The following is a 114,193-nucleotide window of genomic DNA, read 5'->3' as shown; positions in this document are numbered from 1 at the left end:
ACCCCGATGGAACCGCCGACGACCCGGTTCCCGGCCATGGTCTGGTTGCGGAAATCGCGGAAGCGGTCGATGCCGATGACGCCGCACGGCTGAACGCGCTGCTCGAGCCGGTCCACGGCGCCGACATCGCCGACCTGATCGAGCAGCTGACCCCGCAGCGCCGCGCCCGCTTCGTGCGGCTGTATTCCGGCGAGTTCGACGCCGAGATCCTGGCCGAGATCGACGAATCGATCCGCGAGCAGGTGATCGAGCAGCTGCCCGCCGAGGTGCTGGCCGAGGCCGTCCGCGACATGGACAGCGACGATGTCGTCGATCTGGTCGAGGATCTGGAGGGCCCGGAACGCGAGGTCGTGCTGGCCGCGCTGGACGAATCGGACCGGATCGCGGTCGAGCAGTCGCTGAACTATCCCGAACATTCCGCCGGCCGGCTGATGCAGTCCGAGGTGGTGACCGCCCCCGAGCACTGGACCGTGGGCGAGACCATCGACTTTCTGCGCGCCGAGGACTGGCTGCCCGACCAGTTCTATCACGTGGTGCTGGTCGATCCCAAGCGCCACCCGGTCGGCCATGTCACGCTGGGGCGGCTGCTGTCCTCGCAGCGCGGCATCAGGCTGGCCGATATCACCGAGGACAGTTTCCGCACCATCGGCGTGCTCGAGGACGAAGGCGACGTGGCCTATGTCTTCAACCAGTATCACCTGATTTCCGCGCCGGTGGTCGATGCCGACGGGCGGCTGGTCGGGGTGATCACCATCGACGATGCCATGAACGTGCTGGACGAGGAACACGAAGAGGACGTGCTGCGTCTGGCCGGGGTCGGCGAGGACAGCCACGTCAGCGACACCGCCATGCAGACCGCGCGCCAGCGCCTGCCGTGGCTGGTGGCCAACCTGTTCACCGCCTCGCTGTCGGCCATGGTGATCTCGCTGTTCGAAAACACCATCGCGGCGCTGGTGACGCTGGCGGCGCTGATGCCGATCGTCGCCTCGACCGGCGGCATCGCCGGCACGCAGTCGCTGGCGGTGGCAGTGCGCGGGCTGGCGACGCGCGACCTCAACAAGGGCAACGCCCGCCGCGTGGTGATCCGCGAGCTGTTCGCGGGGATGCTGAACGGGTTGGGGCTGGCGATCCTGCTGTTCGCCGGCGGCTTCGTGCTGTTCGGCGATCCGTTGCTGGGGATGGTGCTGGCGGGGGCGATGATCGTGAACCAGATCGTGGCGGCGCTGGCCGGGGTGCTGATCCCGCTGCTGCTGCGCCGGCTGGGGCTGGACCCGGCGCTGGCCTCGGGCACCTTCGTGACCACGCTGACCGACGTGATGGGGTTCTTCGTATTTCTGGGGCTGGCCTCATGGGTCCTGCTATGAGCAGCCCCAAGGCAGAGCGCGCCGCCGCCAAGGCCGCGCTGCGCCGTGCCGCGCTGGCAGCGCGGGCGGCTGGCGGCGATCAGGCGGCGTTGGAACGCAACCTGCGCGCGGCGCTGGCCCCCCACGCGGGGCAGGTGCTGGCGGGTTATTGGCCAATGAAGGGAGAGCCCGATCCCCGCCCCGCGATGGAGATCCACGACGGCCCCTTGTGCCTGCCGGTGGTGCCGGGGCGCGGTGTGCCGCTGATCTTTCGCCGCTGGCAGGGCGAGGCGCTGGACCCCGGCCCGCTGGGCACCAGCCACCCCCCCGATTCGCTGCCCGAGATCCTGCCCGAGGTGCTGATCGTGCCGATGCTGGCCTTTGATTCGGGGCTGCACCGGCTGGGCTATGGCGGCGGTTATTACGACCGCACCCTTGAAATGCTGCGCGCCATCGGTCCGGTGACCGCCATCGGTCTGGCCTGGCAGGTGCAGCGCGTTGATTCCCTGCCGGTCGACGTGTTCGATCAGCGGCTGGACCAGCTGGTCACCGACACGGGAATCCTGCGCCCCGAACTGTGACACTGGTGCGACAGCCGCCTTGCAGGACCGCGCGGGAAAGCGTGGCGCGCGACTCTGGGGACAGGCTGTGGAAAACCCGTGAGCAGCCGGGCGCAACCGCCAGTCGCCATTGCAGAATTCCGCGGCCCCGCCGGATTCGTTAACTTTTTTCAAGCCGTGGCCCGGCTTTGGGGCCGGATCAGCCGCGCCGATATTGTCAACCGCAAGCTGCGCCCAGCCAGAAAATAAAATGCTTGAAACCGGGTTGCTCACGCTGCAGTTAGTGTGAGTGCGGGCGAAAAACCACTAGATGTGGTGGGTCGCCCCAGACGGCAAGCAAGAACATCGCGCCGGGTGGATCATCTCTGCCCGCCCCCCGGGGTGATTCCTCGGGGCCAAGCGCGCGGGCATTGGGACATCGCGGCGACTGGGCCGCGCAGCATAGCGGGGCAGGGACCATGAAGATCGAACGGCGCTTCACCACGGCGAATGATGGGGCTTACGGCGGGATTTCCTTTGCCGTCACCACCTCGGAAATCCGTAACCCGGATGGCAGCGTCGTCTTTCACAACGACTCGGTCGAAGTCCCCGAAGGCTGGAGCCAGGTCGCATCCGACGTGATCGCGCAGAAATATTTCCGCAAGGCCGGGGTGCCGGCGCGGCTGAAGCGGGTCAAGGAAAAGGGCGTCCCCGAATTCCTGTGGCGCTCGGTCCCTGATGAGGCCGCGCTGGCGAAACTGCCCGAAGCCGAGCGTTTCGTGGGCGAGACCTCGGCCCGGCAGGTGTTCGACCGGCTGGCCGGGGCCTGGGCCTATTGGGGCTGGAAAGGCGGCTATTTCACCACCGAGGCCGACGCCAGCGCCTATTACGACGAGATGCGCCACATGCTGGCCCGCCAGATGGGGGCGCCGAACAGCCCGCAGTGGTTCAACACCGGGTTGCACTGGGCCTATGGCATCGACGGCCCGTCGCAGGGGCATTTCTACGTTGATTACCGCACCGGCGAGCTGGTCAAGTCCGACAGCGCCTATGAGCACCCCCAGCCGCACGCCTGCTTCATCCAGTCCGTCGCCGACGATCTGGTGAACGAGGGCGGCATCATGGACCTGTGGGTGCGCGAGGCGCGGCTGTTCAAATACGGCTCGGGCACCGGCACCAACTTTTCCAGCCTGCGCGGCGAGGGCGAGAAGCTCTCGGGCGGCGGCAAGTCCTCGGGCCTCATGGGTTTCCTGAAGATCGGCGACCGCGCGGCGGGCTCGATCAAGTCGGGCGGCACCACGCGCCGGGCGGCCAAGATGGTGATCTGCGACATGGATCACCCCGATATCGAGCAGTTCATCAACTGGAAGGTGATCGAGGAACAGAAGGTCGCCAGCCTCGTCGCCGGCTCCAAGCAGCACGAAGCCAAGCTGAACGAGATCTTCGCCGCGATCCGGCAGTGGGACGGCGTGGCGGAGGCCGCGACCGATCCGGCGCAGAACCCGGCACTGAAATCCGCGATCCGGTCGGCCAAGCGCGCGATGATCCCGGAAACCTATATCAACCGGGTCCTGCAATACGCCCGGCAAGGCTTTGATTCCATAGAGTTTCCGACCTACGACACCGACTGGGATTCCGAGGCCTATGCCTCTGTTTCGGGGCAGAACTCGAACAACTCGGTCCGTGTCACCGACGCTTTCCTGCGGGCCGTGCGCGAGGATGCGGATTGGGAACTGATCCGCCGCACCGACGGCAAGGTCGCCAAGACCGTCAAGGCGCGCGAGCTGTGGGACCAGATCGGCCACGCCGCCTGGGCCTGCGCCGACCCCGGCATCCAGTTCCACGATACGGTGAACGCGTGGCACACCTGCCCGGCGGACGGGCCGATCCGGGGCTCGAACCCGTGCTCGGAATACATGTTCCTGGACGACACCGCCTGCAACCTGGCGTCGATGAACCTGCTGACCTTCCTGTCGGGTGGCCGCTTCGACGCCGAGTCCTATGTCCACGCCACGAGGCTGTGGACCGTCACGCTGGAAATCAGCGTGCTGATGGCGCAGTTCCCGAGCAAGGAAATCGCGCAGCGCTCCTATGATTTCCGCACGCTGGGGCTGGGCTACGCCAATATCGGCGGGCTGCTGATGAACCTTGGCCTGCCCTATGACAGCGACAAGGGCCGGGCGCTGTGCGGGGCGCTGACCGCGCTGATGACCGGCGTCTCCTATGCGACCTCGGCCGAAATGGCGGGTGAGCTGGGGCCGTTCCCCGGTTATGCCCGCAACGCCGACGCCATGCTGCGGGTGATCCGCAACCACCGCGCCGCCGCCCATGGCACCGGCGCATATGAAGCGGTGAACGTCGATCCGGTGGCGCTGGACGTGGCCAACTGCCCTGACATCCGGCTGGCGCAGATGGCGCAGGCCGCCTGGGACGAGGCGCTGGCGCTGGGTGAGGAACACGGGTTCCGCAACGCCCAGACCACGGTGATCGCGCCGACCGGCACCATCGGGCTGGTGATGGATTGCGACACCACCGGGATCGAGCCCGACTTCGCGCTGGTCAAGTTCAAGAAGCTCGCCGGCGGCGGCTATTTCAAGATCATCAACCAGTCGGTCCCCGCGGCGCTGGAGATGCTGGGCTATTCCAGCAGCCAGATCGAGGAGATCGTGGCCTATGCCGTCGGCCATGCCAGCCTTGGCAACTGCCCCGGCATCAACCACGCGGCGCTGGTCGGCCACGGCTTCGGCCCGCGCGAGCTGGAAAAGGTGGATGCGGCGCTGGCCTCGGCCTTCGACATCCGCTTCGTCTTCAACCAGTGGACGCTGGGCGAAGAGTTCTGCAAGGGTACGCTGGGCATCCCCGCCGACAAGCTGGCCGATCCCGGCTTCGACCTGCTGCGTCACCTCGGCTTTACCCGCGCCCAGATCGACGCCGCCAACGACCATGTCTGCGGCACCATGACGCTGGAGGGCGCGCCCTTCCTCAAGCCCGAACATTACGCGGTGTTCGACTGCGCCAACGCCTGCGGGAAAAAGGGCACGCGCTATCTGTCGGTGGAAAGCCACATCCGCATGATGGCGGCGGCGCAAAGCTTCATCTCGGGGGCGATCTCCAAGACCATCAACATGCCGAACTCGGCCACCATCGCCGAGACCCTGGCCGCCTATGAGCTGTCCTGGTCGCTGGGGATCAAGGCCAACGCGCTTTACCGCGACGGCTCGAAACTGTCGCAGCCGCTGGCGTCGGCGCTGGTCGAGGACGACGACGAGGCCGCCGAGGTCCTGGAAACCGGCAACACCCATGAAAAGGCCGCGGTGCTGGCCGAAAAGATCGTCGAGCGGATCATCGTCAAGGAAGCCGTGCGCTCGCACCGCGAGAAACTGCCCGCGCGGCGCAAGGGCTATACGCAAAAGGCGCTGATCGGCGGGCACAAGGTCTATCTGCGCACCGGCGAATACGACGACGGGTCGTTGGGCGAAATCTTCATCGACATGCACAAGGAAGGCGCCGGCTTCCGGGCGATGATGAACAACTTCGCCATCGCGGTGTCGGTCGGCCTGCAATATGGCGTGCCGCTGGAAGAGTTCGTCGACGCCTTCACCTTTACCCGCTTTGAACCGGCGGGGATGGTGCAGGGCAACGACTCGATCAAGAACGCCACCTCGATCCTCGATTACATCTTCCGGGAACTGGCGGTCAGCTATCTGGACCGCACCGATCTGGCGCATGTGAAGCCGAACGGCGCCAGCTTCGACTCGCTGGGCGGCGGCGTCCAGGAAGGGCGGCCGGAACTGTCGCCGGCGCCCGAGGGCGTGGCCTCGAAATCGGTCGAGCTGCTGCGCCAGATCAGCTCGACCGGCTATCTGCGCAAGCGCCTGCCGCAGGAGCTGATGGTGCTGCAAGGGGGCGCCTCGACCGTAGCGGTGGCATCCGGCATGGCGGAAACGCAGGCCAGCTTTGAAATCGGCGTTGCCAGCGCCACGGTGACGCTGGACGCCCGCGCCAAAGCCCGGATGCAGGGGTATGAGGGCGACCCCTGCGGCGAATGCGGCAACTACACGCTGGTGCGCAACGGCACCTGCATGAAGTGCAACACCTGCGGCGGCACCAGCGGCTGCAGCTGACACGGAACAGGCCGGGCCACGCGCCCGGCCTTGTCGTCTCCGACCCGGAGTGGCGGGGAATCTGTCGAAGCAGATGACAACGCGGGGTGCAATCGCGGGGAGAGAGGTCGCCGTCCGGTTTTCCGGGCGGCGACGGCTTTTGCGCCCGCGCGACTGCGGCTAGGGTCGGCGGAACCGGGACAGGGACAGGGCCGGCAAACCGGCCCGGGGGACGTGAATGAACACCGATATCGAGATCGCCCGCGCCGCGCCAAAGCGCCCGATCGCAGAGATTGCCGCCAAGCTGGGGATCGGCGCGCAGGACATCCTGCCCTATGGCCATGACAAGGCCAAGATTTCCCGCGACTTCATCGCCGGGCTGTCCGGCCGACCACAGGGCAGGCTGGTGCTTGTCACCGCGATCAACCCGACCCCGGCGGGCGAGGGCAAGACCACCACCACCGTGGGCCTGGGCGACGCGCTGAACCGGCTGGGGGCGCGCGCGACGATCTGTATCCGCGAGGCCAGCCTTGGCCCCAACTTCGGGATGAAGGGCGGCGCCGCCGGCGGCGGCCGCGCGCAGGTGATCCCGATGGAGGACATGAACCTGCATTTCACCGGCGATTTCCACGCCATCACCAGCGCCCACAACCTGCTGTCGGCGATGCTGGACAATCACCTGCACTGGGGCAATGCGCTGGACATCGACCCGCGCCGGATCAGCTGGCGGCGGGTGCTGGACATGAACGACCGGGTGCTGCGCGACGTGGTGCTGGGGCTGGGGTCGGGCAACGGGGTGCCGCGGGAATCGGGCTTCGACATCACCGTGGCGTCCGAGGTGATGGCGATCCTGTGCCTGGCCCGCGACCTGGCCGACCTGCAGGACCGGCTGGGCCGCATCGTGGTGGCGCAGACCCGTGACGGCCGCCCGGTCACCGCCCGCGACCTGCAGGCGGACGGGGCGATGACCGTGCTGCTGCGCGACGCGTTGCAGCCGAATCTGGTGCAGACGCTGGAAAACAACCCGGCGCTGGTCCATGGCGGCCCGTTTGCCAATATCGCCCATGGCTGCAATTCGGTGATCGCCACCACCACCGCGCTGCATCTCTCCGACTATGTGGTGACGGAGGCCGGTTTCGGCGCCGATCTGGGGGCCGAGAAGTTCCTCAACATCAAATGCCGCAAGGCCGGGCTGGCCCCCGCCGCGGTGGTGCTGGTGGCGACGGTGCGGGCGCTGAAGATGAACGGGGGCGTGGCGCGGTCCGATCTGGCGGTGGAAAACGTCGGCGCGGTGCAGGCGGGGGCGGCGAACCTCAGTCGCCATATCCGCAACCTGCGCAAGCACGGGCTGCCGCTGGTGGTCGCGATCAACCACTTCGCCACCGACACGCGGGCCGAGATCGCCGCCATCGAGGCCGCCGCCCGGGCGCTGGGGGTGCAGGCGATCACCTGCCGCCACTGGGAAATGGGCGGGGCAGGGGCCGAGGATCTGGCGCGCGAGGTGATGCGGCTTGCGGCCGAGCCGCATGAGCTGCGCCTGACCTATCCCGACGACATGCCGCTGCGCGACAAGATCGAGACCATCTGCACCCGCATCTACGGCGCCGAGGGCGCGCAATTCCCGCCCGCCGTGCTGGCGCGGCTCGACGCCTGGCAGGCGGAATATGGCCAGCTGCCGGTCTGCATGGCCAAGACCCAGTACAGTTTTTCCGCCAATCCCGACTGGCTGGGCGCCCCCGAGGGCTTCACCATCCCCGTGCGCGAACTGCGGCTGGCCGCCGGCGCCGGCTTCGTGGTGGCGATCTGCGGCGATATCATGACCATGCCCGGCCTGCCCCGCGACCCCGCCGCCAACCGCATCCGGCTGGGGGCAGAGGGCCATGTCGATGGGCTGTTCTAGCCGTGCTGACGACGTTCGACCGCATCATCTCGGACCGCGGCTCGGTCTATGCGGTCTCGGGCGGGCCGGTGGCCGACCGCGCCGCCATCGACGCGGCGCTGGCCCAGCTGAAATCGGTGCGCCGCTTCGCCAAGGCCACCCACAACAGCTGGGCGGCTCGGCTGGAGGACGAGGCGCTGAAATCCGACGACGGCGAATCCGGCGCCGGCGCCATCATCCTGCGGATGCTGGAAACCGAGGGGCTGGACAACCACCTGATCGTGGTCACGCGCTGGTACGGCGGCAAACACCTGGGCGGCGACCGCTTCCGCCACGTGATCGCCGCAGTGCGGCATTACCTGGCGCAGCGCAGGTGACGGTAGGCCCGGAGGGATTCGAACCCCCAACCAAGGCGTTATGAGCGCCCTGCTCTGACCGTTGAGCTACGGGCCCGGCCGTCCGATGGCTGTCGCAAATGCCGTCCCTCGGGTCAAGATAAACCGGCAGGCAGCGCGTGGGCGCGATTGTCTGCGCGGGGCGGCTGGGGTATCCACGCCCGGCGATCATCTGAAGGCGGGCGACATGACGGGCGAAACCAAGGCAACCGGGCTGACCTATGCCGCGGCGGGGGTGGATATCGACGCGGGCAACGCGCTGGTCGAGCGGATCAAGCCCGCCGCCGCCGCCACCGCGCGGCCGGGGGTGATGTCGGGGCTGGGCGGTTTCGGCGCGCTGTTCGACCCGCGCGCGGCCGGCTATGCCGACCCGGTTCTGGTCGCCGCCACCGACGGCGTCGGCACCAAGCTGCGCATCGCCATCGACACCAGCGAGGTCGGCGGCGTCGGCATCGACCTGGTGGCCATGTGCGTGAACGACCTAGTCTGCCAGGGCGCCGAGCCGTTGTTCTTCCTGGATTATTTCGCTACCGGCCGGCTTGACACCGAACAGGCCGCGCAGGTGATCGAAGGCATCGCCGAGGGCTGCCGCCGTTCCGGCTGCGCCCTGATCGGGGGCGAAACTGCCGAGATGCCGGGGATGTATCACGGCGGCGACTTCGACCTCGCCGGCTTTGCCGTGGGCGCGATGGAGCGTGGCGCGCATCTGCCGCAGGGGGTGGCGGCGGGCGACGTGCTGCTGGGGCTCGGTTCGGACGGGGTGCATTCGAACGGCTATTCGCTGGTTCGCAAGGTGGTGGAACGCAGCGGGCTGGGCTGGGATGCGCCGGCGCCCTTTGCCGACGCCCCGCTGGGACGCGCGCTGCTGACGCCGACGCGGCTTTACGTGCGCCCGCTGCTGGCGGCGCTGCGCGCAGGCGGCGTCCGCGCCGCGGCCCACATCACCGGCGGCGGCATCACCGAGAACCTGCCGCGGGTGCTGCCCGAGGGGATGGGCGCCAGCGTCGATCTGGACAGCTGGCAGCTGCCCCCGGTGTTTGGCTGGCTGGCCGAGACCGGCGGCACCCCGCCCGAAGAGATGCTCAAGACCTTCAACTGCGGCATCGGGATGATCGTGGTGGTCGCCCCGGAGCGCGCCACAGCCCTGACCGAGCTGCTGCGCGAGGCGGGCGAGACCGTGGTGACGCTGGGCAAGGTCGAGGGCGCGCCGGGCGTGCGCTACACCGGCACGCTCTGATGAGCGCAGCCCCGCAAGACGCGCAGAAGCGCGTCGCGATCCTGATTTCCGGCGGCGGCTCGAACATGGTGCAGCTGGTCCGCTCGATGACCGGCGACCATCCGGCGCGGGCGGTGCTGGTCGCCTCGAACGACCCGACCGCCGCGGGGCTTGCCCGCGCCGCGGCGATGGGCATCCCCACCGCCGCGGTCGATCACCGCGCCTTCGGCCGCGATCGCGCCGCGTTCGAGGCCGCACTGCTGGAGCCGCTGCTGGCGGCGCAGCCCGACATCCTCTGCCTCGCCGGGTTCATGCGGATCCTGACCCCGGATTTCGTGGCGCGTTTCAGCGGGCGGATGCTGAACATCCACCCCTCGCTGCTGCCGAAATATCCTGGGCTGAACACCCATGCCCGCGCGCTTGCCGCGGGCGATGCGCAGGCCGGGGCGACGGTGCATCTGGTCACCCCGGAACTCGACTGCGGCCCGATCCTTGGTCAGGCCAGCGTCCCGGTCGAACCCGGCGACACCCGCGACACGCTGGCCGCCCGGGTGCTCACCGCCGAACACCGGCTCTACCCCACGGTCCTGCGCCGCTTTGCCGAAGGCCAGACCGACCGCATCGACCTCTGACCGCTTCTTCATCACAGAAATATCCCGCGGGGGGCGCCCGAAGGGCGTGGGGGGCGCGAAGCCCCCCTTTCGCCGGCGCCTAGCGTTCCGGCAGCAGCCCGCGCGGCGCAAAGCGCAGCACCAGCAGCAGCACCACCCCCATCGCCAGGTAGCGCATCTGCGGCGCGCTTTCGATCAGATGGGCGCGCAGGCCGCCCGCTGACAGCGGCGAGGTCAGCACCGCCATCGCGGCCGGGCCCCAGACCTCGGCCTTGATCCACAGGAACCAGATCAGGATCGCGCCGAGCACCGCGCCCCAGTTGTTGCCCGAGCCGCCGACGATCACCATCACCCAGATCAGGAAGGTATAGCGCAGCGGGTTGTAGCCGCCCGGCGCCATCAGCCCGTCCAGCGTCACCATCATCGCGCCCGACAGGCCGATCACCGCGCAGCCCAGCACGAACAGTTGCAGATGCCGGCGGGTCACGTCCTTGCCCATCGCGGCGGCCGCGACCTCGTTGTCGCGGATGGCGCGCATCATCCGGCCCCAGGGCGAATACAGCGCCAGTTCCGTCAGCAGGATCAGCGTCAGCACCACCGCGATGAAGATCGCGGCATAGCACAGCTTGACATAGATGCCCGAGCCGGTGGCCGCATCCATCCCCCAGCGGGCGGCGGCGGCGACGAACTCGGGGTTCGATTGCAGCGCCAGCTCATAGGGGACGGGGCGGGGGATGCCGGTGATGTTCAGCACGCCGCGCGCCAGCCAGCCCTCGTTCTTGAGGATGGCGACGATGATCTCGCCGATGCCCAGCGTGGCGATGGCCAGATAGTCCGAGCGCAGCCCCAGCGCCACCTTGCCGATCCCCCAGGCGGCGGCCGCGGCCAGCACCATCCCCACCGGCCAGCTCAGCACCACCGGCAGGCCGAGGCCGCCGATATTGCCGGCCTTGGCGGGGTTGTTGGCCTCGATCGCGGCGACGGCGGGGTCGAACAGCATCCGCGTCGCCACATAGCCCGCGACGACCACCAGCGTGACAACGGCGCCGCGCGACAGGCCGCGCAGCCGCTGCGCCGCGGCCCAGATCAGCACCATCGTCGCCAGCCCCGCGGCCAGCGCCAGCATCAGCCGCGGCCCGCCCGCGGCCCAGGCCCCGGCGACCTGCGGGGTCGAGATCAGCACCGGCGCCAGCCCGCCCAGCCCGATGAAGCCGACGACGCCGGCGTTGAACAGCCCGCCATAGCCCCAGATCATGTTGACCCCCAGCGCCGCCACCGCCGAGATCAGCCCCATGTTCAACAGCGCCAGCGCGCTGTTCCAGGACCCGGAAAACATCGCGTTCGAGACGCTGCCCTCAAGCAGCAGCAGCACCGCCACCGCCAGGAACAGCAGCGGCGCGCGCAGGGGGCTTGGCCTGGCGTCGGCCTGTCGATTGCTGGACATGGTTCCCCCTTTCGCTCAGTAGGCCTTGCCGCGGAACAGCCCCGTGGGGCGCACCAGCAGCACGACGATCAGGATGACGAAGCTGATCGCCAGCTTGTATTCCGTGCCCAGCATCTGCAGCAGCCCGCTCGGCTCGAACCCCAGATACTCGGCCACCTTCTTCCACGGATAGGTCAGCGCGACCTCGGAAAAGGCGATCAGGAAGCCGCCGGCGATGGCGCCGACCGGGTTGCCCAGACCCCCCACGATGGCGGCGGCAAAGATCGGCAGCAAGATCTGGAAATAGTTGAACGCCTTGAAGGTCTTGTCGAGGCCGTACAGCGTGCCGGCCATCACCGCCAGCGCAATGGCGATGATCCAGGTCAGCCGCACCACCCGGTCGGGGTCGATGCCCGACAGCAGCGCCAGATCCTCGTTGTCGGCATAGGCGCGCATGGCCTTGCCGGCGCGGGTGCGGTTCAGGAACACGAACAGCGCCCAGACCGACAGCGCCGCGATCACCAGGGTGATCGCCTGGGTGGTGCGTAGCGACAGCCCCTCGGTCAGTCCGGTCATCGCCCTGAACTGCGGCACGGTGACGACAAAGCGGGCGCCGTCGGCGAAATTGATCTCGCCCACCCCGATCACGATGCGGGTCAGCCCGTTCATCACGAACATCACCCCGACCGAGGCCATCACCACCACGATCGGCGCTGCCTTGATGCGGCGGTAATGGCGATAGACCCAGCGGTCGGTCAGCAGCGCCAGCGCCGCGGTCAGCGCGATGGCCGGCGGCAGCGCCAGCAGCGCGGTGGGCAGCGGCCCCAGCGTGATCCCCAGCGCCTGCAGCCCCCAGGTCAGCAGGATCACCATGGCGGTGCCGAAGGCCATGGTGTCGCCATGGGCAAAGTTGGAAAACCGCAGGATCCCGTAGATCAGCGTCACCCCCAGCGCCCCCAGCGCCAGCTGCGCCCCATAGGCCGAGGCGGGGATGAAGACGAAGTTCAGAAAGGTGACGAGCGCGTTCAGCAGGTCCATCGGTGGCCTCTCGTTGCGGCTGTCCGGTGCGTTCTGGCCATGCTCAACCCCCCAGGAAGGTGCGGCGCACCTCGGGGTCGGCCATCAGCTCGGCGCCGGTGCCGGTATAGCGGTTGGCGCCCTGCACCAGCACATAGCCGATGTCGGCGATTTCCAGCGCCTGGCGGGCGTTCTGTTCCACCATCAGGATGGAAATCCCGGTGCGGGCGATCTCGATGATGCGGTCGAACAGCTCGTCCATGACGATGGGGCTGACGCCTGCGGTCGGTTCGTCCAGCATCAGCAGGCTGGGCCGGGTCATCAGCGCCCGGCCGACGGCGACCTGCTGGCGCTGGCCGCCCGACAGCTCTCCCGCGTGCTGGCGGCGCTTGTCGGCGACGGCGGGGAACAGCTGGTAGACCTGTTCCATGGTGTCGCGGAAATCGTCGTCGCGGATATAGGCGCCCATTTCCAGGTTTTCCTCGACCGTCATGGTCGGGAAGACGTTGGCGACCTGCGGCACGAACCCCATGCCGCGGCGGACCCGGTCCTGCGGCGACAGCCCGCCGATGTCCTGCCCGTCCAGCAGAACCGTGCCCTCGCGCAGGTCCAGCATCCCGAACACCGCCTTCATCGCGGTGGATTTGCCGGCGCCGTTGGGGCCGACGATCACCGCGATCTGGCCGCGCCCGACCGAGATGTCGCAGCCGTTCAGGATGTCGGCCTTGCCATAGCCGCCGCGCATCCCCGTCGCGGAAAGATAGGCGTTGTCCATCACATGCCCCCGTGAGGCCGCGCGGGCTGCCCGTCGCCGCCCTGTCCGGCCTCGTCGCCCAGCCCCGGCTGGAAACCGTGGCTTTCGCCGAAGCGGCTTTCCTCTTCGGCCTCGGCCTTGACCTTGTTCTTCAGCCCGCGGCCCAGATAGGCCTCGATCACCGCCTCGTTGGCCATGATGCTGTCGGCCGGGCCCTCGGCCAGCACCTTGCCCTCGGCCATGACGATCACCGGGTCGCAGAGCTTGCCGATGAAATCCATGTCGTGCTCGATCACGCAGAAGGTGTAGCCGCGTTCGCGGTTCAGCCGGATGATCGCGTCAGCGATGGTCATCAGCAGCGTGCGGTTCACCCCGGCCCCGACCTCGTCCAGAAACACGATGCGGGCATCGACCATCATGCAGCGGCCCAGCTCCAGCAGCTTCTTCTGCCCGCCGGAGAGGTTGCCGGCCTTTTCCTCGGCCACGTGCGAGATGGTCAGGAAATCCAGCACCTCGTCGGCGCGGGCGCGCAGGGCGCGTTCCTCGCCCGCGATGCGCCGGCGTCCGAACCAGGTGTTCCACAGCGTCTCGCCCGACTGGCCGGGGGGCACCATCATCAGGTTTTCCCGCACGCTCATCGAGCCGAACTCATGCGCCATCTGGAAGGTGCGCAACAGTCCCTTGTGGAACAGCTGGTGCGGGGCCAGGCCGGTGATGTCCTCGCCCGCCATCAGCACCCGGCCCGATGTCGGCGGCAGCACTCCGGCGATCACGTTGAACAGCGTCGATTTCCCGGCGCCGTTCGGGCCGATCAGCCCGGTGATCGACCCCTTGCGAATGGTCAGGCTGGCACCGTCCACGGCCCGAAAGCCGCCGAAATGCCGGTGAAGGTCATGGACCTCGATCATGCTTGCTCCGATTCTCCCGCGCGCTGCCTAGCGGCACATTGCCAATCCGCCAAGCAAAACCGCCGCGGCGCCCGCAAAAGGGCACCGCGGACCTTGCGTCACGGGGGCTAGCGGGTGGCGACCACGTTCAGCACGCCGCCCTTGTAGTCGACCTCGCGATAGGTGCCGGCGCTTTCGCCGCCGCCCACCAGCTCGACCGCCGAGGCGCCGACATAGTCGATATCCTGACCTGCGGCCAGCAGTTCCAGCCCGCGCGCCAGTTCGCCCGGGTTGATCTTTTCGCCCGGCGCGTTGGCGACCTCCATCACCTTGTCCTTGTAGACCCGCGGATCGGTGGACCCGGCCGCCTGCATCGCCAGCATGATCAGCGCCGCCGCGTCATAGGCTTCGGCGGCAAAGGCGTCAGAGCCGTCGAACCCCGCCTCGGCCGCCAGCGCGATGAAGGCGTCGCGGCCCTCGCCCTCGGCCGAAGGGTTCTGGCCGAAGGAATGTTCCAGCTCGGTCCCGAACTTGTCGACCAGCGCCTGCGTCACCATGCCGTCGGTGAACACGAAGGTGTCGAACGCCCCCGAATCCAGCGCCCCCCGCACGATGCCGGAACCGCCCTGATCGACATAGCCCGCGACCACCAGCGCCTCGCCACCGGCGGCGGCCAGCGCCGCGACCTCGGCCGAATAATCGGCCTTGCCGTCGTCATGGGCCGCGTTCATCGTGATCGAGCCGCCCTTGGCCTCGAAGGCCGAGACGAAGGAATCCGCCAGCCCCTTGCCGTAATCGTTGTTGGTATAGCTGACCGCCACCGACTTGAGCCCGCGGTCGGTGATGATGTCGGCCATCACCTCGCCCTGCCGCGCGTCCGACGGCGAGGTGCGGAAGAAGAAGCCCTTGTCCTCGATGGTGGACAGCGCGGGCGAGGTCGCCGAGGGCGCGATCATCACCATGCCGTTCGGCACGCCCACCCGTTCCAGGCTGGCGATGGTCTCGCCCGAGCACATGCCGCCGACGATGCCATTCACCCTTTCGGATGTCACCAGCCGCTCGACCGCCGCGACCGAGGCCGCGGCATCCGCGCAGGTGTTGTCGGCGCGCACCGCGGTCACCGTGCTGCCGTCCAGCAGCTTGCCCGAGTCGGTGACCTCCTTCATCGCCAGCTCGGCGGCATTGGCCATCGGCGGGGCCATGGATTCCAGCGGGCCGGTGAAGCCCAGCGAGATGCCCAGCTTGATCTCCTCGGCCAGCGCGCCGCCGGCGGTCAGCGCCAGCACTGCCGTCGCGATCAGAAAACGGTTCATGCGTTTCTCCTGTTGGTTGCGGGGCCCGGTCGTTTTGGTGCCGGTTGCGTCCCTGTTGGCCCGCCGCCTGTGTGCGGGGGGCAAAAACCCCGGCCGGAGCGTCCGGCCGGGGCTGTGGCAAGCGATCAGCGGGTGCGGACCGCGTTCAGCGTGCCGCCCTTGAAATCGACCTCGCGATAGGTGCCGGCGCTTTCGCCGGGCTCCACGAACTCGACGGCCGAGGCGCCGTCATAGTCGATGTCCTGCCCGGCGGCGATCAGCTCGAGCCCGCGCGCCAGGTCGCCGGGGCCGATCTTTTCGCCCGGCGCGTTGGCGACCTCCATCACCTTGTCCTTGTAGACGCGCGGGTCGCTGGACCCGGCCGCCTGCATCGCCAGCAGCATCAGCGCCGTCGCGTCATAGGATTCCGCTGCAAACGCCGAGGTGCCGTCGAACCCCGCGGCCTGGGCCAGTTCCACGAACTTGTCGCGGCCCTCGCCCTCGGCGGCCGGGTTCTGGCCGAAGGATTTCTCCAGCTCGGTGCCGAAGCGGTCGACGACCGGCTGGCCGACCATGCCGTCAGGCAGGACGAAGGTGTCGAACGCGCCCGCGTCCAGCACGCCGCGCATCACGCCGGACCCGCCCTGGTCGACATAGCCCACCACCGCCAGCGCGTCCCCGCCGGCGGCGGCCAGCGCGCCGACCTCGGCCGAATAATCGGCCTTGCCGTCGTCATGGGCGGAAATCATCGTGACCGTGCCGCCCTTGGCCTCGAACGCGGTCTTGAAGGATTCGGCCAGCCCCTTGCCATAGTCGTTGTTGGTATAGGTGATCGCCACCGACTGGATGCCGTGTTCCAGGGTGATGTCGGCCATCACCTCGCCCTGCCGCGAATCCGACGGCGAGGTGCGGAAGAAGAACCCCTGGTCCTCGATGTCGGTCAGCGCCGGCGAGGTGGCCGAGGGCGAGATCATCACCATCCCGTTCGGCACGCCCACCCGTTCCAGGCTGGCGATGGTCTCGCCCGAGCACATGCCGCCCATGATCCCGTTGACCTTGTCCGAGGTCACCAGCCGCTCGACCGCCGCGACCGAGGCGGCGGCGTCGGTGCAGGTGTTGTCGGCGCGCACCGCGATCACCGTGCTGCCATCCAGCAGCTTGCCGGAGTCGCTGACTTCCTTGACGGCCAGTTCCGCACCGCTGGCCATGTTCGGCGCCAGCGATTCGAGCGGGCCGGTAAAGCCCAGCGACAGGCCGATCTTGACCTCTTCGGCCGAGGCGAGCCCCGCCGACAGCGCCAGCGTGGCCGTGGCCAGAAGCAGTTTCTTCATGAATATTCTCCCTATCGGACATTCGTCCCTAGGGTGACAGTAGGACGGGGTGTTTTGAAAGAAAAGCGGTCTGTTATGGCAAAGGCCTGCCGTTCCGGCGGGGGACGCGGGGCGCCGCCGATGCCGCGGGCGGCCCGTCGGGGCCACATGCGGCACGCAATGGACGGCTGCGGCGGGCAGGGGGCTTTGAACCGGGCCGCATCCTCCTTATAAGACTGCAACCCGCAAGAGGATGCAGCCATGCCGCAGATGCACGATACCGCCCGCAACGCCACCGCCCGCGCCGCCGCGCCGGCGACCGACTGGCAGCGCGACGGCTGGCGCGCCCGGCCGCGGATCCAGATGCCGGATTATCCCGACGCGGATGCGGTGCGCGCGGTCGAGGCGCAGCTGACCCGGTTTCCGCCGCTGGTCTTTGCCGGCGAGGCGCGGCGGCTGAAGTCGCAGCTGGCCGATGTCGCGCGCGGGCGCCGCTTCCTGCTGCAGGGGGGCGACTGCGCCGAAAGCTTCGCCGAGTTCTCGGCCGACAACATCCGCGACACCTTCAAGGTGATGCTGCAGATGGCGGTGGTGCTGACCTGGGGCGCGCAGCTGCCGGTGGTCAAGGTCGGTCGCATGGCCGGGCAGTTCGCCAAGCCGCGCAGCGCCCCGACCGAGGTGATGGACGGGCAGGAGCTGCCCAGCTACCGCGGCGACATCATCAACGGCTTCGACTTCACCGCCGCGGCGCGGGTGCCCGACCCGGTGCGGATGCTGCAGGCCTATACCCAGGCCGCCGCCAGCCTGAACCTGCTGCGCGCGTTTTCGACCGGCGGCTATGCCGACATCCACCGCGTGCAAAGCTGGATCGCCGATTTCACCGACGGCCCCGAGGCCGCGCGCTATCGCGACATCGCCGACCGCATTTCCGACGCGATGGCCTTCATGCAGGCGGCCGGGGTCAGCTCGGACACCGCGCATGAGCTGGGCACGGTCGAGTTCTACACCAGCCACGAAGCCCTGCTGCTGGAATACGAAGAGGCGCTGGCCCGGATCGATTCGACCAGCGGCCTGCCGGTGGCGGGGTCGGGGCACATGCTGTGGATCGGCGACCGCACCCGCCAGGTCGACGGCGCGCATGTGGAATTCTGCCGCGGCGTGCAGAACCCGATCGGGCTGAAATGCGGCCCCTCGATCACCACCGACGACCTCAAGGCGCTGCTGGCGCGGCTGAACCCGCAAAACGAGCCGGGGCGGCTGACGCTGATCGCGCGGTTCGGCGCCGGCTCGGTCGGCGACCACCTGCCGCGGCTGGTCCGCGCCGTGCAGGAGGAAGGCGCCGAGGTGGTCTGGTGCTGCGACCCGATGCACGGCAACACCATCAAGTCGGCCTCGGGCTACAAGACCCGGCCGTTCGATTCCGTGCTGCGCGAGGTGCGCGAGTTCTTCGCCGTCCACCAGGCCGAGGGCACGGTGCCGGGCGGCGTGCATTTCGAGATGACCGGCAAGGACGTGACCGAATGCACCGGCGGCGTGCGCGCGGTCACCGACGAGGACCTGTCCTCGCGCTATCACACCGCCTGCGACCCGCGGCTGAACGCCAGCCAGTCGCTGGAGCTGGCCTTCCTGGTGGCCGAGGAACTGCGCGCCCGCCGCACCCGCACCCCCGCCGCCCTGCGCGACGTGGGCTGAGCCGGCACCCCTGCAATTGCCGACGGCGCGTCCCCCGGGGCGCGCCGTTTTGTTTTTGGCGGGGCAGAGGACAAGATGCCCGGCCGCGCCTGCGTCGCCGGAGCATGGGTATTTGGGCCAGAAAGAAGCAGCTGCCGTTTTGCAGGGTGGCGGCGGGGCGCGTCGCTTGCAATGTCCGCAGGTGTGCCGAGGATATGACGCCGGGAGCAGGGGCGGCGCTGGTTGGTCGGTGCGGGCCGGCTGCTCTACGGGTGGACTTCCGCGTGCGGAGGGCCGGAGGAATGCGGCGGGCAGGGCGCTGCGGACGGGCCCGCCCGACGCGGACTCCTCAGTCCTCCGAGATCACCCGGAACCGCGCCCGGCGTTCCTCGGGGGTCTCATCCTCGCGGATGGCGCGGCGGGGGGCGGCGGGGTTCCAGGGCACCGGCGGCTCGGCGAAGCCCTGCGGCGAGGGCGAGGGCACCAGCACCCGCGCGCCCTCGATCACCGGGTCGGCGCGGTCGGATATCAGGTCGAAGCGCCGCGGCGCCATCCCCATCGGGCCCTCGGTCACCAGGCACCCCAGCGCCCGGGTCACGTCGCCCAGATCCGAGCGCAGCGGCAGCAGCAGCATCCGGCCCGCCAGCTCGGGGCGGCCGTAGGCGGCGGGGGAATGCAGGGTGATCTCGGCGATCTGCGGCCCTTGGAACACGGTTTCCAGCACGTCCGAGATGCGCCCGCGCGACCCCGGCTGCATCACCGCGCACAGCGGCATCCCCCGCACCTCCATCCCCATCAGGTCGATCAGATGCCGCCCGGCCAGCCGGAACCGCGCCGCGCCCGGCGCGATGCGTTCAATGATGAAGGCGAAGTCCAGCGCCGGGTGCAGCCCCATGGGGGTGATGTCCTGCCGCGACGGCACCGCCCGGCCCTGGCGCAGCGAATCCCAATAGCGGCGGACCCCCGCCAGCACCCGCGCCGGCGACTGCCGGTCGAAATCCGGCAGGTGCAGCACCCGCGGCGGGCCGTCGCTGGCCGGGGCGGACCGGTCGTTCTCGTCCATTGCACCAGAATCCCACTCGTATGATCCCAGTGTCTATATGGTGCGGCGGCGGCCGTCTCGGAAAATATTGACGAAGGGTTAAGCCGGGCGGGTTTCAGCCGCAGCCTGTGCCGGCGCGGCTGGGGGAAGCTCAGGGCTCGGCCAGGGCGTCGGCTTCGGGCTCGCGCGGCTCGCGCGGGGGGCGGCCGATGATGTCGCGCAGCGCGTCCAGCTCGATGAAATTGTCGGCCTGGCGGCGCAGCTCGTCGGCGATCATCGGCGGCTGGCTGCGCAGGGTCGAGACCACGGAAACCCGCACCCCCTGCCGCTGCAGCGCCTCGATCATCGGGCGCAGGTCGCCGTCGCCGGAAAACACCACCGCGTGGTCCAGATGCGGCGCCAGCTGCAGCGCGTCGACGGTCAGCTCGACATCCATGTTGCCCTTGATCCGGCGCCGGCCCATCGAGTCGGTGTATTCCCGCGCCGGCTTGGTGACGATGGCGAAACCGTTGTAGGTCAGCCAGTCGATCAGCGGCCGGATCGGGGAATATTCCTCGCTTTCCAGCAGCGCGGTATAGTAATAGGCGCGGGTCAGCTTGCCCCGGCGCTCGAACTCCTGACGCAAAAGCTTGTAATCAATGTCGAACCCCAACGACTTTGCGGCCGCGTGAAGGTTCGATCCGTCGATGAACAGCGCTAGCCGATCGTCCTTGTAGAACAACGTCTTGTCTCCCAAAGCTCTGGAAATAGGAAATATGTCGGACAATCTAGTGCTGCTGGCCTTGGGTGCAAACCTGTTTTCTTCGACAGGTGCCCGCGAGGCCGGGCTGCGCGCCGCGCTGCGCGCGCTGGCGGCCGAGGGGCTGCCCGCCACCCGGGTCAGCCGCTTCTGGAAAACCCCGGCCTTTCCGCCCGGTTCCGGCCCCGATTACGTCAACGCGGCGGCGGCGCTGCGGTCGGCGCAGCCGGCGCCCGCGCTGCTGGCGGCGGCTCACCGGGTGGAGGCGGCGCTGGGGCGGGTGCGCGACGGCGGCCGCTGGGGGGCGCGGGTGATTGACATCGACCTGCTGGCGGTGGGCGATCTGGTGCTGCCCGATGGCGCCGAACAGGACCGCTGGCGGGCGCTGCCGCCGGACCAGCAGCAGCGCCTGACCCCGGACCGGCTGATCCTGCCGCATCCGCGGCTGCAGGACCGCGGCTTCGTGCTGGCGCCGCTGGCCGAGATCGCGCCGCAGTGGCGCCACCCCCGCACCGGCCGCACCGTGGCCGCGATGCTGGCGGCGCTGGGGCCGCCGGGGCTGGCCGGCATGGCGCCGCTTGCTTGACATTGCCCGGGGTGGCGCCCACATATGCCACCTTGCCCTTCAGCCGATTCGCAGAGGTATGCCATGGCCCGCGTGACAGTCGAGGATTGCGTCGACAAGGTTCCCAACCGATTTGACCTGGTCCTGCTGGCCGCCCATCGCGCCCGCGAGATCTCGGCCGGCTCGCCCGCGACGGTCGACCCCGACAACGACAAGAACCCGGTGATCGCCCTGCGCGAGATCGCGGACGAGACCCAGCCCGTCGACGACCTGCGCGAGCGGATGATCGAGCAGACCCAGACCCAGATCGAGGTCGACGAGCCCGAAGAGGACGCGATGGCGCTGCTGCTGGGGGCCGAGATCGACCGTCCCAAGCCCGCCGACGAGGAATCCGAGGAACGGATGCTGCGGATGATGCTGGAAGCGCAGGGCCGCAACTGACGGCAGCCGGGCGGTATCTCGGTTGGAAAGATTCGACGTCGAAGACCTGATCGCACTGGTCCGCAACTACAACCCGCGGACCAATGCGGAACTGATCCGGCAGGCCTTCGACTATGGCCGCCGGATGCACGAGGGGCAGTTCCGCCACTCGGGCGAACCCTATTTCACCCATCCCGTCGCCGTCGCCGCCATCCTGACCGAGATGCGGCTGGACGATGCCACCATCATCACCGCGCTGCTGCACGACACCATCGAGGACACGCGTTCCACCTGGACCGACGTGGCCCAGATCTTCGGGCGCGAGATCGCCGATCTGGTGGACGGGGTCACCAAGCTGACCAACCTGCAGCTGTCGGGTGCGCATTCCAAGCAGGCCGAAAACTTCCGCAAGCTTTTCATGGCCATGTCGCGCGATCTTCGCGTGATCCTGGTCAAGCTGGCCGACCGGCTGCACAACATGCGCACCATCAAGTCGATGCGCCCGGAAAAACAGGTGCAGAAGGCGCGCGAGACCATGGACATCTTTGCGCCGCTGGCCGGGCGCATGGGGATGCAGTGGATGCGCGAGGAGCTCGAGGACCTGGCCTTCAAGGTCATCAACCCCGAGGCGCGCAACTCGATCATCCGCCGCTTCGTGGTGCTGCAAAAGGAAAACGGCGACGTGATCCCGCAGATCACCGCCGACATCCGCGCCACGCTGGACGCCGAGGGGGTCGAGGCCGAGGTCTTCGGCCGCGCCAAGCGTCCGTTCAGCGTCTGGCGCAAGATGCAGGAAAAGCAGCTGGCGTTCAGCCGCCTGTCCGACATCTACGGATTCCGCATCATCACCCGCTCTGAAGCCGATTGCTACCGCACGCTGGGGATCATCCACCGCAAGTGGCGGATGGTGCCGGGCCGGTTCAAGGACTACATCAGCCAGCCCAAGTCGAACGGCTACCGCTCGATCCACACCACCGTTTCCACCCGCGACGGCACGCGGGTCGAAGTGCAGATCCGCACCCGCGCCATGCACGAGGTGGCCGAGGCCGGCGTCGCCGCGCATTGGGCCTATCGCGACGGGGTGCGCAGCAAGAACCCCTTTGCGGTCGATCCGGGCGAGTGGCTGGCCAGCCTGACCGAGCGTTTCGGCGAGGAAGACCACGACGAGTTCCTCGAGCATGTGAAGCTCGAGATGTATCAGGACCAGGTGTTCTGCTTCACCCCGCGCGGCGACGTCATCCAGCTGCCCAAGGGGGCGACGCCGATCGATTTTGCCTATGCGATCCACACGCGGCTGGGCAACAGCTGCGTCGGCGCCAAGGTGGACGGGATCCGGGTGCCGCTGTGGACCCGGCTCAAGAACGGGCAGGCGGTGGACATCATCTCGGCCTCGGGGCAGCGGCCGCAGGCGACCTGGCTGGACATCGTGGTGACCGGGCGCGCCAAGGCCGCGATCCGGCGCAGCCTGCGCGAGGAGGACCGCTCGCGCTTCATCCGGCTCGGGTCGGAGCTGGTGCGCGTCGCCTTCGAGCACGTCAACCGCAAGGCCACCGACAAGGCGCTGCGCGCCGCCGCCAAGACGCTGGCGCTGCCGAACGTGGACGAGATGCTGGCACGCATCGGTTCGGCCGAGATGTCGGCGCAAGAGCTGATCCGTGCGCTCTATCCCGACCTGACCCCGGCCGAGGAGGAGATCGACGCCACCCGCGCCGTCGCCGGGCTTGAGGCCGATCAGGAGTTCACCCGCGCCCCCTGCTGCGATCCGCTGCCGGGGGAACGCATCGTCGGCATCACCTATCGCGGCAAGGGGGTGGTGATCCACGCCATCGACTGCCCGGTGTTGGCCGATTTCGAGGCCCAGCCCGAGCGCTGGGTCGACCTGCGCTGGCGCGAGGGGCGGCACCCGCCGGTTTATTCCTCGCGGCTGGGGCTGACCATCCGCCACGACGCCGGGGTGCTGGGGCGGATCTGCACGCTGATCGGGGCGCAGGGGGCGAATATCTCGGACCTCGAGTTCCTGGACCGCAAGCCCGATTTCTACCGGCTGCGCATCGACGTGGAGCTGCGCGACCGCGAGCATCTGCACGCGCTGCTGACCGCCTTGGACGCCGAGCCGGACGTGGCGCAGGTGGCGCGCATCCGCGACCCCTCGGCGCGGTTCTAGGCCGGGGCGGGGCAAGGCATCCCGCGCGGGGGCGCGCGGGGGATTTTCCCGGCTTTCCGGGTTGCAGCCGCGGGGTGCGGCTGGTTCATTGATCCGGGTTTATCCGAAAAGGGGCGCGCCGGGTGTTCAAGCGCAAGCCACGCAGCTATTCGCAGCTCGCCAGCGATATCGTCTATCCGCGGGGCGGCTGGTCGCGGGCGGTGCGCTATATCGTGCACCGGGTCCGCCGCCTGCCCGACGAGCCCAGCCGGATCGGCCGCGGGGTGGCGGCGGGGGTGTTCATCAGCTTCACCCCGCTGTTCGGCGCGCATCTGCTGGGCGGGCTGGCGCTGGCCTGGCTGATGCGCGGCAATCTGATCGCCGCGGTGCTGGGAACGCTGGTCGGCAACCCGGTGACCATCCCGATCATCGCGGTGACCTCGGTGGGGCTGGGGCGCTGGATGCTGGGGGTGCCGGGCAGCATGTCGCCCGGGGTGATCATGGCCGCCTTTACCGCCGCAAGCGGGCAGCTGTGGCATAATTTCATGTCGATCTTCGACGGGCGGGTGGCCGAGTGGGACCGGCTGCTGGCGTTCTTCAACGGCATCTTCCTGCCCTATCTGGTGGGCGGCCTCATCCCCGGGCTGATCGCGGCGACGGTGTTCCACTACCTGACCGTGCCGCTGGTGCGCACCTACCACCGGCGCAAGCTGCAACGCATCGCCCGCCGCCACGCCTCTGCCCACCCCGGGGGCGAGGACAGCGGCGAGGGCCGCTAGACCCCCAGCCGGTCGCGCAACGAATACCAGCCCATGCCGGCGACCAGCAGCGGCCAGCGCAGCGCCGCGCCGCCGGGAAAGGCGGGCAGGGGTAGGGCGGCCATGGTCTCGAACCCCTCGGACTGGCCGATCACCGCCTGCGCCATCAGCTTGCCGGAGAGATTGGCTAGCGCCACCCCGTGCCCGGAAAACCCGCTGGCCGACAGGCAGTTCGGGGCGGGGCGCGCGAAATACGGCATCCGGTTCATGGTGATCGCCAGCGTGCCGCCCCAGCCATGGGTGATGCGCACCCCCTTCAGCTGCGGATAGACCTGTTCCAGCGGGCGGCGCACCTTGGCGGCGATGTCGCGCGGAAAGCGATAGCCGAGGCTCTCGCCGCCGCCGAACACCAGCCGCCGGTCCTCGCTCAGCCGCCAGTAGTTCACCACGAAGCGGGTGTCGTGGACGGCGATGTTTTCCCCCAGGATATCGTCGGCGCGGGCGCCCAGCGGCTCGGTCGCGACAACGAAATTGTTGATCGGCATGACGCGGGCGGCGACGCCCATGTCCAGATGCCCCAGATAGCCGTTCGCGGCCAGGATGACGTGATCGCAGAGCACCCGACCGGTGCCGGTCTGCACGATCGAGGTCTCGCCCGCGCGCCGCGCGTGGCTGATGGCATGGACATGGGCGCCCTCGTGGATGCGCACGCCCGCCGCTGCGGCCAGCCGCGCCAGCCCCAGCGCCAGCGCCAGCGGGTCCAGATGCCCGGCGCCGCGGTCGAGATCGCCCCCCGCATACAGCGGCGATTTCACCAGTGCCCGCAGCCCGGCCGCATCCAGCGGCTCGATCAGCGCATAGCCATAATCGCGGGCCAGACGCTCGGCGTTTTCATGCGCATGGCGGACCTCGCGGGGATTGCGGGCGGCATGGGCGATGCCGGGATGGACCGTCACCCCGGCCTCGGCCGCCAAGACACGGGTCAGGGACTTGGCCTCCTCGGCCATGTCCCACAGCCGCCGCGCCGCCGTGCGCCCGGCCATCCGTTCCAGCTTGTCCACCTCGAGCCGCTGCCCCGAGCCCATCTGCCCGCCATTGCGCCCCGAGGCGCCAAAGCCCATCCGCTGCGCCTCGAGCAGCACGACCGAGCGTCCCGCCCGCGCCAGCGTCAGCGCCGCGCTCAGCCCGGTGTAGCCCGCGCCCACCACCGCCACATCGGCCCGCGCATCCCCCCGCAGCGGCGGGAACGGCGGCAGCGCCGGGTTCTGCTCGGCGTACAGGCTGGGCGGATATTCCCCGCGGCGGTCATTGGCGAAAAGCAGGTTCATGCGCGCCCCCATGTTCCGCCCCGCTTTACCACCCGCAACCCGGTCAACGGAATGGCCGAGGGCCTCTTTCTTCATCACTGAAATATCCCGGGGCTTCCGAGCGCCCGGATAGCAGGCGGATCAGAAAACAGCCCCCGAGGCTGTTTTCCCGCCGGATGGTCCGGTGGACTGTTTTCAGCGAGGACGGCCACGGCAGCGGCCCGGGGCAGCGCCCCGGTCCGACCGCGCAACCCGGCGCGCCAAAAGAAAAAGGGGACCGAACCGGCCCCCTTTTCCCCAATAATTCCAGCAGCCTCAGCGCTTGGCCACATCCAGGTAATCGCGCCGGTCCGAGCCGATATACAGCTGCCGCGGGCGGCCGATCTTGCTGTCCGGGTCGCCCAGCATTTCCTTCCACTGCGAAATCCAGCCGACGGTGCGCGACAGCGCAAAGATCGGGGTGAACATCGAGGTCGGGAAGCCCATCGCCGACAGGATGATGCCGGAATAGAAATCGACGTTCGGATAGAGCTTTTTCGAAACGAAATATTCGTCCTCAAGCGCGATCCGCTCCAGCTCCTTGGCGACCTGCAGCGTCGGGTTGTTCTCGATCCCGAGGATGTCCAGCACCTCGTCGGCCGATTCCTTCATGATCTTCGCGCGCGGGTCGAAGTTCTTGTAGACGCGGTGGCCAAAGCCCATCAGGCGGAACGGGTCGTCCTTGTCCTTGGCGCGCTTGATATATTCGGGGATGCGGTCGACGGAGCCGATTTCCTGCAGCATTTCCAGCGCGGCCTGGTTGGCGCCGCCGTGCGCGGGCCCCCACAGGCAGGCGATGCCGGCTGCGATACAGGCAAAGGGGTTGGCCCCCGAAGACCCCGCCAGCCGCACGGTCGAGGTCGAGGCGTTCTGTTCGTGGTCCGCGTGCAGGGTAAAGATGCGGTCCATGGCGCGGGCCAGCGCCGGGTCGACGTGATAGGGCTCGGCCGGGACCGAGAAGCACATGTGCAGGAAGTTCGAGGCGTAATCGAGGTCGTTCTTCGGATAGACGAAGGGCTGGCCCAGCGAATATTTATACGCCATCGCCGCCAGCGTCGGCAGCTTGGCGATCAGCCGGATCGAGGCGACCTCGCGGTGGTGCGGGTCGTTGATGTCGAGGCTGTCGTGGTAGAACGCCGACATGGCGCCGACCACGCCGACCAGCGTCGCCATCGGGTGGCTGTCGCGGCGGAACCCGCGGAAGAAGTAATGCAGCTGCTCGTGCACCATGGTGTGGTGGGTGATCAGCCACTCGAATTTTTCCATCTGCTCGGCGCTCGGCAGCTCGCCGTTCAGCAGCAGGTAGCAGACTTCCAGGTAATGGCTCTTCTCGGCCAGCTGCTCGATCGGGTAGCCGCGATACCACAGCTCGCCCACGTCGCCGTCGATATAGGTGATGGCGCTTTCGCAGGCCGCGGTCGAGGTGAAGCCGGGGTCGAAGGTGAAGACGTTGCCCTGCCCGTAAAGCTTGCGGATGTCGATACATTCCGCCCCGACGGTGGGGGTCAGGACCGGCAGCTCGAAATCCTTGTCGTTCAGCGAAATCCGGGCGGTTCTGGCTTCGGCCATCGCATATTCCTTTGCTCGAGGCCCATCCGGGCCGCTGCGTATGGGCGCTCTCACGCCGTGGCGTCTGCCAGGCGGGCGAGCGTTTCGTCGCGCCCGAGGGCCAGCATCATGTCGAATATGCTCGGGGTCGAGGTCCGCCCGGCGAGTGCCGCCCGCACCGGGGCCGCGATCTTGCCAAGGCCAAGTCCGTTCGACTCGGCTATCCGCTGTGCAATCGCCTCCAGGTCGTCTCGCGCCCAGATAACATTCTGCATCGCGGCGGTCAAATCCCCGAGTATACCTTTGGACACCGTATCCAGCGCTGCCGCGGCCTTGTCGTCCTGCTGCACCGGGCGCTCGATCAGGGCAAAGCGGCCCTGCTCCAGCAGCTGCGGCAGGGTGCGGGATTTCTGCTTCAGGACCGCAAGCGCCGGGGTCAGCCACGCCAGCTGCTGCGGGGTCAGCGGCGGCTGGCCGGTGGCGGCCAGGAACCCCGCCAGCTCGTCCAGCAGCGCCGCATCGCTCATGGCTGCGACATGATGCCCCGATACATGTTCGAGCTTCTTGAAGTCGAGCCGTGCCGGGGCCTTGCCGATTCCCGACAGGTCGAACCATGCGCGCGCCTGTGCGTCGTCGAACAGCTCGTCGTCGCCGTGGCTCCAGCCCAACCGGGCCAGATAGTTGCGCATCGCTGCCGCCGGATAGCCCATGGCGGCATATTCATGCAGCCCGACCGCGCCGTGGCGCTTGGACAGTTTCTTGCCGTCGGCGCCGTGGATCAGCGGGATATGCGCGAACACCGGCAGCGCCCAGCCATTCGCCGCATAGACCTGCGCCTGGCGGGCGGCATTGGTCAGGTGGTCGTCGCCGCGGATGATATGGGTGATCCCCATGTCGTGGTCGTCCACAACCACCGCGTGCATATAGGTCGGTGTCCCGTCCGAACGCAGCAGCACCATGTCGTCCAGCTGGTCGTTGCGGAAGGTGACCTCGCCCTGCACCGCATCCTGGATCACCGTCACCCCCTCGCGCGGGGCCCGCAGGCGGATCGCATAGGGCGCGTCCGGCCTTGTCGCGGGGTCGGCGTCGCGCCAGGGGCTGACGAAGGGGCGGTTGGGATTGTCCGCGCGCCACGCCTCGATCTCGGCCGGGGTGGTATAGCAGGGATAGGCGGTGCCGGCCGCCATCATCTGGCGCGCCACCTCGGCGTGGCGCTCGGCGCGGGCGAACTGGCTGACCGGCGCGCCGTCCCAGTCCAGCCCCAGCCAGCGCAGCCCCTGCAGGATCGCCTCGGTCGCCTCGGGGGTGGAGCGGGCGCGGTCGGTATCCTCGATCCGCAGCAGGAACTTGCCGCCGCGGCCGCGCGCGTAAAGCCAGTTGAACAGTGCCGTGCGCGCGCCGCCGATATGCAGATAGCCGGTGGGCGAGGGCGCGAAGCGCGTGACGACGGGGGGTGATTGCATGGTTGCGTCCTGCTTCGGTCGTTCGGGCGGCGGGTGGGCGACAGGCGTTAACCTTTTGCTAAGGACCGCCGGGTTAGGATCGGCGCAGGGATACGCGAGGATTCAGGGTAAGGACAAGCGTGACCGCAGCGGATGCAGCGAATGGCGCTATAGGAGGACCCCCGCGCGGGCGGGGGGCGCGGCTGCTGGCGGCGCTGACGGCGCCGGGGCGGGTGTCGGACCGCGCCGCCCGCTCGACGGCGGAACTGGCGCTGCGCGCGGGGCTGCTGATCCGGGCGCCGATCCTGGTGTCCTGCGGGATTGGGCTGTGGTTCAGCCTGCGGTTCGAGCCGGGGCCGGGGCTATACGCCGCAGCCCTTGCGGCGATGCTGCTGGCGATGGGGGCGGCGCGCCGGCTGCTGCTGCTGGCCGATGCCGGGCGCATCCCCTGGGACCGGGCCGAGGTCCTGCGGCTGGCGGCGCTGGCTGCGGCGCTGGCGTTGTCGGGGTTCCTTGCCGCCGGGCTGCGGCTGCACATGGTGGCGGCGCCGGTGATGGACTATCGCTATTACGGCCCGGTCGAGGGGCGGGTGGTGCAGATCGACCGTTCCGCCCGCGACCGGATGCGGGTGACGCTGGACCGGGTGGTGCTGCGCGACACCGCGCCCGAGCGGACCCCGCGCCGGGTGCGGCTGTCGCTGCCCGAGGGGGCGGCGCTGCCCGCGACCTCGGCCCGGGTGATGCTGACCGCGCATCTCGGCCCGCCGCCGCCGCCGGCGGAACCCGGCGCCTTCGATTTCCGCCGCAACGCCTTCTTCGCCGGGCTCGGCGCGGTCGGCTATACCCGCACCCCGCTACTGACCGTCGAACCGCCGCCGCCGCGGCTGCTGGACGGCACCGCGATCCGGCTGCGGCTGTCGCAGGCCATGCAGGACCGGATCGGCGGGCAGGCGGGGGCGGTGGCTTCGGCGCTGGTGACCGGCGACCGCTCGGGCATCGCCGAGGCCACCAATCAGGTGATGCGCGACTCGAACCTCTATCACATCGTCTCGATCTCGGGGCTGCACATGACCATGCTCGCCGCCTTTGTCTATGCGGCGCTGCGGCTGGGGCTGGCGGCGGCGCAGGGGCTGGGGCCGGGGGTTCTTGGCGCGGCGCTTTCGGGCGCGCCGGTCCACAAGCTGGCGGCGCTGGCGGCGCTGGCGGCGGCGACGCTGTATCTGTGGGTCTCGGGCGGAGGGGTGCCGACGGAACGCGCCTGGGTGATGGTGGCGGTGATGCTGGCGGCGGTGCTGCTGGATCGGCGCGCGATCTCGCTGCGCACGCTGGCGGTGGCGGCGCTGGCGATCCTGTATCTGGCCCCCGAGGCGCTGGTGACGCCCGGCTTCCAGATGAGCTTTGCCGCCACCGCCGCGCTGATCCTGCTGTTTCCCGCCTGGTCGCGCGGCGCGCAGCGCCTGCCCTGGCTGGTGCGGGGGGTGGCGCTGCTGGTGATCTCGTCGCTGATCGCGGGGCTGGCCACGGCGCCGCTGGCGGCGGCGCATTTCAACCGCTCGGCCCAATACGGGATCGTTGCCAACCTGCTGGTGGTGCCGGTGATGGGCAGCGTGGTGATGCCCGCGGGGGTGGTCGCGGCGCTGCTGGCGCCCCTGGGGCTGGCGGGGCCGGCGCTGTGGGTGATGGGGCTGGGCACGCGCTGGATGCTGTGGGTGGCTGAAGCTGTCGCTGGCTGGGGCGGCTCGGTCCTGGCGGTGCCGGCGCCGGTCTGGCGGGTGCTGCCGCTGGCCGGGGCCGGCGCGGCGCTGTGGCTGTTTTCGCTGCAAGGCGGCGCGCGGACGACGCGCTGGCTGGGGCGGCTGGCGGCGGTGCTGCTGCCCGGGGCGGCGGCGCTGCTGTGGGCGGCCAGCCCGCGCCCCGACATCCTGATTTCGCCCGACGCCGCGGCGGTGGGGATCCTCACCCCCGCCGGCCGCGTGCTCTCCAAGCCCGGCGCCGCCTTTGTCGCCGACAGCTGGCTGCGCGCCGACGGCGACACCGCCGCCGCGGCCGAAGCCGGCGCCCGCGAGGGGTGGAGCGGCCCGACCGGCGACCGCCGCGCCCGGCTGGGCGGGATCGCCGTGGCGCATCTGAGCGGCAAGGCGGCCGCCGCCCGGGCCGCGGCCGCCTGCGCCCAGGGCGGCGTCGTCATCCTTGCCGCAAGGGCGCCCCCCGAGGTCTCGGGCCCCTGCCTGCTGCTCGACCAGCCGGCCCTGGCCCGCAGCGGCGCCCGCGCCGGCCGGCTGCGGGACGGCGCGCTGCACTGGCAGACCGACGCCGCCATGGTCGGAGAACGGCTCTGGTCCTCGCCCGCCGAGCGCCGGCGCTGGGGGCTCTCGGGACGGGGGCAGTGGCGGGATTGGCGATGAGGAGGGCGAGAGCAGACTTATGGGACATAGAGGTGCGAAAACTGCGGCTGCCGGGCGCCGTCTGCCATGCGAAAAAAACCGCGCCTGTGGCTGGCGCGTCTGCGGTCGACAACAATGCAATGCCGCTGCTTCGGCTTGGTTGATGTGGAGGAGACTGTGCGAAGACTGAACTGTGTGAACTGCGGAGGGTTCCTCGCCGGATGTGATCCGTGCCGCAAGCGGGCGCGGCCTGCTGCGGGTGGGGCGAGCCTTGGGGCCGGCGCTGCTGTGCCGGGTTTGAGGAGCGGCGGGTGAGTTTGAGGTCCGGCGGCAGCCGAAGCCTGCTAGATCAAGGCTGCCAGCAGTATTCTTTGCCGTTACCCGTTACCCGCAGGCGCCCCCACACGCGGCTTCAGCCCGCCGCCGCTGCGGCCCCTTCAGCGCGTGATGCGGAAGGGGACCACCACGGATTTCGCCTGCCGGTCGGGCGGGGCGGGCATGCGGGGCAGGCGGCTGGCGTGGCGCATCAGCGCCGCGTCGACGCCGGGGTCGCCGCTGCCCTGGGCGAGCGAGGCCTGCACCCCGCCGCCGCCGTCGATGCGCACCAGCACGGTTGCGGCCAGCTGCCCGCGGGCGGTGACCCGGGCGCGGCTCATGTGCCGTGCGGTTGCCTGGCGCACCTTGTTTTCCCAGGACTGCACCGCCTGCCCCGAGACGCGCGCGGCCTGCCCGGCGCTGCCGGCCGCCGAAGGGGCGGGCTGCGTGCGGGCGGGAGCGGTCTGCGCCTGCCGGGGCTGCTCGCGGGGCTGTTCCTGGCGGCGCTCGCGCTGCGGCTCGGGCTTTTGCGGGGTCTCGCGCGGCTCGACGATGCGGCGCAGCGTCGGCGGGCGGGCGCGGGGGCGCACGGCGGCGATGGTCTCGATCGGCTCGACCACCGGCTCGACCACCGGCTCCGGCTCGGGTTCCGGCAGTGGCTCCGGTTCCGGTTCCGGCTCGGGCTCGGGCGGCGGCTCAGGTGCCGGCTCGGGCTCAGGTTCCGGCTCTGGCGGCGGCGGTTCGGGTTCCGGCTCCGGCTCGGGCTCGGGGAACTCGGGCGGCTCCAGCTCGGCCAGCTGCGGCAGCGCCGGCAGGTTCTCGGTCAGCTCGGTCGGGGTTTCCGCGACGCCGGCCGCGGGTTCGGGCGGCAGCAGCTCGACCACCGTGGCCTCGGGCGGCACCGGCACCGGCGCGGGGCGCCGCGCCAGCGTGGTGGCGCCGACCAGATGCGCGCCAAGCACCAGCACGGCGGCGGTGAACCACCAGCCCGGGCGGCCCGCGCGGGTCACGACGCCGGCACCGTTTCCAGGCCGACCAGACCGATCCGGCCCCAGCCCGCGTCGCGGATGCGGTTCATCAGCCCCATCAGCTCGCCATATTCGACGTTGCGGTCGGCGCGCAGGTAGATCCGCGCCTCGGGGTCGCCGCCGGTGGCGTTGTCCAGCGCCTCGGGCAGCGCCTCGACCCCGATCTCGCTGTTGGCCAGGGCGATGCTGCCGTCGGCCTGCAGGGTGACATAGACCGGTTCGTCCGGGCGCGGCGCCGCCGCCGCGGTCGAGGCAGGCAGGTCCACGTTCACGTCCACCGTCGCCAGCGGCGCCGCCACCATGAAGATGATCAGCAGCACCAGCATCACGTCGATGAACGGGGTGACGTTGATTTCCGACAGCTCGTCGAGCTGCTCGCCATCGTCGGGGCGCGAACCCATGTCAGAGCCTCCGCATGGCGTGGTCGAGCTCGCGGCTGACCAGCCGTTCGATCAATGCGCCGCTGTCGCGCAGCTGCGCGCGGTGGGATGCGATGGCGCGGGCGCACAGGTTGTAGACGATCACTGCCGGGATCGCCGCGACCAGCCCCAGCGCGGTGGCCAGCAGCGCCTCGGCGATGCCGGGGGCGACCACGGCCAGGTTGGTGGTCTGGGCGCGCGAGATGCCGACGAAGGCGTTCATGATGCCCCAGACCGTGCCGAACAGCCCGACAAAGGGCGCGGTCGCGCCGATGGTGGCCAGCAGCCCGGTGCCGTTGGCCAGCTGCCGCCCCGCCGCCGCCTCGATCCGGGCCAGGGTCGAGGCCACGCGTTCCTTGACCCCCTGCGCGGGCACGCCCGGCAGGTCGGGGCGGGCGGCGACCAGTTCCCGCCCTGCCGCGCGCAGCATCCGCGCCACCGGGTCGCGCCGCCCGCTCAGCCGCCCGGCCGCGGCGGCCAGCGCCCCGGCGGCGGCGATCCGCCCATGGCTGACGGTGGCGGCGCGCGCGGCGCCGGCGATCTCGATCAGCTTGAACAGCGCCACCGTCCAGGTCACCACCGAGGCCGCCGCCAGCCCGATCATCACCGCCTTGACCACGATGTCGGCGGCCATGAACATCCCCCAGGGGGAAAGATCGTGGGGCAGCGTGTCGGGCGGCAGCACGCCCGGGGCCTGCGCGAAGGCGGGCGAGGCCGCAACCACGGCGCAGGCGGCAAGGGCGGTGAGGCTGCGGTTCATCTTGGTCTCCGTGGCGCGTTTCTTGGACATTCTTTCCCCGGATCGGCTGGGAATCCGGCCGTCAGCCCCGGGCATGGTCGCGGGCCTTGCCGGGCGATGGTGAAGCCATCTTCGGGCCGCCGCGGGGCATGGAAGGATTCGGCATGATCTTCCCTTCGAAAAGGTCGCAGAACAGACACGCCGTGGCTGGCGGCCCGGTGTCCGATCGCTGCTGGTCGGGGCCGGGCCCTGCGATGCGGGCGAAGGCGTCGTCGGCGGCTGGGTAGACGACCTTGTGATGCGGCGTCAATACCCGATTGTTTTGATCGCCATCTATGGACAGCTACCGCTTCCACGGATAGCAGGGGGCAGATGCCAGCCCGACGCCAGCACGATAACCGATTTTTTCCGAAAGGACCTGACATGCGTGGATTCGTGCTCGCCCTTCTGATGTCGACGGCGCCGGTGGCGGCGATGGCGGCCGACATCACCATCCAGACCGCGCAGGGCGAGGCCACCGTGCCGCAGGCCCCCGAGCGGATCGCGGTGCTGGACCTGGGCGCAATCGACACGCTCAAGGCGCTGGGAATTACCCCGGCGGCGGTGCCGGACGATCTCTATCTGGATTATCTCAAGGATTTCGCGCCCGAGGCGGCGCGGGTTGGCACCGTGCTGGAACCCAATCTCGAGGCGCTGGCCGGGGCCGGTCCCGACCTGATCGTGGTCGCCAACCGCACCGCCCCGGCGCGGCAGACGGTGTCGCAGGTGGCGCCGGCCATCGACATGACCGTGGACGGCGGCAAGCTGGTCGAGCAGCTGAAAGAGCGGCTGAACGCCTATGCGCAGCTTTACGGCAAGGAGGCCGAGGCCGAGACCCTGATCGCCGCGCTGGACGAGAAACTGGCCGCTGTGGCCGAGGCCGGGCGCGACAAGGGCACGGCGCTGGTGGTGCTGACCAACGGGCCGAAGATGTCGGCCTATGGTCCCGGCTCGCGATTCGGCTGGCTGTATGACGTAACCGGGCTGCCGCCGGCGGTGGAAAAGCTGGACCCGACTGCGGGCCACGGCGATGCCATCAGCCATGAGTTCATCGCCCAGGCCAACCCCGACTGGCTGCTGGTGCTGGACCGCGGCGCGGCCATCGGCGCCGATACCCAATCGGCCGAGGCCACGCTGTCGACCGAGCTGGTCAAGGGCACCAAGGCCTGGACCGACGGCCATGTGGTCTATCTGCCGGCGGGCGACCTCTATCTGGCCGCGGGCGGCTATACCGCGATGATGAACCTGCTCGACAGCCTGCAGGAGGCGCTGGAGAAATGATCCTCGGCCGCCGCCCCGCCGCCGTGCTGGCGCTGTCGGCCCTGGTCGGGCTGATGGCGCTGAGCCTGGGGCTGGGCGCGGCCGAGATCGACCTGCGCAGCGCCCGTTCGGATGCGTGGACGGCGCTGGTGGTGATGGAATCGCGGCTGCCGCGCACGCTGGCGGTGGCGCTGTCGGGGGCGGCGCTGGCGGTGTCGGGGGCGCTGATCCAGGCGCTGGTGCGCAACCGCTTCGTCGGGCCCGACACCTCGGGCACCAGCGAGGGCGCGGCGCTGGGGCTGCTGGCGGTGACGCTGCTGGCGCCCGCCGCGCCGATCTGGGTCAAGATGCTGTGCGCCAGTGCGGCCGCCGTCGCCTCGACCGCGCTGTTCGTGGCGATCATCCGCCGCCTGCCGCGGCGCGAGGTGATGCTGGTCCCCATCGCCGGGCTGGTGCTGTCGGGGGTGCTGGGCTCGGTCGTCACCTGGATCGCCTGGCAAACCGACATGCTGCAATATATCGGCACCTGGCTGAGCGGCGAGTTTTCGGGCGTCACCGCCGGCCGCTACGAACTGCTGTGGGTCGCGGGCGGGGCGGCGGCGCTGGCCTGGCTGGGCGCCGACCGTTTCGCCATCCTGTCGCTGGGCGACGAGATCGCCACCGGACTGGGCTTGCGCGCCGCGGCGGTGATGCGGCTGGGGCTGGTGGTGGTGGCGGTGGTCTCGGCGCTGGTGGTCACCACGGTGGGGATGGTGCCCTTCGTCGGGCTGGTGGTGCCCAATATCGCGGCGCGGCTGGTCGGGGACGACCTGCGCGCCTCGCTGCCCATCGTGGCGGCGGGGGGCGCCGGGCTGCTGCTGGTCTGCGACATCATCGGGCGGGTGCTGATCGCGCCCTACGAAATTCCGGTCGGGATGATCCTCGGGATCCTCGGCGCCGCCATCTTCCTGGTGCTGCTCTATCGGAGCCCGGCGCATGGCTAGGCCGGGGATCCGGCCGCTGCCCGCCGGGGCGGCCACGGCCACGGCCACGGCCCCCGGGCCCGCGCGGCCATGGGGCCGGCTGCGGCCGGGGGTGGTCGCGCTGCTGGCGGCGGCCTTGGCGCTGTGTTCGCTGATCTGGATGTTCCAGGGGCTGGGCGGCGGCAACCGCAGCTTCATCCTGTGGCTGCGGGCGGTGAAGCTGGCGGGGCTGATCACGGTCGGGGCCTCGGTCGCGGTGGCCACGGTGCTGTTCCAGACCGTCTCGGCCAACCGGGTGCTGACCCCCTCGATCATGGGGTTCGACGCGCTTTACGTGCTGTTGCAGACGCTGCTGGTCGCCAGCGCCGGGGTCACCGGCTTTGCCGCCATCGACCCGGCGGCGAAGTTCCTGGCCGAGGTCGCGGTGATGGTGCTGCTGGCCGGGCTGCTGTTCGGGGCGCTGCTGGGGCGCGGCGCCCGCGACATCCCGCGGATGATCCTGACCGGGGTGATCCTGGGGGTGATGTTCCGCTCGATCAGCGGCTTCATCGCCCGCATCCTCGACCCCAATTCCTATGCGGTGGTGCAAAGCGTCAGCTTTGCCAGCTTCGGCCGCATCGACGCCACGCTGCTGCTGCCGGGCGGGGTGATCGCGGCGGCGGCGATCGCGGCGGCGCTGGCGCTGGCCCCGCGGCTGGACGTGCTGGCGCTGGGGCGCACGGCGGCGGTGTCGCTGGGGCTGCGCTTTGACCGCATGGTGGTGATGTCGCTGGCGCTGGTGGCGGTGCTGGTGTCGGTCTCGACGGCGCTGGTCGGGCCGGTGGCGTTCTTCGGGCTGCTGGTCGCGGGCATGGCGCACGGTCTGGCGCCCAGCGACCGCCACGCGGTGCTGCTGCCCACTGCCGGGCTGATCGGGGCGCTGATCCTCGTCGCCGGCCAGACCCTGTTCGAACGGGCGCTGGCCCAGCCCGCGACGCTGTCCGTCGTGGTCGAGTTCCTCGGCGGGCTGTTCTTCCTTTACCTGCTGCTCAGGGGGCGCATCAGATGATCCGCATCGAATCCGTCCAGCACCACATCGGCCCGGCGCCGATCCTGTCGGACATCTCGCTCGAGCTGCCCAAGGGCCGGCTGACGGCGCTGATCGGGCCGAACGGCGCCGGCAAGTCCACGCTGCTGCGGCTGGTGGCCCGGCTGGAGCGGTTGCAGGCAGGGCGCATCGCCGTCGACGGGCAGGACATCGCCCGCACCCCCACCGAGACGCTGGCCCGCAGCCTGGCGATCATGGGCCAGCACAACAACGTCGCCAGCCGGCTGCGGGTGTCCGAGCTGGTCGGCTTCGGCCGCTGGCCGCATCACCGCGGCCGCCCGCGCGCCGCCGACCACGCCGCCGTCGCCGCCGCGATCGAGGCGGTGGACCTGGGGCCGCTGGCGCATCGCTTCCTGGACGAGCTGTCGGGCGGGCAGGTGCAGCGCGCCTTTCTGGCGATGACCTTCGCGCAGGACACCCCCTGGGTGCTGCTGGACGAGCCGCTGAACAACCTTGACATGGCGCACGCCCGGGCGCTGATGGCGCGGCTGGCCGGGGTGGTGCGCGAGTCCGGGCGCAGCGTCGTCACCGTGGTGCACGAGGTGAATTATGCCGCCGCCTGGGCCGACCACATCGTCGCGATGAAGAACGGCCGCATCTTTGCGCAGGGCCCGGCCGAGCAGGTGCTGAACGAGGCGCTGCTGTCCGAGCTTTACGGCACCCCGATCGAGGTTTCCTCGCATGACGGCCGTCCGCTGGTGCTGCACCACCATGCCCATAGCGAGGCCGAGCTGATGATCCGGGTGGCGTCCTGACCCCACCCGGCCGTTGCGACTGAAACGTTGCGGCTACAGCGTCGCGCCGATCTTCCACGGCACGAATTCGTGGTCGCCATAGCCGAACTCTTCGGACCGGCTTTTCCGGCCCGAGGCGGTGTCCAGCAGCAGCTCGTAGATGCGCTGGCCCATTTCCTCCAGGCTGACGCCCTCGTCCACCACCACGCCGCAGTTGATGTCCATGTCCTCGGGCATCCGCCGGAACAGCTCTCCGTTCGAGGCCAGCTTGATCGAGGGCGCGGGCTTGGCGCCGAAACACGACCCCCGCCCGGTGGTAAAGGCGATCAGGTTGGCGCCCGCCGCGACCTGGCCGGTGGCCGACACCGGGTCATAGCCGGGGCTGTCCATGTAGACGAGGCCGGGGGTGGTGATCCGCTCGGCATAGGCAAAGGCGCCCGCGACCGGCGCCTGCCCGGCCTTGGCCACCGCGCCCAGCGATTTTTCCAGGATCGTGGTCAGCCCGCCGCGCTTGTTCCCGGGCGAGGGGTTGTTGTCCAGCGAGGCGCCGTTGCGTTCGGCATAGTCGCACCACCAGTCGATCATCCCGCGGATCCTGGCCGCCGTCGCCGCGTCGGAACGCGCGATCAGCAGATGCTCGGCCCCGAAGATTTCCGGGGTCTCGGACAAGATCGAGGTGCCGCCCGCCGCCACCAGCAGGTCCGAGGCCACCCCCAGCGCCGGGTTGGCGGTGATCCCGGAAAACCCGTCCGAGCCGCCGCATTGCATCCCCAGAACCAGCCCCGACACCGGCTGTTCGCTGCGCTGGTCGCGGTTGGCGGCCTCGCAGATCGGCTCCAGCAGCTCCAGCGCCCGGCGCACGGCGGAACCCGAGCCGCCGACCTCCTGGATGTTGAACACCCCGAAGCGTTCGCGGGTCCAGTCGTCGCGCTTGTAAAGCGTCAGCTGGTTGACCTCGCAGCCCAGCCCGACGATCAGCACGCCGCCGAAGTTCGGGTGGTCGCGATAGCCCTTGAGCACCCGCACCAGCGTGTCGAACCCCTCGCCCGAACCGGCCATGCCGCAGCCCTGGTCGTGGACGATGGGGGCAAAGCCATCGATGCCGGGAAACCGCGGCAGCAGCTCGCGCTCGGCCGCCCGCGCGATGGCGTGGCAGACGGTGGACGAGCAGTTGACCGAGGCCAGGATGCCGATGAAGTTGCGGGTGCCGACGCGGCCGCCGTCGCGTGCATAGCCCATGAAGCTGCGCCGCAGGGGCGGCTCGCGGCGCTGCCCGGTCTGGACGGCGCGGTCGGAATGGCTGTCCGACATGGCGGCATTGTGGCTGTGGACATGCTCGCCCGGTGCGATCGGCGCGGTGGCCGAGGCCATGATCTGGCCGTATTTCACCACCGGCTGGCCTGCGGCGATGGCGGCGACGGCGAACTTGTGCCCCAGCGGGATATCGGCGGCCAGCGTCACCCCCTGCGCTTTCGTCCCCGCGGCCAGCGGCTGCAGCGCCACCGCCACGTTGTCGGCCTGGTTCAGGTGGATGGCGGTGGGCCGTTCGGGGGTCGGGCTGTCCGGGGTGTGGCTGGCATCAGTCATGCGCGTGCTCTTTCGACGATGGCGTGCAGTTGCGGGGTGGCCGGCCCGCCGGGGCCGATCCAGTCCAGAAAGGCGGCAATGCGGCGTTCGGCCTTTTGCGTGTGGTTCTGGGCGATATCCTCGATCCGGTGGTCCAGGAACGGGTTGCGCAGCCGGTCCAGCGTCGCAGCCAGATAGGCGCGCGCCTGCGGCTCGCGGCCCTTCCGGGCGAAACCGGGGATCACCTCGGCGTCATAAAGCGCCAGCAGCGCCGCGCCCTCGGGGGCGTCCATCAGCTCGCGCACCAGCGCGCCGGGGCGGGCGCCCGAGCGGCGCCAGAAATCCACCAGCGCCGTGTGGCCGAGGTTCAGGATATGCAGCTTGAGCCGCTCGATCTCCTCGAGATCGGGGACCATCTGCACAGCGGGGTGGTTGCAGGGGGCGATGATCCCCGGCGCGGCCTCGATCGCCCACAGCGCATAGGGTTCGGCGACCGCGCCCGCGGGTTCCAGCGGCTCGGAGACGATGCGGTCCACAAGGCTGTTGGCGAACCCCAGCCCCGCCACCCAATCGGCCACCGCCGCCGGCATCCCGTTGCCGCGCAGGATTTCCAGCACCCGGGCCTTGAGCACCCGGCCGTTTTCGGGGACCAGCTCCAGCGGCATCACCTGCAACGGCCTTGCGCCGGCGTGGAACCGCGCCGCCAGCAGATGCGCCAGCTTGGCCGGAAAGCTCATCGCCTGCGACGGCGCGGGGTCCAGATCGGCTGGCTGCGGCTGATAGCCCGCGTCGGCGGTGTTCGAGATCACGATCTCCACCTGATCGCAGAACAGCCGTTCCAGCGCCGGCCAGTCGCTGGCGGTCGACAGCGTGCGGCGCACGGAATCGACGCGCAGCTCCTGTTCGACGGCGCGGCCCCGGTCCAGCCCGCGGATGCGCACGGGATAGCCCCCGGGCGCCGCCAGCGCCGCCAGCCGCGCGGCGCGCGCGGCATCGCCCGAGCTTTGCACCACCGTCACCGCAAGCGGCGGCTCGGCCTGCGCAAAGAACAGGTCGGCATGGGCCTGAAGGAAGCGCGAGGTGCCGAATTGCAGGATCGGGGTGCGCGGCTCAGACACGGATGATCGCCTTGATCAGCGTGCCGCGGTCGGCGGCCCACAGCGGCAGGTTGGTTACCGCCTCGTCAAAGCCGGTCTCATGCGTGGCCAGACGCTCGACTGGGACGAGGCCGCGGCGGATGCAGTCCATCACATGCTCGAAATCGGATTTCAGCGCGTTGCGGCTGGCCAGCAGCGTGGTCTCGCGCTTGTGGAACTCGGGGTCGGGGAAGGACAGATCGCCCTTGACCACCGACAGCAGCACATATGTGCCGCCATGCGCCAGCCAGCCCAGCCCCGCGTTCATCGCGTGGATGCTGCCGGTGGCGTCGAACACCGTGTCATAGGCCTGCGCGGCCTCTTCGCCCACCAGCTCCAGCCGGGCCTGCGGCAGCACCCCGGCGGCCAGTTCCAGCCGCGAGGCCGAGCTGTCGCGCAGCGTCACCCCGGTGCCGTCGATCCCGGCAAAGATCGCCGCCGCGAGCCCGATGGGACCGGCGCCCACCACCAGCACCGAGGACCCCGGCCGCAGCCGGGCGCGGCTGACCCCATGCGCGCCGATGGCCAGGAACTCGACCATCGCCGCGGCCCGCTCGTCCAGCCCCTCGGCCTCGTAAGCGTTCTGCTCGGGGACCAGCACCTCTTCGCACATGCCGCCGTCGCGGTGCACGCCCAGCACCCCGATATTCTCGCAGCAGTTCGGCTTGCCGATGGCGCAGGCGTGGCAGTGGCCGCAGGTCAGATAGGGGTTGATCACCACCAGATCGCCCACCGCGATGCGCCCGTCGGCGCTGGCATCCAGCGCCCGGCCCGACAGCTCGTGCCCCATCACGCGCGGATAGGACAGGAACGGCTGCTGGCCGCCATAGATGTGATAATCCGTGCCGCAGATGCCGACATGGCCGATGCGGATGCGGATATGGCCCGGCTGCGGCTGCGGGCGGGGGCGGTCCGTGCGCTCGAACCGGCCCGGCTCGACGCAGACAAGGGCTTTCATCATCCGGGGCGTTCCTCGAAGCGATTTTTCTGCTGGTATGTTCTTTATTTAATAAATACCGTTCCGGTCAACTGCAAAGCCGGGGTGCGGATGGCGCGCGACAGGAACCTGTTCAAGAAGCTGGTGAATCGGCAGCTCGACCGGCTCGAGGGGCTGGCCCCGGGCGCCGAGCTGGGCCCCGAAGGGGCGCTGGCGGCCGAGCTGGGCGCCAGCCGCACCACGATTCGCGCGGTGCTGGCGCATCTGGAGGGCATCGGGGTGCTGTCCTGGGACGGGCGGCGCAAGCTGCTGCTGCGCGCGCCGCGTCCCGGCGACCGCTTCGACCTGGCCGAGACCCGGCCGCCGCTGGCCCAGATCGAAGAGCCGTTCCTGCAATGGATGCTGCAGGGCGAGCTGCCCCCCGGCGCCAGCTTCAACGAGGCCGAGCTGGCCCGCCGCTTTGGCGTGCCGCTGGGGGCGCTGCGCGAATATCTGATCCGCTTCGAGCCCTTCGGCCTGATCGAAAAGCGCCGCAACCGGCATTGGGTGCTGAACGGCTTTACCCGCGACTTCGCCGCCGAGATGTTCACCGTGCGCGAGATGTTCGAGCGTCATGCCCTGCCGCTGCTGGTGGCGGCGGCGGCGCCGGGCGGGCGGCTGCGGCCCGAGGTCGCGGCGATGCGCGACGCCCATGCGGCACTGGCGCAGGGGGACGACGCGGGGTTGGCCGCGTTTCCGGCGCTGGACGCGCAGTTCCACCGGCTGATCTGCGCGGCGGCCGAAAACCGCTTCATGCTGGATTTCAGCCGCACCATCGCGATCATCGTGCATTACCACTATCGCTGGAACAAGCGCGACGAGCAGCGCCGCAACCGCGCCGCCATCGCCGAGCATCTGGCGATCCTCGCCGCGGTGCTGGACGGCGACAGCCCCGGCGCCGCGGCGGCGCTGGACACGCATCTGGCGACGGCGCGGCGGACGCTGATGGACTCGGTGCTCTGGAACGGCGACGATGCGCCGGCCGGGGATGCCCGGGCCTAGGAACATTCGGAAAGCAAGGAAGAACGGATGCGGTTTCTCGCGGTCGGGGAATGCATGGTCGAGATGTCCCACGCGGGCGAGGGGCTGTGGCGGCAGGGGTTTGCGGGCGATACGCTGAACACCGCCTGGTACATGCGCGCGGGCCTGCCGGCGGATTGGGCGGTCGAGTATTTCACCGTGGTCGGCACCGACCCGCTGTCGGAGGCGATGCTGGACTTCATGCAGGGCGCCGGGATCGGCACCGGCCGGATCGCCCGCCACCCCGAGCGGGCGCCGGGGCTTTACATGATCAGCCTCGAGAACGGCGAGCGCTCGTTCACCTACTGGCGCGACAATTCGGCGGCGCGGACGCTGGCCGCCGACCCGGCGCGACTGGGACACGCGCTGGCCGGCGCTGCGATGATCTATGTCAGCGGCATCACCATGGCGGTGCTCGAGGGCGAGGGGCGCGCGGTGATGCTGGACCAGCTGGGCCGGGCGCGGGCGGCGGGCAGCCGGGTGGTCTTCGACCCGAACCTGCGGCCGCGGCTGTGGCGCGACGCGGCCAGCATGTGCGCGGCGATCGAGGCGACGGCGGCGCTGGCCGATATCGTGCTGCCCAGCCACGACGACGAGGCGCGGCATTTCGGCGACGCCTCGCCCGAGGCCACGGCGCGGCGCTATGCGGCGCTGGGGGCGGGCGAGGTGCTGGTCAAGAACGGCGGCGGCCCGATGGCGTTGGCGCTGGAGGGGCGGGCCCCCGAGGCGATGCCGCCGCTGCCGGCTGTGACCCCGGTCGACACCACCGGCGCCGGCGACAGCTTCAACGCCGGCTATCTGGCGGCGCGGCTGGCGGGGCTGGACCCGCAGGCGGCGGCGCGGCGCGGGCATGAACTGGCCAGCCGGGTGGTGCAGCATTACGGGGCGCTGATGCCGATGGAAAAGGCGCGGGGCTGACCCCCGCGCCCTGTTGCGCCGCGTGCTGGCGGGGGTGGCCCCCCGCCGGACCCGCACCTAGACCAGCACCAGCGACAGCGCCGGGATATAGGTGACCAGCAGCAGCGCGATCACCAGCGCAGCGACGAACATCCAGCCCTCGCGGAAGAACTCGCCGATGGTGGCCCGTGTCAGGTTGCAGACGAGTAACAGCACCGTTCCCACTGGCGGCGTCAGCGTGCCGATCGACAGGTTGACGATGATGACGATGCCGAAATGCACCGGGTCGATGCCGAATTGCGCCAGCACGGGCTTGAGCAGCGGCACCAGCACGATCATCAGGGCGGTGCCCTCGATGAACATGCCCAGGAACAGCAGCAGCACGTTCACCGCGGCCAGGAAGGCGTATTTGTTGGTGGTCAGCCCGGTGATCCACTCGGCCATGGCGATGCCGGCGCGCTCGTTGGAAAAGATCCAGGCGAGGCCCGAACTGGTCATGATCACCAGCAGGATCGCCGCGGTCTGCCGGGCGGTGTCGCCAAGCGCGCGCCCGACATCGGCGGGCTTCATGTCGCGGTAGATGAAGAAGCCGATGATCAGTGTCATCAGGATGGCGATGGCGCCGGCCTCGGTCGGGGTGAAGATGCCCATGCGGATACCGCCGACGATCACCACCACCAGCACCAGCGCCGGCCAGGCCTGGAACAGCACGCTGCGGGTTTCCGACGCCGTGGGCCAGCTGTCGCGCGACGCCGGGATGCCGCGGCGGCGGGCGTAGATGTAGACCGCGATCAGCAGCAGCACGCAGAGCAGCAGCCCCGGCACGATCCCGGCCATGAACATCGACCCGATCGAGACATCGGCCACCAGCCCGTAGATGATCAGCGCGATCCCCGGCGGGATGATCGGGGTGATCAGCGAACCGCAGGCGGTGATTGCCGAGGCCGCGCCCCGGGAATAGCCCTGCCGGATCATCTGCGGCACGATCATCCGCGTGGCCATCGCCGCATCGGCGAGGTTCGAGGCCGAGATCCCGCCCATCAGCGTCGACAGCATGACGTTGGTGTGGCCCATGCCGCCGCGGATCCGCCCGACCAGCAGGTCGGCCAGCGCCAGCAGGCGCCGCGCCACCGCGGTGGCCCCCAGCAGCGTGCCCAGCAGGATGAAGAACGGGATCGCCAGCAGCGACGAGTTCTGCGTCGGTGCCACGATCCGCTGCACCGCGATGGCCAGCGGCAGGTCCGAGAAGAACAGGAAATAGATCAGGATCGAGGCGAACATCGCCAGATAGATCCGCATGTTCAGTGCAAACAGCACGAACATCAGAAGGATAGCGATCAGCCAGCTCATGCGTCGGCCTCATCATGGGCGGAAAGGACAGAAGGGGCAGCGACCGGCCGGTGCCCGGCCATGCGCAGCAGCGTGACCACGATCACCCCCAGCGCGCCCAGCGTCACCGGCAGGTAGATCCAGAACCACGAGATCCGCAGGATGTTGGTGCGCCGCATGGCGGACGCCTCGGCCAGCACCCAGCCGTACCAGGCGATCACCCCCAGCAGCCCGATGGAGAGCAGCCCCACGATGACGATCAGCACCCGCCGCCCCTTCGGCGACAGGAACCCCTCGATGATGTCGATGGTCAGATGCTCGCCCCGCGCCTCGGTGCCGATGGCCGAGATCATCACGATCCACACCATCAGCAGCCCGGCGGCTTCTTCGGTCCAGGCCAGGGGCTGGCCCATCACATAGCGGGCAAAGACCGCGCTGGCCACGATGGTGACAAGCACGACAAGGCTCAATCCGCCTATCACCGAGGCGGTTCGGTCTATCCAGCGCATCGCTTGCTCCGTTGCAAAAGGGCCGGCACGGATGCCGGCCCGTGGGTCCTGTGGCGATTACTGGGCGATTTCCGCCTGGATGCGCTCGTAAAGCCCCGGGGTCCATTCGGGGAACTGCTCGTAGAAGGGCTTGGTCGCCTCTTTGAAGGCCGCGATGTCGGGGGTGGTGACCTCGACGCCCACCGCCTTCATCGCCTCGAGCGCGTCGGCCTCGTCCTGGGCCGCGACCTTCTGGCTTTCGACGCCGATCTCGTAGCCGGTGTCCTCGATCAGCTTGGCGACCTCGGGGTCGAGGGTCTGGAAATAGCTTTCCCCGCCCAGCCAGAACGCGGCCGAGGTGACGTAGCCCACCATCGACAGCTGCTTGGCCTGTTCGTCCAGCTTCTGCCCGTGCAGCACGGTCAGGGGGTTTTCCACCCCGTCGATCACGCCCTGGGTCAGCGCCGGATAGACGTCGCCCAGCGGCATCGGGGTGGGGGTGCCGCCCATCAGCTCGATGGCCTTGATCTGCATGTTGTTGTTGGGGGTGCGGATCTTCAGCCCCACCATGTCGGCCGGGGTCTCGATCTTCTTCTTGGCCAGGATGTGGCGCGCGCCGTACATGTAGTTGGGGATCACGATGCGGATGCCCTGATCGCGCAGCTTGAGTTCCTTTTCCTTGAACCATTCGCCGTCATAGATGCGGAACAGCGATTCCGTGTCGTCGGCGAGATAGGGGCCGTAAAGCACGCCCATGTCGGGGTCATAGTCGACCAGGAAGCCGGCGTCGGCGATGGTGATGACGTTCACCCCCATCTTGGCCTGCTCGATGATGTCCTCTTTCGAGCCGAGCTGCGACGAGGGGTAAAGCTCGAACTCGACCTTGCCCTCGGAGCGTTCCTTCACCAGGTCGGCCCATTTCTGCATCATCAGGTCGACCGGCTCGCCGGGGTTGTTCTCATAGGCGATCTTGACCGTCACGTCGGCGGCCAGCGCCGGCAGCGCCAGCGTCAGCGCCAGCGCGGTTCCCAGCCCGATCTTTCTCATCAACGACATCTTGGGTCTCCTCCCTCGGGGATGTGTCAGCTTGGTTGAAAACGATAGGTTTCCAGGCTTTCCGGCCGCATCTCGATCGAGAAGCCGGGCATCGTCGGCGGCATGTAGGCTGCGTTCTCGATGCGCACCGGGTCAAGGAAATGTTCGTGCAGGTGGTCGACATATTCGATCACCCGGCCCTCGCGGGTGCCGCTGATGCACAGATAGTCGATCATCGACATGTGCTGCACGTATTCGCACAGGCCGACGCCGCCGGCGTGCGGGCAGACCTTGAGCCCGTATTTCGCCGCCATCAGCATCACCGCCAGCACCTCGTTCAGCCCGCCCAGCCGGCAGCTGTCGATCTGCACCACGTCGATGGCGCCTTCCATGATGAACTGCTTGAACATGATGCGGTTCTGGCACATCTCGCCGGTGGCGACCTCGACCGGGGCCACGCCCTGGCGGATCTTGCGGTGGCCGGCGATGTCGTCGGGGCTGGTGGGTTCCTCGATGAACCACGGGTTCACGAAGGCGAGCTTCTTCACCCAGTCGATGGCCTGATCGACCTCCCACACCTGGTTGGCGTCGATCATCAGCCGCACGTCCGGGCCGACGGTCTCGCGCGCGATGGTCAGGCGGCGGATGTCGTCGTCCAGATCGCGGCCGACCTTCATCTTGATGTGGCTGAAGCCCGCGTCCACCGCCTCGCGGCACAGGCGGCGCAGCTTGTCGTCGTCATAGCCCAGCCAGCCGGCCGAGGTGGTGTAGCAGGGGTAGCCCTCGCGCAGCAGCGTCTCGATGCGGGCCTGCTTGCCCTCGGCCTGCTTCGTCAGGAAATCGAGCGCCCATTCCGGGGTGATGCAGTCGGTCAGGTAGCGGAAGTCGATGCAGCGCACCAGCTCCTCTGGCGACATCTCGGCCACCAGCTGCCAGACCGGCTTGCCCGCGGCCTTGGCCCACAGGTCCCAGGCGGCGTTGACCACCGCGCCGGTGGCCAGGTGGATCGCGCCCTTGTCGGGGCCGATCCAGCGCAGCTGGCTGTCGCTGGTCACATGGCGCCAGAACCGGCCCATGTCGGCGGCGATCCAGTCCAGATCCAGCCCGACCACCAGCGGCCGCAGCGCCTCGATCGCGGCGATGCAGATCTCGTTGCCGCGGCCGATGGTGAAGGTCAGCCCGTGGCCCTGATGGGGGCCGTCGGTTTCCAGGATGACATAGGCGGCGGAATAATCCGGGTCGGGGTTCATCGCGTCCGAGCCGTCCAGCGCCTGGCTGGTCGGGAACCGCACGTCGATGCTGCGCAGGCCGGTGATGCGGGTCATGCCTGCACCACCTTCTGGGTCTGCTCGCCCAGGCCCTCGATCCCCAGCCGCATCACCTCGCCGCCCTTCAGGAACACCGGCGGCTTCTGCCCCAGCCCGACCCCGGGGGGCGTGCCGGTCGAGATCACGTCGCCGGGCTGCAGCGACAGGAAGCGGCTGACATAGGCAATGATCTCCGGCACCTTGAAGATCATGGTGGCGGTCGAGCCGTCCTGATAGCGCCGCCCGTCCACCTCCAGCCACATCTTCAGATCGTGCACGTCCCCGGCCTCGTCCGGGGTGACCAGCCAGGGGCCGATCGGCCCGTGGGTGTCGTGGCCCTTGCCCTTGTCCCAGCTGCCGCCGCGCTCCAGCTGCCATTCGCGCTCGGACACGTCGTTGATCACGCAATAGCCCGCGACATGGGACAGCGCCTCGGCCTCGTCGATGTAGCGGCCGCCCTTGCCGATCACCACGCCCAGCTCGACCTCCCAGTCGGTCTTGGTCGAGCCGCGGGGGATTTCCACGTCGTCGTCGGGACCGCAGATGGCGCTGGTCCATTTGGCAAAGACGATGGGCTCATCCGGGATCGCGGCGCCAGTTTCGGCGGCGTGGTCGGCGTAGTTCAGGCCGATGCAGATGAACTTGCCGACGCGGCCGACGCACGGGCCGATGCGGGCCGCGCCCTCGGCCAGCGGCAGGGTTGCGGGGTCCAGCGCGGCGATGCGGGCCAGCCCCTCGGGGGTCAGCACCTCGCCGGCAAGGTCGTCGACATGGGCGGAGAGATCGCGGATACGGCCCTCGGCGTCCAGGATTCCGGGGCGTTCCTGTCCGGGCGGTCCAAAGCGCAGAAGTTTCATCGGGTCCTCATGTTATGGCGGGCAGGGGGCAGGGCCGGGGCAGGGCGGCGGCTCAGATCGTCACGCCGCCGTCGACCAGCAGCGCCTGCCCGGAAACGAAACGGCTTTCGTCCGACAGCAGATAGACCACCATCGGGGTGATATCGTCGACCGTGGCCAGCCGCCCCATGGGCTGGCGGGCGATGAAGTCCTTTTCCGCCTGCACCGGGTCGGCCGAGGCCGCGATGCGCCCGCGCAGGCTGGGGGTGTCGACCGTGCCCGGGCACAGCGCGTTGCAGCGGATGCCCTGGGCCACGAAATCGGCGGCGATGGCCTTGGTCAGCCCGATCACCGCCGCCTTGGTCGCGCCATAGGCGGTGCGGTTGACGAAGCCCTTCACCGACGAGGCCATCGAGGCCATGTTCAGGATCGAGGCGGTGCCGGTCGCCTGCGCGCGCTCCAGCATCCCCGGCAGCAGCGCCCGGGTCAGCCGCACCATCGAGGTCACGTTCAGCGCGACGCTGCGGTCCCAGTCCTCGTCGCTCATCTGCAGCAGATTGCCGTTGGCGACCATGCCGGCGCAGTTGAACAGCCCGTCCAGCGCGACGACGCGGGCGGCGATGTCGCGGATGGCGGCGGCGTCGGTCACGTCCAGCGCGGCGGTCTCGACCCCCGCGGTGCCGTCCAGCCCGCGCAGCAGCGCCGCATCGACGTCGGTGGCGATCACCCGCGCGCCCTCGGCCGCAAGCGCCAAGGCGCTGGCGCGGCCGATTCCCTGGCCTGCCGCCGTCACGAGGATGGATTTTCCTTCCAGACGCATGTGACCCCTCCCGTCATCTGCTTGTTCGGATATGAACAGATTATTCATAGGTGAACAGTTGACGCAAGGTATTTTTTGCGCTGCAGTCGCCTGCGCGATGCCGTAAGAGAGCGTCGGCTAACCGCCTGTCAGCCGGGGGAATGTTCTTGACCAGCCATTTCGATGCCGGGCCGGCCGCCGAGGACCGATCCGCCCCTGCCGATGCCGCCGACCGCTATCGCGCGCCGGCGCTGGACAAGGGGCTCGACATTCTCGAAGTCCTGGCCGAGCAGCCGCGCGGCCTGACGCGGGCGGAGATCGTCAAGCTGATGGGGGTCAGCCCCTCGCAGATCTACCGGATGCTGGAACGGCTGGTGGTGCGCGGCTATGTCTCGCGCGTCGAGGGCGGCGACCGCTATGCGCTGAGCATGAAGCTGTTCAACCTGGGCACCCGCCATCCGCCGCTGCGCCGGCTGGTGGCGCAGGCGCAGCCGATGATGGACGAGTTCGCGATCGAGGTGCGGCAGTCCTGCCACCTGGTCGTCCCCGAACACGGCCATGGCATCATCATCGCCCAAGCCAGCCCGCAGGGGCATTGGGAGTTCAGGGGCCGGGTCGGCGGGCTGCTGAACCTGTTCGCCACCGGCTCGGGGCTGGCGCTGCTGGCCTTCCAGCACCCCGACCGCCTGGCCGAGACCCTGCGCCTGTGGGGCATCGCCGATGCCGGCGCCCGGCTGGCGCCCATCGCCGGGCATCTGGCCGAGGTGCGCGAACAGGGGGCGCGGGTGGCGCCCTCGGCGCAGTTCGTCGGCGTCACCGACATCAGCGTGCCGGTGCGCGGCCCGGGGGACGAGGCGGTGGCGGTGCTGACCTGCGCCCATATCGACCACCCCGGCGAGGGGGGCGAGGACAGCCGGGACCGGGCGCTGGCCCGGCTCCAGACGCTGGCGGCGAGCCTCTGAGCCGGGCGGGCAGCTGCCACGGGACAGTCGCGGCCGGGCCTTGGATTCCGATGACGGCCCCGGCGCCTTCCGCCACCATGGCTGGGGTGGCAGGCGCTCAGTAATCCTCGTCCTGGTCGGCGCGGGTCAGGTAGAGATGCGGCAGGATCCCGTCGATGCGCTGCATCTCGGTCGGGTCGCTGAAAAACACCTGCGCGGGCCGGGTGGGCTTGCTGCGGGAAAACCCGGCCAGCCGCGCGGCCTCGGTCAGCGCCGGGGTGGCGACGCAGCCAAAGGCCGCGACCTCGGCCCCCAGCGCGTGCAGCCGGCGCAGCGCCGCGCGCAGCAGCAGCGCCAGCTCGCGCGGGTCGTCGTCGACGGTCAGGATGTCGGTCACCTGCCCGGTGCCGCGGGCCGGGTCGATGGCATGGCCGACGGCGACATAGCCCCGCAGCTCGCCGTCCCGGCGCAGCTGCAGCACGTCGTATCGCTGCAACGGCATCTCGCGGAACCGCCAGCGCATGAAGGCGGCGTCGCGGATCTGGATGAAACGGTGGTTCGCCGCGGCCTGGCGCCAGAACGCGTCATGCTCGGCGCCGAAGGCATCGGCGTCGGCGATGCTTTCGCCGCGCGCCAGCCGGGGGCCGTGCCGGGCCGCGATGCCGCGCCAGGCCGACCACAGCGCGTTGCCGAAGGCCGCCAGCGGCGCGGCGGCGGGGCGGCGCCGCGCCACCGCGCTGCCCGCCCGCAGCGGCGCGAACATCTGCACGCGGGCGGCGTTGCGGGCGCCGAATTTCTCGTTCACCCGCGCCAGCTGGTCGCCGATGGGAAGCCCGATGCCCGAATCCGCGTAGAACGCCCGGATCAGGCTGATCCCGAGGCCGCGGATCTTCGGGTCGATGTTGGTGCCGTAGGGGGTGCGGAAATAGCGCCGCCGCCCGTCGATCCAATAGGCGGTGACGCCGTGGATGGCGCCGCCGGCCAGCTGGTCGCCATGCCAGGCCGACAGCACCTGCACCCGGGGGGCGTCGGGGCCCAGCGGCGGGTGGAACAGCCAGTCCCAGCAGCGGTCCTTGCGCGCCACCGCGGCCGCGTCGAAGGTCTCGGCCATCCGGGCCAGGAACTGCTGGCGGATCTCGGGGCCGCGGGGTTCGATCCTGACTGCCATTCCCGTCCCTTCCCCCCCTCTAGGCCGCTTCCGGCCGGCTGGCCAGAACCGCGGCGAACGCCTGCTCATAGGCGGCGACCGCCTGCGCCACCCCGAACCCCGCGGCGACCTGGCGCCCCGCCGCCGCATGGGCGCGCCGGGACGCACGGTCTTCGGCCAGCTGCAGCATCGCCGCCACCAGCGATGCGGCGTCGTCGGCCGCCACCAGCCGCCCCGCCTGCCCGCCGCGCAACAGCAGCCGCGGCCCGAACGGGCAGTCGGTGCTGAGCACCGGCACCCCGGCCGCCATCGCCTCGACCATCGCATTGCCGAAGCCCTCGCGTTCCGAGGTGCAGACGAACAGGTCGCACCCCGCCAGCCGCGCCGGCACATCCTCGACATAGCCCGCAAAGGCGACCGAAGTTCCCAGCCCCAGCCCGGCGGCCAGACGTTCCAGCGCCGGGCGTTCCGGGCCGTCGCCGAACAGGGTCAGCGTGGCGGCCGGGTGGCGGGCGCGGAACGTGGCGAATGCAACGATCAGCAGGTCGAAGCGCTTGACCGCCGCCAGCCGCCCGACGCTGGCGATCCGCAAGGCCAGCGCCGGCTGGTCGCGCGGCGGCGCCAGCGCTGCGACCACCGGGTTCGGCAGGCAGCGAAAGGGCGGCGCCGCGGGGCCGAGGAAGCGCGCAGCCTCGGCCCCGATCTCGGGCAGCGGCGCCACCATCAGATCGGCCAGCGGATAGGCCAGCCGCATCGCCCCGCGCCGCAGCGCCAGCCATTTGGCGCGGCTGAGGCTGAAGTCGAGCGGGGTGTGCTCGGCGATCACCACCCGGCTGCGCCCGCCCGCCAGCCGGGCGGCGGTTGCGGCGTAAAGATTGGTGGCGTTGGTGGCGCTGTGGATCAGCGCGATCCGTTCGCGCCGCAGCGTCCGGGCCAGCGCGATCACGCAGCCGGGCGGGCGGGGGTGGCGCAGCGCGATCACCGGCACGTCCGGCGGCAGCAGCGCCAGGTAATCGCCGTCGCGGCGCTGCAGGATCAGCAGCGGCTGGAACTGCGCCCGGTCCAGATGGCGCAGCAGTTCCAGCACCACCCGCTCGGCGCCGCCGTGGCGCAGATGCGGCATGACAAAGCCGATGCGCGCCGGGGCGTTCATTCCCGCACCGGCCGCCAGGTCACGCTTTTATGGCCGCGGTAATAGCGCAGGATGCCGCGCAGCATCGCCGCATGGGTAAAGATGAAGAACGCCGCCAGCCCGGCCGGCTTGAAGCGCCGCACCGCCGGAACGGCGATGGCGGCCAGCCCCAGTCCGTAGAACAGCAGCTGCGCCGCCGCGGTCAGCGCGTAGAACCAGCCATGCCCGACCAGCGCCAGGTTGGACAGCAAGAGCGCGATCAGGAACAGCGGGTTCAGCCGCCGCACCAGCTTGTGCGAGAACAGCTGCCAGCCGTACCAGCCGGTGCGCAGCGGGTTCATCAGCGCCCGGTGGACCATCAGCGCCCGCCAGCCGCGCTCGGTCGAGCGGGTGCGGCGCCCCATCTCGCGGCCCAGCTTTTCGCTGACCGGCTCGGCGGTGGTGGCGCGCGGCTCGAACACCAGCCGGTGCCCGGCCGCCACCGCGTTGACCGACATCAGGAAATCATCGGCACAGCCCGGGATCAGCGGCCGCGTCAGCCCGCGCCTTAGCGCATAGATCGAGCCCTGCGCCGACACCGTGCCCCCCAGCCGCGATTCCGCCGCCTTGATCGCCTGGTCATAGCGCCAGTACAGCCCCTCGGCCTGCCCGTTCGCCCCGGAACGCTTCGCCGGAACGGTGATCCGGCCGCAGACGCCGCCGACCTGCGGGTCGCCGAAATGCTGCGCCATCGCCAGAAGCGAGCCGGGCCGCAGCAGGCTGTTGGCGTCCGAAAACACCACCACCTCGCCCCGGCAATGTTGCAGTCCCAGGTTGATCGCGGCGGCCTTGCCCTGATGGCCCGGCAGCTCGAACACCTGCACGCGCGGGTCGGCGACGCGGCGGGCCAGCGCGGCGGTGCCGTCGGTCGAGCCGTCCGAGACCACGATCACCTCGACCGTGTGCGGGCCGGCATCCTGCGCCAGCGTGTCGCGGATCTTGGCCTCGATATGGGCGGCCTCGTTGTGGGCGGCGATCAGGAAGCTGAAGCGCAGCGGCTGCGCGGGCGGCACCGGCGGCCGCGGCGGCGCCAGCCGTGCCAGCGCCATCACCAGCAGCCCATAGCCCGCGATGCTGTAGGCCAGCGCCGCCGCCGACAGCCAGAAAACCCAGGTCATGCCGCCCCATCCTCTTGCATCGCGCGCAGCAGGGCCGCGGCGTTGTCCTCGATCAGATAGCGGGCGCGCACCCGCTCGCGCCCGGCCTGCGCGATGGCGGCGGCGCGCGGCCAGTCGGCGCGGATCGCGGCCAGCGCCCCGGCGATGGCGGCAGCGTCGCCGGGCTCGGTCAGCCAGCCGGTCACCCCATGCTCGACCAGCTCGGGGATGCCCGACAGGCGCGAGGCGACCACGGGGCGGGCATGGGCCAGCGCCTCCATCGCCACCACGGGGATGCCCTCGGCGCGCCCGCCGCGGCCGACGACCGAGGGCACCACCACCACATGCGCCCAGCGATAGGCGGCGCGCACGCCCTCGGCGTCCTGCGGCCCGTCGAAGCTGACGGTTTCGCCCAGACCGGCCGCGGCCGCCGCCTGCCGCAGTGCCGGCTCCAGCTCGCCCCGGCCGATGATCCGGGCGCGCAGCGGCACCCCGGGGGCCAGCCGGGCCAGCGCCGCGATCAGATGCGCCACGCCCTTTTTCTCGATCAGCGAGCCGACATAGAGCACGTTCAGCGGCTCGTCGCCGACCGGCGGCGGGCCGGGCGCATCGAGCAGTTCGCGCGGCACGCCGCAGGGGATCAGCCGCAGCCGCTCCATCGGGAAACCGGGCACGTTGCGGCGCAGCCAGTCGATGTTGTGGCGGCTGATGGTGCGCACGAAACGTGCCTCGGCGGCCTTATGGGCCAGCATCGCCTGTGAAACGAAGATGTCGTTGGCATGGGCGGAAAAGCTGAACGGGATGCCCGAGACCCTCGCGGCGATCATCGCCACGGTGGCGGGGAAACCGGCGAACTCGGCGTGGATATGGTCGATCCCTTGCGCGCGGCACCAGTGCCCCAGCGCCACCGCCTTGGGCAGCACCGCAAAGCTGCGCAGGCCGCGGCGGGGTTCGGCGCGGTGGGCGCGGGCGATCTGCGCCCACAGCCGCGCCTGCGCGCCCGGGCGGCGCAGCGTCTCGGCCGCCAGCGCGCCCAGGCTGCGCGGGGCGGCGAAGCCGAAGGTAAAGGCGCTGCGGGCGGTGTCGCGGGCGAAGTCGTGGACCAGCTCGCCCGCAAAGAACGCCTTGGCGTAGAACAGCGTCACCTGATGCCCGGCGCGGCGGTATTCCGCGATGTTGCGATAGACGAAGGTCTCGGTCAGCTTGGGGAACTCGCTGACGACGACAAGGATCCTCATCGCGCAAGCTCCTGCCGGTTCACCCGCGCCAGCGCGGCGGCAAGCCCGCTGAGCACCCAAGTGTATTTGGTGTATTCGTTGGGCAGGAACAGGCTGGCGATCAGATAGGCGACGAACCCCAGCCCCAGCGCCCCCGCCCAGATCCGCATCGCGGGGTTGGCGGGCGCGCGCCGGACCCGGCGCAGCGCCGCCAGCGCCGCCCCCAGCATCCCGCAGAACGCCGCCGCCCCGGCCAGCCCGTACTGGGCCAGCACCGACAGATACATGTTGTGCAGCTCGCGCCCCAGCAGGGTGCGGCCGGGGAAATAGCGGAACTCGGGGTCGGCGAAGCGCTCGGCGAAATTGCCCGGGCCGATGCCGAACAGCGGGCTTTCGGCGAACAGCCGCACCCCGATCAGGTTGTAGCTGAGCCGCCGCCCCAGCGTCCAGTCGCCGCCCGCCCCGAAGATCGTGCCCAGCCGTTTCCAGTATTCGGCCGGGACAAAGGGCAGGGCGGCGAGGCCCGCGAGCAGGATGCCGAACCCCGCCAGCGGCGCCATGCGCGCATCGCGGTGCCGCCAGCCCAGCCATAGCGCCGCCACCGCATAGGCAATGGCGGCCGAGCGGGCAAAGGACATCACCAGCGCCGCCGTTCCCAGCGCCGCCGCCGCCAGCATCGCCAGCCGCAGCCGCGGGGTTTCCACCGCGTGCACCAGCGCCATCACCACCCCCACCAGCAGCATCGAGGCCGCGGTGGTCGGGTTCTGGTCCGAGGCGCCGGAGGAGCGCACGAAGCCCTCGGAGGATTGCGCGGTGGTTGCGGCCTCGGAGGTGGCCAGCAGATGCGTGCCCAGCAGGATGTCAGCGATCAGGATCAGCGCCGAGACCAGCGAGCTGGCGATCAGGATCCACATCATCGCCGCCAGCCGCCGCGGGGTGTCGACCAGCGCCACCACCAGCAGCAGCAGGGTGATCAGGCTGGCCAGCTTGCGCATCTCGGACAGCGCCACGGCGCGTTCGTCCGCCAGCAGAAAGGACACCGTGCCCAGCAGCCCGAACAGCAGCGCGCAGGTGACCACCGGGTCGCGCAGCGCGCCGGCGATCCAGTCGCGCCGCCGCGCCGCGGTCAGCAGCGCCGCCGCCAGCGTCGCCGCGGTCAGCGCCTTGAACCCCGACAGCGGCAGGAACCCGAACAGCAGCTTTTCGATGCTGTCGAGATGGCCCAGGAACACCAGCGCCGCGATGCCCAGGAACGGCTGCGCCAGCAGCACCACCGCCCCGACCAGCGCCAGCGGCACCCCCAGCGCCAATATCGGAGAGGCCGCCAGCCCCGCCGCCAGCGTCGCCAGCCCCGCCGCAGCCGCCGTCCCCGCGACGGCCAGCGCCTGCCCCAGATGCCGCGCCCCGGTCATTCATGCCCCCCCGGCGCGGCAGAGCGGCACCGCGGCGGCAGCGCGGCCGCCATCATCCCCGGCGCCCGGTAGAGGTTCCCGCTCATCGCCCCCAGCCGGGCGCGGAATCCCGGCGTCTCGAGCCACAGCGGCCCGCCGCCGAAGGCGCGGTCGTGGACATGCACCCGGCTGAGCATGTCCGGGTCCTCGCCCGGGCGGCTCTTTCCGCGGCCGCCGGTGAAGCGCTGGAATCCCGCGCTCTCGGCGGGGTGGCGCGCGGCCGGGGTCCAGCGGTCAAAGGGCCAGCACAGGAAGCGCACCTCGCGGCCCAGTAGCGCGCCATGCTGCGCCCGTCGCCGGTCGCGGACGGTCGGCGAGGGGGCGGTCACAGGACCACCAGATAATAGGGCTCGGGGCGCTGCCCCCGGGCCGCGGTTTCCTGCATCGCGGCCAGTTCGCTGCGCGCCAGCTCACCCGAGCGCAGCGCTACCAGCAGTGGCTGGTCGGGCAACGCCGTCCAGTCCTCGATCGCGGTCAGGGGCAGCAGCGGCACCGCCTGGATCGGCGTGCCGTCGCTTCCCGCGGCGCCGTCCAGCACCCGCGCCAGCCGGTGGATGTCGTCCTGCGGCAGAAAGCCGGTGACCAGCAGCACCCGGTCGTGCCAGCCGCCGCGGTCGGCGGCGATGCGGCGCACCAGCCGGTCGATCTCGCCCGGCCCCAGCCGGCGGCCGCGCACGATCCGGCGCCGCGACAGCGAGGGCAGGGCGCGCGCGCCCAGCTGCTCGACATCCAGCGCCGTGCGCAATTGCGAGCCGAGCGCGTCGCGCGCCAGCACCGGCACCAGCGCCAGGATCGCCCCCACCAGCACCGCAACCACCGTGTTGACCGCGACCTTGGGAAAGCGCGGATACAGCGGCACCGTGGCGGGGTTGATGATCATCACCTGCGACAGCCGCGCCCGCGACGACAGTTCCGAGGCCACCCGCAGCGCCTGCAGCTGCGCCAGGTCGGTTTCCACCCCGGCGATCTGTTCGTCGAGCGCGCTCAGCCGGGTCTGCGCCTCGTCCAGCCCGGCCAGAGAGCGTGCAATCTCGGCCAGCCCCTGCTGGCGCTGCGCGCGCAGCTCGGTCAGCCGGTCCAGCCCGGCCTGGCCGGTGGCCAGCGATTCGCGGATGCCGCGCGCGATCTCACCATCGGCCTGGGTGGCCAGCGACTGCCGCAGCGTTGCCAGCCGGCGTTCCTCGCCGGACAGCTCGGCCTCGGCGGTGCGCAGGGCGGCGCGGGCATCCTCGCGCGCCTGCAGCAGGATCGCGCGCTCGGCCACCGGGTCGGCGACGCCCAGCTCGGTTGCCAGCGCCTGCCGCTGCTGACGGCGTTCGGACAGGCGGCGCTGCGCCTCCTCCTCGGCGGTGGCGATGGTGGCGGCGATCTCGGCCGCGTCGCGGCGGAACCCGTCCCGCGCCTCTTCGACATAGGCCCGGGCCAGCGCGTTCGCTGCTTGCGCGGCGATGGCGGCATCGTCGTAGCTGACGGCGATGTTGAGGATATACGAACCCTCGACGATCTCGACCGAGATCGCGTTCTGCAGGTCGGCCAGCATCTGCTGCTGGTCGTCGAGCTGCACGGAATAGCCGTAGTTCAGCGTGTTCCAGACCTGCCAGACCCGGGTGCTGAGCGCCGACAGCAGTGAGGGCGGCTTGGCCGGGATCTGCCCCAGCTCGGCGGTCAGCAGCTCCAGCGCGCGTTCCGCGACCGGCCGGCTCAGCAGCCGCTCGATATGGGACTGGGCGATGATGGTGGCGGGGTTGAACTGGCTGACCCCCATGAAGCTGCGGTTGAAGCGCAGCTCTTCCTCGGAGGGCTCCATCGAGACGGTGACGCTGGCCTCGTAAAGCGGGCGCGCGTTCAGCAGAAGCACGCTGAGAACCAGCGCCACCAGCCCCGCCGCCGCCGCGCTGGCAAGAATCATGCGATGGCTGGCCCGCAGCAGCTCAAGGAAATGTCTCAGCATCCGGCCACCATCATGGATCGGGGGAAAGCAGTTGGGCGACATCGCGCCCGGCAATGACGAAGCCGCCGGCCGGGCAGCCGCTTGGCGCTGGCGACAGCAGCCCGGCGGGGGCGTCGGTCAGACACCAGGCGGGGACGCCCTGCTGCGCGGCCCAGCCCAACACGGCGTCCGCGCCCGCGTCCCAGCCCAGCCGCAAGGGCGCGCCGCTGCCGCGCAGCTCGAACCCGTCGCCGCCCAGCGGGTAGGGCTCCACCCCCGGGCGCAGCAGCCGCGCCAGCATGCGGAACGCCCAGACCCCGGGTTTGGGGCGGGCGTCGTTGGTGTAAAGCGCGGTGAAGCGGTTGCCCCAGGTGGTGCGGTCGTCCTCGCCCAGCCGGAACCACAGGCAGAACGCCCCGCCCGCGGCCAGCACGCCCAGGTTGCGGTGCACCGCGGCGATGAAATGCCCCTGCGGCGTGTATTCGCCGCCGTAGTCTCGCGAGGGCCCGCCACATTCCGCCGACAGCACCGGCCGCCCGCTGAGTTCCGCCAGCAGCGCCAGCCGCGCGGGGTCGCGCGCCTCGGGGCCGTAAAGATGCGCATCCGCCATGTCGTAGCGCGCGTCCCGCAGCACCGGCAGCACGCGTTCGTTAATCAGGGCGGCGATCTCGGGGCTTTTGATGCGGGCGCGGTCGAACACCGTGGCCGAGCCCGCGCTCCAGCGTTGCTGGACCCGGAAGTCGGCGCGGTCGAGCGCGACCAGCAGCACGTCCATGTTGAACGCGGCGATGCCGCCCAGCACATGCACCGCGTCCGCGTCGGCGGCCTTGATCGCGTCATGGGTGGCGTCGATCAGCGCGATCAGCTCCGCGCCCGAGCCGATCCACCCGCCCGAGGGGTTCTCGGGGCTCTCCCATTCGTTCGCGGCCTGGTAATAGCGCACCCGTCCGGCCAGCCCCGGCATGTCGTCGCGGCCGTCGCCGTCGTAGCGTTCGACCACGCGGGCGACGAAGCGGCGCCAGTCCTCGAGCTCGACGGGGGCGCCGTTCTTGACTGCGCGCGTGTCCGGGCGGGTGCCCCAGTCCGACTGCGATTCAAAGGTCAGGAACGGCTGGATCCCCAGCCGCAGCAAGCTGCCCACCCGCTCGTCCAGCCCGCGCCAGTTGTAGCGGCCGCGCTGGGGCTCGATCAGCCCCCAGGTGACGGCGATGCGGGCGACGCCGATGCCGGCGTCGGCCATATAGGGGTAATAGCGGACCTGAGAGCCGGGGAAGGACAGGCCCAGCCGGGGGTTGGGCTGCACCGACAGCCGCGACAGGTCGATGGGCTGCGCCGGGGCGGCGGCCGCCCCCGCCGCAAGCGCCAGACAGGCCGCAAGCGTGGCCCACAGGCGCCGGCACGGGTGCGGCCGTCCCGTCATGGGGCGGCGTCCGGCGCCAGCGGCACCACCTCGAGCGTGTCACCGGGTTGCAGCAGCGACAGCGGCGTCGCGTCGAACAGCTGCGGGGCGCCGTCGATGCGCCTGGTGACCAGATAGCGCGGCGGGGCCGCGGCATCCGCCAGCCCGGTGCCGCCGCCGAACTCGGCCAGGATCTCGCGGCTGGCCGCCATGGTGGCGCGGGTCTCGGCGATCTCCTGCCGGAGCTGCGCCAGCCGCTCGGTGATCTCTTCCTCGCGCTGGCTGACCAGGGCGCGGCCCATGCTGGCGGCGGCGCTGGCGCTCTGCCGTGCGGCGGCCTCGAAGGCCGCGGCCTCCAGCTCGGCGCTGCGGTACTGGTCGACCGCGAGGTTCACCTGCAGCACGCGCGAGGCGACGCTGAGCCCCTGTTCCTGCAGCCGCAGCTGGTTGTCCAGGTCGCGCTCGGTCACCTCGACCTGGCGCTGCGACAGGGCGCGGCGGTCGGCATAGGACTGTGCCTCGGTCAGGGCGAGCTGGCGGCGCTCCTCCTCTCCGGCGGTGCGGATCTCGTGCAGCCGGGCGCGCAGCGCCAGCAGCCGCTGCTGTTCGGCGGCCATGGCGGCGGCGGGCCCGGCCCCGACCAGCTGCGCGGCCTCGGGTGGGGCCGGCACCGCGGTTTCCCCGGCGCGTTCCTGCAACAGGCGGGCTTCCTCGGTCAGCAGCGCCGCCAGCCGCGATTTCAGCGCCTGATAGCGCCCGGCCTCTTCGGTGACGCGCAGGGCCAGGGTCACCGGCGCATCCGCCGCCAGCCGCGCCGCGCCCCCGGCCAGCGCCACCGCCCGGGTCACGTCGAGACCGCTGCTGAAATCGTACAGCCCCGGCTGCGCCACCGCCCCCAGCACCGCCACCGGCCGCCAGCGCGCCACTGCCACCGTGGCCGAGACCGGCGCGGGGATGATCGGCGCCAGCCGCTCGCCGAGCAGCGCCTCGAACTCTGCCGGGGTCAGGCCGGCGGCGGGGATCGCGCCGATCAGATGCAGCGCCAGCGAGCCGTCCTCGCGCACCGGATACTGCCCCGACAGCGCCTCATTCGCGAAGACCGAGACCTCGACCACATCGCCCGGCGCCAGCTGGAAGCGGGGCGCGGGCAGGTCCTCGGCCGCGGCGGGCCAGACACACAGCACCAGCAGCGTGGCAAGGCAGCGGACGCCGCGCAGCCGTCGGGGTGCGCAAGGGGGCGGGGGGCAGGGTTCATGGCGGGGGCGATGGCTCACGATACTCTCCAGACTGTGGCCGGCCGGGGGGTGCGCCCGGTCCAGCCTAGCAAAGTCCCGCCGATCCGGGAACGGCGCAGTTCGGGCACCGCGGCGGTGGCGCGAGGGCGGGCGGCGGCAGGGCCACCGCCGATCAATGCAGCGCGACCGAGACACGCAGCACCTTTGCAGTGACCAGAAACAGCGCCGCCCCCAGCAGCCCCGATGCTGCCAGCATGGCGAAATCGGCCCGCGCCGAGGGTTCGGCCCCGGAAAACGGCAGCGCGCCAAGCGCAAATCCGGCGATGCTTGCGGCGGCGGCGATGGCCAGCCCGGCCTCGCGCCCCAGGTGCACCGGCCCTCCCAGCAGCCCGCTGCCCCGCAGCAGCACCGCCATCAGCAGCAGCGTCGCCACCGGAGAGATTGCCTGCGCCGTCACGATCCCCACCACGCCGAAGCCCGGGGTCAGCAGCTGGAACAGCAGCGCCTTCAACCCCGTGTCGAAGCCGATGCCGATGGCGACCAGCCGAACCACCGGCAAGCCCGGGTCCGCCAGCACCCGCACCAGCACCATGCGCAGCACAAAGGCGCTGAGCGGGGCCAGCGTCATCCAGCGCAGGCTGTGGGCGACGCTGTCGACCGCCGCGGCGTCGAAGCGGCCGTGGCCCAGCAGGAACCCGACCAGCGCCTGGCTGTGCAGCGCCACGTAGACCTGGACCGGCAGCAGCGCCGCCAGCCCGACGAAGATGTTGCGCCAGAAGTCCGAGGCACTGGGCCGCTGCCCCGCCGCCGCCCGCCGCGACCAGGCGGTGAAGACCACCAGCGACAGCGCCGCGACCAGCGTGTTGCCGGGCAGCGTGCCCAGCCGCTGGGTCAGCTCCAGCCGGGTGACCCCGCCGGGGCCGACCTGCGCGGCAAAGCCGGTCTCGAGCCAGGTGCTGGCCAGCGCGGCCACCATCAGCAGCACCGCGGAAATCCCCGCGGCCAGCGGGCGCACCGGCGCCGCGGGGGCAGGGGGGGCGGGCGCTTCCGCCTGCCAGTCGCGGGCGATGCGCAGGCATTGCAGCAGCATCAGCCCGGCCACCGCGAACCACGCCACCGCAAAGGCCCCCGCGCCCCGGATCGCGATGTCGGTCCCCGCCAGCGCCAGCACCGCCGCCACCGCCGCCCGCGGCAGCTGCCGGATTGCCGAGGGCATCCCGAACCGCCCCGTCACGTTCAGGCAGGCGGCAAAGACGATGCAGCCCATGGTCGCGGGCAGCGCCGCCCCGAACAGCGTCAGCGCCTGTCCGGCCAGCATCGCCGCGCCGCCGTCGAACCCCGGCGCCAGCAGCCGCACCATCGGCGCCGCGCCCCAGGCGGTCAGCAGGCTCAGCCCCAGCCCCAGCGCCGCGGCGATGGCGGCATGGCGCAGCGTGGCGCGCAGGAACCCGCCGCCCGCGCGGGCGGCATGGGCCGCGACCAGCGGGATGTAGAACACCGCCATGATCTGGCTGAGCGCCTCGATCAGGCTGGTGGCGATGCGGCGGCCAAAGAAGAAGGCGTCGGCCTCGGCCCCCACCCCCAACCGCCGCGCGATCAGATGCGAGACCAGCAGCGCCAGCAGGATCCCCAGCAGCTGGCCGCCGAAATGCGACACCGCCGCCATGAGCGAGGAAAGCCGCCGTCCGCCCGCCCCCCGCGCGGGCTGCGCGCCCGCGGGCCGCGCGGGCGGCGCGGCAGCCCCGGCCGGGGCGGGAAGGCTGGCGTCCGGGGCCTGCACCTGCGCGCGCCGTTCAGCCCAGACCGGCGTGCGACCGCTGGTCGCCGTCGCGTCGCCGGGTCGGGCCAAGCACGGTCAGGCCCAGAAGGTAGCGTTCGACGACATGCTCTGATGCGGCCGAACTCGCCGTATAGAAATAATGCCCCGGCCGGCCCTGCGGGCGCAGCACCACCCGCGCCCGGCGCACCCCGCCCCGGGGCAGCTTGACGACCAGCGTCACCGGGCAGCAGCCGCTGGTGGCAGCCGACAGCGGCAGCTCGGGCAGCGCCGGGATCTCGAGCACCAGCCCGGAATGCACCCGCACCTTTTGCAGCGCGGGCATGCCGGGCAGCCGCACCTCGACCATCCGCTCGGGCTCGACGCCCAGCATCAGGTCGGCCATGCGGTGGCCCCAGGCCCGCGCCCGTCGCCACTGCCGCCGCAGCATCCGGGCCAGCCGGGAATACAGCTCGGTCGCGCTGCGGCGCGCCACCGCCCAGCCGATCGCGGCCAGCAGGCGGATTTCAGAGGCCATCGACACCGGGCGGCGGCTGGCGGTGTTGTTGAACATGGCGCGGATCCGCTTCGAGGTGCCGTGGCTCATCAGCGCCTGCGACGGGCCGACCAGCCCCGGCTTGACGGCAAACCGCGTCGCATAGCCGGGGATGCGGGCGCTTTCGATGGCGGCGATCTCGGGTCGCACCGGGCGCGGGCCGCACAGGTTCATGTCGCCGCGCAGCACGTTGAAGATCTGGGGCAGCTCGTCCAGCCGCGTGTCGCGCAGGAACTTGCCCAGCGGGGTTTCCAGCCCGCTGTTCTGCGGCAGGGTGCGGTCCCGGGTCATCTGCGCCGCGGCGGCGGTGTTCAGGGTGCGGAACTTGTAGATCTGGAAGACCCTGGAATCCTTGCCCAGCCGCGGGCCGCGATAGAAGACCTCGCGCCCCTGGGTGGCCAGCAGCGCCAGCGAGATCAGCACCAGCGTCGGCCAGGCGGCGATCAGGATCAGGAGGGCGGCGGCGATGTTATAGGCCCGGTAAAGCCGGGGATACCGCGGCTGGAACCCGATCTGCCGCCGCAGCCGCCGCCGGCTGGGGGCAAGAACCGGACCCAGCCCGGCCGAATTGTCGCCCGGGGACGCCTTGCGCCGGCCGCCCGGCGCGCGGGCCGGGGCGGTGGTTTCCGAGAGCCGTCCCGCCGGCGGTGACTCCGCGCCTGCCATTTTCGTCATGCCACGCAGCCCCACCGATAAAAAATACTGAATTACAGGCGGCTGACCGGAACACAGCCGAACCAGGCGCCTATCGGCGCGCAATATTCCAGAAGATCCGTAAGATTTTTTGTAATTTAACGATCGGCTTCTGTCAACTTTTGACGCCCCCAAAGAGAGAGAATCCAAGGCGTTTTCGCGTTCTGGATGAGTGAATTGCGGCGTGGTCGCGCGTGGGTAAAATCGGCGCTGTCATTCCACCGATAGGGAATGCAAATACCGTTCGGCTGTTTGCAACTGCGGCAATCGGGGCCGCAATCGGCGAAAATAAGATTCCGGCCAAATTAACAACGAGATATTGTCGAGAGTTGATTTCGCCGCCGCAGGATCGTTGCCGCCGGCGCCCCTGCAGCGGGTGATTCGGCGGCGTTTCCGTCACCGGACCCCGGCGCCGGACGCCGCGTCAGTCGAGGCTGGGGAAGTAGTCGGCTGGGGAAAGCTCGATCCTGTCCGGGCTGATGCCCGTGGCGTAGATGACGATCTGCGTGCCCACCCGCCCCGGCGGTGGGTTGCCTTCCATGGTCGCCACGGCCGCATCGACGGCGGCGCGCCCCTGCTGGATCGGGTTGTCGAACGGCGCGGCGAGAATCTGGCGCCCCACCAGCCCCCGCGCCACGCTGTGGCTGACATAGGTCGCGACAAGCTCCGGGCGATCCGGGCGGCCCGCGAACAGGCCCATGGCGGCCTCGATGGCGGGGGCGCTGCCGATCATCAGCTCGATGCCGGGATGTGCCGTCCAGGCCATCTCCACCAGCCGCAGCTGCTGCGAGGTGCCGGTATCCGCGCCATAGGTCGCGACAATGTCGACCGAGGAGCCCTCGATCCCCCGATGCAGCCCCCGTTCCAGCGGCGCCACCCAGCCGGAGGCGGGCGGGCCGGACAGCAGCACCGCCTCGTGCACCGCGCCGTCGGCGGGGAAGCGGGCGGCAAGATGACGGCCCAGCACCAGCCCCATGTCGAACCAGTCGACGCCGACGCGCGCCGCCAGCGCATCGGAATGCAGCTCGTTCACCAGCCCGATCACCGGCTGGGTCTCGGCCGCCTCCTGCACCGCGGCCAGCAGTTCGGGCGCGTCGGACGAGACCGCGCCGATCAGGATCGCCCCCGGTTCCAGATCCGTGCAGGCCCCGATCTGCTCGATCTGGTTTGCCAGCGCGTCGTAGCCCCCGGCCTCGAAGAAGCGCACGGACAGCCCCTGTTCGGCCGAGCGCTGCTCGAGCCCGTGCGCCACGCTAAGCCAGTATTCATCCTTGAAATGCGGCACCAGCACGCAAAGAAGCTGCTGGTCGGCCTGCGCCGGGGCGCCCGCGATCCCGCACAGGGCGACGATTGCCGCGCCGGCGATCCGGCGATAAGCAGCCTTCATGCGCTCTCGACGGTTCGACAAGCAGCTGCAATCCGTCTTCATGGTCCTCTCCGGGCTGATGGTGGTTGTCGGCCTGGCCTCGTTCGGCGTCAACCGCTTCCTCGCCCAGACGCAGAAACGGGTGCTGTCCGAAAGCATCGCGATCATAGAGCGGACCGAGCGGGTTGCACAGGACGCGGATTTCGCGGCCTCGCTGGCCGGGCGGCTGGCCGAGGCGCGCACCGTCACCCAGGTCGCCGAAACCACGCAGGCGCTGGACGGGCGGGTCGACAGCATCGCCGCCGATCTGGACGCGATGCGGCTGTTCCTGGGCGGCCGGACCGATCCGGGCTCGGCCGATGCGGTCAGGCGGCTGGTGGGGCGGATGCGGCAGAGCGTCGACCTGCTGGTCGGGGTCGAGGCGGCGTTGCAGGCAGAGCGGGCGCTGCTGGTCGAGGCGGGGTCGCGGCTGGCGATGATCATTTCAACTGAAACCGATCTGGCGCGGCTGCGGGTCACCGCCGGCATCTGGGAGCTTTACGCACAGCCCCGCGGGGCCGCGTCCAGGCCCGGCCTGGACCGGCTGGCCGACGTGAACTTCTTTGCCTATGAGCGGCTGGCCGAGATGGCCGAGGCCAATGCGGCGCTGGAGCGTCTGGTCGCCCGCATCCCCAACATCCGGGAACCGGCCGGGCTGTCCGGGCTGGAGGCCGAGTTCGAGACCGCCCTGAACCTGGCGCGGGACCGTTCGCAGTTCATGCTGTCCGAGACCTCGCGCCGCGAGGCTGGGCTGCAGTTGCAGCGCCTGTCCGCCGGGCTGGGGCCCGAGGGGCTGGTCGCGCGGCGCATGGCGGCGCTTTCGGCGCAGCGGGATCTGGGCCGGCTGGCCGCGCAGCTCGACCGTGAGCTGGACCTGCTGATCGCCGAGGCGCGGCTGGGCCGCGACGAGACCCGCGCGCGGATGAAGCAGGGGGTCGCCTCGGCCGGGGGACAGGCGGCGCTGCTGTCCGCGGCGCTGGCCGCCGTCATCGTGCTGGCGCTGCTGGCCGCCTATCTGCTGTGGGCCCGCACCCGCCGCAAGGTGGTGCTGCGGCTGGAAGAGGTGGCCGAGCGCATGGTGGCGGTCGCCGGCGGCGATATCGGCCAGCCGATGCAGATCAGCGGCCAGGACGAGATCGGCAAGCTGGAAGAGGCGCTGAACATCCTGCGCTGCCGGACCGAAGAGGCCGCCGAGCTGCGCAACCGGCTGGAGGCGGCGGTCCTGGCCCGCACCGCCGATGTGGTGGCCGAGATGCAGTCCGCCAACGCCGCGCGGGCGGACGCCGAGGAACAGAGCCGCGCCAAGATGCATTTCCTGGCCCGGATGAGCCACGAGATCCGCACCCCGCTGAACGGGCTGATCGGGATCCTGGACCTGCTGGCGTCCGAAGAGAGGGATGCGACGCGGCGGGCGCGGCTGGACGTGGCCCTGACCTCGGCCCGCGACCTGCAAAGCATGACCGAGGACATCCTGACCTTTTCCGTGGGCGAGGAGGGGCGCGAGCGCAGCCGCAGCGAGGCCTTCGACCCCGCCGCCCTGGCGCGGGGCCTGGGCGAATATCTGCGGGTCATGGCCGCGGCCAAGGGGCTTGCCACCACGGTCGAGATTTCGACCGGGCTGCCGGCCGCCGTCATGGGCGAGCCGACCAAGATCCGGCAGGTGGTGACCAACCTGCTGTCGAATGCGGTGAAATACACCGCGCAGGGGCGGGTCGGCCTTGCGGTCACCGCGCGCTCGGCCGGGGCGGGCCGGCACGAGATCGGCTTTGCGGTGCGCGACACCGGCCCGGGGATGACCGCGGAAGAGACCCGGCAGGCCTTCGACATCTACGGCCGCAGCGTCACCGCACGGCGCAGCGGCATCCGCGGCGTCGGGCTGGGGCTGGCGATCGTGCGGCAGCTGACCGACGCGATGGGCGGCGAGCTGCGCGTGTCCACGGCGCCGGGGCAGGGCAGCAGCTTCACGCTGGTGCTGCGCCTGCCGCAGGTGGACGCCGCGCAGATCGCGCCGCCGCCGGCGCTGGCGGTGCAGGGCGGGTCCCGGCGGGTGCTGGTGGTCGACGACCACCCGGTGAACCGGCTGGTGGCGCGCGGGTATCTGGAGCGGATGGGCTGCGAGGTGACCGAGGCGGCGACCGGGGCCGAGGCGCTGGACGCCGCCGCCCGCGGGCGGTTCGACGCGATCTTCGTCGATCTCGGCCTGCCGGATCTGGCAGGCGAGGAAGTCGTGGCCCGGATCCGGCGCGACGGCGCGCTGGTGGCGGTGCTGACCGCCGAGCTGGTGCAGGACGACGCCGCGACGCGGGCCCGGTTCGGCGTCGACAAGGTGCTGACCAAGCCGGTCTCGCCCCGCGCGCTGGCCGCGTTTCTGTTTGCAGAGGAGAGTCCGGTGGCCCCGATTCAGGATCCCGCGGCGTCCGAGGTGGACGCCGCCGTCAGGGAAGACGTCGCCAGCCTGGGCGCCGCGCAGGCGACAGAGATCGTGACGGCGCTGCTGGACGATCTGGCCGTCGTCGTGCCGCGGCTGCGCGCCGCCACCGACCCCGAGGCGCGGCGCAAGCTGGCGCATCGGCTGAAGGGGGCGGCATCGAACTTTCGCCTCTCGGCCCTCTGCGCGCTGCTGCGCCGCATCGAGGCGGGGGACACGGCCGCACTGGACACGCTGGAACCGGTCGCGGCCGAGGCCGCCCGCAGCCTGATCGCCGCGGCCGAGGCGGCGGGGCTGCGGATTCAGGCCGGCTGGTCCGGGCCGGACGACGCGGGCGCGGCGAAGCAGTAACCCTCGCCCATCCGGGTCAGGATGAATGCGGGATGGGCCGGGTCGGTCTCGATCTTCTTGCGCAGGCGTCCGATCAGCACGTCGATGGTGCGGTCGCCCGGGCGCAGCTCGCCGCGGCCGACGATCTCGCTCAGCCGCGGCCGGCCGAAGGTGACGCCGGGGTTGCGGGTCAGCACGTCCAGCAGGTCGAACTCCTGCCCGCTGAGCGTCTCGACCCGCGCGGCCGAGACCAGGCGGCGGCGGATGCGGTCGAAATGCCAGGGGCCGAAGTTCTCGACCGCGCCGGGTGCGGGGGCGCTGCGCCCGATGTCGGTGATACGGAACAGCAGGTTCTTGATCCGCGCCGCCAGCTCGCGCCGGTCGAAGGGCTTGGTCACATAGTCGTCGGCGCCCATCTCCAGCCCGACGATGCGGTCCACCTGTTCGTCGCGTGAGGTTAGCAGGATGATCCCCACCCGCGACTGGGCCCGCTGCTCGCGGGTGATGGTCAGCCCGTCCTTGCCCTCGAGCCCGATGTCGAGCAGCAGGATCTCGGGCGGGTCGGTGTCGATCACCGCCTGCATGTCCTCGGCATCCTCGACCTCGGTGATGCGATAGCCGAGGCTGCGCAGATACCCCGCCAGCCGCATCCGGGTCACGCGATCGTCTTCGACGATGAGGATATGCGCGGTCATGGGGCAGGGCCTTCACATTTCTTTACATCTCTTCACCGGAAGTGCTGACGGCTGTCAAGGCCGCGGCCGGGGCGATCCGCCACATTCCGGGCACACAGCAGACGGAGATGCACCATGACGATGCTCAATCCGACCAGACGCGGCTTTCTCATGGGCGGTGCCGCCCTGATGGGAACCACCTGGCTCATGAACTCGACCGCGCTGGCCGCCGTCGACCCCAACTCCTTCGCCGGGCGCGTGTTCAGCGCCAGCCACTACGGCCCGTTCGAGGCGGTGGTGCGCGACGGCAAGATCGTCGGCATCTCGGCCATGACCGAGCTGGACCAGCGTCCCACCGAGATGCTGATGTACGGGATGCTGGACCGCGTCTACGACAAGAGCCGCATCGACTATCCGATGGTGCGCAAGTCCTATCTGGAGAACTGGAAGTCGGGCGACGTGAAGCCCGAGCTGCGCGGGCGCGAGGAATATGTCCGCGTCGACTGGGATACCGCGCTGAAGCTGACCGCCAAGGCGATCACCGACACCATCGTCGAACACGGCAACCAGGCGATCCTGTCGACCTCGTACGGCGGCTGGAGCCATGCCGGGATCATGCGGCCGAACGTGCTGCAGGGCAAGTTCTTCAACATGATCGGCGGCTGCACCAGCACCGTGGGCGACTGGTCCGGCGGCGCCAGCCAGATCTCGCTGCCGCATGTGATCGGCGACATGGAGGTCTATTCCGCCCAGACCGCCTGGGAGGTGATCCGCGACAACACCGAGGTGTTCGTGCTGGTCGGCTGCGACCCGGTCAAGAACAACCGCGTGGAATACACCGTCGCCGACCACGGCATGTACACGCCCTGGGAACAGATCCGCGACGCCGGCTGCAAGTTCGTCTCGATCAACCCGCAGCGCACGGCATCCGACGCGGTGCTGGACGCCGAATGGATCCGGATCGTCCCGAATACCGACGTGGCGCTGTTCCTGGGCATGGCCCATCACGTGCTGGAACAGGGGCTGGACGACAAGGAATATCTGGCGAAATACACCACCGGCGCCGACAAGTGGATCGCCTATGTGAAGGGCGAGGACGGCACGCCGAAGACCCCGGAATGGGCCGCCGGGATCACCGGCATCGACGCCGCCAAGATCCGTGAACTGGCCGAGCTGCTGGCGAAGTCGCGCACCGAGATCGCCGGCGCCTGGTCGCTGCAGCGCGCCCACCACGGCGAGATGACCCACTGGGCGATCGTCAACTTCGCCGCGCTGACCGGCAAGATCGGCAAGCCCGGCGAGGGGGTCGGCTTCTCGTGGCACTACGGCAGCGGCGGGATGCCGCAATCGGGCCAGGCGACGCCGGCCGGGCTTAGCCAGGGCAAGAACTTCGTCACCGAATATATCGTGCCTGCCTCGCGCCTGACCGACGCGCTGGAAAACCCCGGCGCCGAGGTGGTCTATAACGGCAACGTCCGCAAATACCCGGACGTGCACATGATCTACAACGCCGGCAACAACTTCATGTCCCACCAGCAGGACACGAACCGGCTGATCAAGGCGCTGCAGAAGGTCAGGACCATCGTCAGCCAGGACGTGTGGTGGACGGCGGCGACCCGCTGGGCGGATATCGTGCTGCCCGCCTCCTCGCCCTTGGAACGCGACGACATCTCGGTCGGCGGCACCTATTCCAACGACCGCATCTACGCGATGAAGAAGGTGATCGAGCCGATCGGCGAAAGCCGCAGCGACTTCGACATCTTCGCGGCGCTGTCGGACCTGTTCTATCGCGAGTCCCAGTTCATCGAGGACGCGGCCTATCCCGAATACATGGACATCATCAGGAAAGCCTATGATGGCACCGGCGCCGCCAAGACCACGCCTTTCGAAGAGTTCTGGGAACGCGGCTACGCCTTCCAGCCGGCCCCGCCTGAGGCGCGGTCCTGGGTCCGCCACGGCGATTTCTACACCGACCCCGAGGCGAACCCGCTGCACACCCGTTCCGGCAAGATCGAGATGTTCTGCGAAACCATCGCCGAGATGAAGCTGGACGACTGCCCCGGGATGCCGATGTGGCTCGAGCCCGCCGAATACCTGGGCAACGCCAGGGACGGCCAGCTGCACGTGGTCAGCCCGCACCCCTGGCACCGGCTGCACAGCCAGATGGACCAGTCCGCGACGCTGCGCGAGCTTTACAAGGTGCAGGGCCGCGAGCCGGTCAGGATCAACACCGAGGACGCCGCTGCCCGCGGCATCGCCGACGGCGACCTGGTGGAGATCTACAACGACCGCGGCAGCGTCATCGCCGGGGCGGTGGTCTCGGACGAGATCATGCCGGGCGTCATCTCGATCTACGAGGGCTGCTGGCCCAGCCTCGACAGCAAGGGGCGCTGCAACTCGGGTCTGGTGAACTTCCTGACCTCGACGCAGCGGTCCTCGGGGCTCAGCCAGGCGACCACCGCCAACACCTGCCTGGCGTCGATGCGCAAATGCGAGGACCCCGAGGGGCCGAACATGGCCTATGAAAAGCCGCCGATCATCGAGGGGATGGAGATCGCCGCCATCGACGACGACGAGCTGGGGCTGGACCGTCTGGATGAGGTGATCGAGTCGATCTACGCCGAGATGGGTCCGGGCGAGCAGATGTATTACGAACGCTGCACCGTCTGCCACGGTCCCCGCGACGTGGCCGCCTTTACCCAGCTGCAGTGGAAGGCGATCACGCCCTCGATGTTCCCGCGTGCCGGTCTGGACGATGCCGAGGCGGCGATGGTCATGGAGTTCCTGATGGCGAACGCCTCGGACGCCGTGAAGTGACGCCACAAGCCGGCGGCCGGTTTGCCCGGCCGCCGGCGGTCCATCGACGGGGCCGGACCCGCGCCCGCCTGTTCCGGCATCCTGCGGCCGCGCCGCAGGGCGCCGGCCCGGCCCCACCCCACGGGATACTGCCGCCGGCGGAATGGCCGGCCGGCATCCCTTCCGGCCCGAGGCCCGAGTCATGCTTGAAAAACCTGCCGCCTTCCGAAACCCCGTCATGCCGGTCTGCGCGCCGCTGATCGACGGGTTCTGCCGCTCGATCCGCTATCTGCGGGTCTCGGTCACCGACCGCTGCGATTTCCGCTGCACCTATTGCATGGCCGAGCGCGTGCAGTTCCTGCCCCGCAAGGAGCTGCTGAGCCTGGAAGAGCTGGACCGGCTCTGCTCCGCCTTTGTCGGGATGGGGGTGAGCAAGCTGCGCATCACCGGCGGCGAGCCGCTGGTGCGCCGCGACATCATGGATTTCTTCCGCGCCATGTCGCGGCATCTGCACGGCGGCGCGCTGCGCGAACTGACCCTGACCACCAACGGCAGCCAGCTGTCCCGCCACGCCGAGGCGCTGGCGTCCTGCGGCGTGCGCCGGGTGAACGTCTCGCTCGACACGCTGGACCCGGGGCGCTTTGCGGCGCTGACCCGCCGCGGGCAGCTTGCCCCCGTGCTCGACGGTATCGCCGCCGCGCGCGCGGCCGGGCTGCGGGTCAAGATCAACACCGTGGCGCTGAAGGGATTCACCGAGGACGAGCTGTTCCCGCTGGTCGACTGGTGCGCCGCCGAGGGCCACGACCTGACCTTCATCGAGCTGATGCCGATGGGCGAGGAGGGCGCCGAGAAACGGATCGCGCAATATCTGCCGCTGTCCGAATTGCGCGCGCGGCTCGAACGGCGCTTCACCCTGCAGCCGCTGGCCGAGACCACCGGCGGCCCGGCCCGCTATGTGCGGCTGGCGGAAACCGGGCAGAAGATCGGCTTCATCACGCCGCTGAGCCATAATTTCTGCGAAAGCTGCAACCGCGTGCGGCTGACCTGCACCGGCGAGCTTTACACCTGCCTGGGCCAGGAGGGATCAACGGACCTGCGCCCGGTCCTGCGCAGCCAGCCGGGCGACGCCGCCCTGGAACAGGCCATCCGCACCGCCATCGCCCGAAAACCCCGCGGCCACGACTTCGACTACTCCCGCGGCGTCCCCCGGGGGGTGGTCTCGCGCGGGATGAACCATACCGGGGGCTGAGCCGGGCGGGGCGGGCCGGTGGTGGGCAAGGATGAGGGGCGGTGTAGGTGAACGACCGCTGCGCCGCCGGCACCGGCAAGTTCTTCGAGGTGCTGGCCCGCGCCATGGAGATCGAGCTCGAGGACATGGGCGCGCTGGCGTTGCAGGCGCAACAATCGCTGAAGATCTCCAGCATGTGCGCGACCTTCGCCGAAACCGAGGTGATCTCGCTGCTGGCCGAGGGCCGGTCCAAGGCCGACATCCTGGGCGGGGTCCATGCCGCGGTCGCTACCCGCACGGTGGGGCTGGTGGGACGGGTCAGGCGCAAGGGCCCGATCGTGATGACCGGGGGCGTGGCGCGCAACCAGGCGGCGGTGCATTACATCGAGAAGGCCCTGGGCGAGGCGCTGATCCTGCCCGAGGCCCCGCAGATCGCCGGGGCGCTGGGGGCGGCGCTGATCGGGCTGGACGATTACCGCCGCGAGCACCGCGACGCCTTGGCCGACGACGACGCGCTCGAGGCGCAGATGGCGCTGGACAAGGCCTGCGTGCCGGGCTGCCGCGGCGTGCCGGAACTGGCGCCCCCACCCCCGGCCGCGCCGCGCAGCAACGCCGCGGCGCTGTGGAAGCGCATCCAGTCGCATCTGTGACCATGCAGGACTTTCCCGCCCTGCGCCTGATCCTCAAGCTCGGCCGCTGGTGGGCGCTGTGCTGCGGCCTGATCGCCGCCGCCGCCACCGCGCTGCTGCTTTACCCGCTGCTCGGCGCCCTCGCGATGCTGCCGGCGCTGTCTGCGCTGGGGTTCGGCTATTACCTGGGGAAGAGCTACGTCGAGCTGGTTACCATCATTGTCACAACGGTGAATTGACGGGGGCGGATTGCTAAAGAAGGGCGCAAGCACCGCGCGCCCTTGCATTTTCATTCGGAGGCAATGGAAAATGTACCGCTGAGTCGTGGTCTTTCCTCGGGCGTGATCCGGCGTGATCAGCATCTTCGGAATGCGCATCCGGGAATGGCGGCGGGCATTCCCACTCCATATGCGACCGCAATTCCCGTCAGGCCAGCGGCGCTGGAGAGATTCGCCCGTCTCGCCTGATTCTTATGGCCGCATCCCCGATCTCTTCGAATGCTTTCGCGGTCTCGTGGAACCCGCAGGCCCGGGTGGCGCGGGCCATCTGGTCGGCGCGCAATGCGAAATCGTCGGTGGTGATGAATTGGGCGGGCACATCCGCCGGATGGGCGGAGTCGTGCTTCACGTTGGCGATCTTTACTGCTGTGTTACCGGAAAATCGTAAACGCACATGGAGCAAGCGGCTGGCGCGTCTGTGATGCAAGATGCTGCCACTCGTCCCGGTTTTAACGGATGATTATTTCCGCGCTTTACCCGACCAACGCCTTGTTGTTCTGCGTATGACGGGCGGCCAGATTGCGGCCCATGCGGCCGGGGACCAGCTGGCGGGCCGGGACGGGTTCATGGTCTTGGTCCTTCAGTTCCGGGAAGATCGCGAAGATCTCTGCCAGCGCCGAGGCGCCCAGCGATCGTTTCGGGCACCTCCTCAAAGTGTATCGTCGTCATCACCGCCATACATAGTGTCGTTGCCGGTGTCGTATTCAAATTCGATCAGGTTGTCGTTGCCGCCTTGGCCGTAACAAAGGTCATTGCAGTTGCCGCCATGAATTCAGTCGCCCTTGGCTTTGGGGTTCGATCCCGAGGACAGGACCTGGGTGCCATTCCCCCCGCTCATCGTGTCGTCGCCACCGTGGCCAAAGTAACGATAATTCGTATTGTCATTGACTCAGAGGTCGTTGCCGTTGGTTCCGTTTATATCTGCCATTTTGCTAACCCCCTTTGGAAATCACCCAAGCCGAATTTTCGTTGAGTTGCAGCTGTCGCCCTGGGCGGATAGTCGAAATCTGGAAAATCCGAGATTCCACGCTGCGCTTATTCCAGCCGCAATTCCCCATTTGCTCCGGCCGGATGACGCCACAGCCTCAAGCCTCCGGGCCAGCAGCAGGCAGGGCTTGGTGGGCATGCTCTTCGCCACTGCCAGTGCCTGCCCGCGACCCCCATTGCCGAGGGCGGATGACAACATTACGGAAGGATACAACTCCGGCGGTCAGCGCCACTGCGCAGACACCACCACAGGAGTAGGCGAGAAGTGTCCGTGCCAAGGATAGGCCCGAAAGCAATGCCAGAAAAGCGCCGATCACCCCGCCCACGAGCCCCGCGGCGAGGTAGGGAATGATTGCTGGCGAGATCCCCTTCACGCCCCTCGGATCGAGGGGCGGAAAAAAAGGGTTTTATCCCATGGTTGCTCACGGCATTTACCTCAGAAACTGTACTATACTTGCTAATATTTCATGGGGTTACTCACCCAAGGCCTATCCCTGTAGAAAAGGCTTGGGAAATGTCTCGCCAAGAATGGGGGCGTTGTGTCGCCCCTGCGCGGGGCGTGGATCGAAACACCACTGCCGCTGCCCACTGACTGGCACGCCCCCCTTGCGGAACCATCAGTCCCTCGCTTCCATCGGCAACTTTCCGCCGATCGCCATCCCCGCCTCTCCGCTTCTTCCTGCCGCGGGGATGGCAGGCGGGTGGTTCTGGGGTAGTCTTCGGGCAAAACAAGACGGCACGAGGGAGCATTTCCGATGGGTGCAGTGACCGCAGGGGCGGTGCGGCTGGCCGGGGTGGCCGCGGTGATCTGCGCGGGGCTCGCGGTGGCGGTGCCGGTGCAGGCCGAGGGGTTGCGGCTGGGGGGCGGCTCCAAGTCGCGCACGGCGCAGTTCCAGCGCCAGACGCAGCTGATGGATTCGCGGCTTGCCGCGCAGTACCAGCGGTCCGAGCGGCTGAAGCCGCAGTCGGGGCGGCAGGTCATCAGCCTTGACGGGCGCGCCTCGACCTCGGGGCAGGCGATTCCGCGCTATGCCGGCAACCAGCGCAGCCAGTATCTGCCCCATGCCCGCGCCGCGGCCCGCAAGCACGGCGTGCCCGAGGATCTGTTCCTGCGGCTCGTGCAGCAGGAATCGGGCTGGAACGTGGGGGCGCGCTCGCACAAGGGGGCGACGGGGCTGGCGCAGCTGATGCCGGCGACGGCGGCCAAGCTGGGGGTGAACCCGCACGACCCGGTGCAGAACCTGGAAGGCGGGGCGCGCTACCTGCGGATGATGTACAACACCTTCGGCGACTGGCGGCTGGCGCTGGCGGCCTATAACGCCGGGCCGGGGGCGGTCACCAAATACCGCGGCGTGCCGCCCTATCGCGAGACCACGAATTACGTCCGGGTGATTCTCGGCGGCTGAGGCGGGTTCTGAGGGGAAACCGCCGGACTGGCGGTTTTCCATCCCCGAATCCCTGTCGCAGCCTCCCTCGCTCAGGCCGCTTCAACAGGCCATCCGGCAGGAAACAGTCTCATGGGCGGCTTTCCGTCCCCCGAGTCCCAGCCGCAATTCCCTCGCTCAAAATCGCTCCAACGGACCACCCGGCGAAATAGCAGCCTCGCCGGCGGTTTTTTGAGCCGCCTCCTGTCTCGGGCGCTCGGCCCCCGAGGATATTTTTCCACCAACGACCCGCGCCCAGGCCGCAGCGCCCCGAAGCCCCGTCTTCCGTGCAAAAATATCCTCGGGGTGGCCCGGAACGGGCCGGGGGCAAGGCCCCCAACCCGAAGTCCTCTCTTACTCGCGCGCCAGCAGCTCGGCCACCGCAGGGGCGAAATAGGTCAGGACCCCGTCACAGCCGGCGCGGCGGAAGCAGAGCAGGCTTTCCAGCATCACCTCGCGCCCCAGCCAGCCATTGCGGATCGCGCCCTCGAGCATCGCGTATTCGCCGCTGACCTGATAGGCGTAGGTCGGCGCGGCAAAGCGGTCCTTCACCTCGCGGCAGATGTCCAGATACGGCATCCCCGGCTTGACCATCACCATGTCGGCGCCCTCGGCCAGGTCGCGGGCGACGCAGCGCAGCGCCTCTTCGCGGTTGGCGGGGTTGATCTGATAGGTCTTCTTGTCGCCGACCAGCCGCCCCGAGGCGCCGACCGCATCGCGGAACGGCCCATAGAAGCCGCTCGCGTATTTCGCCGCATAGGACAAGATCGCCACGTCCTTGTGGCCCGCGCCCTCAAGCGCCGTGCGTAGCGCCGCGATGCGCCCGTCCATCATGTCCGAGGGGCCGAGGATATCCGCCCCCGCCTCGGCCTGGGCCAGCGCCATGCGCACCAGCGCCGCGACCGTTTCGTCGTTCACGATGATGCCGTTGCGGACGAAACCATCGTGGCCGTTGATGTTATAGGGGTCCAGCGCGATGTCGGTCATCACCGCCAGCTCGGGCGCCACCTGCTTGATGGCGCGGATGGCGCAGTTGCCGATGTTCTCGGGGTCCCAGGCGCGCTCGCAGCCCTCGGTCTTCAGGTGGGGGTCCGAATGCGGAAAGATGCAGACCGCCGGGATCCCCAGTTCCATCGCCCGTTCGGCCGCGCGCTTGGCGCCGTCGAGCGTCAGCCGCTCGACCCCGGGCATCGAGGCGATCTCGCCCTCGCCCCCCGCCACCTCGGTGACGAAGATCGGCCAGATCAGGTTTTCCACCGACAGCCGGTGTTCGGCGGTCAGGGCGCGCAGGGCGGGGGTGCGGCGCAGGCGGCGCAGGCGGGCAGAGGGGAATGCGGGGACGATGGGCGTGGACGGCATGGGGCGGGCTCCTGCTTTTGGCGATGCTTGCCACGGCGCGGGCAGGGGTTGCAACCGCGGCGGCTTGCCGCCGTCGCCACGCCGGTTAGGATGAACGCCGGTCTGGCAATCGGGGGGCGGCGTATGGACGGGGCGAAGGGGCTGATCGCGGTTCTGGACACGCGGTCCTTCGCCTCGATGTGGTACTGGCTGCTGCTCGCCCTGGCGTGGAGCAGGGCCAGCCGCGGCGCGCTGGGTATCCCGCCCGAGCTGGTGCGCGCCAACCGCCGCAAACCCGCCGGGGACGAGCCGCCCGAGGCGCTGCGCCTGCTCGACTGGGTGTCGCTGGTGGCGCCGCGCTGGCACGTCGCGCCGGGCGAGGGCGCGGTGCTGGTCGGGGCAGGGGCCTTCCTGCTGACGCTGCTGGCCGGGCTGGGCTTCGGCTATGGGCTGGAAACGGCGCAGGCGCTGTTCCTGCTGGTGGCGCCGCTCATGTGGCTGGCGGTGCTGCGGGTGCGGCTGGCGCGGCGGCTGCTGGGGCCGCTGGCGCAGGCGCAATCCGGGCGGCTGCCGGTGGCCGAGGCGGCGTTCCGCATCGCCACGCTGGTCGCGGCGCATATGCGCGTCACCCTGGCGCTGTCGGCGGCGGCGGTGCTGGTGGCGGCGATGTGGGGGACGCGCTGGCATCTGCTGCATCCCAACGGGCTGTAAGGGGTTGCTTCGCCGCTTGACTCTCGGCCGCCGCGGTTTACGTCAGCGCGCATGGCCGAAACCCTGATCCTGTCCGGCGCGCCCGAGGGCCTCGACGCTGCGCTGATCGCGCGCGAGGCCGACCGCGGCGCGGCCGCGAACCGCCCCGTGATCCATGTCGCCCGCGACGACCGCCGCATGGCCGCGATGCGCGCGGCGCTGGCGTTCTTTGCCCCGCAGCTGCCGGTGTTCGAGCTGCCGGCCTGGGACACCACCCCCTATGACCGGGTGTCGCCCTCGGGCGAGATCATGGCGCAGCGGCTGCAGGTGCTGGCGGCGCTGGCCTCGGGCCGGCTCAAGGCGCCCTTCGTGCTGTTGACCACGGTGAACGCGGCGGTGCAGCGCCTGCCCGCGGCCGAGACGGTGCGCAACGCCTCTTTCATCGCCCGCAAGGGCGAGCGGCTGGACGAGCCGCAGCTGCGCGGTTTCCTGGCCCGCATGGGATTTTCGCAGTCGCCGACCGTGACCGAGCCGGGCGATTACGCCATCCGCGGCGGCATCATCGACATCTATCCGCCGGGGCCGGGCGGACCGGTGCGGCTGGACCTGTTCGGTGACGTGCTGGACGGGATCCGCCGTTTCGACCCCGACAGCCAGCGCAGCCTGGGGGCGCTGGACAGCGTGGAAATCGCCCCCATGTCCGAGGTGATCCTGGACGAGGCCTCGATCACCCGTTTCCGCCAGAACTACCGCGCCGAATACGGCGGCGGTGCCCATGATCCGCTGTACGAGGCCGTCAGCGCCGGGCAGAAGCTGGCCGGGATGGAACACTGGCTGCCGTGGTTCCACGACCGGCTGGACAGCATCTTCGCCTATCTGCCCGGGGCCTCGGTGGTGCTGGACGACCACGCCGAACAGCACCGCGCCGCCCGCTGGGACACCATCACCGAACAGCACGACGCGCGGCGCGAGGCGCTGGCCAAGCGCGGCGCCGACAACGTCTATCGCCCGGTCGCGCCCGCCGCGATGTTCGCGGATGCGGATGAGTGGGCGCGCTGGCTCGACTCGCACCGGGTGATCCGGCTGTCGGTGCTGGCGCAGCCCCCCGGTCCCGGGGTGCTGGACGCGGGCGGCCGGGTGGGCCGCAATTTCGCGCCCGAGCGGCAGGCAGAGAAAACCGACCTGTTCGGCGCACTCGCCACCCATATCCGAGAGTTGCAAAAGACCCGCCGCGTGGTGGTCGCCAGCTTTTCCGAGGGCGCGCGCGAACGGCTGAGCGGGCTTTTGTCCGACGAAGGTCTGGCGGGCACGCCCATCGACGACATCCGCGGCCTGCCCGACCGAAAGGGCGCGCTGGGGCTGGCGGTGTGGCCGCTGGAAGAGGGCTTCGTCTCGGACGGGCAGGCCGCCGGGCAGCTTGCGGTGATTTCCGAACAGGACGTGCTGGGCGACCGGCTGATCCGCGGTGCGAAAAAGCGGCGGCGGGCGGAAAACTTCCTGAAGGACACCACCTCGCTGACCCCGGGCGATCTGGTGGTGCATGTCGAACACGGCATCGGCCGCTACACCGGCCTGGAAACCATCACCGCGCTGGGGGTGCCGCATGACTGCGTGGCACTGGAATACGCGGGCGGCGACCGGCTGCTGCTGCCGGTGGAAAACATCGAGCTGCTGACCCGCTACGGGCACGAGGAAGGGCTGCTCGACAAGCTGGGCGGCGGCGCCTGGCAGGCCCGCAAGGCGCGGCTGAAAGAGCGGATCCGCCAGATCGCCGACCGCCTGATGCGAGTGGCGGCCGAACGGCTGCTGCGCCCGGCGCCGGTGCTGGAGCCGGAACACCACGAATGGGAAAGCTTCTCGGCCCGCTTCCCCTATACGGAAACCGACGACCAGATGGCCGCCATCGACGACGTTTCGGCCGACCTGTCGGCGGGGCGGCCGATGGACCGGCTGGTGGTCGGCGACGTCGGCTTCGGCAAGACCGAGGTGGCGATGCGCGCCGCCTTCATCGCGGCCAGCCAGGGGATGCAGGTGGCGGTGGTGGCGCCGACGACGCTGCTGGCCCGCCAGCATTTCCGCAGCTTTGCCGAGCGTTTCCGCGGCACCGCGATTTCCGTGCGGCCGCTGTCGCGCTTTGTTTCCGCCAAGGACGCGGCGGCGACGCGGGCGGGGCTGGCGGATGGCTCGGTCGATATCGTGGTCGGCACCCATGCGGTGCTGGCCAAGCAGGTGCGGTTCAGGAACCTCGGCCTGCTGGTCATCGACGAGGAACAGCATTTCGGCGTCGCCCACAAAGAGCGGCTGAAACAGCTGCGTTCCGACATTCACGTGCTGACCCTGACCGCCACCCCGATCCCGCGCACGCTGCAACTGTCGCTGACCGGGGTGCGGGATCTGTCGATCATCGGCACGCCGCCGGTGGACCGGCTGGCGATCCGCACCTATGTGTCCGAGTTCGACAGCGTCACCATCCGCGAGGCCCTGCTGCGCGAGAAATACCGCGGCGGGCAGAGCTTCTTCGTGGTGCCGCGCCTCGCGGACCTGCCCGAGGTCGAGGACTGGCTGCGCGAGCATGTCCCCGAGGTCTCGACCATCGTGGCGCATGGACAGCTGGCGGCGGGCGATCTCGACCAGCGGATGAACGCCTTCTACGACGGCAGCCACGACGTGCTGCTGGCGACTTCCATCGTGGAATCGGGGCTGGATATTCCATCGGCCAACACCATGGTGGTGTGGCGCGCCGACATGTTCGGGCTGGCGCAGCTTTACCAGATCCGGGGCAGGGTGGGGCGGTCCAAGACTCGCGCCTATTGCTATCTGACCACCAAGCCGCGGGTACCGCTGACCCCGCAGGCGATCAGGCGGCTGAAGTTCCTGGGCTCGATCGACAGCCTTGGCGCGGGGTTCAACCTGGCCTCGCAGGATCTGGACCTGCGCGGGGCCGGAAACCTGCTGGGCGAGGAACAATCCGGTCATATCAAAGAGGTAGGCTTCGAACTTTACCAGCAGATGCTCGAGGAAACCATCGCCCGGCTGAAATCGGGCGAGCTCGAGGGCACGCCCGAGGACGAATGGGCGCCGGTGCTGACCCTCGGCGTGCCGGTGACCATCCCGGAAAGCTACATCCCCGATCTCGACGTGCGGCTGGAGCTGTATCGCCGCCTGTCGCAGCTGACCACCAAGGTCGAACTGGAAGGCTTCGCCGCCGAGCTGATCGACCGTTTCGGGCCGCTGCCGCGCGAGGTGAACACGCTGCTGCTGGTCATCCGCATCAAGGCGATGGCCAAGCGCGCGAATATCTCGTCGCTGGTGGCCGGGCCCAAGGGGGTGACGATCCAGTTCCACCAGGACAAGTTCCCAAATCCGGCCGGGCTGGTCGAGTTCCTGACCGAGCAGAAGGGCGCGGCGCGGATCACCGACAACAAGCTGGTGGTCAGCCGCCCCTGGCCCTCCGAGGCCGACCGCATCAAGGGCGCCTTCGCCGTTGCCAAGGAGCTGGCGGCGAAGATCAAGGCCGGCGCCGCTGCGGCGCGCCAGAACGGCGCGCAGGCTGCGCCCGGCGACGCCAAGGCCGTGGGGTCGGCAAAGGCAAGATCCGCGGCGGTAAAGACAACCCCGCCGGCAGGCCAGAGCCCCGCGCCCCGAGCGACGGCCGGCAAGCTGCGAAAACCGGCCCGGAAGTTCTAGCTTCGGCGACGTTTCCTGTGGCCGGGAGGAGAGCGGCGAAACCAGCTTTGCAGATGCGGCAATGCAGATGGCGTGGTCCGCGGCCGTCAGCGCATTGCCCCGCAACCAGCCCTGCAGACCGCGTGATCCCTGGCCGCCCACGCATTGTCCGGCATTTCCGCTCTGGAGATATCTGCCCCGCAGACCGCGCGATCAGCACCCGTCCAGGCTTTGCCCCTTCGGCACCCGAGAGAGGAACACCAGCGCGCCGCCGCAACCTGATGAGCGGGCATGTGGCCAATCTTTGTATGCGGTCACTCTGCACTGATCCCGAACACGGCGTTTCGGCACCGAGGTAACCGCCCATACGGCAGCACCGAGCAACTGGCCTATACGGCAGTACCGGGGCAATCCTATGACAACACCTGAGCAACTGGCCCATGCAGCACTGGCGCAGCCGCCTGCACGAGGGCATCCTTACCTGAAGCCGGACCCTCAGCCCCCGGCATATACTGCCCTTCGGGCGACGTTAGGCGCCCTCGTCCAGTCTGACCGCGGCCAATCGGACCGCGCCCGCTCTCAATTCAGAACCGGCTTCCCGACATAGGTCTTCTGCCCGACGCGCACCGCGATCTGGCCGTTGCCGAGATCGCGCTCGAACATGCCCTGCACCGAGACGCAGCTTCCGACGATGATCGTTCGAATCATGGCCAAGTCCTTCCCTCATCCCTGCTTCGATTCTCCTCGAAAATGGCATGGAAGGATTAGGATTAAGTTAACAGAAGTCAGATTTTCCGCGCGCACCCGCCGGATTTGTGGTGAAGTTGCAACGGCGTTACAGCCAATCGCGCAGGATCGGGATCAGCGGCAGGTCGGCGGGCGGCATCGGATAGCGCGCCAGATCGCCCGCCCGCACCCAGGCCAGCTCTTGCCCCTCTCGCGGCTGCGGCACGCCCTGCCAGCGGCGGCAGGCGAACAGCGGCATCAGCAGGTGGAAATCCTCGTAAGCGTGGCTGGCGAAGGTCAGCGGCGCCAGACAGGATCCCCAGGTCTGGATGCCCAGCTCTTCGTCCAGCTCGCGGATCAGCGCCGCCTCGGGGGTCTCGCCGGCATCGACCTTGCCGCCGGGAAACTCCCACAGCCCCGCCATCGGCTTGCCGGGGGGACGCCGGGCCAGCAGCACCCGCCCCTCGGGGTCGATCAGGGCCACCGCCGCCACCAGAACCAGCCGCACCATCGTTCTTCCTTGCCTGAATATCCCGCGGGGGAGCCCGAAGGGCGGGGGGCGCGAAGCCCCCCTTTACGACCGGTAATCGGCGTTGATGTCGATATAGCGGTGGGTCAGGTCGCAGGTCCACACCGTGCGGGCCCCGCGTCCCAGCCCCAGATCGACGCCGATCACCAGATGGTCGCGCTTCATATAGGCGCTGGCGGCGGCCTCGTCGTAGCCGGGCGCACGCCAGCCGTTCTCGGCCAGCACCATGTCGCCGAAACGGATCGACAGGCGGTCGCGGTCGGCCTGCGCCCCCGACTTGCCGACCGCCATGACCACCCGGCCCCAGTTGGCGTCCTCGCCGGCGATGGCGGTCTTGACCAGCGGGCTGTTGGCGATGGCCATGGCGACCTTGTGGGCGTCGGCGGCGCTGGCGGCACCCGTCACCTGCACCTCGACGAATTTCGTCGCGCCCTCGCCGTCGCGGACCACCTGCTGCGCCAGGTCGCGCATCACCCCGGCCAGCGCTTGGGTAAAGGCGCGCGCGGTCTTGCTGCGCAGGTCGGTGATCGGCGCGGCCTGCGCCTGCCCCGTCGCCGCCAGAATCAGCGCGTCCGAGGTCGAGGTGTCGCTGTCCACGGTGATGGCGTTGAAGGTCTCGTCCATCTGCGCCGACAGGATCCGCTGCAACAGCTTCGGCTCGATCTTCGCGTCGGTGAAGATATAGACCAGCATCGTCGCCATGTCGGGCGCGATCATCCCCGAGCCCTTGGCGATGCCGGCAATGCGGATGCTGCCGCCCTCGGCCGCGATCTCGGCGCCTGCGCCCTTGGGGAAGGTGTCGGTGGTCATGATCGCGCGCGCGGCCGAGGCGATGCCGCCCTCGTCCAGCGCGCCGGCCAGATCGTCCAGGATGGCGGTGATGCGCTCATGCGGCAGCGGCTCGCCGATCACCCCGGTCGAGGAGGAAAACACCCGCCGCGCCGGCACCCCCAGCGCGCGGGCCACCGCCCCGGTCACCGCATCGACCGAGCGCTGCCCGGCCGCGCCGGTAAAGGCGTTGGCGTTGCCCGAGTTCACCACGATCGCCGCGCCCTGGTCGCTGCCCGGGTTGCCCGCCAGCTTGTCTTGGCAGTCGAGCACGCAGGCCGCCCGCGTCGAGGACCGGGTAAAGGCCCCCGCGATCGCCGTCCCCGGCGCCAGCCGCACCAGCATCACGTCGGTGCGATCCTTGTACTTGATCCCGGCGGCGCCGGCGGCGAACTCGACGCCCGCGATCACCGGCAGCTCGGGGAACTCGGCCGGGGCGAGGGGCGAGACCAGCGGCCCCGCCTTGGCAGCGGGCGCGGCCGCCGGGGCGGCGGCGGCGGTTTCGGCGCGCTCGGCGGCCTTGCGGGCCTTGCGCGCGGCCTTTTCGGCCTTGCGCAGCAGCTTTTCGGCGGCTTTCCGGGGATCCTTGGCCATGATCAGTTGTCCAGCAGTTCGGTGCGGTTCAGCAGTTCGGGCGCCAGCCCCTCAGTCTTTTCGATGCTGGCGGCCGACACCAGCCGCTCGATCTCGGCATCGACGCGGTTGCGGCGGACCTGGGTGGCCAGCTGCTCGCGGATCTGCTCGAACTCGGGCGGGGTCTGCTCGCGGGTCTCGTTCAGGCGGATCACGTGCCAGCCGAACTGCGACTGCACGGGGGCCGAGACCTGCCCGGGCTCCAGCGCCTCGACCGCCTTGGCGAAGGGCTCGACCATCATCTCGGCGGTGAACCAGCCCAGATCGCCGCCGTTCGCGGCGCTGTTGTCGGTGGATTTCTCGGCCGCGAGGGCGGCAAAATCGGCACCGCCGGAAAGCTCTTCGGCGACGGCCTTGGCCTCGTCCTCGGTGGCGACCAGGATATGGGCGGCGCTGTATTCGGTTTTCGGCGAATCGCCGCTGCCGAAGGCGGCGTCATAGACGGCGCGCAGCTCTTCCTCGGTCGGCTCGGACTTGGCCACCCGCTCGAGCGTCGCGGCCGACAGATAGCCGCGCCGGTCCAGTTCCAGCATGGCGCGGTCGCGCGGGGTCAGCGACTGTGCGGTGACCTGCGCCACCGCGGTCTGCCGGATCATCTGGTCCAGCATCAGGTCCCACAGTGCCACGTCGGGCAGATCGCCGGCGCCGCCCTGCAGCCCCTCTTTCATCGCGATCATCTGGCCCAGGGTGATCGCCTCGCCGTTGACCACGGCGACCACGCTGTCGGCGCGGGGGGCGCCGGTGACTTCGGCCACGGCGGGGGGGGCCACGGCGGGGGGAACGGCGGCGGGGGTTTCCGCCGTCTGCGCCAGCGCGGGCGCGCCCATCAGCAGGGCGGCGGCGGCAACGATGGCCGGAGTGGTTTTCAGCATGGAGCTTGTGTCCCCTTTGCGATGATTGCCCGGCGGCCCATCCCGGCCGGGGTGGCGTTGACAGCGGGGCGGGCGAGGCCTACATCCGGCGCAACCGAAAATGCGCGCCCGCCGCCGATTTTCCGGCCTCGTGATAGGGCAAGGCCGTCGGTCGGGGCAAGTGGGCGTCACGCCCGCCGCGCCCAACCTGACAGGACACCATGCTCGGCATCGGAAATCTGGCCAAGTCGATCTTCGGCACCCCCAACGACCGCAAGGTGAAATCCGTCCGCCCGCTGGTGGCCCGCATCAACGCGCTGGAACCGCAGTTCCAGGCGATGTCGGACGAGGATCTGGTCGCCAAGACCCGGGAATTGCAGGCCCGTGCGCAGGGAAGCGAAGGTCAGGCCGGCGAAAGCCTGGACGCGCTGCTGCCCGAAGCCTTTGCCAACTGCCGCGAGGGTGCGCGCCGCGCCCTGGGCCTGCGCGCCTTCGACACGCAGCTGATGGGCGGCATCTTCCTGCATCAGGGTAACATTGCCGAGATGAAGACCGGCGAGGGCAAGACCCTGGTCGCGACCTTCCCCGCCTATCTGAACGCGCTGGCCGGCAAGGGCGTGCATGTGGTCACCGTCAACGACTATCTGGCCAAGCGCGACGCCGAATGGATGGGCAAGGTGTTTGCCGCACTGGGGATGCGCACCGGCGTGGTCTATCCCTTCCAGGGCGATCAGGAAAAGCGCGACGCCTATCGCGCAGATGTGACCTATGCCACCAACAACGAGCTGGGCTTCGATTATCTGCGCGACAACATGAAGGGCAGTATCGAGGAAATGACCCAGCGCGGGCATTTCTTCGCCATCGTGGACGAGGTCGATTCGATCCTGATCGACGAGGCGCGGACGCCGCTGATCATCTCGGGGCCGTCGCAGGACCGCAGCGAGCTCTATCGCACGCTCGACGCCTTCATCCCCGAGCTGACCGAGGACCACTACAAGGTCGACGAAAAGACCCGCAACGCCACCTTTACCGAGGACGGCAACGAGTTCCTGGAAAAGCGCCTGCAACAGGCCGGGATCCTGCCGCAGGGGCAGACGCTCTACGACCCCGAATCGACCACCATCGTCCATCACGCCAACCAGGCGCTGCGCGCCCACAAGCTGTTCCGCCGCGACCAGAACTATGTGGTCAAGGACGGCGAGGTGGTGCTGATCGACGAGTTCACCGGCCGCATGATGCAGGGCCGCCGCCTGTCGGACGGGCTGCACCAGGCGATCGAGGCGAAAGAGGGCGTCGATATCCAGCCGGAAAACGTGACGCTGGCCTCGGTCACCTTCCAGAACTATTTCCGGCTTTACCAAAAGCTTTCCGGCATGACCGGCACCGCCGCCACCGAGGCCGAGGAGTTCGCCGAGATCTACAAGCTGGGCGTGGTCGAGGTCCCCACCAACCGCCCGATCCAGCGCGTCGATGAACACGACCGCGTCTATCGCACCGCGACCGAGAAATATGCTGCGGTGATCGAGGCGATCAAGGAAGCCCATTCCCGCAACCAGCCGCTGCTGGTCGGCACCACCTCGATCGAGAAATCCGAGATGCTGTCGGACATGCTGAGGGCCGAGGGTATCCCCCATAACGTGCTGAACGCGCGCCAGCACGAGCAGGAAGCCTATATCGTCGCCGAGGCCGGCAAGCCCGGCGCCGTCACCATCGCCACCAACATGGCCGGCCGCGGTACCGACATCCAGCTGGGCGGCAACGTCGAGATGAAGGTGATGCAGGCGCTGGCCGCCAACCCGGAGGCCAACCCCGACGAGCTGCGCGCCCGCATCGAGGCCGAGCACGCCGCCGACAAGCAGGCGGTGCTGGACGCCGGCGGGCTCTTCGTATTGGCGACCGAGCGCCACGAAAGCCGCCGCATCGACAACCAGCTGCGCGGCCGTTCCGGCCGGCAGGGCGACCCCGGCCGCTCGCTGTTCTTCCTGTCGCTCGAGGACGACCTGATGCGGATCTTCGGGTCCGAGCGGCTGGACAAGGTGCTGTCCACCCTGGGCATGAAAGAGGGCGAAGCCATCGTCCACCCTTGGGTCAACAAGTCGCTGGAACGCGCCCAGGCCAAGGTCGAGGGTCGCAACTTCGACATCCGCAAGCAGCTGCTCAAGTTCGACGACGTGATGAACGACCAGCGCAAGGTGATCTTTTCCCAGCGCCGCGAGATCATGGAGGCCGAGGACGTTGGCGACATCGCCGCCGACATGCGGCTGCAGGTGATCGAGGATCTGATCGACACCTATCTGCCGGAAAAATCCTATGCCGAGCAATGGGATACCGAGGGGCTGCGCAAGGCGGTGGTCGAGCAGCTGAACATGGAGCTGCCGATCGCCGACTGGGCCGCCGAGGACGGCGTTGACCGCGACACGATGCTGGAGCGGATCCGCACCGCGACCGACGCCTATATGGCGCAAAAGACCGAGCAGTTCGGCCCCGAGCAGATGGCCCAGATCGAAAAGCAGGTGCTGCTGCAACAGATCGACGGCAAGTGGCGCGAGCATCTGGTGACGCTGGAGCACCTGCGCTCCGTCGTCGGCTTCCGCGGCTATGCGCAGCGCGACCCGCTGGCGGAATACAAGACCGAGGCCTTCCAGCTGTTCGAGAACCTGCTGGACGGGCTGCGCGGCGACGTGACCCAGAACCTCGCCCGCATCCGCCCGCTGACCGACGCCGAGCGCGAAGAGATGATGCGCCAGTATCAGGCGCAGCTGCAGGCGCAACAGGCCGCCGCCCAGCCCAGCCACGAAGAGGCCGCCGCCGCCGACATCGCCGGCCGCATCCCCGGCTTCGACGAAACCGACCCCACCACCTGGGGCAACCCCTCGCGCAACGACCCCTGCCCCTGCGGTTCGGGCCGGAGGTTCAAGAACTGCCACGGGGCGCTGGTGTAGGGGTTTTCGGCGGGGACGGGGAGACCGGGCGGTTTTCCGGAGGTGTCGTGACGGACGGACTGCATCTGCTGCCGGCCGACGCTCCGGCGGGTCTGAGGGCAGCGGACGGCCGGGATCGCCGGTTGCATCTTTGATATGCCCGGCCCGCCACTGGGAAACTCCCAGTGCAACAATCCATATCCCTGGGGCTCCGGTCGGAGGTTTAGGAACTGCCGCGGCGCGGGGGTGGAGCTTGTGAACCCATAAACAGGATTCTGGTGGGATTGCGGATGCGTTTCCCTTTCGTTTGGCGCACCGTAACCCGTCCGGCTTGACCGCCCTGCCGCGAGCTGAGAGAGGCCGATAGTGTCCACTATCGATAGTGGACACTATTGTGATGGCATGGCGCGTCGGACGAAGCGGCTCTGGACGGATGAGGAGAAGCGGTCGATCTGCTTCCAGACGGCTGCGCCCGGGGTTTCGGTGGCCAAGTGGCGCGGCGCTAGGCTGTGAATGCGAACCTGATCTTCAAGTGGGTGCGCGATCCCGCTTTGCGCCGGACCCCGCCTCGGCTCTGCCCTCGTCAGAGGAGGCGCGCTTTCTGCCCGTAGAGATTGTCGCAGAGACCAGGTCTGCCCCGGCGGCACCTGCCGCGGAGAACCACATCGAATCGAGCTGGCTGGCGGTCACCGAATGCGGATCAGGGGCAGCTACGATCCTGAGGCGCTGGCGCGGCTGATCCGAGGACTGTGGGCTTGATCCCGGTCCCGGCCAACACGCGGGTCTGGCTGGCGGCGGGTGTCACCGACATGCGCAAGGGCTTTGCGGCGCTCGCGGCACAGGCCGAGGGCGTGCTGAAGCAGGACCCGTTCGCCGGACATCTGTTCGTGTTCCGGGGGCGCCGTGGCGATCTGGTGAAGGTGATCTGGTGGGATGGTCAAGGCCTGCATGTTCATGAAGCGCCTGGAGCGAGGTCGGTTCGTCTGGCCCTCGGTGAGGGAGGGGAAGGTGGCGTGGTCGCCAGCGCAGTTGTCGATGCTGCTCGAAGGGATCGACTGGCGGGCGCCGGAACGGACGTGGCGGCCTCTGGCGGCGGGATAGTCCGCCAGTTCCCGCAATCATCGATTCCCACAAGAAATACAGTGGAATAAATTGTTCGCCGGCTCACCCAGACCCTGACCCTGCCAGAGGACCCCGAGGAGTTGCGCCGCTTCACTGCGCGGCTTCTGGCCGAGGTGAAGGCCCAGGCGGTCCTGATCGAGAAGCTCCGGCATCAGTTGGCCGGGCACCGCGCATATCGGTTTGGTGTGTCATCCGAGACGGCCGAGCAGTTACAACTGGCCCTCGAGGCCAGCGAGATCGCGGCAGCCGCGATGACGGCGCGAGCCTGCGCCCGTTGCTGTTCGTCTCGTCAGCCGTCCGGCCGCTGCGGCCGCCAGCAATGCGGCCGAGCCCGGGCGGGTCTGGCGGTAGACCCCGATCCGGGCCAGCCCTGCCGCGGCGCTGGCGCCGCGGGCGTCGAGGCTGCGGGCGAACCGTTCCAGCAGGGCCGCGTTTTCCGGCGTCAGCAGCGATTTTACCCCCGCCAGCGCCCGGATGTTGCGGCGCAGCCAGTCGCCGAAATCTCCTGAACCCAGCCGGGCCAGCCGCGCCAGCATCGCCGGCAGGGTGTCGTTGCGCCCCACCGCATTGCCGCCGTGCTGGCGGTAAAGCACGGTCTGCGCCGGGTCGCGGATCACCAGCCCGCCGGCGCCGGCGATCAGCAGATAGCTCCACCAGTCATGCGCGACCACGCCGGCTGCGGCTGCGTGGTCGCGCCCCTGCCGCAGCAGCGCCGCGCCGGCCGGGTCGATCAGCATCGTGTTGCCCGGCGTGCAGGATTGCACCAGGGCGTTGCGGAAGCCGGGCGGTCGCGCATAGAGCGGCGCCGCTCGGATCGGGCGCAGATCCACGTTGCAGATCGTGGTCCGGGCGACATGGAGAATGGCGGGGGGCTGCGGGCATCCATGCGGGGCGACTGGAGCGCGAGCCTGTGCCGCTCCGGCCTGTGCGTTGGGCCAGGACGGGGGTGGCTGCGTCTGACGGGGGTAAGTGCCCGGACAGGCCACCCCCGGAGGCGGATTGCCGGACCCTATGCCGTCAGCCCCTCCGCCTTGCGCAAAGAGCCGGGCGGTTGATTGCGCGCCATCGGGGTCGGGGTGGGAGTGGGAGGCGCACATAGGCCGGTCACCCGACCACGGACCGCCATCCCGGGCCCCGTTCGGCTGAATCATGTTGGCCGATGCAGCTGTCACCCCCGCCACCTCCGGTTGTGCGAGATGCGACGCCCCAGGCACAGATGCGCTGCCGCCGCCCCGTGCGGCCGAGAGTGCGGCGAGGCCGCGGGCCAGCCGGTCGGGCAGCCACAGATCGTCCTGGTCGCACCAGGCGACGGCTTCTCCGGGCGCCACCGCATCCAGCAGCGACAGGAAGTTGCGGGTGGCGCCCTGGCGGGGACCGTCGCGGAGCTCGATGTCGCGGTCGGGATGGGCGGCGGCAAAGCGGCGCAGGATCTCGCGCGTCGCGTCGGTGGAGCCGTCGTCCGAGACCACCAGCCGCCAGTCCCGGCAGCTTTGCGCCAGGATGCTGTCCAGCTGCGCGGCCAGGAACCGCTCGCCCTGATAGGTGGCCAGCAGGATGACGACCGGGGGCGGCCGGCCGGTGGCTTGCCTAGGTAGGGCGGTCATCGCTCTTGCCGGGCGATGTCGCCGATCAGGATCTCGCCGATCCGGGGCACGATGGCCCGAGCGGTCGCGGTCAACTCGGCGCGCAGCTTTCGCAGATGCGCCTCGGTGGTGAAATTGCCGTCGAACCCGCCGGTGTTGGCGTGGATCAGCAGCTGGCGCAGCAGCGCGTCGCGCAGCTTGATCTCATGGGCATAGACCTCCTCGCTGGCGGTTTCGGGCATCTCGACCGACAGCGACAGGATCATCGTGCTGTCCAGATGGCCGCCGTGCAGCACCGGCACGAAGAATTGCTGCGGGAACTTGAACCAGGCCGTGGCCGCCGCCGCGTCGGCCTCGCCGGGCTCTGCCGGCGGGGGCGGGGCGGCCGCGGGTGGCGAGGGTGTGGCGTTGACGGCCGCAATCGGCTCGACCCCCGGCAGCTCGTCCGCCGGCAGGGCAGCCTGCGGGTCGGGCGCGGCGACGCCGGCTGCGGTCGTGCCGCGCAGCAAGTCGCCGCCCACCGCCCCCGCCACCAGGGCCAGAACGCTCAGCAGCACCGGCAGGAGCTTTCTCAGCATGGCAACCCCTTAATACGGCAGGATGATATCGGCGAGCTGCTGGCCGTAGCGCGGCTGCTGCACGTCGCTGATCTGGCCGCGGCCGCCATAGCTGATGCGGGCGCCGGCGATGCGGTCATATGCGATCTCGTTGTCGCGGCTGACATCCGAGGGGCGCACGAAGCCCGAGACGGTCAGCTCGCGCAGCTCGTAGTTCACCCGCACCTCCTGCGAGCCCTGCACGTGCAGCACCCCGTTCGGCAGCGTGTCGATCACCGTGGCCGCCACCCGCAGCGTCAGCTTGTCGCGCCGCGAGATGCTGCCCGAGCCCTTGAAGGTCGAGCCGCCCTTGGCCGAGGCGAGGCTGGCGGCGCTGGCGCCCTCGGGCAGGATCTCGTCAAGCTTCTGCGGAAGCCCCATCAGCTGCGGGACCCCGACGCTTTCCGAGGCGCTGCGCGAGCGGCCCGAGCTGTTCTGGATCTCGGCCTTGTCGTCGATCTCGATCACCACGGTCAGGATGTCGCCGCGGGTGCGGGCGCGCCGGTCGCCGACCAGCGACATCGGCTGGCCCGACCACAGCGACGCCGCCCTGCCGGGCGCGGCCGGGCCCATGGGCATCGGGTGGACCGGTTGCGACATCGCCTCGAACTCGGTGCCGGCGTGGGGGGCGCTCATGGTCGGGGTGCGGCCGACCTCGGCCACCCGGCCGCAGGCGGCCAGCGTCAGCGCCAGTGACAGCGCGGTGACTGCGGTTCTGGTGTTCATGCGCGAATCCTTCAGCGCTGGGCGACGGACAGGGTGCCGTCGGGGTTGATGCGGGCGCTGAGCGTCGCCCGCGAGGCAAGGTTCATCACGCGGATCACGTCGCCGGCGCTGCCGGCGCCCAGGGCGCGGCCCTCGGTCTCGATCCGCAGCGCGGCGTTGTCATAGGCGAGCGTCACGATCTGGTTGCGGCTGACCAGCGTCGGCGTGGTCAGATGCGCGGCGGTGATCGGGCGGCCCTGATAGACCGCGCTGCGCAGTTGCTGGCCGATGGCCTGCTTGGCGCTGAGGCCGCTGCCGCCCGCGGCCGGGGCGATGATGTCGGCGGCGGTCAGCACCGTGCCGGCGGGCAGGACGCGGGCCGCGACCAGCCCGTCGGCAAGCGCCGCACCGGGCAGAAGCGCCAGCAGGAACAGCATCCGCATCACCGCACCTGCACCGTTGCGCCCAGCATCTGGTCGGCGGCGGTGATCACCTTGGAGTTGAGCTCATAGCCGCGCTGGGCCTTGATCAGCTCGGTGATCTCGCGCACCGGATCGACGGTGCTTTCTTCCATGTAATGCTGGCGCAGCGTGCCCAGCCCCTGCTCGCCCGGGTTGCCGACCAGCGGCGCCCCAGAGGCGGTGGTTTCCAGAAACAGGTTCGAGCCGATCGCCTCGAGCCCCTTTTCGTTGACGAAGCCGGCCAAGGTGATCTGGCCGAGGTTCTGCGGCTCGATCTGGTCGTCGAAATAGGCGAAGACCTCGCCGGCGGCACTGATCGAGAGGCTGCGGGTTTCCTGGGGGATGGTGATGCCGGGCGCCAGCGGATAGCCGTCCGAGGTCTCGATCTGCCCGTCGGCCGAGCGTTTCAGCCCGCCGTCGCGGGTATAGGCCGAGACCCCCGAGGGCAGCGTCACCTCGAGATAGCCGTGGCCCTCGATGGCGACGTCGAGATCGCCGCCGGTATGGGTGGGCGTGCCCTGCGCCAGCGTCACCGTCACTGCGGTCGGCCGCACCCCCAGCCCCATCTGCACCCCGGCGGGCACCATGGTGCCGTCGGCGGCGGCGATGGTGCCGGGGCGGGTGACCTGCTGATAGGCGAGGTCGGCGAACTCGGCGCGGCGGGCGGTGTAGCCGGTGGTGGACATGTTGGCGAGGTTCTGGGAAATCACCTCGACCCTGGTCTGCTGGGCCGCCATCCCGGTGGCGGCGATCTGCAATGCTCTCATCGGGAAGCCTTTCAGCGGGTGGTTGCGGAGATGACGGAACGGATGCGCTGGTCCTCGCCGTCGAGGAAGGACTGGCCGAGTTCGTAGGCGCGCTGGACCTCGATCATGCGGGCGATTTCCAGCACCGGGTTGACGTTGGATTCCTCGAGGAAACCCTGGCGGACCAGCGGCTCCTCGACCGGCTCGGGGGCGGTGGCGGCAAACAGCGTGCCGCCTTGGTGGCGCAGCCCGGCGCGGTCGGGCTGGTCGAAGACCCCGATGCGGGCGATCGGCAGCCCGTCGGCGGAAATCGTGCCGTCGGGGCCGACGCCCACGCTGCGCACCCCCGGCGGCAGCGCGATCGGCGCCTGCCCGTCGTCAAGGACGCGGTGGCCGTCGGGGTTGACCAACTCGCCCTCGTCCGAGGTCATGAAGGCGCCGGCGCGGGTCAGGCGGTTGCCCTGTGGGGTCTCGACCATGAAGAACCCCTCGCGCTCGAGCGCCAGGTCGAAGCGGCCGCCGGTCTGGGACAGCGAGGCCGGGGTCAGGTCGACCTCGCGGCCGCGGGCATTGGCCATCGACAGGGTCTCGCGCCCCGGGCCGATGGCGGTCAGATGCTCGGAAAACACCACCCCTTCGCGGCGGAAACCGGTGGTGGCGCTGTTGGCCATGTTGTTGGCCACGGCGCGCATTTCGTTCATCAGCCCGGACTGGCGAGTCAGCGCCGCATAGATCGCGTTGTCCATGGCCTAGCCCCCCGCAACCAGCGGCAGGATGCTGTCCGAGAAAAAGCCGGCCAGCGTCGAGGTCATGAAGCTCATGGTCACCCAGAACACCACCAGCATCAGCCCGACCTTGGGGACGAAGGTCAGGGTCATTTCCTGCACCGAGGTCAGCGCCTGGAACAGGCCGATGGCGACCCCGGTGATAAGCGCCACCGCCAGCAGCGGCGCCGCCATCCGCACCGCGATCCACAGCGCCTGACGGGTCACGTCGAAGATCAGGTTCTCGTCCATCAGACCGGCATCCTCAGGATTTCCTGATAGGCCTCGACCACGCGGTCGCGGACGGCGACGGCGGTTTCCAGCGCGATCTGCGCCTCGGCGATGGACTGGACCAGCGCGTGGGTGTCGGCCTGGCCCTGCATGGCGCCGACGGCGGCGCTGTCGGCGCGCTCCATCACCGCAGCAAAGTCGCGGGCGGCGGCGGTCAGCCCCTGTCCCTGGGGTGTGGTGCCGGGGGCGGGGGCGGCGGCGGCGCGGGCCTCGGCATAGGCCGAGGCGACGCGGCTGCCCGATTGCAGGGCGGATTGGGTCAGCGAGATCATGGCATCCCTTTCAGCGGCGGATCAGGTCCAGCAGCGCGGCGGACATCTGCCGCGACTGCTCGAACATCTTCAGATTGGCCTCGTAGCTGCGGCTGGCCTCGCGCGCGTCGGCGACCTCGATCACCAGGTCGACATTCGAGCCGAGGTAATAGCCGTCCGCGCCCGCCATCGGGTGGCCGGGGGCATAGACCTGCGGCAGCTCGGCGCGGTCGTGGCGGGTGCGGCTGGCGCGCACCGTGCCGGTGTCGCGGCCGAAATCGCGGTCAGGCTCAAAGCTGACCAGCTTGCGGCGATAGCCCGGCGTGTCGGCATTGGCGATGTTTTCCGAGATATGGCGCAGCCTGACCCCCTGGGCGCGCAGCCCCGAGGCGGAAATGGCGGTGGCGGAGACGTCGGACATGGCTACCCCCTGCGTCCCAGGGCGGTGCGCAGCAGCGACAGCCCCGACTGCATCACCGACAGCGACAGGTCGAACTGGCGCTTGGCGTCGGCGGCGCGCAGCATCTCGCCCTCGATCGAGACCGAGTTGCCGTTGGGCGACAGCTCGCCCCCCGCATCCCGCACCCCGGCAGTGCTGCCCCAGCCGGCGGCCGCGACATGGCCTGGCCGGGTGGCTTTCAGCCGCATGGGCGCGCGGTCGGGGTCGAAATCCTGCAGGTCACGGGCGCGATAGCCCGGCGTATCGGCATTGGCGACGTTGGTCGCGATCACCCGCTGGCGATTCGCGGCATGGGCGCCCAGCTCTCGCGCCATCCGCATGGTGTCGATCCGTTCTAGCAAAACAGGGTCCTCCTCGGGCCGCGATAAACCCGGTCTTAACCCCCAGAGGTTTATAAACCGTTTCGAGCCCAAAGATTTTCGGGCCGGAATCGACGGGAAAAACGCATGGACAGGATCGAATCGACCGCCGAGCGCATCAGAAAGCTGCGAATCGGGCGCTATTTCGGGCGGGTGGCGGCGATTCGCGCCGGGGTGGTCGAGGTGGGCGGGCTGAATCATTTCGCCTCGGTCGGCGACCGGGTCGGGTTCCTGAACGGGGCGCTCAGCGGCGAGGTGGTGGGGCTCGACCCCGAACACGCGCTGATCCTGCCCGAGGGGCCGACCGACGGACTGTCGATCGGGGCGCGGGTCGAGCTGCTGTTTCGCCCCGCCATCGCGCCCTGCGACGGCTGGATCGGGCGCATCGTCGACCCGCTGGGCCGGCCGCTGGACGGGCGGCCGCTGCGTTCGGGGCACGAGGACCGCCGCTATCGCGCGCCCCCGCCGCCCGCGACCGCGCGCAAGCGGCTGGGGGCACGGCTCGACAGCGGGCTGGCGGTGTTCGACACGCTGCTGCCGATCGTGCGCGGGCAGCGGATCGGGTTGTTCGCGGGCTCGGGCGTGGGGAAATCGACGCTGCTGGGGGCGCTGGCGCGCGGGCTTTCCGCCGATGTGGTGGTGGTGGCGATGGTGGGCGAGCGCGGGCGCGAGGTCCGCGAGTTCGTCGAATCCACCCTCGGCCCCGAGGGGATGGCGCGGGCGGTGGTGGTGGCGGCGACCTCGGACCAGTCGCCCCTGATGCGGCGGCGCTGCGCCTGGGCGGCGATGGCGGTGGCCGAGCATTTCCGCGACCACGGCCGCCACGTGCTGTTCCTGGCCGATTCCATCACCCGCTTTGCCGAGGCGCATCGCGAGATCGCGCTGGCCTCGGGCGAGGCCGCCAGCAACCGCGGCTTTCCGCCCTCGACCGCGCAGGCGATCATGGCGCTGGCCGAACGCTCGGGGCCGGGGGCGGAGGGCACGGGCGATATCACCGGCGTGTTCAGCGTGCTGGTCGCGGGGTCGGACATGGAGGAACCCGTCGCCGACATCCTGCGCGGGGTGCTGGACGGGCATGTGGTGCTGGACCGAGCGATTGCCGAGCGCGGGCGGTTTCCGGCGGTGGACGTGCTGCGCTCGGTCTCGCGCTCGCTGCCGGGGGCGGCGAGTGCGGCGGAAAACGCCCTGATCGCGCGGGCGCGGGCGGCGCTGGGGCTTTATGCGGACTCAGAGCTGATGATCAAGGCGGGGCTTTATGCGCCGGGCAGCGATGCCCGGCTGGACGAGGCGGTGCGGCTGTATCCGGCGCTGGACGGGTTCGTTGCCCGCAGCTCGGACAGCGCCGCCCACAGCTTTGCGATGCTCGAGGATGCGCTTTCGCTGCGTCGGCAACCGGGGCGTGTGGCATGAGGGTGTGGAGCGCCTGGCTGGCGCGGCTGTTCCTTCGCATCCGCCTGATTTATGTTAATATGTCGGAACACGGCTTGCATCCCGACAAAATGCTGGACATTCAATCGGTTGCTTTGGCGGACCGAGGTTATGATGGCGCTGACCGAATACTTCATCCGATATCTGCAGCGCCGCGACGAGCTTGGCGCCGCCGATCTGGCCATCCTGCGCGCAATTCCCACGGAAACCCGGCAGTTCCAGAACGGGCAGACGATCGTCGCCCCGGGCCCCGACAAGAGCCACAGCTGCCTGGTGCTGGACGGCATGGCCGGGCGGCTGCACACCATGCCCGCGCGCGTGCCCCGCCCGGTGATCACCGCGCTTTACTTGCCCGGCGATTTCATGGACCTGCATAACTTCGTGCTGGCCGAGGTGGACGACCGGCTGGTGGCATTCGGCCCGGCGCGGGTCGAGTTTGTGCATCATCGTCATCTGCGTGACCTGACCGAGAACCACCCGCATCTGACGCGGCTGCTGTGGATGGCGACGGCCATCGACGCGGCGGTGCATCGGCAGTGGCTGGCCGCGGCCAACACCCTGCGCTCCTCGGCGCATCTCGCGCATCTTGTATGCGAGATCTACACGCGGCAGGCGGTGGTGGGGGCGGCCAGCGACTATCGGATGACGCTGCCGCTGCTGCAACGAGAGCTTGCGATCCTGCTGGGGTATTCCTCGATCCACGTGAACCGGGCGGTGCGCGACCTGCGCGACCGCAAGCTGCTGCGCTGGGTCGGGACCGAGATCGAGATCCTCGACTGGCCCGAGCTGGCGCGGCTGGCGCATTTCAGCGCCGACTATCTGGATCTGGAACGGCGGCGGCGCTAGGCCGCGCATCGCCGGCGCTGCACGGTCGATGAGAACGACGGGCCGGGAGTTGCGTGGCAACTTCTCCTCGCGGGTCGCGACGTTGCGGAAATGCGCGATGAAGCTCCCGATCGGCCAGGCAGGTGCGGGGAGGCAGGCGCTGCAACTTGCCATCTACGGGTCGCGACCTTGCGGAAGGGTGCGATGGGGCTCCCGCTTACGGGTTTATGACCCGGGGCGCTACTGGCACAGGCGAAAGCCGCTGTCCCGGGCCTTGATGTCCAGATGCAGGTGGTCGTCGTGGGCGGCGTTGCTGCCGGGGCCGAGCACGGTCGAGAAATACAGGCAGGCCGCCGCCTGCACCGCGTTCTGGAACGCCATCTCGATGCCGCCGCGGTCGCCGCGCGGCGCGATCTCCAGCCGGGTGCCATCGTCGAAGCCGAAGCCCGCGATGTCCACCGCATTGCCAAGCGCATGTTCGGAAACCGTCGCCGTCGAGGCCCCGCCCACCACCCCGCGGCAGGCGTAGGAGGTCCCGAGCGCGACCGAGGTGATCCGCGGGCTGCCGTCGAGCCGCCGCGCCGCCGGGATCACCGCCTCGCGCATCCACAGCGCCAGGCTGCGCGCGGTGTCGCAGCGCATCACCGCCGGCGCGTCCAGCGCCAGCCCGGGCTGCAGGGCACGCACCTCGACCGGCCTGTCGATGCCGCAATCGCGGTTGTCGGGGTCGGCGACGGGCGCGGCCTCTACCGCCTCGACCCCCAGCAGCCGCAGCCCCAGCCGGCAGGCGGCATGATCGAAATCGCTTTCCCGCAGGGTCTGGTGCAGCGGCGGGGCATCGGGGGGCGGAGGCTCTTGGGCGGGAAGGATGTCGGCCTCCGGCGGGGCAGGGGCGGCTTCTGGCGTGGGGTCGGGTTCGTCTGTTGCCGGTTGCGCCGGGGTCTGCTGCGCGGGGGCAGGCGGGCTGTCCGGTCGAGGCTCGGGGCGGCTGGGGGCAGGCTGCGGCAGCGCGGAATCGACAGCCGCCGCGCCGTCCGGGCGGGGCGCATGCAGCAGGGCGGCATCTTGGGGCGGAGACTCAGGCGCGCGAAGGATGTCGGCCTCCGGCGGGGCAGGGGCGGCTTCTGGCGCGGGGCCGGTTTCGTCCGCTGCCGGTTGCTCCGGGGTCTGCTGGGAAGGGGAAGGTGGGTTGCCCGGTCGAGGTTCGGGGCGGCTGGAGGCAGGCTGCGGTGCGGAAGCGACAGCCGCCGCGTCGCCAGGGCGGGGCGCGGGGTATTCGGCCTCGGCTGCGGGCCCGGCCTGTGGGGGCGCGAGAGGTTCCGCCTCGGCTGTCGGCCCGGCCTGCCCGGCCGCCGGTGCCGAAGGTTCTGACTCGGCCGCCGGTCCGGCCTGCGGGGGCGGGCGGGTGATCGGTTGCGATAGCAGCGGCGTGGGGACCGCTAGTGTCACGGCGAGCGTGGCCGCGATGCAGAACCCGCGGCCCGGGGCAGTGCGCGGTCCCGTGACGTGTCGCGCCCGCCCGGTCATCAGCTCGCGGCCGGCTGTGCGGCAGCGGGCAGGGCCGCGGCCCGGGACAGCGGCTGCGCCAGCACCGGCGCGGCCGCCAGCAAAATCCCCGCTGCCGGTTTGCAGCCCTGGCCCCCGCGGCGCCGGGCATTGGGGGCCGTGCTACGCATCAGTTGGCCACCGGCTGCGCGGTCTCCTGCGCCGCCGCCGTTCCCGTGGCCTGGTTCAGCGCCGCTGCCAGCGGGTCGGCGGCGGCCGAGACCGCCGGTCCCGGCAGCCGCCGGGCCACCGGCCGCGTGGCCGGGATCGGGGCCGGAAGCAGCGAGGCCTCGGCGGCATTTGCCGTGCCGCCGCCCGTCACAGCGCCACTCACAGCGCCCGCCACCACAGCTGGCATCGGCGTCGGTTCGACCGGCTTGGTCACCTCGGCGATGCTGACCCCGGGATCTAGGAAATCGACGATCGTCTGCCCGGGGACCACCATCCTTGCCAGCTCTTGCGCGTCCCAGTTGGTCAGCCGCACGCAGCCGTTGCTCTGGTTCACGAACAGCCGCGAAGGCGTGGCGGTGCCGTGGATGCCATAGGTCGGCTTGCTCAGGTCGATCCACACATTGCCCACCGGCCCGTTCGGCCCCGGCGGAATCCGCAGCACCTTGTCGTTCTCGCCCTGCTTGAAGTTGATGTTGGGGTTATAGGTATAGTCGGGGTCGATCACCGCCGCCTCGACCAGATGCGAGCCGTGGGGCGAGGGCGTCGCGGCCGAGCCGACCGTGGCCGGATAATCCACCACCAGCCGCCCGGTCGCATCATAGGCGGCGACCCGGCCGCTGGCCTTGTCCACGATGATCCGCAGCACCTTCTCGCGGCTGGGCTTGGCGGGGACGGTGATGTTGATCGTTTCGCCCGCAACGAAGCGCGCGGAGGGGTTCAGCTGCGCCAGGAAGCGTTCGTCCATGTGAAAGCGCTCGGCCAGTCTTTCCTGCACCGAGGTGTAGCCCATCGAGGGCATCCTGGCCTTTTCGGCGTAGTCGGTGGGGATGGCGTCGACCAGCCCCAGCGCGTCCTGTTCGGTGATGGTGTAATGGCCGGTCAGCGGCGCGGTCGCGTGCTGTTCCAGCAGCGCCCAGACATGCGGGTCCAGCCGCCCGTCCTGCGCCAGCCCGTGCTTGCGCTCGAATGCGCGGATGGCGCTTTCGCTCATCCCGCCGCGGAACCCGTCCACCACGCCCGGGGAAATCCCGGCCCGGTCCAGCAGGATCTGCAGCTTGGCGGTCAGCGCCGACTGTCCCGGCGGCAGGTCGCCCGCGCCGGGGTAGCTGGCGGCCTCGATGTCGGCGGGGGTCATGTGGACCCGCGCCTCCTGCGCAGAGAGGGGCAGGGCGGTGGCAAGCATCAAGGCGGCGGCAAGCGCGGAAAACGGGCGCATTCGGTCGGGTTCCTTCTGGTCGTCCAGCCCTACCACTCGCAGGACCGCGGCCGCCTGCCAATCCCTGCCGATTCAAGAAAGTTTTATCGCGGGGCTGGCCGGGGCCGCGCCAGGGCGGGTGACCTTGCGTCAGCGGGCTTGCCGCGCGGGGCCGCTGCTGGCTTGCTGCGCGGGTCACGCCACGGAAAAAAGGACCGCCCCATGCCGTTCGAGAACTGCCGGATCATCGACCGGGACACGCATCTGCTTGTGGTCAACGACAACCCGCGCCGCCGCAATGCGCTGACCCCGGGGTTCCAGGCGGGGCTGACGCAGGCGCTGGCGCAGGCGGCGGCCGAGCCGCGGATCGGCGCGGTGGTGGTGACCGGCGCCGAGGGGTTCTTCTGCGCCGGCGGCGATCTGGAGATGCTGCTGGGCGCGCAGACCATGGACGAACCCGCCCGCCGCGCCGCGATCGAGGCGTTGCAGCGGCTGATCGGGGCGGTGCTCGACTGCCCCCGCCCGGTGATCGCGGCGGTCGAGGGCGGCGCGGCCGGGGCCGGCCTGTCGCTGGCGCTGGCCAGTGATCTGGTGGTGGCGGCGCGGGATGCGCAATTCGCCGCCTCTTACGTCAATGCCGGGCTGGTGCCGGACGGGGGGCTGACCGGCAGCCTGTCGGCGGCGCTGCCCCCGGCGCTGGCGGCCGAGCTGTGCCTGCTGGGCCGCCCCGTCGCCGCCCCCCGCCTGCTGGATCTGGGCGCGATCAACGCGGTGACCGAGCCCGGCGCGGCGCTGGAGGAAGCCGAGGCGCTGGCCGCGCGGCTGGCCCATGGCCCGGCGCAGGCGCAGTCCTCGATCAAGGCGCTGCTGACCGGGGCGCGGCGCGCGCTGATGCAGGGGCAGCTGCAGGCCGAGGTGGCGCCGATGGCCGCCGCGCTGGCATCGGCCGAGGCGGCCGAGGGGATCGCCGCGTTCCTGGGCAAGCGCGCCAGCGATTTCCGGGCGCTGCGAAAGGGTTAGGGGCAGGCGTTATCCGCGGCGGGCGGGCGCGGCCAGCGTCACCCCGTCGCCCGCGCGCGACAGATCCATGCGGAACTCGGGCGCGAAGCTGTGCTGGGTCCAGATGAGCGGGCGCGCGCCCACCCACAGCGTGGTTTCCTGCACCAGCAGCGGCGCCTCGGGCGGGCAGCGCAGCATGTGGTCGGCCCCGACCTCGCCGGCTGCGCGCGCCGAGACCAGCCGCTCGATCAGGGTCAGGGCCATGTTGTGGGCCAACCACTCGTTCGCGGTCACCGTGCGCAGCAGGTCGTCGGTCAGCTGCGGCAGCGCCGCGGAATCGATCCAGCGCCGCTCGGCGCAGAACAGCCGCCCGTCGCAGTAAAGCAGCGTGCGCAATTCGCGCAGGTCGGCGGGGTCGCTGCGGAACAGCCGCTCGGCCGGCTCGCCCGGCGCTTGCGGCGGCACCGGGCAGGGCAGCGAGCCGAGATAGCGGAAGTCGAAGCGCCAGCCGCGTTCCTCGATCATGTCGCGGATCACCGGCAGGCTGGGCCGCTCGGGCTCGGGCTCCAGCCCCAGCACCACCCGGGTGCCGACCCGGCGCCGCCGTTCCAGCACCCCGCGCTCGGCCAGCGAGGTCAGGGCGCGGTTGACGGTGGCGCGGGCGCTGCCGAATTCGGCGGCGAATTGTTGTTCGGTTGGTATCAGGGTTCCGGGCGGATAGGTGCCGTTGCTGATCCGGTCCATGATCACGCCGCGGATCCCCGCCCAGGTGACAACAGAGCGGCCCGATCCTGCCGGTCCCATAGGTATTGCCACTGACCGCGTAAAATTCGTCATGTTGTTCCGATCCTTGCGCGATGGATCATAGGGCGGCGGCCCCGCGATCGAAACATGACAATAAAGACTGGTCCGCATCCGGTCCTGCCCTGGGCCGGGCGCCCGCGCCCCGCGCGCAGCCCCAGCCGGACCGCAGGCCGCGCGCGGACCGGCCCCGCACCGGCCCCGCCGCGGGGTTGACTCGCCCTGACCGCCGCGTCCTCTTGTCGCGGGAACGCCCCCCGCGACGGGGGCTGAGTCGCCGCCTCTGCCGAACGGGTCCGAGGCGGGCTGGGACGCGAGGAAAGGGCAGCATGTCGACCGGGAACTTCTCCAGCATGGCCGCGCCCCCGCCCCCCCGGACTGCCGCGCCCGCCGCGCCGTCGGCCGCGCGCACCGCCTGGCCGGTGCTGGTCGCGATCAGCCTGTGCCACATGGTCAACGACATCCTGCAGTCGCTGCTGTCGGCGATCTACCCGCTGCTCAAGGACGAGTTCTCGCTGAGCTATGCGCAGATCGGGCTGATGACCTTCGCCTTCCAGGTCACCGCCTCGCTGCTGCAGCCGGTGGTGGGGATGGTCACCGACCGGCGCCCGATGCCGCGCTCGCTGGCGGTGGGGATGCTGTGCAGCTTCGTCGGCGTGCTGACGCTGGCGCAGGCGGGCAGCTATGCGATGCTGCTGACGGGGGCGATGCTGATCGGGCTGGGCTCGTCGATCTTCCACCCTGAAAGCTCGCGGGTGGCGCGCACCGCCTCGGGCGGGCGCTTCGGCACCGCGCAGTCGCTGTTCCAGCTGGGCGGCAACGGCGGGCAGGCGCTGGGGCCGCTGCTGGCGGCGTTCCTGGTGGTGCCGCTGGGGCGGCCGGTGCTGGGCTGGCTGGGGCTGATTGCGCTGGCCGGCGCCGGCGTGCTGTGGCAGGTCGGCCGCTGGGCCGAGGGCCGCCGCAAGGCCGGGGCGCTGCGCCATGTCGAGGGGCCGCATCTGGCGCGCGGGCGCATCGTGATGGCGATCACCGTGCTGGCGGTGCTGTCGATGACCAAGGCGTTCTACATGGCCAGCCTGACCAGCTATTACACCTTCTTCCTGATCGACAAGTTCGAGATGAGCGCGCAGGGCGCCCAGATCATGCTGTTCCTGCTGCTGTTCGGCGCCGCCGCCGGCGTGATGCTGGGCGGCATCGCCGGCGACCGCATCGGCACCCGGCGGGTGATCTGGTTCTCGATCCTCGGCGTGCTGCCGTTCTCGCTGCTGATGCCGCATGTCGGGCTGGCGGCGACGGCGGTGCTGACGGTGCTGGTGGGGGGCATCATGGCCTCGGCCGCGCCGGCGATCGTGGTGTTCGCGCAGGAACTGGTGCCCGGCCGCACCGGGCTGATCGCGGGGCTGTTCTTCGGCTTTGCCTTCGGCATGGGCGGCATCGCCGCGGCGGTGCTGGGGCAGGTGGCCGACGCGCAGGGGATCCGCTTCGTGTTCCTGATCTGCTCGGTGTTGCCGGCGCTGGGGCTGCTGACCGCCTTCCTGCCGAAAGAGCGCGAGCTGGTGCGGCTCTGACCGCTTGCCGCCTGCCGGAAATCCGCCGCCCGGCCACTGGACAAGCCGGGCGACGCGCCCGACCCTGCACGCCGCAGGACTAAGGAGGAACCGCCGATGATGCGCTACAGCCGCGACATGCGAGGCTATGGGGAAAACCCGCCCGATCCGCGCTGGCCCGGCGGCGCGCGTATCGCGGTGCAGATCGTCGTCAACTACGAGGAGGGCGGCGAGAACTCGATCGAGCACGGCGATGCCGCCTCGGAAGCGTTCCTGTCCGAGATCATCGGCGCCCAGCCCTGGCCCGGGCAGCGGCACTGGAACATGGAAACCATCTATGATTATGGCGCGCGGGCCGGGTTCTGGCGGCTCTACCGGCTGCTCAAGGGCCTGCCGGTCACCTGCTACGGCGTCGCCACCGCGCTGGCGCGCAGCCCCGAACAGACAAGCGCCATGGTCGAGGCCGGCTGGGAAATGGCCACCCACGGGCTGAAATGGATCGACTACAAGGACGTCCCGTGCGAGGTCGAGGCCGAGCATATCGCCCGCGCCGTCGCCCTGCACACGCAGGTGACAGGTTCGCGCCCGCTGGGGTTCTACCAGGGCCGCGCCTCGATGAACACGGTGGCCCTGGGCTGCGAAGAGGGCGGGTTCGAATATCTGGCGGATTCCTATGCCGATGAATTGCCCTATTGGCATGTGCATCAGGGGCGCCCGCAGCTGATCGTGCCCTATACGCTGGACGCCAACGACATGCGCTTTGCCAGCGGCGGTTTCGGCACGGGCGAGGATTTCTTTGCCTATCTGCGCGACAGCTTCGACTGCCTGTGGCGCGAAGGGGGCGAGGGGCGGGCGCGGATGCTGTCCGTCGGGCTGCATTGCCGGCTGGCCGGCCGCCCGGGTCGGGCCGAGGGGCTGAAGCGTTTCCTCGACCACATGCGCGCGCATGAGGGCGTGTGGTTCGCGACACGGCTGGACATCGCGCGCCACTGGGCGGCCGAGCATCCGTATCGCGCCGCCGAGCGGCCCTCGACGCTGGACCGTGCTGCGTTCGTGGACCGCTTTGGCGGCATCTATGAGCATTCCCCCTGGGTCGCGGAACGCTGCTGGAATGGCGAGCTGGGCGCCGCCCATGACAGCGCCGCAGGCCTCGCCGCCGCCATGGCGCAGCTGTTCCGCGCGGCCAGCGAGGATGAGCGGCTGGCGGTGCTGCGCGCCCACCCCGACCTCGCCGGCAAGCTGGCGGCGGCGAAGCGCCTGACGGCAGAGTCGACCGCCGAGCAGGCCAGCGCCGGGCTCGACGCGCTGACCGACGCCGAGCGCGCCGAGTTCACCCGCCTGAACGAAGCTTACGTCGCCCGCCACGGATTCCCCTTCATCATCGCGGTGCGCGACCACGACAAGCCCGGGATCATGGCAGCCATGGCCCGGCGGCTGCAGAACGACAGCGCCACCGAACGCGCCGAGGCAGAGCGGCAGGTGACGCGCATCGCGGAACTGCGGCTGAAAGCGGCGCTGGAGTAAGGGGGCGCTGCCCCCGGCCCGTCCCGGGCCTCCCCCGGGATATTTGGGTGATGAAGAATGGGGGCGAGCGTCCTTGATGTGGAAATATCTTCGAGGCTTCCGCGCGTTCGGAGGCGGATCAGGAAACCGACCACAAGGCTGTTTTCCCGCCGGATGGGCCGGTGGACCGTTTCCGGCGAGCAAGGCCGCGGCAATGGTTGGGGGCAGACAGCCCAAGCCCGACCGCGAGACAGGAATGAGAAAGTGAGCAGATGATCGACGAGACCACCCCGCGGGGCGACCCCGCCCCGATCCCCGGCGAAGACGCCCCGGCGCCGGTGCCGACGCCCTATGCCGGCCCTGTGGCCGGGCTGCCGCCGCAGACCGGGCTGACCACCGACACCGCGGTGTTCACCGACGCCTATGCGGTGATCCCGCGCAGCGTCATGCGTGACATCGTGACCAGCTTCCTGCCCGGCTGGACCGGGATGCGCATGTGGATGCTGGCGCGGCCGCTGTCGGGCTTCGCCGAGACCTTCAGCCAGTATGTGGTCGAGCTGGCCGAGGGCGGCGGCTGCGATACCCCCGAGGACGACCCGGAGATCCAGTCCGCGATTTTCGTCACGGGGGGAGAGCTGGACGTCACCATCTCGGGCGTCACCCACCGGCTGACCCCCGGCGGCTTTGCCTATGTGCCCCCTGGCACCGACTGGTCGCTGCGCAACGCCACCCCCGGCAATGCCGGTTTCCACTGGTGGCGCAAGCGCTGGCAGCCCGCGGCCGGGATGACGCCGCCCGATCCGATCATCGCGCAGGAACAGGACATCGCGCCCTCGCCCATGCCCGACACCGAGGGCGCCTGGGCCACCACCCGCTTCATGGACCCGGCCGACCTGCGCCACGACATGCATATCACCCTGGTCACCTTCCAGCCCGGCGGCTCGATCCCCTTTGCCGAAACCCATGTGATGGAACACGGGCTGTTCGTGCTGGAGGGCAAGGCGGTCTATCGCCTGAACCGCGACTGGGTCGAGGTCGGCCCGGGCGATTTCATGTGGCTGCGCGCCTTCTGCCCGCAGGCCTGCTATGCGGGCGGGCCGGGGCGGTTCCGCTATCTGCTTTACAAGGACGTGAACCGGCACGCGCCGCTGTGGTTCGGCACCCATGGCTCGGGCCGGGCAGGGGGCTAGGGCCGTCCTTGCCGGCGCCCTCGCACGGGTATTTTCACCAGAAAGAAGCGGCAGGGACTTCTTTCTGGCCCAAATACCCCTGCGGCCGCGACGCAAGAGCGGCGCGGCAGTCTGGCGGCGGCGGCGGTCGCGGGGTAAAGGGGCGGCATGAAACCCGCCCGTCCCAACCTTGCCCACGAACGCGCCTGCATGGCCGAGGGCGCGCTTCTGGTCTGCGGCGTCGATGAGGTCGGGCGCGGGCCGCTGGCCGGGCCGGTGACGGCCGCCGCGGTGATCCTGCCGGCGCGCGGCATTCCCCGCGGGCTCGACGATTCCAAGAAACTGTCCGCGGCCGAGCGCGAGCGGCTGGCCGCCCGGATCATGGCCTGCGCCGACTGGGCCGTGGCCCATGCCAGCGTCGCGGAGATCGCGCAGCTCAACATCTATCACGCGAGCCATCTGGCGATGTGCCGGGCGGTGGCAGCGCTGAAATCGCGCCCCTGCGTGGTGCTGGTGGACGGCAACCGCATCCCGGCGCAGCTGGGTCTGCCCGCCCGCGCCATCGTCGGTGGCGACGCGCAGAGCCTGTCGATCGCGGCGGCCTCGATCGTCGCCAAGGTGGTGCGTGACCGGATCATGGTGGATTTGGCGCAACAGCACCCCGGCTATGGTTGGGACCGGAACATGGGTTATCCGACCCCGACCCATCGCCGGGCGCTGGCGGAACTGGGTCCGACCCCGCTCCATAGGATGGGATTTGCGGCGATCCACAAGATCTTGTGTCCAGCCGAAAACTCAACCGACTGATTCAAAATAAGAATTGACGCCGAATCACCTGTGACTCATCTTGGGCGCAACAGATGAGCGGCACCGAACGCCGCCGGGTTGAGAGCAGAGATGACCACGACACACGCCAAGCCGCGCGGCACCGCGCGCATCGAATCCGCATTGCCTATCAACAGCATCCTTGCCGGTGACTGTATCGAGGTGATGAATTCCCTGCCCGAGGGCTCGGTCGATCTGATCTTCGCCGACCCGCCCTATAACCTGCAGCTGCGCGGCGATCTGCACCGGCCCGACAACAGCCGGGTGGATGCGGTGGACGACGCCTGGGACCAGTTCGGCAGCTTTGCCGCCTATGACCGTTTCACGCAGGACTGGCTGGCCGCCGCCCGCCGGCTGCTGAAACCGAACGGCGCGATCTGGGTGATCGGCAGCTATCACAACATCTTCCGCGTCGGCGCCGAGCTGCAGAACCAGGGGTTCTGGATCCTCAACGACGTGGTCTGGCGCAAGTCGAACCCGATGCCGAACTTCCGCGGCAAGCGGCTGACCAACGCGCATGAGACGCTGATCTGGGCCTCGAAGACCGAGGGCGCGAAATACACCTTCAACTACGAGGCGCTGAAAAGCCTGAACGAGGGCATCCAGATGCGTTCGGACTGGACGCTGCCGATCTGCACCGGGGGCGAGCGGCTGAAGGACGCCGACGGCGCCAAGGCGCACCCGACCCAGAAGCCCGAAAGCCTGCTGCACCGGGTGCTGGTGGGCACGACCAACCCCGGCGACGTGGTGCTGGACCCGTTCTTCGGCACCGGCACCACCGGCGCGGTCGCCAAGATGCTGGGCCGCGACTGGATCGGGATCGAGCGCGAGGCCGCTTATCGCGAGGTGGCCGAGCGCCGCCTGTCCCGCGTCCGCCGCCTGGACGCCAGCGCGCTGGCCACCACCACCGGCAAGCGTGCGGAACCTCGCGTCCCCTTCGGCCAGGTGGTCGAGCGCGGGATGCTGCGCCCGGGAGAGGAGCTGGTCTCGGTCAACACCCGCCACACCGCGCGGGTGCGCGCCGACGGCTCGCTGATCGGGCGCGACGTGCGCGGCTCGATTCACCAGGTCGGCGCGGCGCTTGAGGGCGCGCCCTCGTGCAACGGCTGGACCTATTGGCATTTCCGCCGCGACGGGCAGATGATCCCGATCGACATCCTGCGCCAGCAGATCCGGGCCGAGCTGGCCGAGGCCCGCTGACCCCAGTTTCGCCGGTGTCCCGCGCCGCCGCTGCGGCGGTCACGGGACGCGACTTGCCCCGCCTGGCCTGGCCCGGCGGGGTCTTTTCGTCACGGCAACGCTGCTCTGGCCCGCGCCTTTCGGGGGCCGCCGCACCGCCCCCGGCATATCTCTCCCTTGCGAAAATATCCCCGCCGGAGGCAGGGCCGGTCGCCAGCCCGGGCCTTCTGCCCTCTGGTGCGGGCGGCGGGACTTGAACCCGCACGGGCGGCTGCCCCAAGGCGTTCAAGTTTTGTAAAAGGCCCCAACGCCCGGCATTTTCTGGCGTCTTAGGGGTCCCCTGTCGGGGCGTTGTTCGTGGCCCCGTGTCACAGTCCGGCTCACAGATAGTCGGCGTCCCGGATTGCGCAGGGGCGGCGGATCACATATCCCCGGAGACAGGCGCGGGCGTGATGGAATGGTAGACATTCGAGACTTAAAATCTCGTGGCCTCGTGCCGTGCGGGTTCGAGTCCCGCCGCCCGCACCAAGCTCCCGCCGGCGTTCCGCTGGATGCGCCCGATCAGGTCCTTGGTCGGGGTTAGCGACGGCGGCATCCCTATCGCGATGACAGAGGCGCAGCTTCATGTCCGCGTGGAAGGCGCCCGCCGCCTTGGCCAGCAGATGGACGCAGAGGCGGTTCCGCCCGGTTTGCTTGTGGGCACGAGGGACCGCTCGCGGTGCCGTCCTCAACCCTGCGGCAAGGTCTCGCGCAGATAGCGCATCATGTTGCCGCCCATGACCTTGGCGATCTGTTCCTCGGTCAGCCCCGCGTCCAGCAGCGAATGTGTCAGCGCCGGCAGGCCGGCCGCGTCGAAGGGCACCCCGACCGAGCCGTCCCAGTCCGACCCCAGCGCGACGTGATCCTCGCCCAGCAGCTCGATGGCGGCGACGATGGTGGCGGCGATGCCGGCGGGGCTGTCGTTGCAGGTGACATCCGCCCAGAAGCCGATGCCGACGATGCCGCCCTTGTCGGCGATCTGCCGCAGCAGCGCGTCGTCGAGGTTGCGCGGGGTGTTGCAGAGCCCGTGGACCCCGGTGTGGCTGAGCATCGGTTTCGCGCCCGGCACCGCCAGCACCTCGCGCACCACCTGCGGCGAGGCATGGGCAAGGTCGATCACCAGCTGCCGGGCGACCAGTTCCGCGACCACCTCGCGGCCGAAATCGCTCAGCCCGGCCTGCGACTGCCCGTGCAGCGAGCCGCCGAGTTCGTTGTCGAAGAAATGCGTGATCCCGAAGATGCGATAGCCCGCGCCCTCCATCACCGGCAGGTTGGCGAGGTTGCCTTCCAGCGGATGCGCGCCCTCCATCGCCAGGATCGCGCCGATGACGCGGCTGCCCGCCGCGCGTTCGGCCAGCAGCGCGGTCAGGTCGTCGGCGCTGCGGATCAGCCGCAGCCGGTCGGGGTGCGTATCCGCCAGATGGGTCAGGCGGCGCGACTGGTCCAGCGCGCGTTCCTTGAGGCTGAACCAGCTTTGTACCGGGCGCAGCTGGCCGATGACCAGCGGCGTGATGTTGTCGGGCGCATCAGTGGCGTTTTCGCCGTAGTTCTGGCCGCGCGGGCTTTTCGTCACTGCGCTGAACACCTGCACCGCGATATTGCCGCGGTCGAGCCGGGGCAGGTCCACGTGGCCCTCGGGGCGCTCGACCGACAGATCGCGGTCCCACAGCAGCGGGTCGGCGTGCAGATCGCCGATCACCAGCCGCCGGTGCAGCGCCAGCGCGGCATCGGACACCGGCCAGTCGGCGCGGGCGGTGATCGGGTTCAGCCGGTCGGCGACCAGCCGCGGGCCGAACACCGCCACCGCCGCCAGCGCCAGCAGGGTGACCCCCGCCAGCCCCAGCAGGATGCGGCGCAGGCGCCGGGGCCGCTGGCGGCGGAACGGGTCGCGGGCCACCCGCCTAGCCCTCCATCGCTTCGAGCTGGTCGATGAAGCCCTCGATCATCGACAGCCCCTTGTCCCAGAACGCCGGGTCCGAGGCGTCCAGCCCGAAGGGCGCCAGCAGTTCGGCATGATGGCGAGAGCCGCCAGCCTTGAGCAGGTCGAAATATTTGGCCGGGAAGCCCTCGGGCTGCGCCTCGTAAGCGGCATAGAGCGCGTTCACCAGCCCGTCGCCAAAGGCATAGGCATAGACGTAGAAGGGCGAGTGCACGAAATGCGGCACATAGGACCAGAAGCTCTCGTATCCCGGCATGAACTCGAAGGCATCGCCCAGCGATTCATGCTGCACCTGCATCCAGATCGCGTTGATGTCGTCGGGGGTCAGCTCGCCCTCGGCCCGGGCCGCGTGCAGGCGACATTCGAAATCGTAGAAGGCGATCTGGCGCACGACCGTGTTGATCATGTCTTCGACCTTGCCGGCCAGCAGCGCCTTGCGCTCGGCCTGGTCGGTGGTGCGGGCAAGCAGGGCGCGGAAGGTCAGCATCTCGCCAAAGACCGATGCGGTTTCAGCCAGCGTCAGCGGCGTCGCGGCCAGCAGCTCGCCCTGTCCGGCCGCCAGCCGCTGGTGGACGCCATGGCCCAGCTCATGCGCAAGGGTCATCACGTCGCGCGGCTTGCCCAGATAGTTCAGCAGCACATAGGGATGCGCGTCGGTCACTGTGGGGTGCGCGAAGGCGCCCGGCGACTTGCCCGGCTTGACGCCCGCGTCGATCCAGCCGCGGTCGAAGAACGGCTCGGCCAGACGCGCCAGTTCCGGGGCGAAACCGGCATAGGCGTCGAGCACCGTGGCGCGGGCCTCGGCCCAGGGCACCAGCCGATCGGGTTCCTGCGGCAGCGGCGCGTTGCGGTCCCAGACCTGCAGCTTGTCCAGCCCCAGCCAGCGCGCCTTGAGCCGGTAGTAGCGATGCGACAGCCGCGGATAGGCGGCGACCACCGCATCGCGCAGCGCAGCCACCACCTCGGGCTCGACATGGTTCGACAGATGCCGGGCGGTCTGCGGGGTGGGCATCTTGCGCCACTTGTCCTCGATCGCCTTTTCCTTGGCGAGCGTGTTGTGGATGCGCGAAAACAGCTTGATGTTGTCGCCGAATACCTGCGCCAGCGCCCGCGCGCCGGCTTCGCGCCGGGCGCGGTCGTGGTCGGTCAGCAGGTTCAACGTGGCTTCCAGGCCCAGCGTCTCGCCATCGACGTCAAAGGTCAGGGCGGCGGTGGTTTCGTCGAACAGCCGGTTCCAGGCGGCGGCGCCCACCACGGAATTGTCGTGCAGGAATTTTTCCAGCTCGTCCGACAGCTGATAGGGGCGCATGGCGCGCATCCGGTCGAACACCGGCTTGTAGCGCGAGGGGCCGCAGGGGGTGCTGAACACCTGCTCGTAGATCTCGTCGGGGATGCGGTTGAACTCGAGGCTGAAGAACACCAGCGGCGTGGTCATGTCGGTGATGCGGGCCTGCAGGTCGCCCAGCATCTTGGCGCGGCCGGCATCGGTGGTGTTCTGGTAATAGCGCAAGCCTGCATAGGACATGATCCGCCCGGCGATCAGGTCGATCTGCTGATAGCGCTCGACGCATTCCAGCATCTCGGCCGGGGTCAGCGCGGCCAGCCGGCCTTCGTAGTCGGCGGCGAAGCTGGCGCAGGCGGCGTCGAGCCGTTCGAGGTCGCGCGCGAGCTCCGGCGCGTCAGGGGCGGGGTAGAGGTCGCTCAGATCCCATTCCGGCAGCTCGCCCAGCGGAGCCGCGGCCGCGCCCCCCACACCCTCGGCGTCGCGACAGGGACCGTTGCAGTGGGGCAGGCGGGTCATCGGCATCTCCTCGTGTTCCGTCGGGCGTGTTCCGTCGGGGCAACATCTGTCCTTTCGGGGGCTTGGGTTCAACCCGGCGCGGCGCCGGCCGGCGAAGGCTTGCCCTTGCGTCGCGGCCGGCGCGGGGGTTTTCCACCCCCGCGCCCCCGGAGGATATTTGGCGCAAGATGAAAGGGTTTCCCGATTTTCGGGCCGCGGGGCGGAGGGCGGCGGCGCGCGGCGGCGGGGTTCGGGACGGTTGATGGCCGCGGCGGGGATTTGCCGGGAAAATCCGCAGCCTCGCCGGGTTTGCGCGGTTTTGTCCATTTTGCCCGCGATTGCCAGGGGGCGGCGTGGGGCATAGCCTTGCGCGCGACGAAATGCCCAGTCCAGAGGAATGCGCCATGACCGACAACCCGAGCCCGCAGGGATTTGACACGCTTGCCATTCATGCGGGTGCCGAGCCGGACCCCGCGACCGGGGCGCGGCAGGTGCCGATCTACCAGACCACCGCCTATCAGTTCCGCGATGCTGACCACGCCGCCCGCCTGTTCAGCCTGCAAGAGGTCGGCTACATCTATTCGCGCCTGACCAACCCGACGATTTCCGCGCTGCAGGCCCGGGTCGCGGCGCTGGAGGGGGGCGCGGGCGCGGTCTGCTGTTCCTCGGGTCACGCGGCGCAGATCATGGCGCTGTTCCCGCTGATGGGGCCGGGGCTGAACATCATTGCCTCGTCGCGGCTGTATGGCGGCACCGTCACCCAGTTTTCCCAGACCATCCGCCGCTTTGGCTGGTCCTGCCGCTTCGTCGACCTCGAGGATCTGGACGCCGTGCGCGCCGCCATCGACGACGACACCCGCGCGATCTTCTGCGAATCGATTTCCAACCCCGGCGGCTATGTCACCGACATTCCCGCCATCGCCGCCATCGCGGATGAGGCCGGGATTCCGCTGATCGTGGACAACACCTTGGCCACGCCGTTCCTGTGCCGCCCGATCGAGCAGGGGGCGACGCTGGTGGTCCACAGCCTGACCAAATACCTGACCGGCAACGGCACCGTCATGGGCGGCGCGGCGGTCGATTCCGGCAAGTTCGACTGGTCGGCCTCGGGCAAGTTCCCGTCGCTGTCGGACCCCGAGCCCGCCTATCACGGGCTGCGCTTCCACGAGACCTTCGGCCCGGCCGCCTTCACCTTCCACTCGATCGCCATCGGGCTGCGCGACCTGGGGATGACCATGAACCCGCAGGCCGCCCATTACGTGCTGATGGGGATCGAGACCCTGGGCCTGCGGATGGAGCGCCACGTCGCCAACGCCCGCCGCGTGGCCGAGTGGCTGGAGGCCGACCCGCGCGTGGCCGAGGTCACCTATGCCGGGCTGCAGGGCTCGCCCTGGCATGACCGGGTGCAGCGGCTTTATCCCAAGGGGGCAGGGGCGCTGTTCACCATCCGCCTGAAGGGCGGCTATGACGCCTGCGTGGCGGCGATCGGGCGGCTGCAGATGATCAGCCACGTGGCGAATCTGGGCGACGCGCGCACGCTGGCGATCCACCCGGCGTCGACCACCCACAGCCAGCTGACCGAAGCGCAACAGATCGCGGCGGGCGCCGGCCCGGATCTGGTGCGGCTGTCGATCGGGATCGAGAACCCCGAGGACATCATCGCCGACCTCGACCGCGCCCTGGGCTGAGGCGGGGCCCGGGCCGGACCCGGGTGTCGGATGCGAAAAGGGGGCCGCGCCTTGGGTGCGGCCCCTTGCGATTCGTGACGTGGCGTTTCGTCGCAAAGAAGCTTTCGAGCAGCGGCAACCCGCGGCGGTGCGGCGGCGTTCCGCAATTGTTGGTGTGGCCGCAGGTTGCCTGAATCTTCATAACAGGATTAATTACAACTGAGACTCTCGGGCGATATGTTGCGGGCAAGGCTGTGAAAGATTTATTCTTTCCCAGAATATGCATTGTCCTGGCTTTGGTGATTCTGGCCGGAGTTGCCGCGCTGTGGGTGTTGCTCGAGGCTATTTTCGTCGGACCGGAGCGTGCCGGGATTTCCCTCCCTGATCCGGGGACAGAGGCGGCACTCTACCGCGCGGAACTGCTTGTCCCGCCCGAGTGGCTGTCGGCAGCCCTGTCCCGGCTGCCGCGGCTCGATCCCTGGATCTACGC

The 114,193-nt window shown here is 69.9% G+C and carries 98 protein-coding genes, 2 tRNA genes and 2 pseudogenes (2 of these 102 running past the window's edge); 42 read left to right on the top strand and 60 right to left on the bottom strand.

The features are described from left to right. From mgtE to RSP45_RS03595, 5 genes are all read left to right on the top strand, one after another. Nucleotides 1–1,364, top strand: partial view of a magnesium transporter gene (mgtE, locus tag RSP45_RS03615; RefSeq protein WP_415393247.1) — the 3' portion only. 19 nt of this gene lie to the left of the window's left edge; the window shows 1,364 of its 1,383 coding nt (coding positions 20–1,383); its start codon lies beyond the left edge, outside the window; the stop codon is at nt 1,362–1,364. Then, the gene (locus RSP45_RS03610) at nt 1,361–1,924 is read left to right on the top strand and encodes a 5-formyltetrahydrofolate cyclo-ligase (RefSeq protein ID WP_415393246.1); all 564 of its coding nucleotides are present in this window, start codon (nt 1,361–1,363) and stop codon (nt 1,922–1,924) included. Before mgtE ends, RSP45_RS03610 begins: the two co-directional genes overlap by 4 nt. A gap of 437 nt (nt 1,925–2,361) precedes the next feature. Further along, the gene (locus RSP45_RS03605) at nt 2,362–6,006 is read left to right on the top strand and encodes a vitamin B12-dependent ribonucleotide reductase (RefSeq protein WP_415393245.1); all 3,645 of its coding nucleotides are present in this window, start codon (nt 2,362–2,364) and stop codon (nt 6,004–6,006) included. Nucleotides 6,007–6,223: 217 nt separating this feature from the next. Beyond that, a complete protein-coding gene (locus tag RSP45_RS03600; RefSeq protein ID WP_415393244.1) occupies nt 6,224–7,885 on the top strand; it encodes a formate--tetrahydrofolate ligase in 1,662 nt (553 codons plus the stop codon). Between the two features lie 5 nt (nt 7,886–7,890). Then, nucleotides 7,891–8,241 carry a YigZ family protein gene (locus RSP45_RS03595; protein ID WP_415393988.1) on the top strand — a complete coding sequence of 117 codons (351 nt, stop codon included), beginning with the start codon at nt 7,891–7,893 and terminating at the stop codon, nt 8,239–8,241. Nucleotides 8,242–8,244: 3 nt separating this feature from the next. On the opposite strand, the gene RSP45_RS03590 is transcribed toward RSP45_RS03595, so the two are convergent. Continuing rightward, a tRNA-Ile gene (locus RSP45_RS03590) sits at nt 8,245–8,317 on the bottom strand. A 129-nt stretch (nt 8,318–8,446) separates the two neighbouring features. Here RSP45_RS03590 and purM point away from each other — a divergent pair. Together purM and purN are read left to right on the top strand one after the other, a co-directional pair. Continuing rightward, nucleotides 8,447–9,496 (top strand): phosphoribosylformylglycinamidine cyclo-ligase, encoded by a 1,050-nt coding sequence (gene purM / locus RSP45_RS03585; RefSeq protein ID WP_415393243.1) that lies wholly within the window; start codon nt 8,447–8,449, stop codon nt 9,494–9,496. Then, on the top strand, nt 9,496–10,107 hold the full coding sequence (purN, locus tag RSP45_RS03580; protein ID WP_415393242.1) for a phosphoribosylglycinamide formyltransferase: 612 nt from the start codon (nt 9,496–9,498) through the stop codon (nt 10,105–10,107). Before purM ends, purN begins: the two co-directional genes overlap by 1 nt. Nucleotides 10,108–10,186: 79 nt before the next feature. On the opposite strand, the gene RSP45_RS03575 is transcribed toward purN, so the two are convergent. From RSP45_RS03575 to RSP45_RS03550, 6 genes are all read right to left on the bottom strand, one after another. Beyond that, nucleotides 10,187–11,530 (bottom strand): branched-chain amino acid ABC transporter permease, encoded by a 1,344-nt coding sequence (locus tag RSP45_RS03575; protein ID WP_415393241.1) that lies wholly within the window; start codon nt 11,528–11,530, stop codon nt 10,187–10,189. 15 nt (nt 11,531–11,545) lie between these two features. After that, nucleotides 11,546–12,547 (bottom strand): branched-chain amino acid ABC transporter permease, encoded by a 1,002-nt coding sequence (locus RSP45_RS03570; protein ID WP_415393240.1) that lies wholly within the window; start codon nt 12,545–12,547, stop codon nt 11,546–11,548. 43 nt (nt 12,548–12,590) lie between these two features. Continuing rightward, nucleotides 12,591–13,301 (bottom strand): ABC transporter ATP-binding protein, encoded by a 711-nt coding sequence (locus RSP45_RS03565; protein ID WP_415393239.1) that lies wholly within the window; start codon nt 13,299–13,301, stop codon nt 12,591–12,593. Continuing rightward, on the bottom strand, nt 13,301–14,188 hold the full coding sequence (locus RSP45_RS03560; protein WP_415393238.1) for an ABC transporter ATP-binding protein: 888 nt from the start codon (nt 14,186–14,188) through the stop codon (nt 13,301–13,303). The genes RSP45_RS03565 and RSP45_RS03560 overlap by 1 nt, the downstream gene beginning before the upstream one ends. Before the next feature lie 107 nt (nt 14,189–14,295). After that, nucleotides 14,296–15,480 (bottom strand): ABC transporter substrate-binding protein, encoded by a 1,185-nt coding sequence (locus RSP45_RS03555; RefSeq protein ID WP_415393237.1) that lies wholly within the window; start codon nt 15,478–15,480, stop codon nt 14,296–14,298. A 125-nt stretch (nt 15,481–15,605) separates the two neighbouring features. Then, nucleotides 15,606–16,790 carry an ABC transporter substrate-binding protein gene (locus RSP45_RS03550; protein WP_415393236.1) on the bottom strand — a complete coding sequence of 395 codons (1,185 nt, stop codon included), beginning with the start codon at nt 16,788–16,790 and terminating at the stop codon, nt 15,606–15,608. 249 nt (nt 16,791–17,039) lie between these two features. Here RSP45_RS03550 and RSP45_RS03545 point away from each other — a divergent pair, with 249 nt between their 5' ends. Beyond that, entirely contained in the window at nt 17,040–18,461 is a 1,422-nt protein-coding gene (locus RSP45_RS03545; RefSeq protein ID WP_415393987.1) for a class II 3-deoxy-7-phosphoheptulonate synthase, read from the top strand. A gap of 328 nt (nt 18,462–18,789) precedes the next feature. Here RSP45_RS03545 and RSP45_RS03540 read toward each other — a convergent pair whose 3' ends face one another. Beyond that, nucleotides 18,790–19,503 (bottom strand): PAS domain-containing protein, encoded by a 714-nt coding sequence (locus tag RSP45_RS03540; RefSeq protein ID WP_415393235.1) that lies wholly within the window; start codon nt 19,501–19,503, stop codon nt 18,790–18,792. Nucleotides 19,504–19,633: 130 nt separating this feature from the next. Continuing rightward, entirely contained in the window at nt 19,634–20,203 is a 570-nt protein-coding gene (locus tag RSP45_RS03535) for an NYN domain-containing protein (protein ID WP_073063439.1), read from the bottom strand. Between the two features lie 34 nt (nt 20,204–20,237). Between RSP45_RS03535 and folK the strand changes: the two genes are divergently transcribed. From folK to RSP45_RS03515, 4 genes are all read left to right on the top strand, one after another. After that, nucleotides 20,238–20,807, top strand: coding sequence for a 2-amino-4-hydroxy-6-hydroxymethyldihydropteridine diphosphokinase (gene folK / locus RSP45_RS03530; RefSeq protein WP_415393234.1), 570 nt, complete (start codon nt 20,238–20,240; stop codon nt 20,805–20,807). 63 nt (nt 20,808–20,870) lie between these two features. Continuing rightward, the gene (rpoZ, locus tag RSP45_RS03525; protein ID WP_073063433.1) at nt 20,871–21,227 is read left to right on the top strand and encodes a DNA-directed RNA polymerase subunit omega; all 357 of its coding nucleotides are present in this window, start codon (nt 20,871–20,873) and stop codon (nt 21,225–21,227) included. Between the two features lie 22 nt (nt 21,228–21,249). Beyond that, entirely contained in the window at nt 21,250–23,370 is a 2,121-nt protein-coding gene (locus tag RSP45_RS03520; RefSeq protein WP_073063430.1) for a RelA/SpoT family protein, read from the top strand. 122 nt (nt 23,371–23,492) lie between these two features. After that, nucleotides 23,493–24,128, top strand: coding sequence for a DUF2062 domain-containing protein (locus tag RSP45_RS03515; protein ID WP_415393233.1), 636 nt, complete (start codon nt 23,493–23,495; stop codon nt 24,126–24,128). On the opposite strand, the gene RSP45_RS03510 is transcribed toward RSP45_RS03515, so the two are convergent. The 3 genes from RSP45_RS03510 to gltX form a co-directional block, all read right to left on the bottom strand. Beyond that, nucleotides 24,125–25,435, bottom strand: coding sequence for an NAD(P)/FAD-dependent oxidoreductase (locus RSP45_RS03510; RefSeq protein ID WP_415393232.1), 1,311 nt, complete (start codon nt 25,433–25,435; stop codon nt 24,125–24,127). The two genes, RSP45_RS03515 and RSP45_RS03510, sit on opposite strands and share 4 nt — an antisense overlap. A 294-nt stretch (nt 25,436–25,729) precedes the next feature. Continuing rightward, nucleotides 25,730–27,022 (bottom strand): citrate synthase, encoded by a 1,293-nt coding sequence (gltA, locus tag RSP45_RS03505; protein WP_415393231.1) that lies wholly within the window; start codon nt 27,020–27,022, stop codon nt 25,730–25,732. 50 nt (nt 27,023–27,072) lie between these two features. Continuing rightward, a complete protein-coding gene (gene gltX, locus RSP45_RS03500) occupies nt 27,073–28,464 on the bottom strand; it encodes a glutamate--tRNA ligase (protein WP_415393230.1) in 1,392 nt (463 codons plus the stop codon). Nucleotides 28,465–28,583: 119 nt separating this feature from the next. Between gltX and RSP45_RS03495 the strand changes: the two genes are divergently transcribed. Beyond that, nucleotides 28,584–30,848 carry a ComEC/Rec2 family competence protein gene (locus RSP45_RS03495; protein ID WP_415393229.1) on the top strand — a complete coding sequence of 755 codons (2,265 nt, stop codon included), beginning with the start codon at nt 28,584–28,586 and terminating at the stop codon, nt 30,846–30,848. 416 nt (nt 30,849–31,264) lie between these two features. Here RSP45_RS03495 and RSP45_RS03490 read toward each other — a convergent pair whose 3' ends face one another. From RSP45_RS03490 to exbB, 3 genes are read right to left on the bottom strand one after another with little or no spacing between them, the layout of a single operon-like run. Continuing rightward, complete coding sequence (locus tag RSP45_RS03490) at nt 31,265–32,152, bottom strand: TonB C-terminal domain-containing protein (protein ID WP_415393228.1); 888 nt, start codon at nt 32,150–32,152, stop codon at nt 31,265–31,267. Beyond that, nucleotides 32,149–32,571 carry a TonB system transport protein ExbD gene (gene exbD / locus RSP45_RS03485; protein WP_073063412.1) on the bottom strand — a complete coding sequence of 141 codons (423 nt, stop codon included), beginning with the start codon at nt 32,569–32,571 and terminating at the stop codon, nt 32,149–32,151. The genes RSP45_RS03490 and exbD overlap by 4 nt, the downstream gene beginning before the upstream one ends. A 1-nt stretch (nt 32,572) precedes the next feature. Beyond that, the gene (gene exbB, locus RSP45_RS03480; protein WP_073063408.1) at nt 32,573–33,379 is read right to left on the bottom strand and encodes a tonB-system energizer ExbB; all 807 of its coding nucleotides are present in this window, start codon (nt 33,377–33,379) and stop codon (nt 32,573–32,575) included. A 372-nt stretch (nt 33,380–33,751) separates the two neighbouring features. Here exbB and RSP45_RS03475 point away from each other — a divergent pair, with 372 nt between their 5' ends. From RSP45_RS03475 to RSP45_RS03460, 4 genes are all read left to right on the top strand, one after another. After that, nucleotides 33,752–34,648, top strand: a complete 897-nt coding sequence (locus RSP45_RS03475) for a siderophore ABC transporter substrate-binding protein (RefSeq protein ID WP_415393227.1) — start codon at nt 33,752–33,754, stop codon at nt 34,646–34,648. After that, on the top strand, nt 34,645–35,610 hold the full coding sequence (locus RSP45_RS03470; protein ID WP_415393226.1) for an ABC transporter permease: 966 nt from the start codon (nt 34,645–34,647) through the stop codon (nt 35,608–35,610). Before RSP45_RS03475 ends, RSP45_RS03470 begins: the two co-directional genes overlap by 4 nt. 139 nt (nt 35,611–35,749) lie before the next feature. Beyond that, complete coding sequence (locus RSP45_RS03465; protein ID WP_415393986.1) at nt 35,750–36,637, top strand: iron chelate uptake ABC transporter family permease subunit; 888 nt, start codon at nt 35,750–35,752, stop codon at nt 36,635–36,637. Next, nucleotides 36,634–37,431 carry an ABC transporter ATP-binding protein gene (locus tag RSP45_RS03460; RefSeq protein WP_073063398.1) on the top strand — a complete coding sequence of 266 codons (798 nt, stop codon included), beginning with the start codon at nt 36,634–36,636 and terminating at the stop codon, nt 37,429–37,431. The genes RSP45_RS03465 and RSP45_RS03460 overlap by 4 nt, the downstream gene beginning before the upstream one ends. A 33-nt stretch (nt 37,432–37,464) precedes the next feature. On the opposite strand, the gene RSP45_RS03455 is transcribed toward RSP45_RS03460, so the two are convergent. From RSP45_RS03455 to RSP45_RS03445, 3 genes are read right to left on the bottom strand one after another with little or no spacing between them, the layout of a single operon-like run. Beyond that, nucleotides 37,465–38,997 (bottom strand): UxaA family hydrolase, encoded by a 1,533-nt coding sequence (locus RSP45_RS03455; RefSeq protein ID WP_415393225.1) that lies wholly within the window; start codon nt 38,995–38,997, stop codon nt 37,465–37,467. Beyond that, nucleotides 38,994–40,094, bottom strand: coding sequence for a mannitol dehydrogenase family protein (locus RSP45_RS03450; protein ID WP_415393224.1), 1,101 nt, complete (start codon nt 40,092–40,094; stop codon nt 38,994–38,996). The genes RSP45_RS03455 and RSP45_RS03450 overlap by 4 nt, the downstream gene beginning before the upstream one ends. Further along, nucleotides 40,087–41,073 carry a zinc-binding alcohol dehydrogenase family protein gene (locus RSP45_RS03445; RefSeq protein ID WP_415393223.1) on the bottom strand — a complete coding sequence of 329 codons (987 nt, stop codon included), beginning with the start codon at nt 41,071–41,073 and terminating at the stop codon, nt 40,087–40,089. The genes RSP45_RS03450 and RSP45_RS03445 overlap by 8 nt, the downstream gene beginning before the upstream one ends. A gap of 87 nt (nt 41,074–41,160) precedes the next feature. Here RSP45_RS03445 and RSP45_RS03440 point away from each other — a divergent pair, with 87 nt between their 5' ends. Together RSP45_RS03440 and RSP45_RS03435 are read left to right on the top strand one after the other, a co-directional pair. Continuing rightward, complete coding sequence (locus RSP45_RS03440; RefSeq protein ID WP_415393222.1) at nt 41,161–42,090, top strand: FCD domain-containing protein; 930 nt, start codon at nt 41,161–41,163, stop codon at nt 42,088–42,090. Nucleotides 42,091–42,117: 27 nt separating this feature from the next. Continuing rightward, nucleotides 42,118–43,026, top strand: coding sequence for a sugar kinase (locus RSP45_RS03435; RefSeq protein WP_415393221.1), 909 nt, complete (start codon nt 42,118–42,120; stop codon nt 43,024–43,026). A 57-nt stretch (nt 43,027–43,083) separates the two neighbouring features. Here the strand turns inward: RSP45_RS03435 and RSP45_RS03430 are convergent, their stop codons facing one another. From RSP45_RS03430 to RSP45_RS03405, 6 genes are all read right to left on the bottom strand, one after another. Beyond that, nucleotides 43,084–44,355 (bottom strand): TRAP transporter large permease, encoded by a 1,272-nt coding sequence (locus RSP45_RS03430; RefSeq protein WP_415393220.1) that lies wholly within the window; start codon nt 44,353–44,355, stop codon nt 43,084–43,086. Next, nucleotides 44,352–44,804 (bottom strand): TRAP transporter small permease, encoded by a 453-nt coding sequence (locus RSP45_RS03425; protein ID WP_415393219.1) that lies wholly within the window; start codon nt 44,802–44,804, stop codon nt 44,352–44,354. Before RSP45_RS03425 ends, RSP45_RS03430 begins: the two co-directional genes overlap by 4 nt. 96 nt (nt 44,805–44,900) lie before the next feature. Continuing rightward, nucleotides 44,901–45,878 carry a C4-dicarboxylate TRAP transporter substrate-binding protein gene (locus RSP45_RS03420; RefSeq protein ID WP_415393218.1) on the bottom strand — a complete coding sequence of 326 codons (978 nt, stop codon included), beginning with the start codon at nt 45,876–45,878 and terminating at the stop codon, nt 44,901–44,903. A 26-nt stretch (nt 45,879–45,904) separates the two neighbouring features. Next, nucleotides 45,905–47,182, bottom strand: coding sequence for an L-fuconate dehydratase (locus RSP45_RS03415; RefSeq protein WP_415393217.1), 1,278 nt, complete (start codon nt 47,180–47,182; stop codon nt 45,905–45,907). Then, nucleotides 47,179–48,021 (bottom strand): ureidoglycolate lyase, encoded by an 843-nt coding sequence (locus RSP45_RS03410; RefSeq protein ID WP_415393216.1) that lies wholly within the window; start codon nt 48,019–48,021, stop codon nt 47,179–47,181. Before RSP45_RS03410 ends, RSP45_RS03415 begins: the two co-directional genes overlap by 4 nt. Nucleotides 48,022–48,073: 52 nt before the next feature. Then, nucleotides 48,074–48,820 (bottom strand): SDR family oxidoreductase, encoded by a 747-nt coding sequence (locus RSP45_RS03405; RefSeq protein WP_415393215.1) that lies wholly within the window; start codon nt 48,818–48,820, stop codon nt 48,074–48,076. Between the two features lie 146 nt (nt 48,821–48,966). Between RSP45_RS03405 and RSP45_RS03400 the strand changes: the two genes are divergently transcribed. Then, on the top strand, nt 48,967–49,761 hold the full coding sequence (locus RSP45_RS03400; protein ID WP_415393214.1) for an IclR family transcriptional regulator: 795 nt from the start codon (nt 48,967–48,969) through the stop codon (nt 49,759–49,761). 97 nt (nt 49,762–49,858) lie between these two features. On the opposite strand, the gene RSP45_RS03395 is transcribed toward RSP45_RS03400, so the two are convergent. The 12 genes from RSP45_RS03395 to torT all read right to left on the bottom strand — a co-directional run bounded on the left by RSP45_RS03395 (nt 49,859) and on the right by torT (nt 64,779). Beyond that, complete coding sequence (locus RSP45_RS03395; protein ID WP_415393213.1) at nt 49,859–50,908, bottom strand: hypothetical protein; 1,050 nt, start codon at nt 50,906–50,908, stop codon at nt 49,859–49,861. 19 nt (nt 50,909–50,927) lie between these two features. Continuing rightward, nucleotides 50,928–52,040, bottom strand: a complete 1,113-nt coding sequence (locus tag RSP45_RS03390; RefSeq protein WP_415393212.1) for a glycosyltransferase — start codon at nt 52,038–52,040, stop codon at nt 50,928–50,930. Continuing rightward, nucleotides 52,037–53,176, bottom strand: a complete 1,140-nt coding sequence (locus tag RSP45_RS03385) for a glycosyltransferase family 2 protein (protein ID WP_415393211.1) — start codon at nt 53,174–53,176, stop codon at nt 52,037–52,039. Before RSP45_RS03385 ends, RSP45_RS03390 begins: the two co-directional genes overlap by 4 nt. After that, nucleotides 53,173–54,393 carry a glycosyltransferase gene (locus RSP45_RS03380; RefSeq protein ID WP_415393210.1) on the bottom strand — a complete coding sequence of 407 codons (1,221 nt, stop codon included), beginning with the start codon at nt 54,391–54,393 and terminating at the stop codon, nt 53,173–53,175. Before RSP45_RS03380 ends, RSP45_RS03385 begins: the two co-directional genes overlap by 4 nt. Further along, nucleotides 54,390–55,784: an O-antigen ligase family protein gene (locus RSP45_RS03375; protein WP_415393209.1), complete on the bottom strand. Its 1,395-nt coding sequence runs from the start codon at nt 55,782–55,784 to the stop codon at nt 54,390–54,392. The genes RSP45_RS03380 and RSP45_RS03375 overlap by 4 nt, the downstream gene beginning before the upstream one ends. Continuing rightward, nucleotides 55,781–56,152 (bottom strand): hypothetical protein, encoded by a 372-nt coding sequence (locus RSP45_RS03370; RefSeq protein WP_415393208.1) that lies wholly within the window; start codon nt 56,150–56,152, stop codon nt 55,781–55,783. Before RSP45_RS03370 ends, RSP45_RS03375 begins: the two co-directional genes overlap by 4 nt. Beyond that, on the bottom strand, nt 56,149–57,774 hold the full coding sequence (locus RSP45_RS03365; protein ID WP_415393207.1) for a hypothetical protein: 1,626 nt from the start codon (nt 57,772–57,774) through the stop codon (nt 56,149–56,151). Before RSP45_RS03365 ends, RSP45_RS03370 begins: the two co-directional genes overlap by 4 nt. A gap of 10 nt (nt 57,775–57,784) precedes the next feature. After that, nucleotides 57,785–59,173, bottom strand: coding sequence for a hypothetical protein (locus tag RSP45_RS03360; protein ID WP_415393206.1), 1,389 nt, complete (start codon nt 59,171–59,173; stop codon nt 57,785–57,787). After that, nucleotides 59,170–60,426 carry a polysaccharide biosynthesis/export family protein gene (locus tag RSP45_RS03355; RefSeq protein ID WP_415393205.1) on the bottom strand — a complete coding sequence of 419 codons (1,257 nt, stop codon included), beginning with the start codon at nt 60,424–60,426 and terminating at the stop codon, nt 59,170–59,172. Before RSP45_RS03355 ends, RSP45_RS03360 begins: the two co-directional genes overlap by 4 nt. Nucleotides 60,427–60,559: 133 nt before the next feature. Then, the gene (locus RSP45_RS03350; RefSeq protein ID WP_415393204.1) at nt 60,560–62,053 is read right to left on the bottom strand and encodes a lipid II flippase MurJ; all 1,494 of its coding nucleotides are present in this window, start codon (nt 62,051–62,053) and stop codon (nt 60,560–60,562) included. 127 nt (nt 62,054–62,180) lie between these two features. Next, nucleotides 62,181–63,374, bottom strand: a complete 1,194-nt coding sequence (locus RSP45_RS03345; RefSeq protein WP_415393203.1) for a sugar transferase — start codon at nt 63,372–63,374, stop codon at nt 62,181–62,183. A gap of 442 nt (nt 63,375–63,816) precedes the next feature. Next, on the bottom strand, nt 63,817–64,779 hold the full coding sequence (torT, locus tag RSP45_RS03340; RefSeq protein WP_415393202.1) for a TMAO reductase system periplasmic protein TorT: 963 nt from the start codon (nt 64,777–64,779) through the stop codon (nt 63,817–63,819). On the opposite strand from torT, the gene RSP45_RS03335 reads away from it, so the two are divergent. Then, nucleotides 64,778–67,576: an ATP-binding protein gene (locus RSP45_RS03335; RefSeq protein ID WP_415393201.1), complete on the top strand. Its 2,799-nt coding sequence runs from the start codon at nt 64,778–64,780 to the stop codon at nt 67,574–67,576. The genes torT and RSP45_RS03335 overlap by 2 nt on opposite strands. On the opposite strand, the gene RSP45_RS03330 is transcribed toward RSP45_RS03335, so the two are convergent. Next, nucleotides 67,528–68,250: a response regulator gene (locus tag RSP45_RS03330; protein ID WP_415393200.1), complete on the bottom strand. Its 723-nt coding sequence runs from the start codon at nt 68,248–68,250 to the stop codon at nt 67,528–67,530. The genes RSP45_RS03335 and RSP45_RS03330 overlap by 49 nt on opposite strands. A 114-nt stretch (nt 68,251–68,364) precedes the next feature. Between RSP45_RS03330 and RSP45_RS03325 the strand changes: the two genes are divergently transcribed. The 4 genes from RSP45_RS03325 to RSP45_RS03310 all read left to right on the top strand — a co-directional run bounded on the left by RSP45_RS03325 (nt 68,365) and on the right by RSP45_RS03310 (nt 73,121). Beyond that, entirely contained in the window at nt 68,365–71,046 is a 2,682-nt protein-coding gene (locus RSP45_RS03325; RefSeq protein ID WP_415393199.1) for a molybdopterin-dependent oxidoreductase, read from the top strand. A 181-nt stretch (nt 71,047–71,227) separates the two neighbouring features. Continuing rightward, nucleotides 71,228–72,274 carry a GTP 3',8-cyclase MoaA gene (gene moaA, locus RSP45_RS03320; RefSeq protein ID WP_415393198.1) on the top strand — a complete coding sequence of 349 codons (1,047 nt, stop codon included), beginning with the start codon at nt 71,228–71,230 and terminating at the stop codon, nt 72,272–72,274. Nucleotides 72,275–72,321: 47 nt separating this feature from the next. Then, nucleotides 72,322–72,903, top strand: coding sequence for an acyl-CoA dehydratase activase (locus RSP45_RS03315; RefSeq protein ID WP_415393197.1), 582 nt, complete (start codon nt 72,322–72,324; stop codon nt 72,901–72,903). A 2-nt stretch (nt 72,904–72,905) separates the two neighbouring features. Continuing rightward, on the top strand, nt 72,906–73,121 hold the full coding sequence (locus RSP45_RS03310) for a hypothetical protein (protein WP_415393196.1): 216 nt from the start codon (nt 72,906–72,908) through the stop codon (nt 73,119–73,121). Nucleotides 73,122–73,308: 187 nt separating this feature from the next. On the opposite strand, the gene RSP45_RS03305 is transcribed toward RSP45_RS03310, so the two are convergent. The 3 genes from RSP45_RS03305 to RSP45_RS03295 form a co-directional block, all read right to left on the bottom strand. Continuing rightward, nucleotides 73,309–73,563, bottom strand: a complete 255-nt coding sequence (locus RSP45_RS03305) for a hypothetical protein (RefSeq protein ID WP_415393195.1) — start codon at nt 73,561–73,563, stop codon at nt 73,309–73,311. 70 nt (nt 73,564–73,633) lie between these two features. After that, nucleotides 73,634–73,813, bottom strand: coding sequence for a hypothetical protein (locus tag RSP45_RS03300; protein ID WP_415393194.1), 180 nt, complete (start codon nt 73,811–73,813; stop codon nt 73,634–73,636). Beyond that, on the bottom strand, nt 73,810–73,932 hold the full coding sequence (locus RSP45_RS03295) for a hypothetical protein (protein WP_415393985.1): 123 nt from the start codon (nt 73,930–73,932) through the stop codon (nt 73,810–73,812). Before RSP45_RS03295 ends, RSP45_RS03300 begins: the two co-directional genes overlap by 4 nt. 970 nt (nt 73,933–74,902) lie before the next feature. Here RSP45_RS03295 and RSP45_RS03290 point away from each other — a divergent pair. Beyond that, a complete protein-coding gene (locus RSP45_RS03290) occupies nt 74,903–75,553 on the top strand; it encodes a lytic transglycosylase domain-containing protein (RefSeq protein WP_415393193.1) in 651 nt (216 codons plus the stop codon). 372 nt (nt 75,554–75,925) lie between these two features. Here the strand turns inward: RSP45_RS03290 and hemB are convergent, their stop codons facing one another. Further along, entirely contained in the window at nt 75,926–76,930 is a 1,005-nt protein-coding gene (gene hemB / locus RSP45_RS03285) for a porphobilinogen synthase (RefSeq protein WP_415393192.1), read from the bottom strand. 123 nt (nt 76,931–77,053) lie between these two features. Between hemB and RSP45_RS03280 the strand changes: the two genes are divergently transcribed. Together RSP45_RS03280 and mfd are read left to right on the top strand one after the other, a co-directional pair. After that, on the top strand, nt 77,054–77,620 hold the full coding sequence (locus RSP45_RS03280) for a hypothetical protein (RefSeq protein ID WP_415393191.1): 567 nt from the start codon (nt 77,054–77,056) through the stop codon (nt 77,618–77,620). Between the two features lie 51 nt (nt 77,621–77,671). Then, entirely contained in the window at nt 77,672–81,286 is a 3,615-nt protein-coding gene (gene mfd, locus RSP45_RS03275) for a transcription-repair coupling factor (protein WP_415393190.1), read from the top strand. A gap of 558 nt (nt 81,287–81,844) precedes the next feature. Here mfd and RSP45_RS03270 read toward each other — a convergent pair. From RSP45_RS03270 to RSP45_RS03255, 4 genes are all read right to left on the bottom strand, one after another. After that, on the bottom strand, nt 81,845–81,973 hold the full coding sequence (locus RSP45_RS03270) for a hypothetical protein (protein ID WP_303729508.1): 129 nt from the start codon (nt 81,971–81,973) through the stop codon (nt 81,845–81,847). Between the two features lie 127 nt (nt 81,974–82,100). Further along, nucleotides 82,101–82,502: a (deoxy)nucleoside triphosphate pyrophosphohydrolase gene (locus RSP45_RS03265; protein WP_415393189.1), complete on the bottom strand. Its 402-nt coding sequence runs from the start codon at nt 82,500–82,502 to the stop codon at nt 82,101–82,103. Between the two features lie 63 nt (nt 82,503–82,565). After that, nucleotides 82,566–83,942 carry a bifunctional glutamate N-acetyltransferase/amino-acid acetyltransferase ArgJ gene (argJ, locus tag RSP45_RS03260; protein ID WP_415393188.1) on the bottom strand — a complete coding sequence of 459 codons (1,377 nt, stop codon included), beginning with the start codon at nt 83,940–83,942 and terminating at the stop codon, nt 82,566–82,568. A 2-nt stretch (nt 83,943–83,944) separates the two neighbouring features. Next, nucleotides 83,945–84,853, bottom strand: a complete 909-nt coding sequence (locus RSP45_RS03255) for a peptidylprolyl isomerase (RefSeq protein WP_415393187.1) — start codon at nt 84,851–84,853, stop codon at nt 83,945–83,947. A gap of 200 nt (nt 84,854–85,053) precedes the next feature. Here RSP45_RS03255 and secA point away from each other — a divergent pair, with 200 nt between their 5' ends. The 3 genes and pseudogenes from secA to RSP45_RS03240 form a co-directional block, all read left to right on the top strand. Continuing rightward, a complete protein-coding gene (gene secA / locus RSP45_RS03250) occupies nt 85,054–87,774 on the top strand; it encodes a preprotein translocase subunit SecA (RefSeq protein ID WP_415393186.1) in 2,721 nt (906 codons plus the stop codon). 734 nt (nt 87,775–88,508) lie between these two features. Further along, nucleotides 88,509–88,854 (top strand): annotated as a pseudogene (tnpB, locus tag RSP45_RS03245) (IS66 family insertion sequence element accessory protein TnpB). Between the two features lie 134 nt (nt 88,855–88,988). After that, a pseudogene (locus tag RSP45_RS03240) lies at nt 88,989–89,105 on the top strand (hypothetical protein); the annotation flags it as partial. Here the strand turns inward: RSP45_RS03240 and RSP45_RS03235 are convergent. The 10 genes from RSP45_RS03235 to RSP45_RS03190 are packed head-to-tail and all read right to left on the bottom strand — an operon-like array spanning nt 89,085 to nt 95,073. Continuing rightward, nucleotides 89,085–90,479, bottom strand: coding sequence for a glycosyltransferase (locus RSP45_RS03235; RefSeq protein WP_415393185.1), 1,395 nt, complete (start codon nt 90,477–90,479; stop codon nt 89,085–89,087). The pseudogene RSP45_RS03240 and the gene RSP45_RS03235 sit on opposite strands and share 21 nt — an antisense overlap. Continuing rightward, nucleotides 90,476–91,036 (bottom strand): hypothetical protein, encoded by a 561-nt coding sequence (locus tag RSP45_RS03230; protein WP_415393184.1) that lies wholly within the window; start codon nt 91,034–91,036, stop codon nt 90,476–90,478. The genes RSP45_RS03235 and RSP45_RS03230 overlap by 4 nt, the downstream gene beginning before the upstream one ends. Before the next feature lie 9 nt (nt 91,037–91,045). Further along, a complete protein-coding gene (gene flgH / locus RSP45_RS03225) occupies nt 91,046–91,780 on the bottom strand; it encodes a flagellar basal body L-ring protein FlgH (protein WP_415393183.1) in 735 nt (244 codons plus the stop codon). An 11-nt stretch (nt 91,781–91,791) separates the two neighbouring features. After that, nucleotides 91,792–92,202, bottom strand: a complete 411-nt coding sequence (gene flgA, locus RSP45_RS03220) for a flagellar basal body P-ring formation chaperone FlgA (RefSeq protein WP_415393182.1) — start codon at nt 92,200–92,202, stop codon at nt 91,792–91,794. Continuing rightward, nucleotides 92,202–92,987, bottom strand: a complete 786-nt coding sequence (gene flgG, locus RSP45_RS03215; RefSeq protein ID WP_415393181.1) for a flagellar basal-body rod protein FlgG — start codon at nt 92,985–92,987, stop codon at nt 92,202–92,204. The genes flgA and flgG overlap by 1 nt, the downstream gene beginning before the upstream one ends. 11 nt (nt 92,988–92,998) lie before the next feature. After that, on the bottom strand, nt 92,999–93,712 hold the full coding sequence (locus RSP45_RS03210) for a flagellar hook-basal body complex protein (protein WP_415393180.1): 714 nt from the start codon (nt 93,710–93,712) through the stop codon (nt 92,999–93,001). Between the two features lie 3 nt (nt 93,713–93,715). Next, a complete protein-coding gene (locus RSP45_RS03205; protein WP_073068450.1) occupies nt 93,716–93,982 on the bottom strand; it encodes a flagellar biosynthetic protein FliQ in 267 nt (88 codons plus the stop codon). Next, the gene (locus RSP45_RS03200) at nt 93,982–94,293 is read right to left on the bottom strand and encodes a flagellar hook-basal body complex protein FliE (RefSeq protein ID WP_415393179.1); all 312 of its coding nucleotides are present in this window, start codon (nt 94,291–94,293) and stop codon (nt 93,982–93,984) included. The genes RSP45_RS03205 and RSP45_RS03200 overlap by 1 nt, the downstream gene beginning before the upstream one ends. Before the next feature lie 10 nt (nt 94,294–94,303). Next, the gene (flgC, locus tag RSP45_RS03195) at nt 94,304–94,693 is read right to left on the bottom strand and encodes a flagellar basal body rod protein FlgC (RefSeq protein WP_415393178.1); all 390 of its coding nucleotides are present in this window, start codon (nt 94,691–94,693) and stop codon (nt 94,304–94,306) included. Between the two features lie 2 nt (nt 94,694–94,695). Beyond that, complete coding sequence (locus RSP45_RS03190) at nt 94,696–95,073, bottom strand: FlgB family protein (protein ID WP_415393177.1); 378 nt, start codon at nt 95,071–95,073, stop codon at nt 94,696–94,698. Nucleotides 95,074–95,178: 105 nt separating this feature from the next. Here RSP45_RS03190 and RSP45_RS03185 point away from each other — a divergent pair, with 105 nt between their 5' ends. Beyond that, nucleotides 95,179–96,501 carry a FliI/YscN family ATPase gene (locus tag RSP45_RS03185; RefSeq protein ID WP_415393176.1) on the top strand — a complete coding sequence of 441 codons (1,323 nt, stop codon included), beginning with the start codon at nt 95,179–95,181 and terminating at the stop codon, nt 96,499–96,501. A 129-nt stretch (nt 96,502–96,630) separates the two neighbouring features. Beyond that, the gene (locus RSP45_RS03180) at nt 96,631–97,365 is read left to right on the top strand and encodes a Crp/Fnr family transcriptional regulator (RefSeq protein WP_234952103.1); all 735 of its coding nucleotides are present in this window, start codon (nt 96,631–96,633) and stop codon (nt 97,363–97,365) included. A 219-nt stretch (nt 97,366–97,584) separates the two neighbouring features. On the opposite strand, the gene RSP45_RS03175 is transcribed toward RSP45_RS03180, so the two are convergent. Continuing rightward, a complete protein-coding gene (locus tag RSP45_RS03175; protein WP_415393175.1) occupies nt 97,585–98,871 on the bottom strand; it encodes an extensin family protein in 1,287 nt (428 codons plus the stop codon). Nucleotides 98,872–99,019: 148 nt separating this feature from the next. Further along, nucleotides 99,020–100,276, bottom strand: a complete 1,257-nt coding sequence (locus RSP45_RS03170; RefSeq protein WP_415393174.1) for a L,D-transpeptidase family protein — start codon at nt 100,274–100,276, stop codon at nt 99,020–99,022. 201 nt (nt 100,277–100,477) lie between these two features. Here RSP45_RS03170 and RSP45_RS03165 point away from each other — a divergent pair, with 201 nt between their 5' ends. Beyond that, on the top strand, nt 100,478–101,275 hold the full coding sequence (locus RSP45_RS03165) for an oxepin-CoA hydrolase, alternative type (protein ID WP_415393173.1): 798 nt from the start codon (nt 100,478–100,480) through the stop codon (nt 101,273–101,275). A 9-nt stretch (nt 101,276–101,284) separates the two neighbouring features. On the opposite strand, the gene RSP45_RS03160 is transcribed toward RSP45_RS03165, so the two are convergent. Beyond that, nucleotides 101,285–102,058, bottom strand: a complete 774-nt coding sequence (locus tag RSP45_RS03160; RefSeq protein WP_415393172.1) for a GntR family transcriptional regulator — start codon at nt 102,056–102,058, stop codon at nt 101,285–101,287. Nucleotides 102,059–102,384: 326 nt separating this feature from the next. On the opposite strand from RSP45_RS03160, the gene RSP45_RS03155 reads away from it, so the two are divergent. The 6 genes from RSP45_RS03155 (at nt 102,385) to RSP45_RS03130 (ending at nt 108,806) form a co-directional block, all read left to right on the top strand. Next, nucleotides 102,385–103,623: an MFS transporter gene (locus RSP45_RS03155; protein ID WP_415393171.1), complete on the top strand. Its 1,239-nt coding sequence runs from the start codon at nt 102,385–102,387 to the stop codon at nt 103,621–103,623. A gap of 96 nt (nt 103,624–103,719) precedes the next feature. Continuing rightward, entirely contained in the window at nt 103,720–105,126 is a 1,407-nt protein-coding gene (puuE, locus tag RSP45_RS03150; RefSeq protein WP_415393170.1) for an allantoinase PuuE, read from the top strand. Between the two features lie 251 nt (nt 105,127–105,377). Further along, nucleotides 105,378–106,295 (top strand): bifunctional allantoicase/(S)-ureidoglycine aminohydrolase, encoded by a 918-nt coding sequence (locus RSP45_RS03145; protein ID WP_415393169.1) that lies wholly within the window; start codon nt 105,378–105,380, stop codon nt 106,293–106,295. 147 nt (nt 106,296–106,442) lie between these two features. Beyond that, nucleotides 106,443–107,081, top strand: coding sequence for a ribonuclease HII (locus RSP45_RS03140; RefSeq protein WP_415393168.1), 639 nt, complete (start codon nt 106,443–106,445; stop codon nt 107,079–107,081). A 90-nt stretch (nt 107,082–107,171) separates the two neighbouring features. Next, on the top strand, nt 107,172–108,299 hold the full coding sequence (locus RSP45_RS03135) for a site-specific DNA-methyltransferase (RefSeq protein WP_415393167.1): 1,128 nt from the start codon (nt 107,172–107,174) through the stop codon (nt 108,297–108,299). Between the two features lie 422 nt (nt 108,300–108,721). Beyond that, nucleotides 108,722–108,806, top strand: a tRNA-Leu gene (locus RSP45_RS03130). 199 nt (nt 108,807–109,005) lie between these two features. On the opposite strand, the gene RSP45_RS03125 is transcribed toward RSP45_RS03130, so the two are convergent. Continuing rightward, nucleotides 109,006–110,214, bottom strand: a complete 1,209-nt coding sequence (locus RSP45_RS03125) for a dipeptidase (protein WP_415393166.1) — start codon at nt 110,212–110,214, stop codon at nt 109,006–109,008. 4 nt (nt 110,215–110,218) lie between these two features. Beyond that, entirely contained in the window at nt 110,219–112,057 is a 1,839-nt protein-coding gene (locus RSP45_RS03120) for a M3 family oligoendopeptidase (RefSeq protein ID WP_415393165.1), read from the bottom strand. Nucleotides 112,058–112,440: 383 nt separating this feature from the next. On the opposite strand from RSP45_RS03120, the gene RSP45_RS03115 reads away from it, so the two are divergent. Together RSP45_RS03115 and RSP45_RS03110 are read left to right on the top strand one after the other, a co-directional pair. Continuing rightward, nucleotides 112,441–113,724 (top strand): O-acetylhomoserine aminocarboxypropyltransferase/cysteine synthase family protein, encoded by a 1,284-nt coding sequence (locus tag RSP45_RS03115; protein ID WP_415393164.1) that lies wholly within the window; start codon nt 112,441–112,443, stop codon nt 113,722–113,724. A 278-nt stretch (nt 113,725–114,002) separates the two neighbouring features. Continuing rightward, on the top strand, nt 114,003–114,193 hold the 5' portion of the coding sequence (locus RSP45_RS03110) for a hypothetical protein (protein ID WP_415393163.1). 154 nt of this gene lie beyond the right edge of the window; 191 of the gene's 345 nt are visible here — the first part of the coding sequence; its start codon is at nt 114,003–114,005; its stop codon lies beyond the right edge, outside the window.

This window comes from Paracoccus sp. SJTW-4 (assembly GCF_047716885.1).
Taxonomy (GTDB): Bacteria; Pseudomonadota; Alphaproteobacteria; order Rhodobacterales; family Rhodobacteraceae; genus Paracoccus; species Paracoccus solventivorans.
This window is presented reverse-complemented; position numbering and strand designations above follow the sequence as displayed.

Coding starts and splice junctions, on each gene's coding strand:
- purN (WP_415393242.1), top strand. CDS start 9,496: ATGAGCGCAGCCCCGCAAGACGCGCAGAAGCGCGTCGCGATCCTGATT.
- RSP45_RS03465 (WP_415393986.1), top strand. CDS start 35,750: ATGTTCCAGGGGCTGGGCGGCGGCAACCGCAGCTTCATCCTGTGGCTG.
- RSP45_RS03290 (WP_415393193.1), top strand. CDS start 74,903: ATGGGTGCAGTGACCGCAGGGGCGGTGCGGCTGGCCGGGGTGGCCGCG.
- puuE (WP_415393170.1), top strand. CDS start 103,720: ATGATGCGCTACAGCCGCGACATGCGAGGCTATGGGGAAAACCCGCCC.
- RSP45_RS03405 (WP_415393215.1), bottom strand. CDS start 48,820: ATGCGTCTGGAAGGAAAATCCATCCTCGTGACGGCGGCAGGCCAGGGA.
- RSP45_RS03470 (WP_415393226.1), top strand. CDS start 34,645: ATGATCCTCGGCCGCCGCCCCGCCGCCGTGCTGGCGCTGTCGGCCCTG.
- RSP45_RS03360 (WP_415393206.1), bottom strand. CDS start 59,173: ATGACGGGACGGCCGCACCCGTGCCGGCGCCTGTGGGCCACGCTTGCG.
- RSP45_RS03420 (WP_415393218.1), bottom strand. CDS start 45,878: ATGTCGTTGATGAGAAAGATCGGGCTGGGAACCGCGCTGGCGCTGACG.
- RSP45_RS03135 (WP_415393167.1), top strand. CDS start 107,172: ATGACCACGACACACGCCAAGCCGCGCGGCACCGCGCGCATCGAATCC.
- RSP45_RS03385 (WP_415393211.1), bottom strand. CDS start 53,176: ATGACCTGGGTTTTCTGGCTGTCGGCGGCGGCGCTGGCCTACAGCATC.
- RSP45_RS03410 (WP_415393216.1), bottom strand. CDS start 48,021: ATGAAACTTCTGCGCTTTGGACCGCCCGGACAGGAACGCCCCGGAATC.
- RSP45_RS03575 (WP_415393241.1), bottom strand. CDS start 11,530: ATGTCCAGCAATCGACAGGCCGACGCCAGGCCAAGCCCCCTGCGCGCG.
- exbD (WP_073063412.1), bottom strand. CDS start 32,571: ATGGGTTCGCGCCCCGACGATGGCGAGCAGCTCGACGAGCTGTCGGAA.
- RSP45_RS03185 (WP_415393176.1), top strand. CDS start 95,179: ATGGACAGGATCGAATCGACCGCCGAGCGCATCAGAAAGCTGCGAATC.
- RSP45_RS03175 (WP_415393175.1), bottom strand. CDS start 98,871: ATGACCGGGCGGGCGCGACACGTCACGGGACCGCGCACTGCCCCGGGC.
- torT (WP_415393202.1), bottom strand. CDS start 64,779: ATGAAGGCTGCTTATCGCCGGATCGCCGGCGCGGCAATCGTCGCCCTG.
- exbB (WP_073063408.1), bottom strand. CDS start 33,379: ATGTCCAAGAAACGCGCCACGGAGACCAAGATGAACCGCAGCCTCACC.
- RSP45_RS03555 (WP_415393237.1), bottom strand. CDS start 15,480: ATGAACCGTTTTCTGATCGCGACGGCAGTGCTGGCGCTGACCGCCGGC.
- RSP45_RS03235 (WP_415393185.1), bottom strand. CDS start 90,479: ATGACCGCCCTACCTAGGCAAGCCACCGGCCGGCCGCCCCCGGTCGTC.
- RSP45_RS03540 (WP_415393235.1), bottom strand. CDS start 19,503: ATGGACGAGAACGACCGGTCCGCCCCGGCCAGCGACGGCCCGCCGCGG.
- flgC (WP_415393178.1), bottom strand. CDS start 94,693: ATGTCCGACGTCTCCGCCACCGCCATTTCCGCCTCGGGGCTGCGCGCC.
- RSP45_RS03160 (WP_415393172.1), bottom strand. CDS start 102,058: ATGGGACCGGCAGGATCGGGCCGCTCTGTTGTCACCTGGGCGGGGATC.
- RSP45_RS03600 (WP_415393244.1), top strand. CDS start 6,224: ATGAACACCGATATCGAGATCGCCCGCGCCGCGCCAAAGCGCCCGATC.
- RSP45_RS03550 (WP_415393236.1), bottom strand. CDS start 16,790: ATGAAGAAACTGCTTCTGGCCACGGCCACGCTGGCGCTGTCGGCGGGG.
- RSP45_RS03390 (WP_415393212.1), bottom strand. CDS start 52,040: ATGAACGCCCCGGCGCGCATCGGCTTTGTCATGCCGCATCTGCGCCAC.
- RSP45_RS03270 (WP_303729508.1), bottom strand. CDS start 81,973: ATGATTCGAACGATCATCGTCGGAAGCTGCGTCTCGGTGCAGGGCATG.
- RSP45_RS03380 (WP_415393210.1), bottom strand. CDS start 54,393: ATGAGGATCCTTGTCGTCGTCAGCGAGTTCCCCAAGCTGACCGAGACC.
- RSP45_RS03570 (WP_415393240.1), bottom strand. CDS start 12,547: ATGGACCTGCTGAACGCGCTCGTCACCTTTCTGAACTTCGTCTTCATC.
- RSP45_RS03115 (WP_415393164.1), top strand. CDS start 112,441: ATGACCGACAACCCGAGCCCGCAGGGATTTGACACGCTTGCCATTCAT.
- RSP45_RS03140 (WP_415393168.1), top strand. CDS start 106,443: ATGAAACCCGCCCGTCCCAACCTTGCCCACGAACGCGCCTGCATGGCC.
- RSP45_RS03375 (WP_415393209.1), bottom strand. CDS start 55,784: ATGACCGGGGCGCGGCATCTGGGGCAGGCGCTGGCCGTCGCGGGGACG.
- RSP45_RS03350 (WP_415393204.1), bottom strand. CDS start 62,053: ATGGCGGCGGTGTCGCATTTCGGCGGCCAGCTGCTGGGGATCCTGCTG.
- RSP45_RS03265 (WP_415393189.1), bottom strand. CDS start 82,502: ATGGTGCGGCTGGTTCTGGTGGCGGCGGTGGCCCTGATCGACCCCGAG.
- RSP45_RS03395 (WP_415393213.1), bottom strand. CDS start 50,908: ATGGCAGTCAGGATCGAACCCCGCGGCCCCGAGATCCGCCAGCAGTTC.
- RSP45_RS03475 (WP_415393227.1), top strand. CDS start 33,752: ATGCGTGGATTCGTGCTCGCCCTTCTGATGTCGACGGCGCCGGTGGCG.
- RSP45_RS03430 (WP_415393220.1), bottom strand. CDS start 44,355: ATGAGCTGGCTGATCGCTATCCTTCTGATGTTCGTGCTGTTTGCACTG.
- folK (WP_415393234.1), top strand. CDS start 20,238: ATGTCGGACAATCTAGTGCTGCTGGCCTTGGGTGCAAACCTGTTTTCT.
- RSP45_RS03455 (WP_415393225.1), bottom strand. CDS start 38,997: ATGACTGATGCCAGCCACACCCCGGACAGCCCGACCCCCGAACGGCCC.
- RSP45_RS03230 (WP_415393184.1), bottom strand. CDS start 91,036: ATGCTGAGAAAGCTCCTGCCGGTGCTGCTGAGCGTTCTGGCCCTGGTG.
- RSP45_RS03445 (WP_415393223.1), bottom strand. CDS start 41,073: ATGATGAAAGCCCTTGTCTGCGTCGAGCCGGGCCGGTTCGAGCGCACG.
- RSP45_RS03440 (WP_415393222.1), top strand. CDS start 41,161: ATGGCGCGCGACAGGAACCTGTTCAAGAAGCTGGTGAATCGGCAGCTC.
- gltA (WP_415393231.1), bottom strand. CDS start 27,022: ATGGCCGAAGCCAGAACCGCCCGGATTTCGCTGAACGACAAGGATTTC.
- RSP45_RS03145 (WP_415393169.1), top strand. CDS start 105,378: ATGATCGACGAGACCACCCCGCGGGGCGACCCCGCCCCGATCCCCGGC.
- gltX (WP_415393230.1), bottom strand. CDS start 28,464: ATGCAATCACCCCCCGTCGTCACGCGCTTCGCGCCCTCGCCCACCGGC.
- hemB (WP_415393192.1), bottom strand. CDS start 76,930: ATGCCGTCCACGCCCATCGTCCCCGCATTCCCCTCTGCCCGCCTGCGC.
- mfd (WP_415393190.1), top strand. CDS start 77,672: ATGGCCGAAACCCTGATCCTGTCCGGCGCGCCCGAGGGCCTCGACGCT.
- RSP45_RS03170 (WP_415393174.1), bottom strand. CDS start 100,276: ATGCGCCCGTTTTCCGCGCTTGCCGCCGCCTTGATGCTTGCCACCGCC.
- RSP45_RS03180 (WP_234952103.1), top strand. CDS start 96,631: ATGATGGCGCTGACCGAATACTTCATCCGATATCTGCAGCGCCGCGAC.
- RSP45_RS03560 (WP_415393238.1), bottom strand. CDS start 14,188: ATGATCGAGGTCCATGACCTTCACCGGCATTTCGGCGGCTTTCGGGCC.
- flgH (WP_415393183.1), bottom strand. CDS start 91,780: ATGAACACCAGAACCGCAGTCACCGCGCTGTCACTGGCGCTGACGCTG.
- moaA (WP_415393198.1), top strand. CDS start 71,228: ATGCTTGAAAAACCTGCCGCCTTCCGAAACCCCGTCATGCCGGTCTGC.
- purM (WP_415393243.1), top strand. CDS start 8,447: ATGACGGGCGAAACCAAGGCAACCGGGCTGACCTATGCCGCGGCGGGG.
- RSP45_RS03165 (WP_415393173.1), top strand. CDS start 100,478: ATGCCGTTCGAGAACTGCCGGATCATCGACCGGGACACGCATCTGCTT.
- secA (WP_415393186.1), top strand. CDS start 85,054: ATGCTCGGCATCGGAAATCTGGCCAAGTCGATCTTCGGCACCCCCAAC.
- RSP45_RS03545 (WP_415393987.1), top strand. CDS start 17,040: ATGCACGATACCGCCCGCAACGCCACCGCCCGCGCCGCCGCGCCGGCG.
- RSP45_RS03280 (WP_415393191.1), top strand. CDS start 77,054: ATGGACGGGGCGAAGGGGCTGATCGCGGTTCTGGACACGCGGTCCTTC.
- argJ (WP_415393188.1), bottom strand. CDS start 83,942: ATGGCCAAGGATCCCCGGAAAGCCGCCGAAAAGCTGCTGCGCAAGGCC.
- RSP45_RS03210 (WP_415393180.1), bottom strand. CDS start 93,712: ATGGACAACGCGATCTATGCGGCGCTGACTCGCCAGTCCGGGCTGATG.
- RSP45_RS03205 (WP_073068450.1), bottom strand. CDS start 93,982: ATGGACGAGAACCTGATCTTCGACGTGACCCGTCAGGCGCTGTGGATC.
- RSP45_RS03565 (WP_415393239.1), bottom strand. CDS start 13,301: ATGGACAACGCCTATCTTTCCGCGACGGGGATGCGCGGCGGCTATGGC.
- RSP45_RS03155 (WP_415393171.1), top strand. CDS start 102,385: ATGTCGACCGGGAACTTCTCCAGCATGGCCGCGCCCCCGCCCCCCCGG.
- RSP45_RS03120 (WP_415393165.1), bottom strand. CDS start 112,057: ATGACCCGCCTGCCCCACTGCAACGGTCCCTGTCGCGACGCCGAGGGT.
- RSP45_RS03335 (WP_415393201.1), top strand. CDS start 64,778: ATGCGCTCTCGACGGTTCGACAAGCAGCTGCAATCCGTCTTCATGGTC.
- RSP45_RS03605 (WP_415393245.1), top strand. CDS start 2,362: ATGAAGATCGAACGGCGCTTCACCACGGCGAATGATGGGGCTTACGGC.
- RSP45_RS03310 (WP_415393196.1), top strand. CDS start 72,906: ATGCAGGACTTTCCCGCCCTGCGCCTGATCCTCAAGCTCGGCCGCTGG.
- rpoZ (WP_073063433.1), top strand. CDS start 20,871: ATGGCCCGCGTGACAGTCGAGGATTGCGTCGACAAGGTTCCCAACCGA.
- RSP45_RS03415 (WP_415393217.1), bottom strand. CDS start 47,182: ATGACCCGCATCACCGGCCTGCGCAGCATCGACGTGCGGTTCCCGACC.
- RSP45_RS03345 (WP_415393203.1), bottom strand. CDS start 63,374: ATGACGAAAATGGCAGGCGCGGAGTCACCGCCGGCGGGACGGCTCTCG.
- RSP45_RS03610 (WP_415393246.1), top strand. CDS start 1,361: ATGAGCAGCCCCAAGGCAGAGCGCGCCGCCGCCAAGGCCGCGCTGCGC.
- RSP45_RS03510 (WP_415393232.1), bottom strand. CDS start 25,435: ATGAACCTGCTTTTCGCCAATGACCGCCGCGGGGAATATCCGCCCAGC.
- flgA (WP_415393182.1), bottom strand. CDS start 92,202: ATGCGGATGCTGTTCCTGCTGGCGCTTCTGCCCGGTGCGGCGCTTGCC.
- RSP45_RS03200 (WP_415393179.1), bottom strand. CDS start 94,293: ATGATCTCGCTGACCCAATCCGCCCTGCAATCGGGCAGCCGCGTCGCC.
- RSP45_RS03365 (WP_415393207.1), bottom strand. CDS start 57,774: ATGCTGAGACATTTCCTTGAGCTGCTGCGGGCCAGCCATCGCATGATT.
- flgG (WP_415393181.1), bottom strand. CDS start 92,987: ATGAGAGCATTGCAGATCGCCGCCACCGGGATGGCGGCCCAGCAGACC.
- RSP45_RS03435 (WP_415393221.1), top strand. CDS start 42,118: ATGCGGTTTCTCGCGGTCGGGGAATGCATGGTCGAGATGTCCCACGCG.
- RSP45_RS03325 (WP_415393199.1), top strand. CDS start 68,365: ATGACGATGCTCAATCCGACCAGACGCGGCTTTCTCATGGGCGGTGCC.
- RSP45_RS03460 (WP_073063398.1), top strand. CDS start 36,634: ATGATCCGCATCGAATCCGTCCAGCACCACATCGGCCCGGCGCCGATC.
- RSP45_RS03255 (WP_415393187.1), bottom strand. CDS start 84,853: ATGCTGAAAACCACTCCGGCCATCGTTGCCGCCGCCGCCCTGCTGATG.
- RSP45_RS03330 (WP_415393200.1), bottom strand. CDS start 68,250: ATGACCGCGCATATCCTCATCGTCGAAGACGATCGCGTGACCCGGATG.